110 protein-coding genes, 2 tRNA genes and 2 pseudogenes (2 of these 114 cut by a window edge) are annotated in these 113507 nt (G+C 67.3%); 51 read left to right on the forward strand and 63 right to left on the reverse strand.

The genetic code is table 11. From position 1 onward, the window contains the following. On the forward strand, positions 1-303 hold the 3' portion of the coding sequence (gene nreA / locus J2753_RS01415) for a DNA repair protein NreA (RefSeq protein ID WP_209489730.1). Its footprint begins 957 nt before the window's first position; 303 of the gene's 1260 nt are visible here — the last part of the coding sequence; its start codon lies off the left edge, out of view; the stop codon is at positions 301-303. Here nreA and J2753_RS01420 read toward each other — a convergent pair whose 3' ends face one another. Further along, on the reverse strand, positions 304-588 hold the full coding sequence (locus J2753_RS01420; RefSeq protein ID WP_209489732.1) for a DUF5789 family protein: 285 nt from the start codon (positions 586-588) through the stop codon (positions 304-306). Between the two features lie 118 nt (positions 589-706). On the opposite strand from J2753_RS01420, the gene J2753_RS01425 reads away from it, so the two are divergent. Continuing rightward, positions 707-1870, forward strand: coding sequence for a DUF7139 domain-containing protein (locus J2753_RS01425; RefSeq protein WP_209489734.1), 1164 nt, complete (start codon positions 707-709; stop codon positions 1868-1870). On the opposite strand, the gene J2753_RS01430 is transcribed toward J2753_RS01425, so the two are convergent. The 5 genes from J2753_RS01430 to J2753_RS01450 form a co-directional block, all read right to left on the reverse strand. Next, positions 1871-2341: a Mut7-C RNAse domain-containing protein gene (locus tag J2753_RS01430; protein WP_209490751.1), complete on the reverse strand. Its 471-nt coding sequence runs from the start codon at positions 2339-2341 to the stop codon at positions 1871-1873. It lies immediately after the preceding gene. A 38-nt stretch (positions 2342-2379) separates the two neighbouring features. Continuing rightward, the gene (locus J2753_RS01435) at positions 2380-4200 is read right to left on the reverse strand and encodes a helix-hairpin-helix domain-containing protein (protein ID WP_209489736.1); all 1821 of its coding nucleotides are present in this window, start codon (positions 4198-4200) and stop codon (positions 2380-2382) included. Between the two features lie 30 nt (positions 4201-4230). After that, positions 4231-4671, reverse strand: coding sequence for a DUF5788 family protein (locus J2753_RS01440; protein ID WP_209489738.1), 441 nt, complete (start codon positions 4669-4671; stop codon positions 4231-4233). 464 nt (positions 4672-5135) lie between these two features. Continuing rightward, positions 5136-6713: a carboxypeptidase M32 gene (locus J2753_RS01445; RefSeq protein ID WP_209489740.1), complete on the reverse strand. Its 1578-nt coding sequence runs from the start codon at positions 6711-6713 to the stop codon at positions 5136-5138. Between the two features lie 57 nt (positions 6714-6770). Further along, positions 6771-7484 (reverse strand): DUF1028 domain-containing protein, encoded by a 714-nt coding sequence (locus J2753_RS01450; RefSeq protein ID WP_209489742.1) that lies wholly within the window; start codon positions 7482-7484, stop codon positions 6771-6773. 105 nt (positions 7485-7589) lie between these two features. Here J2753_RS01450 and J2753_RS01455 point away from each other — a divergent pair, with 105 nt between their 5' ends. Together J2753_RS01455 and J2753_RS01460 are read left to right on the forward strand one after the other, a co-directional pair. After that, entirely contained in the window at positions 7590-7946 is a 357-nt protein-coding gene (locus J2753_RS01455) for a cell division protein SepF (RefSeq protein WP_209489745.1), read from the forward strand. Between the two features lie 162 nt (positions 7947-8108). Further along, on the forward strand, positions 8109-9539 hold the full coding sequence (locus tag J2753_RS01460) for a DUF402 domain-containing protein (protein WP_209489747.1): 1431 nt from the start codon (positions 8109-8111) through the stop codon (positions 9537-9539). A gap of 178 nt (positions 9540-9717) precedes the next feature. On the opposite strand, the gene J2753_RS01465 is transcribed toward J2753_RS01460, so the two are convergent. Then, positions 9718-10044, reverse strand: coding sequence for a NifU family protein (locus J2753_RS01465; protein ID WP_209489749.1), 327 nt, complete (start codon positions 10042-10044; stop codon positions 9718-9720). Positions 10045-10117: 73 nt separating this feature from the next. Next, positions 10118-11533: an LVIVD repeat-containing protein gene (locus tag J2753_RS01470; RefSeq protein ID WP_209489750.1), complete on the reverse strand. Its 1416-nt coding sequence runs from the start codon at positions 11531-11533 to the stop codon at positions 10118-10120. 82 nt (positions 11534-11615) lie between these two features. Here J2753_RS01470 and J2753_RS01475 point away from each other — a divergent pair, with 82 nt between their 5' ends. Next, the gene (locus J2753_RS01475; protein ID WP_209489752.1) at positions 11616-12353 is read left to right on the forward strand and encodes an SDR family NAD(P)-dependent oxidoreductase; all 738 of its coding nucleotides are present in this window, start codon (positions 11616-11618) and stop codon (positions 12351-12353) included. Here J2753_RS01475 and J2753_RS01480 read toward each other — a convergent pair. Then, complete coding sequence (locus J2753_RS01480; RefSeq protein ID WP_209489754.1) at positions 12350-12730, reverse strand: DUF5611 family protein; 381 nt, start codon at positions 12728-12730, stop codon at positions 12350-12352. The genes J2753_RS01475 and J2753_RS01480 overlap by 4 nt on opposite strands. 45 nt (positions 12731-12775) lie before the next feature. Further along, entirely contained in the window at positions 12776-14266 is a 1491-nt protein-coding gene (locus tag J2753_RS01485; RefSeq protein WP_209489756.1) for a DUF7093 family protein, read from the reverse strand. 104 nt (positions 14267-14370) lie between these two features. Here J2753_RS01485 and J2753_RS01490 point away from each other — a divergent pair, with 104 nt between their 5' ends. Beyond that, on the forward strand, positions 14371-14667 hold the full coding sequence (locus J2753_RS01490; RefSeq protein ID WP_209489758.1) for a DUF6432 family protein: 297 nt from the start codon (positions 14371-14373) through the stop codon (positions 14665-14667). Between the two features lie 47 nt (positions 14668-14714). After that, on the forward strand, positions 14715-15746 hold the full coding sequence (locus J2753_RS01495) for an aminomethyltransferase family protein (RefSeq protein WP_209489761.1): 1032 nt from the start codon (positions 14715-14717) through the stop codon (positions 15744-15746). Positions 15747-15759: 13 nt separating this feature from the next. Here the strand turns inward: J2753_RS01495 and J2753_RS01500 are convergent, their stop codons facing one another. The 6 genes from J2753_RS01500 to J2753_RS01525 all read right to left on the reverse strand — a co-directional run bounded on the left by J2753_RS01500 (position 15760) and on the right by J2753_RS01525 (position 24090). Next, positions 15760-16848, reverse strand: coding sequence for a geranylgeranyl reductase family protein (locus J2753_RS01500; RefSeq protein ID WP_209489763.1), 1089 nt, complete (start codon positions 16846-16848; stop codon positions 15760-15762). A gap of 164 nt (positions 16849-17012) precedes the next feature. Further along, positions 17013-18008, reverse strand: a complete 996-nt coding sequence (locus J2753_RS01505; protein ID WP_209489765.1) for a WD40/YVTN/BNR-like repeat-containing protein — start codon at positions 18006-18008, stop codon at positions 17013-17015. A gap of 42 nt (positions 18009-18050) precedes the next feature. After that, positions 18051-18518, reverse strand: coding sequence for a hypothetical protein (locus tag J2753_RS01510; RefSeq protein ID WP_209489767.1), 468 nt, complete (start codon positions 18516-18518; stop codon positions 18051-18053). Then, complete coding sequence (gene uvrA, locus J2753_RS01515) at positions 18518-21532, reverse strand: excinuclease ABC subunit UvrA (RefSeq protein ID WP_209489769.1); 3015 nt, start codon at positions 21530-21532, stop codon at positions 18518-18520. Before uvrA ends, J2753_RS01510 begins: the two co-directional genes overlap by 1 nt. Before the next feature lie 96 nt (positions 21533-21628). After that, positions 21629-23494 carry a PINc/VapC family ATPase gene (locus J2753_RS01520; RefSeq protein ID WP_209489771.1) on the reverse strand — a complete coding sequence of 622 codons (1866 nt, stop codon included), beginning with the start codon at positions 23492-23494 and terminating at the stop codon, positions 21629-21631. Positions 23495-23802: 308 nt separating this feature from the next. After that, entirely contained in the window at positions 23803-24090 is a 288-nt protein-coding gene (locus tag J2753_RS01525; protein WP_209489773.1) for a translation initiation factor eIF-1A, read from the reverse strand. A 148-nt stretch (positions 24091-24238) separates the two neighbouring features. Between J2753_RS01525 and J2753_RS01530 the strand changes: the two genes are divergently transcribed. After that, entirely contained in the window at positions 24239-25417 is a 1179-nt protein-coding gene (locus tag J2753_RS01530; protein WP_209489775.1) for an aspartate kinase, read from the forward strand. Between the two features lie 37 nt (positions 25418-25454). On the opposite strand, the gene J2753_RS01535 is transcribed toward J2753_RS01530, so the two are convergent. The 5 genes from J2753_RS01535 to J2753_RS01555 form a co-directional block, all read right to left on the reverse strand. Beyond that, the gene (locus J2753_RS01535; RefSeq protein ID WP_209490752.1) at positions 25455-25862 is read right to left on the reverse strand and encodes an acyl-CoA thioesterase; all 408 of its coding nucleotides are present in this window, start codon (positions 25860-25862) and stop codon (positions 25455-25457) included. Between the two features lie 38 nt (positions 25863-25900). Further along, positions 25901-26896, reverse strand: coding sequence for a ribonucleotide-diphosphate reductase subunit beta (locus J2753_RS01540; protein WP_209489777.1), 996 nt, complete (start codon positions 26894-26896; stop codon positions 25901-25903). Next, complete coding sequence (locus tag J2753_RS01545; protein WP_209489779.1) at positions 26896-29376, reverse strand: ribonucleoside-diphosphate reductase subunit alpha; 2481 nt, start codon at positions 29374-29376, stop codon at positions 26896-26898. The genes J2753_RS01540 and J2753_RS01545 overlap by 1 nt, the downstream gene beginning before the upstream one ends. 251 nt (positions 29377-29627) lie before the next feature. After that, positions 29628-30287 (reverse strand): metallophosphoesterase family protein, encoded by a 660-nt coding sequence (locus J2753_RS01550; RefSeq protein ID WP_209489781.1) that lies wholly within the window; start codon positions 30285-30287, stop codon positions 29628-29630. A gap of 36 nt (positions 30288-30323) precedes the next feature. Further along, positions 30324-30920, reverse strand: coding sequence for an IMP cyclohydrolase (locus J2753_RS01555; RefSeq protein ID WP_209489783.1), 597 nt, complete (start codon positions 30918-30920; stop codon positions 30324-30326). A gap of 127 nt (positions 30921-31047) precedes the next feature. Here J2753_RS01555 and J2753_RS01560 point away from each other — a divergent pair, with 127 nt between their 5' ends. The 3 genes from J2753_RS01560 (at position 31048) to J2753_RS01570 (ending at position 32695) form a co-directional block, all read left to right on the forward strand. Continuing rightward, positions 31048-31602, forward strand: coding sequence for a DoxX family protein (locus J2753_RS01560; RefSeq protein WP_209489785.1), 555 nt, complete (start codon positions 31048-31050; stop codon positions 31600-31602). A 42-nt stretch (positions 31603-31644) separates the two neighbouring features. Then, positions 31645-32535, forward strand: coding sequence for a homing endonuclease associated repeat-containing protein (locus J2753_RS01565; RefSeq protein ID WP_209489787.1), 891 nt, complete (start codon positions 31645-31647; stop codon positions 32533-32535). An 87-nt stretch (positions 32536-32622) separates the two neighbouring features. Continuing rightward, positions 32623-32695: transfer RNA gene (locus J2753_RS01570), tRNA-Gln, on the forward strand. A 33-nt stretch (positions 32696-32728) separates the two neighbouring features. On the opposite strand, the gene J2753_RS01575 is transcribed toward J2753_RS01570, so the two are convergent. The 7 genes and pseudogenes from J2753_RS01575 to J2753_RS01605 form a co-directional block, all read right to left on the reverse strand. Continuing rightward, on the reverse strand, positions 32729-32890 hold the full coding sequence (locus J2753_RS01575; RefSeq protein WP_209489789.1) for a hypothetical protein: 162 nt from the start codon (positions 32888-32890) through the stop codon (positions 32729-32731). A gap of 58 nt (positions 32891-32948) precedes the next feature. Continuing rightward, entirely contained in the window at positions 32949-33452 is a 504-nt protein-coding gene (cgi121, locus tag J2753_RS01580) for a KEOPS complex subunit Cgi121 (protein WP_209489791.1), read from the reverse strand. Next, on the reverse strand, positions 33452-35878 hold the full coding sequence (locus J2753_RS01585; RefSeq protein WP_209489793.1) for an ATP-dependent DNA helicase: 2427 nt from the start codon (positions 35876-35878) through the stop codon (positions 33452-33454). Before J2753_RS01585 ends, cgi121 begins: the two co-directional genes overlap by 1 nt. A 90-nt stretch (positions 35879-35968) precedes the next feature. After that, on the reverse strand, positions 35969-37462 hold the full coding sequence (locus J2753_RS01590) for an amidohydrolase (RefSeq protein ID WP_209489796.1): 1494 nt from the start codon (positions 37460-37462) through the stop codon (positions 35969-35971). 325 nt (positions 37463-37787) lie between these two features. Continuing rightward, positions 37788-38024 (reverse strand): hypothetical protein, encoded by a 237-nt coding sequence (locus tag J2753_RS01595; RefSeq protein WP_209489798.1) that lies wholly within the window; start codon positions 38022-38024, stop codon positions 37788-37790. Positions 38025-38077: 53 nt separating this feature from the next. After that, complete coding sequence (locus J2753_RS01600) at positions 38078-38365, reverse strand: GYD domain-containing protein (RefSeq protein ID WP_209489800.1); 288 nt, start codon at positions 38363-38365, stop codon at positions 38078-38080. A gap of 44 nt (positions 38366-38409) precedes the next feature. After that, positions 38410-39333: pseudogene (locus J2753_RS01605) on the reverse strand (ABC transporter ATP-binding protein); the annotation flags it as partial. 57 nt (positions 39334-39390) lie between these two features. On the opposite strand from J2753_RS01605, the gene J2753_RS01610 reads away from it, so the two are divergent. Further along, positions 39391-39906 carry a hypothetical protein gene (locus tag J2753_RS01610; protein WP_209489804.1) on the forward strand — a complete coding sequence of 172 codons (516 nt, stop codon included), beginning with the start codon at positions 39391-39393 and terminating at the stop codon, positions 39904-39906. Continuing rightward, complete coding sequence (locus J2753_RS01615; RefSeq protein WP_245334408.1) at positions 39903-40967, forward strand: tyrosine-type recombinase/integrase; 1065 nt, start codon at positions 39903-39905, stop codon at positions 40965-40967. Before J2753_RS01610 ends, J2753_RS01615 begins: the two co-directional genes overlap by 4 nt. A 55-nt stretch (positions 40968-41022) precedes the next feature. Here J2753_RS01615 and J2753_RS01620 read toward each other — a convergent pair whose 3' ends face one another. The 3 genes from J2753_RS01620 to J2753_RS01630 all read right to left on the reverse strand — a co-directional run bounded on the left by J2753_RS01620 (position 41023) and on the right by J2753_RS01630 (position 41958). Further along, on the reverse strand, positions 41023-41484 hold the full coding sequence (locus tag J2753_RS01620; protein WP_209489807.1) for a hypothetical protein: 462 nt from the start codon (positions 41482-41484) through the stop codon (positions 41023-41025). Positions 41485-41546: 62 nt separating this feature from the next. Next, complete coding sequence (locus tag J2753_RS01625; protein ID WP_209489809.1) at positions 41547-41807, reverse strand: hypothetical protein; 261 nt, start codon at positions 41805-41807, stop codon at positions 41547-41549. Continuing rightward, positions 41800-41958, reverse strand: a complete 159-nt coding sequence (locus J2753_RS01630; RefSeq protein ID WP_209489811.1) for a hypothetical protein — start codon at positions 41956-41958, stop codon at positions 41800-41802. The genes J2753_RS01625 and J2753_RS01630 overlap by 8 nt, the downstream gene beginning before the upstream one ends. An 893-nt stretch (positions 41959-42851) precedes the next feature. Here J2753_RS01630 and J2753_RS01635 point away from each other — a divergent pair. Together J2753_RS01635 and J2753_RS01640 are read left to right on the forward strand one after the other, a co-directional pair. Next, on the forward strand, positions 42852-43880 hold the full coding sequence (locus J2753_RS01635; protein ID WP_209489813.1) for a hypothetical protein: 1029 nt from the start codon (positions 42852-42854) through the stop codon (positions 43878-43880). Between the two features lie 52 nt (positions 43881-43932). Beyond that, entirely contained in the window at positions 43933-44265 is a 333-nt protein-coding gene (locus J2753_RS01640) for a hypothetical protein (protein WP_209489815.1), read from the forward strand. Between the two features lie 448 nt (positions 44266-44713). On the opposite strand, the gene J2753_RS01645 is transcribed toward J2753_RS01640, so the two are convergent. The 7 genes and pseudogenes from J2753_RS01645 to J2753_RS01675 all read right to left on the reverse strand — a co-directional run. After that, positions 44714-45751, reverse strand: coding sequence for an ABC transporter ATP-binding protein (locus tag J2753_RS01645; RefSeq protein WP_209489817.1), 1038 nt, complete (start codon positions 45749-45751; stop codon positions 44714-44716). 60 nt (positions 45752-45811) lie between these two features. Then, positions 45812-46579, reverse strand: coding sequence for an SAM hydrolase/SAM-dependent halogenase family protein (locus J2753_RS01650; RefSeq protein ID WP_209489819.1), 768 nt, complete (start codon positions 46577-46579; stop codon positions 45812-45814). 31 nt (positions 46580-46610) lie between these two features. Next, positions 46611-47726 (reverse strand): ABC transporter ATP-binding protein, encoded by a 1116-nt coding sequence (locus J2753_RS01655; protein ID WP_209489821.1) that lies wholly within the window; start codon positions 47724-47726, stop codon positions 46611-46613. Next, the gene (locus tag J2753_RS01660) at positions 47727-49532 is read right to left on the reverse strand and encodes an ABC transporter permease (protein WP_209489823.1); all 1806 of its coding nucleotides are present in this window, start codon (positions 49530-49532) and stop codon (positions 47727-47729) included. 1 nt (position 49533) lies between these two features. Then, on the reverse strand, positions 49534-50679 hold the full coding sequence (locus J2753_RS01665; RefSeq protein WP_209489824.1) for a thiamine ABC transporter substrate-binding protein: 1146 nt from the start codon (positions 50677-50679) through the stop codon (positions 49534-49536). 81 nt (positions 50680-50760) lie between these two features. Next, positions 50761-51903: an SPFH domain-containing protein gene (locus J2753_RS01670; protein WP_209489826.1), complete on the reverse strand. Its 1143-nt coding sequence runs from the start codon at positions 51901-51903 to the stop codon at positions 50761-50763. A 289-nt stretch (positions 51904-52192) separates the two neighbouring features. Continuing rightward, positions 52193-52738: pseudogene (locus tag J2753_RS01675) on the reverse strand (NfeD family protein); the annotation flags it as partial. 172 nt (positions 52739-52910) lie between these two features. On the opposite strand from J2753_RS01675, the gene secF reads away from it, so the two are divergent. Genes secF through J2753_RS01695 form a run of 4 tightly spaced genes read left to right on the forward strand, consistent with a single transcriptional unit; the run spans position 52911 to position 56168 of the window. Beyond that, the gene (gene secF / locus J2753_RS01680; protein ID WP_209489828.1) at positions 52911-53789 is read left to right on the forward strand and encodes a protein translocase subunit SecF; all 879 of its coding nucleotides are present in this window, start codon (positions 52911-52913) and stop codon (positions 53787-53789) included. Next, positions 53789-55390, forward strand: coding sequence for a preprotein translocase subunit SecD (locus tag J2753_RS01685; protein WP_209489830.1), 1602 nt, complete (start codon positions 53789-53791; stop codon positions 55388-55390). The genes secF and J2753_RS01685 overlap by 1 nt, the downstream gene beginning before the upstream one ends. A gap of 41 nt (positions 55391-55431) precedes the next feature. Continuing rightward, positions 55432-55722, forward strand: a complete 291-nt coding sequence (locus J2753_RS01690; RefSeq protein WP_209489832.1) for a hypothetical protein — start codon at positions 55432-55434, stop codon at positions 55720-55722. Between the two features lie 44 nt (positions 55723-55766). Next, positions 55767-56168 carry a methylated-DNA--[protein]-cysteine S-methyltransferase gene (locus J2753_RS01695; RefSeq protein ID WP_209489834.1) on the forward strand — a complete coding sequence of 134 codons (402 nt, stop codon included), beginning with the start codon at positions 55767-55769 and terminating at the stop codon, positions 56166-56168. Here the strand turns inward: J2753_RS01695 and rnhB are convergent. The 3 genes from rnhB to J2753_RS01710 form a co-directional block, all read right to left on the reverse strand. Beyond that, a complete protein-coding gene (gene rnhB, locus J2753_RS01700; protein WP_209489837.1) occupies positions 56165-56815 on the reverse strand; it encodes a ribonuclease HII in 651 nt (216 codons plus the stop codon). The two genes, J2753_RS01695 and rnhB, sit on opposite strands and share 4 nt — an antisense overlap. Next, on the reverse strand, positions 56815-58098 hold the full coding sequence (locus J2753_RS01705; protein ID WP_209489838.1) for a tRNA pseudouridine(54/55) synthase Pus10: 1284 nt from the start codon (positions 58096-58098) through the stop codon (positions 56815-56817). The genes rnhB and J2753_RS01705 overlap by 1 nt, the downstream gene beginning before the upstream one ends. Before the next feature lie 88 nt (positions 58099-58186). Next, entirely contained in the window at positions 58187-58495 is a 309-nt protein-coding gene (locus J2753_RS01710; RefSeq protein WP_209489840.1) for a hypothetical protein, read from the reverse strand. A 687-nt stretch (positions 58496-59182) separates the two neighbouring features. On the opposite strand from J2753_RS01710, the gene J2753_RS01715 reads away from it, so the two are divergent. The 4 genes from J2753_RS01715 to J2753_RS01730 all read left to right on the forward strand — a co-directional run bounded on the left by J2753_RS01715 (position 59183) and on the right by J2753_RS01730 (position 64202). Beyond that, positions 59183-60064 (forward strand): transcription initiation factor IIB, encoded by an 882-nt coding sequence (locus J2753_RS01715; protein WP_321168774.1) that lies wholly within the window; start codon positions 59183-59185, stop codon positions 60062-60064. Between the two features lie 114 nt (positions 60065-60178). After that, positions 60179-61372 (forward strand): amidohydrolase, encoded by a 1194-nt coding sequence (locus J2753_RS01720; RefSeq protein WP_209489844.1) that lies wholly within the window; start codon positions 60179-60181, stop codon positions 61370-61372. Between the two features lies 1 nt (position 61373). Then, positions 61374-62654 carry an MFS transporter gene (locus tag J2753_RS01725; protein ID WP_209489846.1) on the forward strand — a complete coding sequence of 427 codons (1281 nt, stop codon included), beginning with the start codon at positions 61374-61376 and terminating at the stop codon, positions 62652-62654. Between the two features lie 105 nt (positions 62655-62759). Next, positions 62760-64202, forward strand: coding sequence for a DHHA1 domain-containing protein (locus J2753_RS01730; protein ID WP_209489849.1), 1443 nt, complete (start codon positions 62760-62762; stop codon positions 64200-64202). Here J2753_RS01730 and J2753_RS01735 read toward each other — a convergent pair. Next, positions 64199-64810, reverse strand: a complete 612-nt coding sequence (locus tag J2753_RS01735) for a HalX domain-containing protein (protein WP_209489852.1) — start codon at positions 64808-64810, stop codon at positions 64199-64201. The genes J2753_RS01730 and J2753_RS01735 overlap by 4 nt on opposite strands. Before the next feature lie 100 nt (positions 64811-64910). Here J2753_RS01735 and J2753_RS01740 point away from each other — a divergent pair, with 100 nt between their 5' ends. Then, entirely contained in the window at positions 64911-65639 is a 729-nt protein-coding gene (locus tag J2753_RS01740) for an RAD55 family ATPase (protein ID WP_209489854.1), read from the forward strand. A gap of 20 nt (positions 65640-65659) precedes the next feature. On the opposite strand, the gene J2753_RS01745 is transcribed toward J2753_RS01740, so the two are convergent. From J2753_RS01745 to J2753_RS01765, 5 genes are all read right to left on the reverse strand, one after another. Then, the gene (locus J2753_RS01745; RefSeq protein ID WP_209489856.1) at positions 65660-66001 is read right to left on the reverse strand and encodes a winged helix-turn-helix domain-containing protein; all 342 of its coding nucleotides are present in this window, start codon (positions 65999-66001) and stop codon (positions 65660-65662) included. Between the two features lie 95 nt (positions 66002-66096). Beyond that, a complete protein-coding gene (gene sufU, locus J2753_RS01750) occupies positions 66097-66516 on the reverse strand; it encodes a Fe-S cluster assembly sulfur transfer protein SufU (protein WP_209489858.1) in 420 nt (139 codons plus the stop codon). A 266-nt stretch (positions 66517-66782) separates the two neighbouring features. Then, positions 66783-68057, reverse strand: coding sequence for an aminotransferase class V-fold PLP-dependent enzyme (locus J2753_RS01755; RefSeq protein WP_209489860.1), 1275 nt, complete (start codon positions 68055-68057; stop codon positions 66783-66785). A 200-nt stretch (positions 68058-68257) separates the two neighbouring features. Continuing rightward, positions 68258-68557 (reverse strand): DUF424 domain-containing protein, encoded by a 300-nt coding sequence (locus J2753_RS01760; protein ID WP_209489862.1) that lies wholly within the window; start codon positions 68555-68557, stop codon positions 68258-68260. After that, a complete protein-coding gene (locus J2753_RS01765; protein WP_209489864.1) occupies positions 68557-69300 on the reverse strand; it encodes a tetratricopeptide repeat protein in 744 nt (247 codons plus the stop codon). The genes J2753_RS01760 and J2753_RS01765 overlap by 1 nt, the downstream gene beginning before the upstream one ends. Before the next feature lie 82 nt (positions 69301-69382). Between J2753_RS01765 and thpR the strand changes: the two genes are divergently transcribed. The 3 genes from thpR to J2753_RS01780 all read left to right on the forward strand — a co-directional run bounded on the left by thpR (position 69383) and on the right by J2753_RS01780 (position 71037). Further along, positions 69383-69970 (forward strand): RNA 2',3'-cyclic phosphodiesterase, encoded by a 588-nt coding sequence (thpR, locus tag J2753_RS01770; protein ID WP_209489866.1) that lies wholly within the window; start codon positions 69383-69385, stop codon positions 69968-69970. Between the two features lie 65 nt (positions 69971-70035). Further along, on the forward strand, positions 70036-70212 hold the full coding sequence (locus J2753_RS01775; RefSeq protein ID WP_209489868.1) for a hypothetical protein: 177 nt from the start codon (positions 70036-70038) through the stop codon (positions 70210-70212). A 75-nt stretch (positions 70213-70287) separates the two neighbouring features. Further along, positions 70288-71037 carry an Imm49 family immunity protein gene (locus tag J2753_RS01780; protein WP_209489869.1) on the forward strand — a complete coding sequence of 250 codons (750 nt, stop codon included), beginning with the start codon at positions 70288-70290 and terminating at the stop codon, positions 71035-71037. Position 71038: 1 nt separating this feature from the next. Here J2753_RS01780 and J2753_RS01785 read toward each other — a convergent pair whose 3' ends face one another. Continuing rightward, positions 71039-71851 carry an NRDE family protein gene (locus J2753_RS01785; RefSeq protein ID WP_209489871.1) on the reverse strand — a complete coding sequence of 271 codons (813 nt, stop codon included), beginning with the start codon at positions 71849-71851 and terminating at the stop codon, positions 71039-71041. Positions 71852-71906: 55 nt separating this feature from the next. On the opposite strand from J2753_RS01785, the gene coaBC reads away from it, so the two are divergent. Next, positions 71907-73067 carry a bifunctional phosphopantothenoylcysteine decarboxylase/phosphopantothenate--cysteine ligase CoaBC gene (gene coaBC, locus J2753_RS01790; protein ID WP_209489873.1) on the forward strand — a complete coding sequence of 387 codons (1161 nt, stop codon included), beginning with the start codon at positions 71907-71909 and terminating at the stop codon, positions 73065-73067. Between the two features lie 71 nt (positions 73068-73138). Here coaBC and mutL read toward each other — a convergent pair whose 3' ends face one another. From mutL to J2753_RS01810, 4 genes are all read right to left on the reverse strand, one after another. Continuing rightward, positions 73139-75439: a DNA mismatch repair endonuclease MutL gene (gene mutL, locus J2753_RS01795; RefSeq protein ID WP_209489875.1), complete on the reverse strand. Its 2301-nt coding sequence runs from the start codon at positions 75437-75439 to the stop codon at positions 73139-73141. 2 nt (positions 75440-75441) lie between these two features. Next, on the reverse strand, positions 75442-75825 hold the full coding sequence (locus J2753_RS01800) for an NUDIX domain-containing protein (protein ID WP_209489877.1): 384 nt from the start codon (positions 75823-75825) through the stop codon (positions 75442-75444). An 85-nt stretch (positions 75826-75910) separates the two neighbouring features. Continuing rightward, positions 75911-78652, reverse strand: coding sequence for a DNA mismatch repair protein MutS (mutS, locus tag J2753_RS01805; protein WP_209489880.1), 2742 nt, complete (start codon positions 78650-78652; stop codon positions 75911-75913). Between the two features lie 94 nt (positions 78653-78746). Further along, positions 78747-79004 (reverse strand): hypothetical protein, encoded by a 258-nt coding sequence (locus tag J2753_RS01810; RefSeq protein ID WP_209489882.1) that lies wholly within the window; start codon positions 79002-79004, stop codon positions 78747-78749. Between the two features lie 119 nt (positions 79005-79123). Here J2753_RS01810 and J2753_RS01815 point away from each other — a divergent pair, with 119 nt between their 5' ends. Further along, a complete protein-coding gene (locus J2753_RS01815) occupies positions 79124-79465 on the forward strand; it encodes a hypothetical protein (protein ID WP_209489884.1) in 342 nt (113 codons plus the stop codon). A 191-nt stretch (positions 79466-79656) separates the two neighbouring features. Here the strand turns inward: J2753_RS01815 and J2753_RS01820 are convergent, their stop codons facing one another. After that, positions 79657-80376, reverse strand: a complete 720-nt coding sequence (locus J2753_RS01820; RefSeq protein ID WP_209489886.1) for a DsbA family oxidoreductase — start codon at positions 80374-80376, stop codon at positions 79657-79659. Positions 80377-80433: 57 nt separating this feature from the next. Then, positions 80434-81780 carry a hypothetical protein gene (locus J2753_RS01825; RefSeq protein ID WP_245334410.1) on the reverse strand — a complete coding sequence of 449 codons (1347 nt, stop codon included), beginning with the start codon at positions 81778-81780 and terminating at the stop codon, positions 80434-80436. On the opposite strand from J2753_RS01825, the gene J2753_RS01830 reads away from it, so the two are divergent. Further along, positions 81761-81943, forward strand: a complete 183-nt coding sequence (locus tag J2753_RS01830) for a hypothetical protein (protein WP_209489888.1) — start codon at positions 81761-81763, stop codon at positions 81941-81943. The genes J2753_RS01825 and J2753_RS01830 overlap by 20 nt on opposite strands. 13 nt (positions 81944-81956) lie before the next feature. Here the strand turns inward: J2753_RS01830 and nikR are convergent, their stop codons facing one another. Then, entirely contained in the window at positions 81957-82439 is a 483-nt protein-coding gene (gene nikR, locus J2753_RS01835) for a nickel-responsive transcriptional regulator NikR (RefSeq protein ID WP_209489890.1), read from the reverse strand. 116 nt (positions 82440-82555) lie between these two features. Between nikR and J2753_RS01840 the strand changes: the two genes are divergently transcribed. After that, on the forward strand, positions 82556-82861 hold the full coding sequence (locus tag J2753_RS01840; RefSeq protein ID WP_209489893.1) for a putative quinol monooxygenase: 306 nt from the start codon (positions 82556-82558) through the stop codon (positions 82859-82861). Positions 82862-82901: 40 nt separating this feature from the next. Here J2753_RS01840 and ppsA read toward each other — a convergent pair whose 3' ends face one another. The 4 genes from ppsA to J2753_RS01860 all read right to left on the reverse strand — a co-directional run bounded on the left by ppsA (position 82902) and on the right by J2753_RS01860 (position 87936). Continuing rightward, positions 82902-85217, reverse strand: coding sequence for a pyruvate, water dikinase (gene ppsA, locus J2753_RS01845; RefSeq protein ID WP_209489895.1), 2316 nt, complete (start codon positions 85215-85217; stop codon positions 82902-82904). 60 nt (positions 85218-85277) lie between these two features. Then, positions 85278-85538 (reverse strand): hypothetical protein, encoded by a 261-nt coding sequence (locus tag J2753_RS01850; RefSeq protein WP_209489897.1) that lies wholly within the window; start codon positions 85536-85538, stop codon positions 85278-85280. 48 nt (positions 85539-85586) lie between these two features. Further along, on the reverse strand, positions 85587-86687 hold the full coding sequence (locus J2753_RS01855) for an aldo/keto reductase (protein ID WP_209489899.1): 1101 nt from the start codon (positions 86685-86687) through the stop codon (positions 85587-85589). A gap of 103 nt (positions 86688-86790) precedes the next feature. Continuing rightward, positions 86791-87936, reverse strand: a complete 1146-nt coding sequence (locus J2753_RS01860; protein ID WP_209489901.1) for a DHH family phosphoesterase — start codon at positions 87934-87936, stop codon at positions 86791-86793. An 84-nt stretch (positions 87937-88020) separates the two neighbouring features. Here J2753_RS01860 and J2753_RS01865 point away from each other — a divergent pair, with 84 nt between their 5' ends. The 3 genes from J2753_RS01865 (at position 88021) to J2753_RS01875 (ending at position 90535) form a co-directional block, all read left to right on the forward strand. Further along, positions 88021-88650: a protein-L-isoaspartate(D-aspartate) O-methyltransferase gene (locus J2753_RS01865; protein WP_209489903.1), complete on the forward strand. Its 630-nt coding sequence runs from the start codon at positions 88021-88023 to the stop codon at positions 88648-88650. Between the two features lie 54 nt (positions 88651-88704). Next, the gene (locus J2753_RS01870) at positions 88705-89631 is read left to right on the forward strand and encodes a methyltransferase domain-containing protein (protein ID WP_209489905.1); all 927 of its coding nucleotides are present in this window, start codon (positions 88705-88707) and stop codon (positions 89629-89631) included. Between the two features lie 88 nt (positions 89632-89719). Beyond that, entirely contained in the window at positions 89720-90535 is an 816-nt protein-coding gene (locus J2753_RS01875) for a protein-L-isoaspartate O-methyltransferase family protein (RefSeq protein WP_209489907.1), read from the forward strand. A gap of 130 nt (positions 90536-90665) precedes the next feature. Here J2753_RS01875 and J2753_RS01880 read toward each other — a convergent pair whose 3' ends face one another. Next, positions 90666-91136 (reverse strand): DUF7382 domain-containing protein, encoded by a 471-nt coding sequence (locus tag J2753_RS01880; protein ID WP_209489909.1) that lies wholly within the window; start codon positions 91134-91136, stop codon positions 90666-90668. 74 nt (positions 91137-91210) lie between these two features. On the opposite strand from J2753_RS01880, the gene J2753_RS01885 reads away from it, so the two are divergent. Beyond that, positions 91211-92347: an ATP-binding protein gene (locus tag J2753_RS01885; RefSeq protein WP_209489911.1), complete on the forward strand. Its 1137-nt coding sequence runs from the start codon at positions 91211-91213 to the stop codon at positions 92345-92347. Further along, a complete protein-coding gene (locus J2753_RS01890; protein WP_209489913.1) occupies positions 92334-92600 on the forward strand; it encodes a hypothetical protein in 267 nt (88 codons plus the stop codon). Before J2753_RS01885 ends, J2753_RS01890 begins: the two co-directional genes overlap by 14 nt. A gap of 7 nt (positions 92601-92607) precedes the next feature. Here the strand turns inward: J2753_RS01890 and folP are convergent, their stop codons facing one another. Beyond that, positions 92608-93822 (reverse strand): dihydropteroate synthase, encoded by a 1215-nt coding sequence (folP, locus tag J2753_RS01895; RefSeq protein WP_209489915.1) that lies wholly within the window; start codon positions 93820-93822, stop codon positions 92608-92610. Between the two features lie 173 nt (positions 93823-93995). On the opposite strand from folP, the gene J2753_RS01900 reads away from it, so the two are divergent. Then, positions 93996-95546 (forward strand): alpha,alpha-trehalose-phosphate synthase (UDP-forming), encoded by a 1551-nt coding sequence (locus tag J2753_RS01900; protein WP_209489917.1) that lies wholly within the window; start codon positions 93996-93998, stop codon positions 95544-95546. Between the two features lie 204 nt (positions 95547-95750). Here the strand turns inward: J2753_RS01900 and J2753_RS01905 are convergent. Then, a tRNA-Asp gene (locus J2753_RS01905) sits at positions 95751-95823 on the reverse strand. A 221-nt stretch (positions 95824-96044) separates the two neighbouring features. On the opposite strand from J2753_RS01905, the gene J2753_RS01910 reads away from it, so the two are divergent. From J2753_RS01910 to J2753_RS01955, 10 genes are all read left to right on the forward strand, one after another. Continuing rightward, positions 96045-96272 carry a DNA-directed RNA polymerase subunit H gene (locus J2753_RS01910; protein WP_209489919.1) on the forward strand — a complete coding sequence of 76 codons (228 nt, stop codon included), beginning with the start codon at positions 96045-96047 and terminating at the stop codon, positions 96270-96272. Beyond that, positions 96272-97840 carry a DNA-directed RNA polymerase subunit B'' gene (locus J2753_RS01915; RefSeq protein WP_209489921.1) on the forward strand — a complete coding sequence of 523 codons (1569 nt, stop codon included), beginning with the start codon at positions 96272-96274 and terminating at the stop codon, positions 97838-97840. The genes J2753_RS01910 and J2753_RS01915 overlap by 1 nt, the downstream gene beginning before the upstream one ends. A 3-nt stretch (positions 97841-97843) precedes the next feature. Beyond that, positions 97844-99676 (forward strand): DNA-directed RNA polymerase subunit B, encoded by a 1833-nt coding sequence (gene rpoB / locus J2753_RS01920; RefSeq protein WP_209489924.1) that lies wholly within the window; start codon positions 97844-97846, stop codon positions 99674-99676. Further along, positions 99677-102604: a DNA-directed RNA polymerase subunit A' gene (locus tag J2753_RS01925; protein WP_209489926.1), complete on the forward strand. Its 2928-nt coding sequence runs from the start codon at positions 99677-99679 to the stop codon at positions 102602-102604. Then, positions 102597-103835, forward strand: coding sequence for a DNA-directed RNA polymerase subunit A'' (gene rpoA2 / locus J2753_RS01930; protein WP_209489928.1), 1239 nt, complete (start codon positions 102597-102599; stop codon positions 103833-103835). Before J2753_RS01925 ends, rpoA2 begins: the two co-directional genes overlap by 8 nt. A gap of 49 nt (positions 103836-103884) precedes the next feature. Then, entirely contained in the window at positions 103885-104307 is a 423-nt protein-coding gene (locus J2753_RS01935; protein WP_209489930.1) for a NusA-like transcription termination signal-binding factor, read from the forward strand. A gap of 57 nt (positions 104308-104364) precedes the next feature. Continuing rightward, a complete protein-coding gene (locus J2753_RS01940) occupies positions 104365-105168 on the forward strand; it encodes a hypothetical protein (RefSeq protein WP_209489932.1) in 804 nt (267 codons plus the stop codon). Between the two features lie 116 nt (positions 105169-105284). Then, positions 105285-105713: a 30S ribosomal protein S12 gene (locus tag J2753_RS01945; protein WP_209489934.1), complete on the forward strand. Its 429-nt coding sequence runs from the start codon at positions 105285-105287 to the stop codon at positions 105711-105713. Continuing rightward, on the forward strand, positions 105710-106351 hold the full coding sequence (locus tag J2753_RS01950; RefSeq protein ID WP_209489935.1) for a 30S ribosomal protein S7: 642 nt from the start codon (positions 105710-105712) through the stop codon (positions 106349-106351). The genes J2753_RS01945 and J2753_RS01950 overlap by 4 nt, the downstream gene beginning before the upstream one ends. A gap of 85 nt (positions 106352-106436) precedes the next feature. Further along, entirely contained in the window at positions 106437-107774 is a 1338-nt protein-coding gene (locus tag J2753_RS01955; protein ID WP_209489937.1) for a PQQ-dependent sugar dehydrogenase, read from the forward strand. Here J2753_RS01955 and J2753_RS01960 read toward each other — a convergent pair. Next, entirely contained in the window at positions 107771-108505 is a 735-nt protein-coding gene (locus tag J2753_RS01960; RefSeq protein WP_209489946.1) for a DUF5781 family protein, read from the reverse strand. The genes J2753_RS01955 and J2753_RS01960 overlap by 4 nt on opposite strands. A gap of 243 nt (positions 108506-108748) precedes the next feature. Between J2753_RS01960 and J2753_RS01965 the strand changes: the two genes are divergently transcribed. From J2753_RS01965 to tuf, 4 genes are all read left to right on the forward strand, one after another. Next, the gene (locus tag J2753_RS01965) at positions 108749-110938 is read left to right on the forward strand and encodes an elongation factor EF-2 (protein WP_209489948.1); all 2190 of its coding nucleotides are present in this window, start codon (positions 108749-108751) and stop codon (positions 110936-110938) included. Between the two features lie 147 nt (positions 110939-111085). After that, positions 111086-111610, forward strand: coding sequence for an amino acid-binding protein (locus J2753_RS01970; protein WP_209489950.1), 525 nt, complete (start codon positions 111086-111088; stop codon positions 111608-111610). Next, positions 111607-112563, forward strand: coding sequence for a homoserine dehydrogenase (locus J2753_RS01975; protein WP_209489952.1), 957 nt, complete (start codon positions 111607-111609; stop codon positions 112561-112563). Before J2753_RS01970 ends, J2753_RS01975 begins: the two co-directional genes overlap by 4 nt. Positions 112564-112689: 126 nt before the next feature. Beyond that, positions 112690-113507, forward strand: partial view of a translation elongation factor EF-1 subunit alpha gene (tuf, locus tag J2753_RS01980; protein ID WP_209489954.1) — the 5' portion only. 448 nt of this gene lie beyond the right edge of the window; the window shows 818 of its 1266 coding nt (coding positions 1-818); its start codon is at positions 112690-112692; its stop codon lies off the right edge, out of view.

Here is a 113507-nt window from a genome sequence, read left to right on the forward strand (position 1 = left end):
GTCGACGAGACCGCCGGCGCGTACTACGCCGCCCGCCTCGGCGTGCTGGAACACCTCTCGGACATCGGCCGGCAGGCGAAGGCACTGGTCCTGCGGCACGTCTCGGACGACTACTGGGGCCCGGTTGGTGTCTGGCAGGTCCGCGAAGCGATCCGCCACGCGTTCGAGGGCGAACACGGCACCGCCGAGAACCTCTCGGCCGCAGTCGGCGAGATCGGCTGTCACCTGCCGGTCGGGCAGGGACGGCTCCGGAGAAAGTCGACGATGGCGGCGGGGATCCAGTCCAGCCTGCTGGAGTTCTAGCTACTCGGTCTGGACCGGGCCGCGGCCGACGACGCCCTCGACGGCGTCGACGAACGTCTGTCGGGAGTCGAAGTACGTCGTGTCGGTCTGTTCCAGCACGTCGCTGAGGGTTTTCGGCCCCCCGGGCGTGCGGATGGTGGCGTCGCCCTCCTTCTCGACGATGCGGCTCCGCTCCTGGGGCCAGGTGAGGCGCGCGGCGACGCGGGCCAGCGGCGCCCCCTCGACGGCGGTTGCCTCGCCGAGTTCGACGGACGGCTCCTCGTCTTCGGTCTCCTCTTCGCTCATAGCGGGCGTATCGCCCGTCCGAACGGTAACGCTTTCGATGCAACCCACTGCGAGACAAGACATAACTCCTACATATGTCTGACGTACGGTTTTGTCCGTGGAGCCAGTTGCACACGATATGACCAGTCTCTCGGAGGTGTACAAGCCCGACGCGGAGTTCCAGACCAGCCTCCGGCGACTGTACGCGGGGCTGGGCCTGTTCGCGCTGGGGGGGCTCCTCGTCATCGTCGCGATCTTCGTCGCCGCGACCGGCGTCGTGGGGCCACAGAGCGTCGCTCGCGAGTGGGCCGGCATCCTCGGCGGCCTCGGTGTTCCGGCCGCCGTGCTCGGCGTCTTCGCCGTCCTGCCCTCCGGAAAACGAACCCGTGTCGCGGCAGTCATCGGCGCCGCGCTCTCACTGCTCGGGGTCGCGCTGTTCGTCCACGCCTACCCCTGCCAGTGGGTCGGATCGAACTGCCTCGGCGACAAGACGCTGCTGACCCTCCCCGTCGCGCTGCTCTACTCGGCGGGCGTGATCACGACGCTCTGGTGTCTGTTCACCGGGATCGTCAACTTCGAGTCCCGGAACAACCCCGGCGGCACCGCCCGCGTCGAGGTGACCACGCAGGGCGAAACGAAGGTGATCGAGGTGCCCACCTCCGAGCTCTCGAAGTTCTCGGGCAGCATGGGCGTGCTCGGCGGCACCCCCGAGGTCGAGGCGCCGGACCGACCGGGTGCTGGCGGCGGCAGTGACGCTGGCGTCGCCAGCGACGGCGGCGCGTCGGCGAGCTCCATCACCGACGTGAACACGGGCGGCGCGTTCGTCGACGAGGACGACATCGCCGACGCCGGCCCGGGTCCGGCCGGCCCCGCCGGTCCGAGTACTGGAAGCGCCACGACCAGTCAGTCGTCAGGCTCCGAGACCACGAGCGACCTCGACTCGGCCGGCTCCAAGCCGCCGCGCCGCGAGAACCGCGACTCGGCGGCCGGCCAGTCCGGAAGCAGCGTCAGTGATCCGGGCACCACCGGCCACGCCGCGGGCGACACCCAGACCGGATCCTCCGGCGAGGTGAAGGGCCTCCGCTCGGGAGGTAACTCCGCCCGCCGCGACGACGACTGGGAGCCGACCGGATCGACCCCGGAGACGGCCGCAAGCGGCCCGGACCGGGATAGCTACTGTGGCTCCTGTACGCATTTCGAGTACGTCCAGACCGAACACGGGATGCAGCCCTACTGTGGCGCCCACGAGGAGCTGATGGACGACATGGACGCCTGCGACGACTACACGCCGCGGAACGAGTAGTCAGAGCGCCGCGAGCGTCTCCCGCACGTCGTCCCAGTGTGACCCTTTCCAGAACCACTGTCCACAGTCCCGACAGCGGTAGGGCTCCGCGTCGTCGGGGACGTGTTCGGGCACGTCGGCGTCGATATCGCCGTCGATGTCGACTTCGGCGCCGTCGCTCAGTTCGCCCAGTTCGACCTCGCCGGCCGAGACAACTTCGCCGTTACAGGCGCTACAGCGCTGGGGCTTGTCGGGTAAGGAGAGGTCGACGCCTGCGGCTCGGAGTTCCCGTAGCTGATCCTCGATATCCCGTTCCGTGAGCAGCAGCGAGTCGTCGGCCTGCTCGGCCAACTGCGCGTCCCGGGTGAGCAGCGTGCGGTCCTCGTTCTCGGTGAGCGCGCGGATGGCGTCGTCGTCCTCGATCCCGCGGTCCAGCGCGTAGGCGGCGTCGTAGCCACACATCCGGAGATACGTCGCCAGCTTTCCGAGCATCACGTCCAGCAGAAAGCGGCGGTCGTCCCTCGCCACTCTCAGTCCTCCAGAAATGCCCGCACACCGTCGAGGTCCCGGGCTGTGAGCACGTCCTCGGTCTCTGCCCAGCCGCGGCGGGCGGTGTGGACGCCGAACCGCATCTCGTCAAGCGCACCGGGTCGATGGGCGTCGGTGCCGATAGCGATGGTGGCGTCGGCCTCGACGGCGACCCGGACCGCCTCAGCGGGCAGGTCGAGTCGGTTCGGGTTCGCGTTGAGTTCGAGCGCAGTGCCGGCGTCGGCGGCGGCCGCGGCGAGTCGCTCGAAGTCCGGCGAGAGCCCCGGCCGCTGATTGATCAGGCGACCAGTCGGGTGGCCGAGGATGTCGGTCTCGGGGTGCTCGATGGCGTCGACTAGCCGTTCGGTGGCTTCCTCGCGGTCCTGTCCCAGCGCGGCGTGGGGGGAGGCGATAACGATATCGAGATCGGCGAGCAGATCGTCGGGCGTCGAGAGCCCGCCGTCGGTCGTGATGTTCGTCTCCACGCCGTGGAGCAGTTCGAGGTCGTGGCCCGCCTCCTCGAGTGTCTCGCGGACCGCCTCGACGGTCTCCATCTGCTCGCGGAGTTCCTCGTTCGAGAGTCCGGTGTTGCCGAACACGCCCGGGCCCTCGCCGTGATCGGTGAGCGCGAGGTAGTCGTAATCGCGCTCGGCGGCGCCCAGCGCCATCTCCTCGATGGTGGTGTCGCCGTCGGACCACTCCGAGTGGGCGTGGAGGTCGCCGCGGATCTCCTCCTCCTCGACCAGGTCCGGGAGGTTCCCCGCCGCCGCGGCCTCGACCTCGCCGTTGTTCTCGCGGAGTTCCGGGGGGATCAGCGGGAGGTCCAGTGCGGCGTACATCCCCTCCTCTGTCTCGCCGGCGATGCGCTCGCCGACTCGTTGGCTTCCGTCGGTCGAATCCGACGACGTTCGGGACCCGTCGGGTCCCTCACCGGGGTCGTCGACGTCCGAGACGTCGAAGCAGCCGTACTCGTTGAGTTTGAGGTCGCGGTCGATAGCGAGGTTGCGCAGGCGGATGTTGTGGTCGGCGCTGCCGGTGAAATACTGGAGCGCCGCGCCGAACTCGTGGGGGTCGACGACCCGGAGGTCGACGCGGACGCCGTCGCCGGTTCGGAGGCTCGCTTTCGTCGGCCCGGCCTCGATGGTGTCCGTGGAGTTCTCCCACTCGAGGAAGGCGTCGACGACGGCCTCGCCGTCGTCGCTGGCTGCGAGCACGTCCACGTCGCCGATGGTCTCCTTCCACCGGCGGTTCGAGCCCGCGAGCGCGGCCTCCTCGACGGCGTCGATGCTCGCGAGGAACGCCTCCGCGGACTCGCCCAGCGGACGGCCCTTCCCGAGCAGGGTGCGCTCGTGGGCCTGCTTGGCGAAGTCGATCCCGTCGAGGATGTTCTGCTCGGTCTTCGCGCCGAACCCCGAGACTTCGCGGATCTCCTCGTTCCGCGCGGCCTCCGCGAGGTCGTCGAGGTCGGTGATACCGAGTTCTTCGTAGAGCGTGCCGACGGTTTTGGGGCCGACGCCCTCGACGCTCGTGAGCGCCGCCATGTCGACGGGGAGCTCCTCGCGGAGCTGTTCAAGCTCCTCGATTTCGCCGGTCTCGACGTACTCGACCAGTTTGGCGGCGATAGCGTCGCCGACGCGGTTGATCTCCGCGACGGCGTCCTCCGGGTCGTCGGGCTTCGTGGCCAACTCCTCGACCGGTTCGGGGTACTCCCGGACGTTCTCGGCGGCGCGACGGTAGGCGCTCGGTTTGTACTCAACGTCCGTGGCCTCCAGTAGGTCGGCCATCTCTTCGAGTAGCGTCGCGAGTTCGTCGTTCGTGGGCATGGGTTGGAAAGTGGTGTCCGGGAGCCGCAGTTAGAGCGAGCCGCGTCGCGCACCGCCCTCGTCCTTGCCGAGTGCCTGTTTGAGGAAGTTCATCCAGCGCTTCTGGTCGACTGCTTCCTTGCGGGCGGCTTCCTGTTCGATGTCGGCGGGTCCGAGCTGTTCCAGCGCGTCGAGCGCGCGGTCGATGCCGATGATGCTGTTGGCGAGTGCGTCGCCCTCCTCGTAGCTGATCTCGCCGTCCTCGATGCGTTCGAGGCGGTCGTTGCGCTCCCGCCGGAGATTCTTCTTGGCCTCGTCGACGCGTTCGCGCTCGCCTGCGGGGACCGTGTCGCGGCGCTTGATCTCGAAGACGAACTGCTGGAGTTCGAGGGTCTCGCCCTGCACCTCGATCTGCTCGGGGATGGTGGCGCCGATGGTGGCGGCCTCGCGACCGACCCGTTCGAGTAGCTGCTTGCGCTCGTACTCCTTCACACAGGGGGTTGGGCGGGGCGACTCTTTGCTTCTTCGCCCATTAGTGGGCTACCGGGTTATTGATGGTCGCGTCGTCAACGACAGCAACCGCAACAGCATCTCGTTCGTTGGCAAATTGTGACCGCCGGGTACCGGGCACAAGGCCCGGCACAGCGCCGATTCCCCACCCCTCCCCCCGCGGGCGCCGACCATGGGCGCCCGCGAGGCGTCCACCGCTCAGCTGCCGGTGGTGGCGCGAAGCGGGCGCGACCTCGTGTCGCGCCTGAGCGCGAGGGGTGAGCGAGGGTTAATCCCGAGCGAACCGGCTGGGGAGGCGTGAGGCCGCGGGGTGGTCAGCGGTGCGGTCGCAAGTAGTCAAGCATCGAGATGCTGTTGCTGTCGCCGTTGGAGCAACCACTCTCAAAGCCACAACACACAACCGAAGCACACCAAAAGAAAACGTTGTAAACTCGAAATCGACCGACTTACAGCCCGTACAGATCCGTGAACTTCTCCTCCACGTAGTCGAGGAAGTAGTCCGCCGTCAGCGGCTCACCCGTCGCCTCCTCGATCAGGTCCTCGGACTTGTACGCCCGCCCGTGGCTGTGGACGTTCTCGTTCATCCACTCGCGCATCGGGTCGAAGTTCCCGTTCCGAATCTTCCCGTCGACGTCCGAGATGTCGTCGCGCATCGCCGCGTCCAGCTGAGCCGCGAGCACGCTCCCGATGGTGTAGCCCTGGAACCCCGCGAAGCGGGAGGACCAGTGGATGTCCTGCAGGCAGCCCTCACCCACGCCGTCGGGCGTGACGCCGAGGTACTCCTCCATCTTCTCGTTCCAGAGTTCCGGGATCTCGTCGACCTCGATCTCGCCGGCGACGAACGCGCTGTCGATCTCACACCGGAGGATGATGTGCAGGTGGTAGGTGAGTTCGTCCGCCTCCACCCGGATGCGGTTGTTGGGGTAGATGCGGTTGACCGCCTCGTAGGCCTCCTGCACCGTCAGGTCGTCGACGTCGCCAGAAGTCTTCGACTTCTGGCTGGCTAACGAATCGCTCCGCGATTCGTGATCCTCGTCGAGGTGCTCCTTGACCTCGGAGAGGAAAAAGTCCCAGAACGGCTTCGTGCGGCCGACGTGGTTCTCCCAGAAGCGGCTCTGGGACTCGTGGACGCCCGAGGAGAGCGATTCGCCCAGCGGCGTGCCGTAGTGTTCCTGGGGCAGGCCGAGCATGTAGCTCGCGTGCCCGTACTCGTGGATCGTCGCCGTCAGCGCGTCCATCGGGTTCTCGGGCTTGTACCGCGTCGTCACGCGGGCGTCGAACTGATTGCCCGAGGTGAAGGGGTGTGCCGAGATGTCGAGTCGGCCGTGGTCGCGGTCGTAGCCGATAGCGTCCAGTGCAGCCTCAGAAAGCGCGCGCTGGTCCTCCTCGGGGTACTCCTGCCCTTCGTAGGGCGAGGCGAGGTCGTCGCCGTGCTCCTTGATTTCCTCGATCAGCGGGACCAGTTCCTCCTTCAGGCGGTCGAAAATCTCCTGCGTGCGCTCCCGGGAGATGTACGGCAGGCCGTCCTCGTACAGCACGTCGTAGGGCGACTGGTCCGGGCTGATGTGGTTCGCGCGCTCGATGGAGAGGTCACGGAGCTTCTCCAGTCGGGGGGCGAACAGTTCGAAGTCGTCCTCGGCTTTGGCCTGCTGCCAGATCTCCTGGTTCTCCGTGGTGGTCTCGGAGAGTTCCTGCACCAGATCGCCGGGCACGTCGGCGGTCCGGTCGTAGTTGCGCCGGATCTCGCGGACGTTGGCCTGCTGGCGCCAGTCGAGGTCGTCGACGACGTCCTCGGTTGCGGTGAGTGCTGCCTCGTACTCGTCGTCGGTCAGCAGGTCGTGGCTGACCGCCGAGAGCGCCGAGAGCTGTTTGGCGCGGGCCGGCGTGGCGCCCTCGGGCATGGTCACCTGCTGGTCCCAGCCGAGCACGCCGCTGGCGTCACCGATGTAGGAGATGCGTCGCGTCTGTTCGATGAGGTCCCGGTACGGCTCCGGGGCGTCCTCTGGAGGTTCTTCGATAGACACACACGGGCATGGCCCGGCGAGCCTATCAATCCCTTGGACCCGGCAGTCTGCGGGTCGCTACTCCTCGTCCTCGTCGGCAGCGAGGTCGTCCTCGTCCATCGCCTGCTCGTAGCGCTCCATCGCCGCCTGGAACCCCTCGTCGGCGAGCTGGTAGGTCTCGCGTAGGTCCTGGATCGGCGTCTCGGTGGCGTCGACGCGCAGGTCGTTGTAGTACGGGTCATCCTCCTCCTCGGTCGAGCGCACCTTCACCGCCGCACTCTGGACGTGGAGCTCTTCACGCTTGTCACCGCCCTCAGCGTAGCCAGCCCCGAGCGCGTCGATGAGGCGCTGGGCGAGGGGGGCGTCGCGGCCCGACTCCGCGTACGTCTCGGCGACGTTCTCGACGACCGACTCGCCGGTGAGGAGGTTCCCCGCGACGGTGTAGTTCTCGCCCTCGGTGTGGCCGTACCAGCCGTGGCACTCCTCGCCCGAGAACGTGAAACCGCCGTCGGCGTCAACCCCGTGGAGTTGGCGCTGCTCGGCGCCCTCGTCGGCGTTCAGCAGGGACTGGAGCGCGTCCTCGACGGCGAGGCCGTCGTCGATGTACGCGATCCCCTTCCGGCCGAGTTCGACGTTCACCAGACTCTGTGTCGCCACAGCGCCGTTCTCGGAGACGAACGGGCAGAGCGTCCCCACGGCTGGCAGGCGAGTGGTGACGGCGACGCCGAACCGGAGTTGGTCGGCGCCCTCGTCGTCCTCGTACGCCTCGCGGACGCAGATGCTGAAGGTCATAGACGTGGGTGGGTCGGGAGGGGCAAAAGTGGTCGTCTCGCGGCAGTCGGCGGGTTTGCAGCCCACGGCGCAAGAACTAATGCCGCAGCCCCGGTTTTCGAGCACATGGGAATCATGAGCAAAATCCTCGGCGGCGGCGGCAACCGCAGCACCGAGGACTACGTCACGCTCGACTTAGAGGAGGACTTCGAGAGTCCGGGCGGCGCCAACAGCATGAGCGTGCAGTTCGCCGAGATCGCCGGCCAGCAGGACGTGATCGCGATCAAGGACGCCGTCTACGACGGCGACCTCGTGATCGCCGACATCACCCGCCACTCGACGACCGACAACGCCAGCGACCGCATCATCGACGAACTCCGGCAGGTCGCCCAGGAGGTCGACGGCGACATCGTCCAGAAGGGCGACGACCAGATCATCATCACCCCCACGGGCGTCGGCATCTCCCGCGAGAAGCTGAACTGAGCGCCGACTCTTCTACGGCCCCGGTCTCCCGACGGATCTCCGAGCACGGTATCAGCGACGGCGTCGGTTTCGCTCTCCACACTGACTGAGCCCAGCTGAGCGCCGCGGCTGAACTCGTACCGAACCGTCACCTACCTGTTCCCCCCGACCGCAGGGACGGACATGACCGAGGATTCGGCCGACGCCGCGAACGTCCGGGTCCGGGGCATCTACGCCACCGCCCTCACCCGGACGCTGCTCGACGCCGGCCACCGTGTGGTACAGGCCTCGCCGCCGATCCAGCGGCGCTTCGACGCCGACCTCCCGGCGGCCGATCACGACGCCGCCATCGAGACCGGGCCGGACCGGCAGGGAATCAACGTCGCCGGCGATCCTGCCGCTGTCACGCGTATCCACGGCCTGCTGGCCGACACCGGGATCGACACGCTCACCTGGGCCGACCCGGCCCCAGTCGGCGCGGTGTTCGACGGCCGCGTGACCGAGACGCTGGGTACCGGCGCCGTCGTCGAACTGGGCGAGACGGAGGGCTATCTCCCGTTCCGGAACGTCGACGGCACCATCGACGAGGGCGACGCAGTCCGGGTGCAGGTCACCGAGGCGGCGGCGCCGTGGGACAGCGACCGACACCTGCTCGACACGGCGTTCCGTGTCGAGGCGGGGCTGGCGACGCTCACCCGGGGCCACGAGGGGATCCGCGTTGCCGGCCGGGACGACGCCGCCGGCCGCGAACTGGCGGGGATCACCGACCTGCTCGGTTCTGACCCGCCGGCGGGCTGGGGGCTGGAGTGGGCCCACGACGCCCGCGACGCCGAGATGGAGACGCTGGGCGACGCGCTGGCGCAGGCCAGCGAACACGCGACCGATCTGGCGGACGCCATCGACGACGCCGGCGAGCCCGAGCCAGTCCGGGAGATTGCCAGCCCGGCCGCCGGCGCGTGGGTCTGGTTCGGCCGCGAGTCGCGATTCGCGCTGGACGAGGCACGCCGGACGGTGACGACGACGATGCCCGGCCACCACCGGACCAAGGCCGGCACCAACGCCGCCAGCGCGGGCGTCGACTTCGCGGAGGCACTCTGTGGTGGCGACATGGGCGAGGAGTTCCCGTTCGCAGTTGTCGCCGACCAGTTCGGCCCGCACGTCGGCGACCGCGTGCGGATCGACCACGGGAAGCCCGCCGGCCGCCGGATCGTCCTCGGGGAAGGCGAGGTGAAAGAGTGCGACGACGACGGCACGCTGGCAGTCGAACGCGAAATCGCCGGCAGCGGAAGCTACGACGCGCTGGGGACCCCCCGGGCGCCGGGCGACACCGCGCTCACGAAGTTCCGCGAGGGGCGCTGGTGGTATCCGACGACCTACCGCGGCGCCGACGGCGAGCACAAGGGGACGTACGTCAACATCTGCACGCCCGTCGAACTGTTCCCCGACGTGGTGCGCTACGTCGACCTCCACGTGGACGTGATCAAGTACCCCGACGGCGAGGTGGAGCGTGTCGACGACGACGAACTCGACGCGGCCGTCGAGGACGGTGACCTCTCGGAGGAACTGGCAGAGAAGGCCCGACAGGTCGCGAGCAGCATCGAACGCGCGCTCTGATCAGGCGCGGCGCGTGAGTCGGCTCATGCTGCCCCCCACCTCGTCGGTACAGGTGCTCGCAAGACGGATCGCCCGGAGGCTCAGCGCGGAGCGATGCTGTCAACGGCGCATAGCCGCCCCTCACAGCGAGTCGGTGAGAAGTCAGCGGGAGGCGTGATAGCCGGGGATAGCCGGCCGTTCAGAAGTGGTTGGGGTGCTCGGTCGCGTGCTGCAGTTCGCCGCCGCGGCCGCCCTCGACGGTCGCGTCGCCCTGCTCGCCGGTCGAGGGGACGATCACGTGGACCTCGTCGACGTCGTCGAACTCCAGGATCAGGTCGCGTTTGATGTTCTGGGCGGTGAGGTCGCTGATCCCACAGCCAGCACAGGAGCCGCCGAGTTCGACGGAGACGGTGCCGGTGTCGGGGTTGGCCTCGCGGACCACGCTGCGGCCCCCGTGCATCTGGATGATGGGCATCTGCCCGACCATCCAGTTCTCGACGCGCTCCTTGAGGCTCTCGTCGCTCATTAGCTCCCTTTGGCGACCCGGACACTGGTAGCTTGCGGTTTCCCTGCAGGCCGACGGCCGTGAAAAAACTCCCTCACGGTCGTTCACACAGCCACGCGAGCGCGCCGACACCGACGCCCGCGAGCGCCGCGAGGGGGCCGAATCCGGGGCCTTCAGCCGCTGTCTCCGTCGGCGTAGGCGTCTCGGCGCTCGTCGGCGAGGGCGTCGCGAGGTCGGGGTCGTTTCCGAACCCCCAGGTCGTCTCCCCGTCGCCGTCCGGGAACACGTACAGCGCGGCGGGCGAGTCGACGGTGGCCCGCGAGGAGGCGACGAACGTCGACCCGGGGACGCCGACCCGCGCGGTCCAGAACTCCGCGTGCGGGCGGTCGGCCCACCAGGTGAGTTCTGTCGGCTCCACGGGGTCCGACACGTCGTGGCGCTTCACCCCGCCGCGGTACCACGAACTGTAGAGGATGCCGTCGCGGAACTCGAAGTTGTGGGCGGTAGTCCACGACCCGTCATGCGTGGCGTCGGGGGTCGGCGGCGGGTCAATGGTGGCGAGCGACTGGGGCTCGGTTGGCGTCGAGATGTCGTAGAGGTCGATACCGCCCGGGCCGCCTTCGGGGAGTTCCTCGGTCGCCCATGCCTCGCTACCGACGGCGAGCAGGTCGCCCGCCTCGTCGACGGCGGCGTAGTGGGCGTTCCCGGGGAGGGCGTCGTAGCTGTCCGCGCCGGACTCGAACTCGTCGGCAACCGTCTCCGCGTCGCGGCCGATGTGGGAGATGACCGCGGGCGCGGCAGTATCGCTCACGTCGAGCAGCCACGTGCCGGCGTCCCAGTGGGCGAGGTAGGCGACGTCGTCCTGCACGTACACGTCGTGGATCACCCGCGGGAACGGGGGTACGTCGGTCCACGCGTCGTCGTACTCGGTTAGCTCCCACTCCCCGATTTTGGTTGGCTCGTCGGCCACGTCGACGATGGCGAGCCGTCGTCGCTCGCCACCGTTGGCGGTGAGGTAGGCGGTGTCGCCGTCAAGGTAGGCGTTGTGGATCGGGTAGTCGGTCTCGTAGAACGCCCGCTGGCGTGGCTTTTCCGGGTTCGAAACGTCGACGACCAGCGCCCCAGCGAGTTCGCTCTGACCGGGGTTGGCGGGACCGACTACCAGCAACGTGTCGCCAGCATGTTTCACGTCATAGATCCCGCCGAGCGGGCCGTTCTCGCGGTCAGCCAAGAGGTCACGGCGCTCGGCGACGACGGTCGGGTCAGAAGGAGAAGAGAGGTCGACGACGGCGTAACCGTCGGTGGCGGCGACGAACGCGGTGGCACCGTCGGGGGTGACGACCGTCTCAGTCGCTCCGTCGACTTCGACGCGGCCGACCGGGCCGTAGGTGTCTTCCCGGGTTCGCGGCGTGCCGTCGCCGGGCGTGCCGACCGGTGTCGGGTGGCCGACGACGGGGCGAGAGAGGAGGGCGCTCCCGGCCAGCAGGGAGAGTGCCTCGCGCCTGCGCATGGTCCGTGAGAGCAGTCGGTGACGGATAAGCGGTCGGATCGGGGGCGAAACGGGCTTGGGTCGGGCGCTCGACCGGCGAGCCATGGAGGACGCAGATCTCGCCGGACGGGTCGCGCTGGTGACCGGGAGCGCCTCGGGGCTGGGCCGGGGGCTGGCGCTCGCGCTGGCCGACGCCGGCGCCGACGTGGCGATCCACTACTACAGCAGCGACGAGGCGGCCGCGGCGACGGCCGCCGACGCCGAAGCGTTCGGTGCGTCGGCGACGACCGTACAGGGCGACGTGACCGACCCCGAGAGCGTCGACGCGATGTTCGAGTCCGTCGAGGCCGATCTGGGGAGCGTCGACGTGCTGGTGAACAACGTCGGCGACTTCGACCCGCGCCACTGGGAGGAGATCGACCTCGACGCCTGGAACCGCGTGCTCTCGACCAACCTCACGGGGACGATGCTCTGTGCGCGGCGCGCGCTGTCGGGGATGCGGGATCAGGAGTGGGGCCGGATCGTCAACGTCGGCTACGCGGGCAGCGAGAAGGCGCTCACGGGGCCGACGAACTTCCCCTATTTCGTCGCGAAGACGGGCGTGCTGATGTTCACGCGGATGCTCGCGGCCGATACGCAACACGACGGGATCACCGTCAACGCGGTGTCGCCGTACGTGATCGAGACCAGCGACGAGTTCCCCGAGGCCGCCCCGCGCGGGCGCTGGGCGACCGTCGAGGACGTGGCGAACGCGGCGCTCTTTTTCTGCCGGTCGGACAGCGACTACGTCTCGGGTGAGAACATCGAAATCGACGGCGGCTACCTGCCCGAGTCGATCTAGTAGTCCGGCGCCTCGTCCTCGACTTCGCGCTTCAGCGACTCGCGGCGGGATTTGGCGTCGCGGCCGGTCGCCTCCAGCAGGAAGTCGTTTTTCGTGTCGACGGCCTCGCCGGCGGCCTCGAGTTCGTCGGGGTCGAGTTCGGTCGGGTCGCGCTCCTCGAACTCCACGCCCAGCCAGTCTTTCTTGCCCGAGTACTCGATTGCGCCCGCGACGATCCGCTCGAACACGGGGTTGTCGGGGTCGCCGACGACGTAGAGGTCGTTCCCTCTGTACTCCTCAGTCCCGGTGATCTCACCGAAGTAGTCCTCGACCGTCGCCTCCATGTCGGGGATCCGCTCCTCGAGTGTCTTCCCCCGTCGCATCTTGTACTCCTTCATGCGAGCCGTTTCGCGAGGGGTCGGTTTACCAGTTGTGGACCGTCGCTACTCGGCCTTCTGCTGCTCGGTGATGTAGCCTTTCCGGCACTCCGGGCAGATGTCGCCGGCGCGCATCGAGGAGTTGCCCACGTCGCGGGTCAGCCCGCACTCGGGACAGAGGTACTCCATGTCCGCGTCGCGGCTCGAGCGCTCCAGATCGACGTTGGCCGTCGGCGTCGCCGAGGCATCGCCGGCTTCGCCGTCCTCGGTCCGATGGCCGTTGGACCGGTCCGGCGTGGACTCAGTGATTTCTGTCTGCATCGGCTCCGGCTCCGATTCCGGCTCCGGTTCAGCGGGCTCCGGTTCAGCGGGCTCCGATTCAGCGGGCTCCGGTTCAGCGGGCTCCGGTTCAGCGGGCTCCGATTCAGCGGGCTCCGGTTCAGCGGGCTCCGGTTCAGCGGGCTCCGATTCGGGTTCCTCGCTCTCCGGACCGCTCGGCGTGAGGCCGCCGCCGAAGTCGACATCGGCTGGCTCGCCGTCCGGCACCGAGGCGTCGTGGCCCTCGTCCTCGCCGGGCGCGTCGGGCCACGGCATGTGGCCCTCGTCGGTCTCCTCGCGCTCGGGCTCGGTCGACTGGTCGGCCGGTTCAGGCTCTGAATTCTCCGTGACCTCAGGCCCGGCGTCCATGATCTCGGCGTCCTCGTCCTCGACGGCGGAGGAGCTCTCGGTGGGCCGCTGGGGTTCGGACGCGGGCTGCTCGGTCGTCTCCGGTTCCGGCTCGGGTTCGGGCGCCGCCGTCGTGCCCTCCGCATCGGCGTCGATGATCTCGGCGTCCTCGCCGTCGGGCGCCGACGGCTCGCTGACGCTCAGGTCTTGGCCGGGGACCTCCTCGGGGCTGGCTTCCTCCTCCCACTGCTTGCGGGCCTCCTCGGCGCGGGGCGCCTCCTCCTCGTCGAGGATGACGCCGTCGTCGCTCTCGGCGTCAGGTGTCTCCTCGTCGTCCTCGTCCGTGCCGCGCTGGCCGGGGTGGACCGGCACGTCCTCTTCCTCCTCGGACTCGTCCTCGGCTGCGTCGGATTCAGGCTCGGACTCGGGGGCCTCGCGCTCGAGCATGTCGTCGTCCTTCTCGGCCTGTTGGATGATGTCGGCGACGCCGCGGTCGATCGGATCCTCAGTCTCTTCCGAGACGGACTCGGCCTGTTCGGGCGTCGACGACGGCGCTGCGGGTTCCGGCTCCGACTCGGCGGACACACCGGCGTCGTCGGTTCCCGTCGAGAGTTCGTCAGTGCTCCAGTCCGTTCCGGCGCTCTCGGCCGTGTCGGTCTCGGTGGGTTCAGCACCCGGGGTCATCGCCCCAGTCGGCTCGGCGCCGGCCGACTCCCGAAGCTGATCGATGGAGGTGATCTCCTTGTTCTCGCTGACGACCTGTTTCTCCCCGCAGCGCTCGCACGTTTTGACCTCCCGGACGGTAACGACGACCTCGTTACCCTCCTCGTTTCGTTCGCGCTCGGTTTCCGGCTCGCCGAAGTCGTGTCCGAGCAGACACCTGAGTCCCATTACCGGAGATAGACGGCCGGAAGGCTAAAAATACCCCGCCACTGCCCGCCGGTCCCGGCCGTGCCCGCCGGTAAGGATATGCCGCTCCCCGCCCGAGGGCCGGTATGGCCGTCAGTCCGGAGCATCGCGACCGCGACGAGGTGGAGTTCGAGGTGCTCGCGGCGCTGGCCGACCGCGCCGACGAGGGGATGAGCGTCCTCGAACTCCGCGCGGCGGTCGACGCCGATATCGATACGCTCGAGCCCGCACTCGCCGATCTGAAGGATGCCGACCTGATCGATGTGGAGCGCGAGGACGAGCGAGTGACAATCTACCCCGCGGCGGGCGTCGTCGCCGACTCAGAGGAGTTCGACGACGAGCCGAGCGTGCTGGAGATCATCCGGAACCGGTTTGGCTTCTGAGTCGGCGAACCGGCGGAGTTTTTCCCCGCGGCGCCGAACCGCAGCCAATGACGCTCGTCGGGGGCAGCCACGACGATCACGGGGCAACGTTCGGCCAGCGCGGCGGGCGCGAAATCGTCGAGGAGTACGGCCGCGCCGACCGGGCGGTCCGGGCGGTCCGCAACGCCGTCGGCGTGATCGAGATGGGCTACGGCGTCGTCGTCGTCACCGGTAGCGACCGCCACGCCGCCGTCGACGCCGCCATCACCAATGACGTGCCCGAGGGCGACGGCGCCGGCTGCTACGCACTGGTGCTCGACGACGAGGGTACCGCCGCGGCGGAGCTGTTCGTCTACGCCGCAGGCGAACGCCTGCTGCTGTTCTCCCCACCGGGCCGGGCGCCCACGGTGATCAACCGACTCGAGACGGGCGAACGCTCGGCGACCGCCCGAGAAGCCACCGAGGGGTTCGGCGTGTTCGGCGTCCACGGGCCGATGGCGACTGAGAAGATCGCTTCTGTCCTCCACAAGGCCGGCGCGCCGACAGGCGCGTACTCGTTCGTCCGCGGGTCGATGGGCGACGCCGGCGTCTCGGTGGTCGCCGGCGACGCGCCGGGCGGCGAGGAGAGCTACGAGGTGATCTGTGCCGCCGAGGACGCCGACGAGGTGTGGATGACGCTGCTCTCCCGCGGGAACGGCGCCGCACCCTTTGGCTACCGGACCTACGAGACGCTCACCCTCGAAGCCGGGACGCCGCTGTTCGACACCGAGATCGACGGCAAGCGACCAGCGACGGTCGGCCTCAGTGGTGCTGCCGGACTTCCGGCGGCCGAGACCGACCAACGGCTCGTTGGGGTCCGAATCGACGCCGAAGAGCCGCCAGCGGGAGGTACGACGGTACTCGACGACGACGGCCCGGTCGGGCGCGTGACGCGAGCGCGCTGGAGCCCCTCGCTCTCGGCCACCATCGGGTTCGCCATCGTCGACGCCGATGCGACGGTCGAGGGAGTTAGAGCTGCTGACGACCGATTCGGTGCCGAAATCGAGTCGCTCCCGTTCGTCGAGGGGAGCGACCAGTCGCGTCGGCTCCCCTCCTACTGACCGATTCTGGGGGCTATGGCAGGTAGCTCCGCAGGTGCTCGCGGGAGAACAGCGTGCTCGGCTGGTCCATGTGAACGCCGATTTCGCCCGATGTCGCCCGCAGACCCAGCCGCTGGATCGGCTCCGGGAGCGAGTACGCCCGGCGTAGCCAGTGGCCGAGTCGGATCTCCGTTCCCAGTTCGTCGCGCCACGCGGCCTCGTAGGCTGACAGCGTCGCCGGGTCGTCGGGATCGATCTCTCGAACCGCGTTATCCGCCGAGCGCATGCCGTAGAGAATGCCACCGCCGGTGAACGGCTTCGTCTGGGCAGCGGCGTCGCCGACGAGGAACACGCGGTGGGAGGCCACCGAGTCCGGCGGGCCGACGGGGATGGCGCCCGAGCAGAACCGGTCGATCTCGGCGCCGTAGGCGTCGACGAGCGCATCGAAGCGGGAGCGGGCGTCCTCGTCCGTGTCCGGGCGGACTGCCAGCCCGTACTCGACGCCGGCCTCGCCGCGCGGGATGCGCCACGCGAAGAAACTCGGAACCGTGAGGTGGACGTCGACGAAGTCACCGTGATCCGGCTCCGGGTCGAACCCCAAGACGCCGTGGAGTTTCTCGTCGGGTTCGGGCAGACCGACGGCTCGTCGGACCCGCGAGACGGGGCCGTCACAGCCGGCGACCATCTTCGCCTCGACGGTGAACGGCTCGCCGTCGTCTGGCGAGACGGTGAGTTCGACGCCGTCGAGGCGCTCGTCGACGCCCGTGACGGTGTGGCCGTCGCGTACCTCGGCGCCGGCGTCCTGGGCCGCCTCGGCTAGCGTGCGGTCGAGTCCCTCGCGGTCGATGACGTTCGAGACCGGTTCGTCCTTGTAGAAGGGGTAGGCACGGCTCTCGGGCCCGCCGACGTGGAAGTCGGCGCCGTACACCTCGTTCTGGAGCAGTTCCTCCCGGGCGCCGTCGGGGGTGTACTCCCAGATGTCCCGCGAGACGTGTCCCGAGCAGGCGAGCGGCGTGCCGATCTCGCCCTGCTCGAAGGCGATCACGTCGTGGCCCGCCTCGGCCGCGCGGCGGGCGACGCGTGCGCCGGCGGGGCCGACGCCGACGACGGCGAAGTCGTACATACCCCCGACTATCCGGGCTCCGGACATATGTCTCGTGGTTGTAGCTGGCAGTCGACGCGCTTCCTGTCGCGGACCGGTACGTCGAGCACCCGCCTGAGCCGGCCCGCGTCGGAGGGTCAGAGCATCGACGGTACTGGTCTCGCTCCCCTACTTGAGTGTCGGGGTCAGTCGACGACCACGAGGCCGCGACAGCACTGGTCGTGGACACGGTCGGGCAGCGTGACGCCGACCCGGTCCCAGGAGTCGCCGCCGTCCCTCGTCCGATAGAGTCCGTGGTTGTTCGCGGCCCAGAACGTCGATTCGCCGGCGCCGCGTTCGAGAACGGCGCGATAAGTGCCCTCGCCAGTCGGAATCCCGCGGTCGTCGAGGCGCTCCCACACGTTCCCCTCGCGTCGGTAGAGGTACGCCTTCCCCCGGCGGTGGGCAGCGTTGGCCCCGGATGCGGCCGTGAGGAGGACTTGGGGACTGTCAGTCGATTCTGGGAGACCGACCGCGACGCTCCAGCAGTAGGTGTGCTCGAGTCCTGCGTCTGGATGCTGCCACGAGTTGCCGCCGTCGGTTGTCTCGGCGTAGCCGTCGCCGGCGGCGACCCACGCGCGATTCTGGGCTTCCGGGTGGGTCGCGATGCTGTGGACGTCCAGTCGAGACCCCGGAACACGGTCCTCCCAGCGCACACCGCCGTCGGAGAGGTGGCCACGAACCTGCGCCCCGGCTTCGACGGCGACGTGGAGTAGATTCGGGTCGTTCGGATCGGGTTCGATCCAACGGACGTGATGGGTGTCAGGTCGCGGCGGGAACGACCACTCACTCGACGAGGGCAGGTCGGTGAGACCGTCCAGTCGCTCGAACGTCCGGCCGCCGTCAGTGCTGCGGTAGACGCGACTGGGTTCGGTGCCGGCATAGACCGTGTTCGGGTCGTTGGGAGCGACCGCGAGCGCGGTGACGGCGTCCTGCTCGATACCGTCGGCGCGGGTCCACGATTTTCCGGCGTCGCTCGAGCGCCGGAGACCGTGCTCGAACGTGCCGACGAGGACGGCGCCGCCGGCGACGGCGACCGATTCGGGTCGGGAGTCGAAGCGGTGGGACCGGAGCGTCGGATCGCCGTCCGCATCGGCCACGACGAACAGCGAGTCCTCGTAGGCAGCGTAGAGCGTGGACATGCCCGCTTGGTGGAGCGCGGGCGTCGAAAAGGTAGCGCCGTGTCAGTTCGGCGTCTCGGTCTCGGTGTCGTCGTCGGTCTCGTTGCCGGCGAGATCCTCGTGGTGGTCCTGGTGGTCGGCCTGGTCGCGGTAGGTCAGCCCGATCAGGTACGCGGCGCCGTCGTAGCGGTAGATCCCGCCGATGTCGCCGTCGCACTGGCGGGTGAACAGGTTCGAGATCTCGCGGCCGGTCGGGATCGAGAGGCCGCGCTGGGCGCGTTCGCCGTCCGTAGCGTCGTTGAGTTCGTCGAGCGGGTTCCGGAGTTCGGGTATCTCCGCGACGGCGTCGGTGGGCAAACTGCAGCGTGTCCCGGACTCGTCGCCGCTGGCCCGGATCACCGTCATGGAGACGGGCGGCTCGGCGAAGGGGTTGAGGCGCGCGCGCTCGGCGGCCGTACAGCCGGCGAGCCCCGTCGCGGTGGCGGTGCCGACGGCGGCGAGCAGTTTCCGACGGGTAGGTGTGTCGGCCATCAGTCGTCGTTGGCTGCGGGCGCTGCCTCCTCACTGGCGGCGTCGCCGTCCTCCTTCGCGGGCTTGCGTCGGTCCGCACGCGGGCCCTCGATATCCACGTCCGGGAGGTAGTCCCGGAGGTACGTCCCGGTGTAGGACTCGTCGACGCGCGCGACCTCCTCGGGTGTCCCGCTGGCGACGACGTGGCCGCCTTCTTCGCCGCCTTCCGGCCCGAGGTCGACGACGTTGTCGGCGTTCTTCACGAGGTCGAGTTCGTGCTCGACGATGACGACGGTGTTCCCGTTGTCGGTGAGGCGCTGGAGCACCTCGATCAGCTTGCGCTCGTCCTCCTTGTGGAGGCCGGTGGTCGGTTCGTCGAGCAGGTAGAGCGTCTCACCCGTCTGTTTCTTGCCGAGCTCCTCGGCCAACTTCACGCGCTGGGCCTCACCGCCCGAGAGCGTCGTGGAGGGCTGACCGAGCTTCATGTAGTCCAGCCCCACGTCCTTCAGCAGTTTGAGCCGGCGGCGAAGCTGGCTGTTGGCCTCGAAGAAGTCGTAGGCCTCCTCGATGTCCATATCGAGCACGTCGGCGATGGTCTTGCCTTTGAACTCCACGTCGAGCGTCTCGTCGTTGTAGCGCGCGCCGCCACACTCCTCGCAGGGGACGTGGACGTCAGAGAGGAAGTTCATCTCGATCTTGACGGTACCCTGCCCGCCACACTCCTCACAGCGGCCGCCCTTGACGTTGAACGAGAAGCGACCCTTGTCGTAGCCGCGCTGTTGGGCGAGTTTGGTCTGGGCGAACGCTTCGCGGATGTGATCGAACACGCCGGTGTACGTCGCCGGGTTCGATCTGGGGGTGCGGCCGATTGGCGACTGGTCGATGAGGCGCACCGTCTCGATATGCTCGGTGCCCTCGATGGCGTCGTGCTCGCCCGGGTCGACGCTCGTGTTGTCGTTCATGTTCCGTGCCAGGCCCTTGTACAGCACGTCGTGCATCAGCGTGGACTTCCCGGAGCCGGAGACACCCGTAATCGCGGTGAACTGGCCGATCGGGAGATCGACGTCGAGGTCCTTGAGGTTGTGCTGGCGGGCGCCGACGACCGTGAGCGCGTGTTCGGAGCTCCGGCGCTCAGCGGGCACGGGCACCTCCTCCCGGCCGGCGAGGTAGTCGCCGGTGACGGACTCCTCGCTGGCGACGATGTCGTCGAACTCTCCCTGCGCGACGATTTCGCCGCCGCGCTTGCCCGGACCGGGCCCCATGTCGATCACGTGGTCCGCGCGGCGCATCGTCTCCTCGTCGTGTTCGACGACGAGCAGCGTGTTGCCGAGGTCTCGGAGGCCTTCCAGCGTGTTCAGTAGGCGGTCGTTGTCGCGCTGGTGGAGGCCGATAGAGGGCTCGTCGAGCACGTAGAGCACGCCGACGAGGCCGGAGCCGACCTGCGTGGCGAGGCGGATCCGCTGGCTCTCGCCGCCCGAGAGCGTCGACGCCTCGCGGTCGAGCGTGATGTAGTCGAGACCGACCTCCTCCATGAAGCCCAGACGGGCGCGGATCTCCTTCAGGATCTCCTCGGCGATCACGAGGTCGCGCTCCGAGAGGTTCCCCTCCATCCCCTCGAAGTGGCGGCGGGCGTCGCCGATGCTGAGTTGGCTGACCGCCGTGATGGAGGTGCCGTCGACGAGCACCGACCGGGAGTGCGGTTTGAGGCGCGTCCCCTCACAGGCCGGGCAGGTGGTGACGGCCATGTACTCCTCGATGTGCTCGCGGGTGGAGTCGCTGTCAGTCTCGACGTGCCGGCGCTCGAGGTTGGGGATGACGCCCTCGAAGCGCTTCTCCTTACGCCGGGTGCCGTTCTTGGTCTGGCGCTGGAACACGACCTGCTCGTCGGTGCCGTAGAGGAACTGCTCCTGCTCGGAACTCGTAAGCGCCGAGAACGGGGTGCTCGGGTCGACGCCGAAGTGCGCGGCGACGCTGTCGATTCGGGTGCGGTAGTACGAGCGGTTGTAGCTCCAGGCCTCGAACACGTCCTTGATCGGCTTCGAGGGGTCGACGACGACGAGGTCCTCGTCGACCTCCTTCGTCTCGCCGATCCCCTCACACTCGGGGCAGGCGCCGTGGGGAGAGTTGAACGAGAACGAACGGGTCTCGATCTCCGAGAAGTCGATGCCGCAGTGGGTGCAGGCCAGTTCCTCCGAGAACTCGACGACGAGGCGGTCGTCCGCCTCACTCTCGGCGTCGGAATCGTCGTCGGCGAGGTCGCCCGTGCTCCGGGAGACGTTCCCGCCGAACGACTCGGGCAGGTCCTCGGGCGGCGACGGGAGGATCACCTTCAGCACGCCGTTGCCCTCCTCCAGTGCGGTCTCGACGGAGTCGGTGATGCGCGAGCGGTCGCTCTCGGTGACTTTCACGCGGTCGACGATGATGTCGATGGTGTGGTCGTAGTTCTCGTCCAGATCGGGGTCGTCGGTGGTGAGGTCGTAGCGCTCGCCGTCGACCTCGACGCGGGCGTACCCCTCGGTGACGAGTTCCTCGAACAGGTCCTCGAAGGCGCCCTTCTGGTCGCGCACGACGGGCGCGGCGATCATCGCGCGGGTGCCCTCGGGCAGTTCGAACAGGCGCTGAACCATCTGTTGGGCGCTCTGGGTCCCGACTTCCCGACCACACTCCGGGCAGTGGGGGGTGCCGACGCGGGCGTACAGCAGGCGGAGGTAGTCGTGGAGTTCGGTGACGGTCCCGACGGTCGACCGGGGGTTGTTCGCGGCGTTCTTCTGGTCGATGGAGATGGCCGGGGAGAGCCCTTCGACGGACTCGACCTGCGGCTTGTCCATCTGGCCCAGGAAGTTCCGGGCGTAGGCAGACAGGCTCTCGATGTATCGGCGCTGGCCCTCAGCGTAGACGGTGTCGAACGCGAGCGAGGACTTCCCCGACCCGGAGAGGCCGGTGACGACGCTGAACGCTTCGCGTGGGATCTCCACGTCGAGGTCCGCGAGGTTGTTCTCCTCGGCGCCGCGGACCTCGATGAACTCCTTGCTCATTCGGTCTATCGTAGCGAGTCGGGAGGGTTGAACCCGTCGGTCGCGCGTGCGCGCCCGAACCACGGAAGAAAGGGGGAACCGAGCAGCCCGCGGCCGTTAGGCCGGAACGACCGTGATCTGCTGCTTGCGGTCGATGGCGTCCTCGAGCTGTTCGGCGATTGCCGAACCCCGAGAGACCTGCACGTCGCCGCCGCGGCCGACGGTGGCGGTGAACAGGTAGTCGCCGTCGGCGCGGACTTCGACGGTGTCGCCGACGTGCTCGTCGAGGCGGAGCACGACGTGGCGGGACGTGATCTCCGGCTGGACGACCTCACCCTGCGGGGAGCCGACGGACGTCTCCTCGTCGCTACTGGTGCTCGGCGAGGGGTTCTCGTCGTGGGTCCGGACGTCGATGTCGATGCCGAGGCGGTCCTCGATCTCGCTGATCCGGCCGCCGCCCTTGCCGATCACGTAGGAGATGTCGTCCTCCTCGACGTAGACCACGGCGCGGTCCTGGCCCTGCAGTTCCACGTCGACGTGCCCGCGGGCGACCGAGTGGATCTCCCGTTCGATCTCCTGTTTGGCGATGCGGCTGACGCCGCTCTCCTCCTCGCCCTCCTCGTCGAGGGGGACGGTGACGACCTGGCGGTTGAACGTGTAGATCTCGTACTTGGGTTTGCCCGTCTCGGTGTCCGAGATGAGGATGACCGGCCGCGCGAGGTCCTCGGCGGTGAGCCCCGCGGGGACCTTCACCTCCGTCTCCACGTCGTAGACCGTGTGGATCTGGCCGGCCTCGATGTAGACGACCGTGTCGACGACCTGCGGGATCATCCCGAGTTCGACCCGGCCGACCAGACGCTGGAGCGCGTCGATGGCGCGGGTGGCGTGGACGACGCCGATCATCCCGACGCCGGCGAGGCGCATGTCCGCGAACGTCTCGAAGTCGCTGGACTTGCGCACCTCGTCGTAGATGGTGTAGTCGGGCCGGACCATCAGCAGCGAGTCGGCGGTGTTCTCCATCGAGCCGCCGAGTTCGGTGTACTGCGTGATCTCGTCGCCGACCTGCAGGTCCCGTGGCTTCTCCATCGTCTTCACCGCGAAGTCGTTGTCGTTGAGGAACTCCGCGACGGCTTGGGCGAACGTTGACTTCCCGGCCCCCGGCGATCCGGAGATGAGGACGCCGCGCTGGCGCTCGGTGAAGCGCTGCTTGAGTTCGTCGGCCATCGCGTAGTCCTCGAGGACGGTCTTGGCGACCGGTCGGACGGCGGTGATCTCGACGGCGTCGGCGAAGGGGGGGCGCGCGACCGCGACCCGGTAGTCGCGGTACTGGACGATGTCCATCCCCTCGTCGCTGAGTTCGATGAACCCGTCCGAGGAGGCGCGAGCGGTCTCGATGACGTCGGCGGCCCACTCCGCCATCTGCTCGTCGGAGGTGGGTTCGTCGGCGATCTGCTCGTAGCGCATCTCGCCGAGGTCGCCGCGCTTGGCTTTGGGTCGGGTGCCCGAGCGGAGGTGGAGGCTCATCGTGTCGTCGGTGAAGAACTCCTCGATAGCGAGCGTGTCCTCCTCGGGTTCGGCGGCTTCGGTGTCGACAACGGGTTCGACGTAGTCGACGTCGATGCCCTTCGCGCGGGCGACTTCGGCCTGCACGCCGTCGCTGGTCAGCAGCGTGGCGGCGTGTTCGGCCGCTATCTCGCGAATCAAGGCGTCGATGTCGCCCTCGGCGGCGCCCTCGACCTCGCCGGTGCTCGGGCGGCTGCCGACGTACTCGACGCTGATCTCGCCGGCGTCGGCGTGATCGGCGAGGCGCTGGAGCTCCTCCAACCCCTCCCAGCCGGGGTCGTAGCCCGCGTTGGCCTGTGCTTCGAGTTCGCCAACGACGGCTTCGGGGACGTAGACGGTGACACCTTCGTAGCGCCCGTCGGCGACGCGCTCGGAGACGCGGCCGTCGACGACGACGCTGGTGTCGGGAACGACGTTCACACGTATGATAGGTGGTGGAGGCTCAAAAGGGTGTATATGCCCCACCTGGCCCGGGCGAATACGACGACCGGACGGCCAACGTCGGCCGTCCGGTGGGGCGTCCCGCACTCGACGTTTCGGTTTCGGGTCTGTCGTGTCGCGTTTTCGGCGATCGGTGCGCCCGTCTACCGCTACGACGGTGGTTCCCGTCGGAACCCCCTCTTCGGGGTTCATGTGTGTGTTAGTTAGTGACAAACAAAAATCTGACGGCCGAACCCGTCGCTACCCGGGTTGCGTTGTCTCGGGCCAAAGACGGCCCTGACGAGAAATCAGTCGATGTGGCCTTCGCGGCGGAGCTGCTCTGCGTCCTGGTCCTCGTAGCGCCACTCGATGTTGCCCTTCTCGTCCTGCCAGTCCCACGGTTCGAGGATGACGACGTCGTCCTCGTTGATCCAGGTGCGGTACTTCATGCGGCCGGGGATGCGGCCGAGTCGCGTCTCGCCGTCTGCACAGCGAACCCGGACGTGGTTCCCGCCCAGATGTTCGGTGACGACGCCGAACACCTGGTCGTCGTCAGGCATCCGAAGGTTCTTTCGTCCTGATGAATCGTCGCTCATAGAGGGAGTACGGCGCACCGACGGATAAGCCGTGGGATCCGTAGTTGACAGACGGTACCACAACCCGCGTTCGGGAGAGACACAGTTAACCCACGGCTTCCATAAGGGGCGGTATGAACGGAACGCAAGCTGCCGGAGGTGTCCGGCGATGCGCGTAGTCGCGAAGTTCGGCGGGACGTCGCTGGGTTCGGGCGACCGGATCGAGCGGGCAGCCAACTCCGTCGCCGACGCCGTCGAGGCGGGCCACGAGATCGCCGTCGTCGCCAGCGCGATGGGCTCACAGACCGACGACCTGCTCGAGGAGATCTCCTTCGACGCCGATCCCGCCGACCGCGCGGAGATCGTCTCGATGGGCGAACGAACCTCGATCCGGATGCTGAAAGCCGCGCTCGCGGCCCGCGGCGTCGACGCCACCTTCGTCGAGCCGGGGGGCGACGACTGGCCGGTCATCACCAACGAACGCGGCGAGATCGACGCCGAGGCGACCCAGCGCCGCGTCGACGCACTCGCCGAGAAACTGGGCGACACCGTCCCCGTCATCACGGGCTTCCTCGCGGAAGGCCCCGAGGGCGACGTGACGACGCTCGGCCGCGGTGGCTCCGATACCACGGCGATGATGCTGGGCAACTACCTCGACGCCGACGAGGTGGTCATCGTCACCGACGTGGAGGGCGTGATGACCGGCGACCCCCGCGTGGTCGAGGGCGCGCGCAACGTCGGCTCCATCACCGTCGACGAACTCCGGAGCCTCTCGTTCCGGGGCGCCGAAGTCGTCGCTCCCTCCGCGCTGGTCTACAAGGACGAGGACCTCGGCGTCCGGGTGGTCCACTACCAGCACGGGGACCTGCTCGCCGGCGGCACCGAGATCGAGGGGAGTTTCGAGCACCTGATCGACATGGAGGAGGCGCCGCTCTCCTGTCTGACCGTCGCGGGCCGAGCGATCCGGAACCGGCCCGGAATCCTCTCTGAGGTGTCCGAGACGCTCGCCGAGGCCGACATCAACGTCGACGCCGTCGCCAGCGGGATGGACTCGCTGACCTACTACGTCGAGAAGGCCGTCGCCGAGGACGCCGAGGCGACGCTGCACGACGCCGTCGTCGCCGACGATTCGCTCTCCTCGGTCACCGTCGAGGACGACATCGCCGTGATCCGAGTCACCGGCGGCGAACTCCCGAACCGTCCGGGCGTGATCCGCTCGCTGGTCGATCCGCTGGCGGAGGCGGGGATCAACATCCACGACCTGATCACCTCCGCGACCTCCGTGGCCATCTTCGTGGCGTGGGCGGACCGCGAGGACACCCTCGACATCGTCCACGAACAGTTCTGAAGCGGCGAAAAAGCCGCTCTCTGCGGATTTTGGCGCGCTACTGCGTCGGCGCCGTCGGCTCCCCGTTGAGCGCGGCGTCCCGCAGTCGGCGTTCCTCGGCCGTCTCGACCGTGAGATCCGGGACCGTCGTGACGTTCTCCTCGTCATCGATGGCGACGAACGTCAGATGCGAGGAGGCCGTCTCGCGTTCGACACCCTCGCTGGGGCGCTCGGCGGTTACGTCCACGCGCACCTGCATGCTCGTCTCGCCCACGTCGTAGACGTAGGCCGTGAGCACCGCGATATCACCCAGATCGATCGGCGCGTGGAAGTCCACGCGCTCGATGCTCGCGGTGACGACCTGTGAGCGGGCGAACCGCCGGGCGGCGACGACGCCGCCGAGGTCCATCCGGTGGAGCACCCAGCCACCGAGCGCGCGCCCGAGGTTGTTGGTCGCGTCGGGCATCACCACCTCGCTGGTCTCGGTGAAGGAGTCGATCAGTCTCACCAGTCCAGCGACCCCCCGGAGCGGTACTCCGTCACCTGCGTCTCGAAGAAGTTCTTCTCGCGGTTGAGGTCGGCCGCCTCCGAGAGCCACGGGAACGGGTTCTCGGTGCCGTACTCCTCCGCCATGTCGAGTTGGGTCAGGCGGCGGTCCGCGACGTACTCGACGTACTCCGAGAACTGTTCGGGCCCCATCCCGAGAATCTCGTCGGGGCAGGCCTCCCGGGCGTAGCGCTGCTCGAGACCCACGGCGTCGAGGATGAGGTTCCGGATCTCCCACTCGAACTCGTCGGTCCAGGCGTCGGTCTCCTGCCGGATGGCGTCGATGAGTTCGATACCGAAGCCCAGATGCAGCGACTCGTCGCGCATGATGTACTCGAACTGCTCGCCGATCCCGGTGAGTTTGTCCTGCCGTTTCAGGCCGAGCATCATCGCGAACCCGGCGTAGAAGAAGATCCCCTCCATGATGACGTAGAACCCCACGAGGTCACGGAGGAACGCGCGCACGTCGTCCTCGTCCTCGATGGTGAACTCGGGGTCGTCGACGACCCGCGTGAGGTCCACGACGAACTCGTCTTTGGCCTCGATGGCGGGGATCCGGTCGTACATCCCGTAGAGATACTCCGGATCGAACCCCAGCGAGTCACAGCAGTAGATGAACGTGTCCGTGTGGACGGCCTCCTCGTAGGCCTGCCGGAGCAGGTACTGGCGGCACTCCGGCGCCGTCACGTGGTCGTACACCGCGAGCACGATGTTGTTCGCGGTGAGGGACTCGGCCGTCGAGAAGAACCCGAGGTTCCACTCGACCAACTGTCGCTCCGCGTCGGTGAGTTCGTCGCCGTTCCACTGGGTGATGTCGTTGCCCATCGGGATCTCCTCGGGCACCCAGTTGTTGTCGACGCCCGCCTCGTAGTACTCGCGGGCCCACTCGTAGTCGAACGGGAGGATCTTGTTCGGGTCGTGCGTGTCGCTGTCGATGAGGTAGTCGATCGGCATTACTGACAGGCCTCGCAGGTCGGATCTTCGACGCTCGGGAGGTCCGAGCCGTCGTCGATATCGCAGGCCTCGCCGCCGTCGGCTCCATCGGACGGCGGCGACGTCCGGCCGCCGTCGGCGGCCGCCTCTCCCTGTTCTTCGTCACCGTCCGCATCACGGCGCTGGGTCCGGCCGTACTCGTCCATGTCCAGCGTCGACTTCTCGAACTGGCTGGCGCCGAGCGTGCGGAGGTAGTAGGTCGTCTTCAGGCCGAGTTCCCACGCGCGCTGGTAAACGTCGTCCAGCAGCGTGCCGTCCGTCGACGGGAAGAACACGTTGTGGCTCTGGGACTGGTCGATCCAGATGGCCCGGCGCGCCGAGAGTTCGAGTTGGTGGCGCGGGTCGATCTCGAAGGCGCCGCGGTGCCGCTCCTGAATCGCCGGCGGGATCTCGTCGATCTCCTGAATCGCGCCGTCGTGGTACTTGATCCGGTCGAGCATCTCGTCGGTCCAGAGGCCGAGATCGTCGAGTTCCGCGACGAGCTGTTCGTTCACGACGGTGAAGTCGCCGCTCATGTTCGACTTCACGTAGAGGTTCGAGTACCGCGGTTCGATGGAGGGGGTGGTGCCCGCGATGGTCGAAATCGTCGCCGTCGGCGCCACTGCCGTCGTGTTGGAGTTGCGCATCCCGTGTTCCGCGACGTGGTCGCGGACGGTGCGCCAGTCGAGGGTTTCCTCGGCGTCGACGTCGACTGGCTCGCCGCGCTCCTCCTCCAGCAGTGAAACGGTGTCCTGCGGCAGCATCCCGCGGTCCCACTTCGACCCCTCGTAGGAGTCGTAGGTGCCGCGCTCTTTCGCGAGTCGCGAGGAGTTGAGGATGGCGTGGTAGGCGACGCGCTCCATCGTCTCGTCGGCGAGGTCGAGCGCCTCCTCGCCGGCCATCGCGACATCGCGCTGGCCGAGCATCTCGTGGAAGCCCATGACGCCGAGGCCGACCGGTCGGTGGCGCGTGTTTGCGCGCTCCGCGCGGTCGGTCGGATAGAAGTTCAGGTCGACGACGTTGTCGAGCATCCGCATCGCCGTCTCGACGGTGTCGGATAGCTGCTCGCGGTCGACGTCGTCGCCGTCGACGTGCTGTGCGAGGTTGACGGAGCCGAGGTTACAGACCGCGGTCTCGTCCTGCGAGGTGTTGAGCGTGATCTCCGTACAGAGGTTCGAACTGTTGATCGTGCCGTAGTGGTCCTGCGGCGAGCGGATGTTACAGGGATCCTTGAAGGTGATCCACGGGTGGCCCGTCTCGAACAGGCGGGTAAGCATCGTGCGCCAGAGCTCCGACGCCTCGACGCGCTCGAACTGCCGGAGGTCGCCGTCATCGGCTGCCTGCTCGTACGCCTCGTACAGTTCCTCGAACTCCTGTCCGGTCGCCTCGTGGAGGCCGGGCGTCTCGTCGGGCGAGAACAGCGTCCACTGCTCGTCGGCCCGGACGCGCTTCATGAACAGGTCCGGCACCCACGCGGCGGTGTTCATGTCGTGGGTGCGCCGGCGCTCGTCGCCGGTGTTGCGCTTCAGGTCGAGAAAGGCCGGGAAGTCCATGTGCCACGCCGCGAGGTAGGCACAGGCGGCGCCGCGGCGCTTGCCCGAGCGGTTGATGGCGCCAGTCACGTCGTCGGAGATGTTGAGGAACGGCACCACGCCCGTCGACTCGACGCCGGTGGACTCGATCAGCGAGCCCTCGGCGCGGACGTTGGTCCAGTCGTTGCCAAGCCCGCCGGACCACTTCGAGAGCTTCGCGTGGGCCTTGTAGGAGTCGAAGATGTCCTCCAGATCGTCCTGTACCGTCGTGAGATAGCAGGAGGAGAGCTGTGGGTGGGTGGTGCCGGCGTGGAACAGCGTCGGCGTGGAGTGAATGAAGCGCAGCGTCGACAGCGCCTCGTAGAACTCGATGGCGCGCGCCTCGCGGTCCGCGGGGTCCTCGGCGAGGGCGACACCCATCGCGACCCGCATCCAGAACGACTGCGGGAGTTCGATGGGTTGGTTGTCCTCGACGGTTCGGAGGAAGTAGCGCTGCACGAGCGTCGAGACGGCCATATAGCCGAACTCGTCGTCGCGCTCGGGGTCGATGGCTTCCGAGAGCGACTCGAGGTCGTAGTCGGCCATGCGCTCGTCGAGCAGGTCGTGCTCGACGCCGGTCTCGATGGACTCCACGAACGACGCGCGGTACGTCTCCTCGGGGAGGGGGCCGTCGGTGCCGGTGACGTTGCGGGCGTGGCGCCAGCGCGCGACACGCGCGGCCGCGTCGTCGTGCGTGGGGTCGCGCTCGGTGCGCGCGGTCAGGACGCCGATCAGTGCCTCGTCCACCTCGTCAGGGTCGGCGCCGTCGTAGCTGTCGCGTTCGGCGGCGCGGATCAGCGCCTCGTGGTCGCTCGCGAGGTCGAAATCCGCGGTCGCGGCCGCGAGTCGGTCCTCGATTCGGTCGGTCGTCGATGGGTTCGCTTGGGTCATGTCCACGGCGGGCCCGCCGGGAGCAACCGCGAGCGTCGCCACTCATGGCGCCGCTATCGGTCGTTTTCGGCTCGCTCCCGCGAGCCGGGCCCTACCGTTTGCTCGGTTTTCGGCGACGGGGTTAAGACTTTCCCAGCGAGGTTGCAGTAGTTCAATCTGAGTTGTTTGACGGCGTCGAGAGCGGCCGACGCGCGGCTCTATCGGGGTCTCGGTGAACGGAGAACGAGCCGGCGGTTCGCGGGGGTTCGGCGCTAGCGGCCCTCTCGGAGCCGTTCCCCGATCCGGCGCGGGAGGTCGGCCTCCTCGACGGCCGCGACGACGGCGTCGACGTCGTAGCTCACGCGATGCTCCTCGACGCTCCGGTCGTCGAGGTCGACCACCGCGTAGGCTGCGTCGGGGTCGCCATCGCGTGGCTGGCCGACGCTCCCGGGGTTCAGGACGATCCCGTCGGAGAACACCGCATGATGTTGGACGTGCGTGTGGCCCAGCACCAGCAGTTCTTCGTCGCCGAGCAGGCCGGGAGCAAAATCCCGCGGGTAGGTGTATCGGTCGGGGTCGTCGGGGTGGCCGTGAACGATCTTCGCCCGGCCGCCGGCGACCGTCCGTTCGGTCGGGAGCGCCCCCAGCCAGCCGATGGCGCCGGAGCCGAGTCGCCGATGGGCGAGGTCGACGCCGACCTTGGCCATTCCGTTGAAACCGGCGGCGTCGCCGCTCGCGACTGCACGGTCGTGGTTGCCCTGGACGGTGGAGATGCCCCGGTCACGGATCGCGTCGACGCAGTCGGCGGGCCAGGGGTTGTAGCCGACCACGTCGCCGGCACAGACGACCGCATCGACCGACGGCATGTCGTCGAACACTGCCAGTAGCGCGGGGAGGTTGGCGTGAACGTCGGAGATGACGCCGAGGCGCACGCCCGTCACATGCGGGGCGAAGGGGAAAAAACGCGGCTACTCGCCGTTGTGGATCGCCGTTTCGACGCCGCCACCGTCGACGGCGACGCCGGCGGCAGAGATCGCGTGCTCGAAGGCGTGGTCGTACAGCTCTCGGGCCGCCGTATCGGCGGTCCCAGCCTCGAGCGCGAACGGCTCGGGGTCGTCCTTCCCGTAGGTCGCCACCAGCGTCGGCTCGTCGACCTCGCGCACCACCAGCGCGTCCTTCCGGACGGTACCGATAAACGCCGTGTCGGCGGCGACGACGGCCGCGATCCGGGGGGTGTCGTAGTCGTCCTTCTCGTAATCAAGCGCAAGCAGCGCCGACGCGAGCGCGTCGCGGGCGGGGTAGCCCATCCCGACTTTCTCGGCGACTGGGTCGACGTGGGAGCCGTTGCCGATCACGGCCACTTGCTCGTCGCCCTCGTCGGCACGCGCGACGCCCCGGACGCAGTTGTAGGAGACGTAGGGGTTGTCAGTCGGTTCGGCGTCGCCGGTGGGAACGACGGTGAGACTGCCGTCGCGCTCGATGACCTTCCGGTTGGGGAACGAACGGGAGGAGACGCGGTAGGCTGCCAGTCCCGGCGCGGCGACGAGGAAGCGGCCGACGTACATACTGGTGCTGGGGCCGAGACCGGCAAGTAGGTAGTGGTTCCCAGCGAGTGAAAACCGGGGCGAAAGTGGTTCCCACTGGTCGGGAACTGTCTCTAGAGTAATAGAGAGGGGGAACAAATGAACAGATATGGCAACACAAGAAGTCCAACTCCGAAGCACAATCGGCGGATTCACCGCGGAGGGGAAACTCCACACGCTGAGCGTCTGGTTCATCCTGGCGCTGCGGCTGATGATGGGACTGGCGTTCCTCCAGAGCGGCGCCGACAAGCTTCTCTCCGGGAGTTTCTCGGCTGCAGGCTACCTGCAGAACGCACCGCCGGCCAACGGCAGCCCAGCCGCCGACCTGTTCGTCGCGATGGGGAACACCCCCTGGTTCGTCGACTTCGTGAACGTCGCCGTGCCCTGGGGAGAGTTCCTCATCGGCCTCGGCCTGATCGTGGGCGGGTTCACGCGTCTCGCGGCGTTCTTCGGGGCGTTCTTGATGCTCCTGTTCTACCTGGGGAACTGGGAGGTCGCCCACGGCTACATCAACGGCGACTTCGCGTACATGCTGACGTTCCTCGCCGTCGCAGCGTTCGGCGCCGGCCGGATTCTGGGCCTCGATCAGTACATCGAGGCCTTCGAGATAAACGGCCAGCCACTGATCGAACGCTACCCCTGGGCGGCGTACCTGCTGGGCTGAGCGGCGCCGCTTTCTTTTAGCGGAGCGCGCGGGAGTGTAAGCATGGCCAGCGAGCAGGCATGCATCGACGCACTCCGCGAAGCCGCGCGAGAGCTCGGGACGTCGCCGTCGAAAGCCGCGTACGAGGATCTCGGCCTGACGCCCGCCTCGGCGACGATCATCCGAACGCTCGGCGGCTGGAACGACGCGAAGGAGGCAGCCGGGCTGTCGACGAACGCCTCGACCGGGAGCCGGGTCGGCCCGCCGCCGGAAAGGATCGACGACGACGTTCGGGACCGCTGGGCGTCGCTTTCAGTCGACCAGCGCTGGCACTACCGGAACCGGGAGTGGAACACCGAGCGGACGCGCCGTCGGCGCAAAGAGCGTCGTGAATGGGTAGCCAAACAGAAATCGGCGAAGAGGTGTGAGCAGTGTGGGGAGTCCGACCCCGACGTGCTCGACTTCCACCACCGCGACTCGGTGGAGAAAACCGAGACGGTCAGTCGGTTGGTCATCGAGGAAGCGTCGGAGGAACGGCTCCGGCAGGAGATCGCGAAATGCGACGTGCTCTGTGCGAACTGCCACCGGAACGAGCACGTCTCCCCGCCGGAACTGGCGGTGACTATCGAACTCCGCGAGGATCCGCCTCGACTTATCGCCGAACGGCCGAACGGCGAGACGTTCGAGGTGACTACACCACGGCGACGCCGCGCGTGGGTGAACAGCTACAAAGAGTCGAGCGGCTGTGAGAGCTGCGGCCACGACAACCCAGTTGCGCTCGATCTGCACCATATCGACGGAGAGTCGAAGGAATTCAGCGTGAGTCGCCTCGTCGCCGAAGGGTACAGTATAGACCGGGTGCTCCGAGAGATACAGCGCTGTCGAGTGCTCTGTGCTAACTGTCACCGAAACCATCACCGAAGCGATGACGCCGTACCGACGGCCGGCGATTGACTCCGAAACACTCATACTTCCGAACGGGCTAGCAATGATTGCGAAGGACGCCACCCGTCGGCGATACGGTGGCAGAAGTGTCAGATAAGTTCCATGGGGTAGCGGCCAATCCTGAAGCCTTCTGGGGGCTTCGACCCAGGTTCGAATCCTGGTGGAACTACTCAACTCCTTTCGAAACTACTCTCGCTAGCAGTCACTCCACCGTTACGAGACTCTTCAGCCGTGACCAGTGGCCCTTCTCACAGCGCCATTCGCCCTCCTGATCGTGGGCCTCGGCCTCGACGAAGTCGATCTGGTCGCCACAGACGGGACATTTCGGGTCGGCAGCCTCGATAATCACGGTTTCTTCGTCCATGTCCGACAGTTCGAACGGGAGCACAAAAGTGGTTGTGGCGGGATCGGTTGAGAGAGCGCTACTTCTCCACGTCCAACAGCGCCACGCGCTCCAGCACCAGATCCACGAGGTCGCCCTCGACGGCCTCGAGTTCGGCGTCGCCGATGTCGAAGAACTCGCGGACGGCTGTCTCGTCGTACTCACCGAGCACTGGCGCCTCGTCGACGTGCTCGCGGAGCGCCTCGACCGCCTCGGCCTCAGCGGCCTCGTCGCCGGCCGGCGAGTCGACTAACAGGACGACGCGGTTCTCGCCCGCAGCAACGCCCATTGCCAGCGCACGGTTGATCTGTCGACGGCCGGCGGCGTAGCAGAGCACCTCGACGGCGCGTTCGCGGGCGACGTTCTCCCCGCGAGCGATGGCGCGGTCGGCACGGGCGAGCGCGCGTTCGAGATGTTCCTCGGAGACCACGTAGTCGGCGTCGAACGCCTGCACGGTCGTCACCGTCTCCTCGGCGACGTCGTTCAGCGTCGCCAGCAGGTCGTCGAGGTCCTCGACCGTCACGTGGCCGGCGAGTAGCCACATCAGAAATCACCCAGCGAGGCCTGCCCACCCGCCTCCTCCCGGCCGGCGCGCTTGGCGTCGCTGTCGGCGACGACCCCCTCCATCGACGGGTCCTCGCGGCCGACGTTCTCCAGTACGGTCTCGGCGGTCTTCTGCCCGCGGAGCGCCCCCAGCACGACCGGTTTGTCGGCCTCGCGGAGATCCGCGCGGGACTCGATCCCGGCCTCGAACAGCCGTCGTGCGCGCTTGCGCCCGACCCCGCGGACGCTCGTGAGGTCCAGTAGCTCCTCCCGGACCCCGTCCTCGACGCGCTTCTTGGCCTCGCGGACCGAGACCACGTTCGGGAGGTCGAGTTCGCCCGCCAGCCGTTCGGCGGCGTTGAGCAGCCATTCGGCGGTGTCGACCTTCCCGCGGATGTCGCCGGGGCCGACCTCGTAGCGCTCGGCGATGCGGTCCTCGTCGACCTCGCTGGCCCAGTCCTCCAGCATCCGGGCGGTCTTGAGCGCGGAGAGCCACTCCTCGAACGCCACGTCGTCGTACTCCAATGGGGTGCGCCCGAGCAGTTCGGTCTCGCGCTCGAACAGCACCTCCTCGTACTCGTCGCGGTCGCCGGACTTCAGGTAGAGTTGGTACATGTCCGGCGTCCGGGAGACGAGGTGGTAGAGCCCCAGCGCGGAGACGTCGTCGGTGCCGTCGGCGTCTGCGTCCGCTTCCTCCGCCTCTGCCGACTGCTCGTCTTTCTCCTCCCCATCCCCATTCTCCAGCGCGCCCTCGTCCAGCAGGTCGTTCGCAGTGGTGAACCCCGCCGACTCGTCGGCATCGGCGTCAGCGTCGCGGTCCAGCCCCCCGCGGGAGCCGTACTGTCGGTCCCGGCCGGTCTCGCCCGCCGCGTCGCGCAGGCCGTCGATGATCTCGGCCGCGCTCATGGGGTCGAGGTAGAGCCGCGAGACGGTGTGCCCGATCTCGGTCGCGGTGATCGTGTCGCCCTCGCGCTCCACGAACTCGTTGGCTTCGAGGTAGTCGAGGACGGTATCGGTCACCGTCTCCAGTTGCGCGTTGCCGGCGCTCTGGACGGCGTAGAGGGTGTTGTCGAGGAACTCAAGCAGGTCCTCGCGGGTGTTGGCGAAGCCCGAGGCGACCGTCGCGAGCAGGTGGGTCCGCAGGGCAGGTTCGGCGGCCAGTTTCGAGCGCACCGGTTCGGGTTCGCCGTTGACGTAGCGCTCGAACAGTTCCTCCTTCGTGTCGTTGTTCGACGCCAGCAGGACCGCCTCGCCGTAGGGGTCCAGCCCCGGACGGCCCGCCCGACCCATCATCTGGTGGACCTCCAGCGTGTCCAGCGGCTTCATGCCGCCAAACTCCGGGTCGTAGCGCCGCCAGTCCCGGACGATCACCCGCCGGGAGGGGGTGTTCACGCCGGCGGCGAGCGTCGGCGTCGCGGCGATGACCTTGATCAGACGGTCGCGGAACGCCCCCTCGACGAGATCCCGGTGCTCGCTGGAGAGGCCGGCGTGGTGGAACGCTGCGCCCTTCGCGACACACTCCGCGAGGTCGTCGCTGGTGGCGGTGTCGGACACATCCCGGATCGCCGTCGCGAGTTCGCGGAGTTCGCCGCGTTCTTCGTCGGTCAGGTGCTCGCTCGTGACGCCGCCGAGTCGGCTGGCGGCGGATTCGGCGTTCCGGCGCGAGTTGACGAAGACGAGGCTAGAGCCGCCTTCGTCCAGCGTGTCGTCGACGAGTGCGGGCGTCTGTTTGCCGCCGCTGTCGACGGAAACCTCGCGCTGGGAGCCGTCGGCGAAGTTGATGGCGTTCCCGAAGTGGACGCCCGTCTTCAGGTCGATGGGGCGCCAGTCCGAATCGACCAGTTCGGCGTCGAGCCAGTCGGCGATTTCCGGCGCGTTGCCGACCGTCGCCGAGAGCGCGACTGTCTGGAGGTCGTGGTTGAGTCGCCGGAGTTTCGCGAGCGTGACTTCGAGCGTGGGCCCGCGGTTCCGGTCGTCGACGAGGTGGACCTCGTCGCTCACGACACAGGAGAGGTCGTCGATCCACGACGCGCCGTTGCGCACCAGCGAGTCGACTTTCTCGCTGGTGGCGACGACGATGTCCCGCGAGCCGAGCCACTCGCCGTCGGACTCGTAGTTCCCCGTCGAGACGCCGACGGTGACGCCATACTCCTCCCAGCGCTCGAACTCGGTCTTCTTCTCGCTGGCGAGAGCTCTAAGCGGGACGATGTAGAGGGCGGTCCCGCCGCGCTCGACGGCCGACAGCATCGCGAGTTCGGCGATCAGCGTCTTCCCGGAGGCGGTGGGGACCGCGGCGACGACGTTCTCGCCGTCGGTCACGCCCGCCTCGACGGCCTCGGCCTGCGGGGGGTAGAGCGCCTCGACCCCCTCGCCTTCGAGGTGCTCCCCGACGCCGGCCGGGAGGCCCGTCAGCTCCGTCGGCTTCATTGGGTGAAGATTGCCCGCTCTCGGGTTTAAGTTGACGGGTCCGGGGGCGACGTCAGGCGTCGACGCAGCGGACGAAAGGTGACCCGCGACTCAGCGGTCGGTCAGTTCGTACGGATCGGCGTCGTCGGGCAGCGGCGAGTCGTACTCGCGGTCCCCCTTCCGCTCCTCGAACTCCGCGGTCGCGTCCGCCAACAGTTCTTCGTCGGAAAGCAGGTCGTAGAGCGACCCGGCGACGACTTTCCCCGCGAAGAGCATCCCCGCGGTGCCGAGGTCCTTCCCGCCGGCGACGGCCTGCCACGAGTGCAGCGGCGTCCCCGCGGGCCAGTTCGCGACTCGGAACCGCCCCAGCGGGACGTTCCACGACACGTCGCCCGAGTCCGTGGAGTAGGAACCAGTCTGGCCCTCGTCGGGGGCGTCGTCAGACTGCGTCTGACTGTCCGCCGAGCTTCGCTCGGCGACATCGACCGGGTCGGTGAACATCGCCGACTCGGCAGCCTCGTCGCGACGTTCGGGTGGGGCGGCCGCGTAGGAGGGATCGTCGAGGGTCGCCTTCAGGTCCGCCGCGAACGCCTCCTGTTCGTCGGTCAGCGGGAACTCCGCAGCGTCCATGTTCGCCCGGATTGAGTCCGCCAGCGCGTGGTTTGGGAGGACGCTGTACATTCCGGTGGTCTGGGTCACGTCCACGTCGGTGCCGGACATCAGCGCCGCCCCCTCGGCGGCGTCGCGCACGCGCTCGGAGACGGCCTCGACCGCGTCGCGGTCGGGCGCGCGGACCATCACCTCCATCGCCGCCTCCTCGGGGACGACGTTGGCGGCCTGCCCGCCCTCGGTGACGACGTAGTGGATCCGGACTGGGTCGGGGACGTGTTCGCGCATGTACTCGAGTCCGGTACCGAGCAGTTGCACGCCGTCGAGCGCCGAGCGGCCGGCTTCCGGCGCCGCCGCAGCGTGGGCGCTCTCACCCGAGAACGCAACGTCGAAGGAGTCCACTGCGAGACAGGAGCCCTTATTGGGGGCGTTGAGCCAGTCGGGGTGCCACGAGACGAGGGCGTCGACAGCGCGGGACTCCGTCCCGTTGGCTCCTGCCTCGTCGGAGGTGGGAACGTCCTCGAACACGCCCTCCTGGATCATGTACACCTTGCCCGCGCCGACTTCCTCGGCGGGCGTGCCGAAGTAGACGACCGATCCCTCCACATCACCGCGCTCGATGGCGCGCTTGACCGCGACGGCGCCCGCGAGGCTGCCGACGCCGAACAGATTGTGGCCACAGCCGTGCCCCGGCGCGCCCTCCTCGACGGGTTCGCGCTCGGCTTTCGCGGCCTGACTCATCCCCGGCAGCGCGTCGAACTCCCCCATGGTTCCGACGACAGGGTCCTCGTCGCCGTAGCGTGCGACGAACGCGGTGTCGATGCCGGCGACGCCGGACTCTACTTCGAACCCTTCCTCGCGGAGCGCCTCCTGTAGCAGCGCCGCGGAGTCGTGTTCCTGTAGCGCGACCTCCGGGTCCTCCCAGATCTGCGTCGAGAGGTCGGTGAACCAGTCGCGGTCGGCCTCGATGTCATCGAACAGCGCCTGTTTGGTCACGGCCGACCCGTGTTACCGCGTGGCGAAAAGCGTTCCTGCGGGGGCAAATCTATAAGGCGGCGACGGTCAGCCGCCGACGGAAAATCTGCAAGGCGGCGACGGTCAGCCGCCAACGGAAAATCTGCAAGGCGGCGACGGTCAGCCGCCAACGGAAAATCTGGAAGGCGGCGACGGTCAGCCGCCGACGGAAAATCTGGAAGGCGGCGACGGTCAGCCGCCGACTGGAAAATCTGGAAGGCGGCGATGGTCAGCCGCCGACTGGAAAATCTACGAGGCGGCGACGGTCAGCCGCCGACTGGAAACCTCACGAGAGCTAGAAACTGCGCTACTCGTCGCTGAGTTCGATCCGGATATACTCGTCGTCGTCGACCTCGACGACCTGCTCGGGTTTGATCGCCAGCGCGTCCGTCTCCGGGGCGGCGGCGGCCTCCATGCGGGACTCGACGCCGGTTTTCGGCTCGAGGCGTGCCTCACCGTCCTCGATGCCGGCGATCCGGCCGAGTCGTTCGCCGCGCGCGTCGACGACGGGCATGTTCTCGTGGTCCTGGCTGAAGTGGCGCATACACCGTTCGGTCGGCCGCCTGCCACAAAAGAGTACTCGCCGGGGGCGGGCGGTTAGACGTCCTGCACCAGTTCGCCGAGTTCGTCGACAGGGATGATCTCCATCGTCTGCGTGTCGAGGCCGTAGCGCTCGATAGAGACCGACGTCTGGAACGCGGCGTCGCGACCCTCGGCCTCGAACACCACGAGGTAGTCGTGCTTGCCGAGGATCGCGTAGGCGTCGAGCAGTTCGCCGCCCAGCGCCTCGATATCGCCGGTCAGATCGCCCCAGACGGTCGCGAGGTCCTGTACGTTCTGGACGGTCTCGTCGGTCACGTCCACGAGCGCCATGTAGGTGCCCATGCCATGCGCTTTCGTGGCAAACTACCGAAAGCGTTCCGGCCGGCTCACTGCGCTTCGAGGCTGCGTTGGACGAACTCGTCGGGGAGCGCGTCCATCTCGCCGACCTGCACGCGCCAGAGGTTGGCGTAGAGGCCGTCACCGTCGATCAACTGCTCGTGGTCACCGCGCTCGACGATTTCGCCGTCGTCCATCACGAGGATCTGGTCGGCGTCGCGGACCGTCGACAGCCGGTGGGCGATGGCGAACACGGTTCGGTCCTCGGTCAGCGCGTCGAGGCTGTTCTGGATCACCGCCTCCGTCTCGTTGTCGACGTGGCTCGTGGCCTCGTCGAGCACCAGTACGTCCGGATCCCGGAGAATCGTCCGGGCGAGCGCGATACGCTGGCGCTGGCCGCCCGAGAGTTTGACGCCGCGCTCGCCCACCATCGTGTCGTAGCCGTCCTCCAGATCGGCGACGAACTCGTGGGCGCCGGCGGTCTCGGCGGCGTCGTGCATCGCCGCCTCGTCGTAGTCGGGGACGCCGTAGGCGATGTTCTCGGCGACGGTGCCGTAGAACAGGTACGGCTCCTGACTCACGTAGCCGACGTGCTCCCGGAGGCTCCGCAGGTCCACGTCCGCGATATCGTGGCCGTCGAGCCTGATCGTCCCCGAGTCCGGGTCGTAGAAGCGCAGCAGGAGTTTCATCGTCGTCGATTTTCCGGCGCCGGTGGGACCGACGAGGCCGACGTAGTCGCCGGGATTGGCCTCGAAGTCGATGCCCTTCAGCACCGTCTCCTCGGCCTCCCCTTCCTCGTCGCGGTAGGCAAAGTGCACGTCGTCGAACTCGACGTGGCCCTCCACCCCGTCGAGTTCGGTGTCACCGGATTTCTTGCTCACGCGAGTCTCACCGTCCAGCAGGCCGACGATGCGCTCGCCGGCGGCCTCGGCGTACTGGTAGCCGTTGATGATCTGGCCCATCTGGCGCATCGGTCACTGAATGATATACAAATGCTAACATTGAAGGCCCATGCCTGAGTAGTAAGAAGCATGGGAGATGATCCGTGGAAGCAAGTCAACGTCAGGGTGCGAGAGTCGACCAAGGAACGGTGGGAGGAATACGCCCAGACGGAGTACGGCGGTATGTCCGACTTAGTGCGAACGGCTGTCCGTCGTGAGATTGCCGGCGATCACGACAGGGAGAATACTGGCACGACTACCGATCCGGGGATGGTGACGGAAGTGGCGGAATCTATCGACGGTCTCGAAAACACCGTCAGGGAGATGGACCGACGGCTTGAGGCCATTCGGGAGAGCGTACAAAGTGAAGAGAAGTACTCCTTCAAGGCGGCAATTCGGGAGAGTTTGAACAAGCGCCCGAAGGATGCCAACGTCGAAGAAACCCCACAGTATGGCCTTACAGCCAGTGAGATTGCGGCCCGACTTGATGCGAACGAAACCGACGTACGGGAGGCACTTTTGGAGCTGGAGAACTCTGGTGAAGTCCGGTCCCTCGGTGGTGGGCCGGACAATGCAAACTACTACTTCCAACGGAGGGGTGAATGATGCGCCCCAAGATTCGAGGCGAGCACTGGGCCGTTATCTGCGTGGATGGACTGCCGTCACAGACGCTGCACGAATTCCGGAGCGAGATTCGGAATAAGGCGAACCAGAAAGATCGAGTCGGTGAGCGGACTGCCGACACGTACGAGCGTAACGTTCGCAGATTCATCGAGTACTTAGCCGACTATCGGAATAAGGAGCCACTGGATGCAGATACGTCCGACCTGCGGCAGTTTCTCCGACGGTGCCGACGGGATGGAGACAAGGACAACACTATCAAGACACGTCGTACCTCCGTCTCTCGATTCTACGGCGAACTCCCGATCATGGCGGAAGACGGAATTCTGCCTATCAACGTCGACGACTGCCCCGAGAATCCCGAGGAAGGCTATGATGCGACATGGGCTGTTGGGGAGACTGAGCAGGAAGCGCAGTCGGGTGAGGAGGTGCAACACCTCCCACCGGAAGACGTGAAGAAGCTCTGGGAGAATGTCCCTGCTCCGAGGGTGCGAAACCGACTGATTATCAAGCTTGCCTATCAGACGGGAATGCGCGCGACTGAGCTATGCCACATTCGCCACGAGAGGGACATAGACAGAGGCAAGCGAGAGATTACGGTCCCTGCCGTAACGTCAAAGTCGGACTCCCGCAAGGTAGCGTATAAAGACACGCTCGACCCACTCTTACGGCGATGGATCGACGGCGGCTTGCGGGATGCTGTCCCATACGCTGGCCAGAGCGAGTATCTATTCCCGACGAAACAGAGTGAGCGTATCTCCCGTGAGACGCTTCGGACTGTGGTCCGACAAGCGGCAGACTCGGCGGGCTTGAACCACACAGTCTATACCGACAAATCGGGCAACGTTCGGACGAAAGTATCGACGCACACCCTACGCCACTCAATGGCCGTCAACTCTCTCAAGGCGGGCGTCATGAACGTGAGGGAGTTGCAGGAATTCCTCGGACATTCAGACTTGGAGACGACTGAGAAATACCTAAAGATCGCCTCGGACGATGCGACAGACGCTTATCGCCGGAACGGTGGACCGCCGGAGGACGGGTAGTCGTCGACGCCGACCGCCGTACGGCGCGGTAACACTAATGCGAGGTTCCGAGAGTCTATTGCGTTCTTCCTTCAACGTGGCAGCCAGCATCAACTCCGATTACGTCTGAACACTCATCAACGGTAGTTCCATTCGAAGTCAGTTCGAGACCTATCTTCCCATTGGCATGCTGTGGGCTGGAACTGATATCGATATCTGCCTCTACGTAGGTTGCATCTCCGGGAATGGAGATACGTTCATCTGATGTCCCTGACTGTGAATCGGATTCCTCACCTGCTGCGCCCTCCCATCCATACTCAACAAGCCACCGTACATCGCTATTGTCGCACTTCGCAACGAGGGTGATATCTGGGTCATCACCGCCAATCCCAGACTCCTCCTCCTCGGAAGTGTCATCTGGCTCACCTCCGTTTCCACTTCCTTCAGAACCATCACCAGCACAACCAGACAATGCAAAGACAGAAGACGCAGATAGTACGGCCAAAACCTCTCTCCGACCAATCCTATCAGGATTCATGATAGCCTTCTAACCCTCTTGATATTTAACCATTGATGTGTAGAATGGATTGAGTAAATCAGTCACAGTCTTGGATCACGCTCACGATCACCTCGGAGCCATTCTCGCACAGCTTGCTCCAACTCGTCCCCAGATAGTTCCTCAGCGTCAGATCCGCTCTCCTCAGGACGACGGTCGCGCAACTCGTCACGTTTCTCCTCAGCCGACGTGAGTTCCTCCAGTGCTTCTCGAACAGTCGACTTGACCCGTTCGTCGTCGAACTCCTCCAACGTCTTAGCATCGGCCTCAGACAGCTCTACGGAAAGCTCGTAAACTTCACTCATCGGTGGCCTCCTCAAGATATCGTTCAGATAATCGACGGACAACGGCGCCTCGTGGCACATGTCGCTCCTTCCCGTACATCATATCGGCAGCCTCTGCCAATGTCGAAAGCTCTTCCTCAGTAACTCGAATAATCGTCTTGTTCTCAGTCATATTTATATACAAATGTTCAGAGTACACTTGCGAAACTCGCAAAAGGTGGGAAGATAAGCCCACCCACACAACCCTAAGGTAGTTGACTTGTGTCAGAAATCCGCTCAGGAACCTGACACATATTACTATACACACTCTAGACTTATAAATCTTTTGGTTATGATATCAGGAATCATATGCTTGACGAGATATGGGTCACTCATCAGAGTCGCTCAGGCACGATTATTTGCCGATATCTGGCGCTGTGTTATATAAAAAAGAAGTCTACCATGGCTTATCTAAACAAATGAAATACCGAAAGATTTATATATCTAGAGTGCGTACATGTTTGTACGAAGACTAATCTAAGAGACGGTTTACTCTCGACACTAATCTCTAGCGGGTATTTAAAGGATGGGAGAAAGCCGAAGGGCGAACCTTCGGAGGAAGGAACCTGTTGACGCAGGTTCTTCGTATTCAATGTACGCACTATAGACTTAAAAAGCTTTCGGTGCGTCAGGTTCGCTTTTCTCGGGGATTGCTTCGTGGATGGAAATTGACAAAATCTAATCTAATCCAATCTGACGACATTCGAGAGCGTATCGAACAAGAAGCGGAACCGCACAAGGACAAGGAGATTCTTGAACATCTGTTCAATGAATGCGACTTGCGACAAGTGACTGTCGCGGAAATTCTCGGAGTCTCGGACGTAGCGGTCTGGAACGCACAGAAGCGTCACGGTATCTCGACTGGCAAGACTGGGCGCCCATCGAACCAAGAGAAGCGAGCGACGGAAGCCGTCTCAGACGATAGTCAGTCGTCCCTTGGAGGGTGGTCAGAGTGACGGTCACAGTATCAGGGACCATCGTCTGGGCGATTCTCTGGCTCGGCGCAGTCATCGCAGTGGTGGCACTATGAGCGTTGGCGAGACCGCGAAGTATGCTGGGGCTCGAAGTAAGACGTACCAGATTCCGGAGACCGGCGAGGGGCTCAACTCATCGATCACTCAATTACCCAAGGCTAACTCCACACGCCTTGATGAATTCGAGACATGGCTCGATGAAAGACGAGAGAAGGCCCACCCATACCCCTTACAACACACGTGGTCTCATCGCTCTGCCCGCAAGCGGTTCGCTCGGGCGAAAGACGTAGACCGGTACTTCTGGGGAGCTGGCAAGGAATTCACGACAGTCCTGCTTACTCGTACTGCCGACGAGAGCCCTGCCGGGCTGCTGGAGCAATCGGAGTCACTCCACCCACGAGCGTACAAGGCGAAGCGCCGAAGATTGCTCAAGAGCCTCTCCGACGACTATGCAGGAGTCTCGTGCATGGCGCCGAAGTATGACCTACCCATGCCTAACTCCACAGTCCTGAGCCACGTCCACGAAGCCTACTGGATCGAGGGCCACCACTCTGCCGAAGCGTTTGAGCCCTTGATCGAGAAGCATGACGAGAAGGTTCCCGGAGCGACAGGCGGGCATATCTCTGTCGAGCACCATTCACCCGAGACCTACCCATGCCTAACTCCACAGAGCGAGGCTGACGAAATCCGTGGATCGACCACAGCACTTGCCTACGAATTGGCCGAGAATCTTCCACTGATGAACGTAGCGACAGACGCCGCTGACTTGCACGACATGCGAGCCCTCGAATGGTGCGCGACGCTCTCGGCAGGCAGTGACGGCGACCATTCCACCAGAGGAGTACGTCGATGGCTGCCGTTCGGTGAATTCGGGGAGTACGCTGATACTGTGAAGGAGGGACTGTGGTTCAAGGCGAAGCGCGACTATCGGAGGACCATGCGAGACGACGACCTTAATCACCCATGGCTTACTCCACAGCCAGTAGACGAATCAGAGTCTACCTCTCACTCAATCTCTCAACGGGCAGAGAGCGCCTTTATCGAGGCCGTCGCACAATTCGCCTCGAAATCGGACGTATGATCGAGCAGCATGGGCAGTCTCAGCATTCACAGTATATCGGAGAAACGAATTAATGAACCCGCCAGAAATCGAACTAACACGACCTGAAACACACAGTAGAATCGTCAATATCGTAACAGCCTCGCTCGAAAGTGAGGAGATAGACTACGAGACCGAACACTGGTTAGACGACGAGAGCAGAGTCGACATCTTCTACGACGGCATAGTCGTCGAAGTCAAATCATCGACGGGCGTCATCGACGACGCCAAACTACGACGCTACGAGGCTCACGAGGATGTCCGAGAAGTAGTGCTCTGTATGCCCGAACCCCATGCTGAGAGAGTCGAGACAGGGGATAGACGGGTTCTCACAGTACCACGTGACAAATTTACAGTCTTGTTCTGATTATGTCCACTCCGACAATCTGTAGTAAGCATCCGCCCGACTCGTCCCCAATCACCGGCACCTACTTTCCCGACGAAGGGGTAATGATGGTTGACAAGCGGAGTCTTCGGGGCGGAGGAGCAGTCACGCATAGGCACCAATACGAGCGACACTCTCCCGACCCTGACACGAAGACAGTCCCGTTTCTCGTAACCGGAAAGTGTCTGTTCTTCGACGAGAGCCTCGACGTGAGACGAGACTCGGTAGGGAAACCCGAAGGTCTAACCTCGGGTGACGGAACACTTGACGACTTACACGAGATTGTTGAAGTCTGCCGGGAGATAGGAATTCCCGACTCTTACGAAGTACGAGGGAACGTGCCTCCGAGTATTGATGGGATAAATCTGACAGAATTGTATTGGGCTTGGTCGAATGTCGTTTAGGAGATATTCCCCAGTTGAGCAGCTATCTAGCAATATGCTATAATCCTCGGCCCGAACTGGCGCATCGGATAGACGAACCGTCGCGAGTAGTTCAGGAACAGCACGAGTGTCCCGGCGGTCAGCGTCTCCCCCCCGGCGGCGAAAAACGGGTGGGGTGGCGAGCCAGTCACCACCCACCAGCCGCCGACGAAGAACACCGAGACGTAGGCGGCGGCCGTCGTCGCCTGCAGGCTGGGGAAGAACTTGATCCGGGTGGTAATCGCGTCCCACTGGGAGTCGAGGTACGCCTGCGAGGAGTCCCGCACGCGCTCGGTTTCGAACGGCTCGGTGGTGAAGGACTTGAGCGTCTCGATACCGCCGATGTTGTTCTCGAGGCGGCTGTTGAGCTTCCCGACCGCGCTCCGGACCTCCTGATACTTCGGGTGGATGGTCTCGACGAACCAGTAGCTCAGATAGCCGAGCACCGGGATAGCGGCGACGGGGATCAGCGCCAGCCGCCAGTTGATCCAGAGCATCACGGCACCCATCCCGCCGACGCGGACGAGGATGGTGATGAGGCTGTTGAGGTTGTTCGTCAGGAACCCCTCCAACTGGTTCACGTCGTTGTTCAGGATGCTCATCACCTCGCCCGTCTGGCGGTTGTCGAAGAACTCCACGCCCTGTCGCTGGAGCGCGTCGTAGGTGTCCACACGCACTGAATGCTGGAAGTGTTGGGAGAAGCTGTTCCAGAGGTAGTTGTTCACCCAGCTAAAGATTGAACTCAGCGCGTACGCGCTGGCGACGATACCGCCGGCGAACAGGAGCTGTTGGCCCTGCCCCGTGGGGATCCATGCCTCGGGAACCGCCGGAATCGCGAACGGCGACGAGCCCATTATCAGCGCGTCGATAGCGAGCGCGAGCATCAGCGAGGGCACCAGCGCCATCAGCATCTGGACGACGGCGGCGAGGCCGCCGCCGACGAACGTCGGCAGGCGCTCGCGGCCGTACTCGCCAAAGAGGCGGAGGATGGCGTTGCCCTCCTCGGCCCGTAGCTCCGCGAACTCGTCATCGTCGTCGACTGACACGGACGACACGTCAGTTCGCGCGGGTGAAAACTGTCGGGTGCCGGAGAGCCGCGTGGGGTTCTACCAGGTGAGCGAGACGCTGTCGCCGACCGAGAGGTCGAACGCCTCGTCGCCGCGGCCCTGATTCACCGCGAACTCGACGTTCCCGTGGCTGCCAACGGTGACGAGGCGCTCGCCCGAGTCCATCTGGGCGTAGGCGTCCCGGACTGGCGCGGACTCGCCGTTGACCGTCACCCGCTGGCGGTCGTCGAGCACGTGACCCGGAATGTTGGTGATGGTGTTGCCGAAGTCGTCGACGACGAGCACCTCGCCGGTCGCACTGTCCTCGTCGAACACGGGGTCGGGGAACTGCAGGTCGACCCACTCGTCAGTCGCGCTGATCCCCGAGGCATCGGCGACGGCGTCGGCCTCGTGGACCCGCGCGGCGGCGGGCGCGAACACGTCCCGGCCGTGGAACGTGTTGCTCGCCGTCGTGTCGTCGTCGTAGGCGATGTCGTACACCTGAATCTCGGTCTCCCCGTCGGCCCGTTCCTTGAGTCGGCGGGCCGCAGGGAGCGCGACGCCGTTGTCCGGCGCGACGATGCGGTGGCCGGCGACTTCGACGACGATAGCTGCGCGGTCAGTGCCGACGCCCGGGTCGACGACGACAAGGTGGGTGGCGGCCGGGAACTCCGGCAGCACCTCGCGCAGCCAGAATGCGGCGGCGCGCACGTCCTGCCGGGGGAAGTCGTGGGCGATATCGACCAGCCGGGCGTCTGTCTGCCGGAGGATGACGCCCTTCATCGCGGCTGGATACGGGGTTCCGAAGTCGGAAGCGAGTGTGATCATGGGTTGGTGAGTGTGGTCTGGATCTGTCTGGTCAAAGGAGCGTTGCCTCAGTCGGGTCGAAGCCGACAGTGATGGCGTCCTCTGCGGGCGGTTCGGGGAGCCGCAACACGATCTCCCGACCCGCCCACTCGCCGTAGAGTCGGGTCGTGCCGCCGAGATACTCGTCGGCGCCGAGCGCCACCGGGAAGCGGTTCTGGCTGGCGGCCGGGTCGAGGTTCGTCGGGCGCACGCAGAACGTCACGTGGTCGCCGACGGCGTGGGCTTCGTCCACGTGGGAGTCGTCGGCGTCGGTGTCGGCGGCGGCGCCGTGGCCGGCGTGGCCACCGTGGTCCTCCGCAGCGACGTGGAACCGGTGGCCCTCGGGCGCTTTCTCGTCGACTTCGATAGCCAGTTCGCCGTTCTCGTTCGCCGCGACGACGCCCGAGAAGACGTTGTTCTCGCCGACGAACGAGGCGACGAACTCGGTTGCGGGCTGTTCGTACACCTCGACGGGCGTGCCGACCTGCTCGACGCCGCCGTCGTTCATCACCGCGAGTCGGTCCGAGACGGCCAGCGCCTCCTCCTGATCGTGGGTAACGTACACCGTCGTGACGCCGAGTTCGCGCTGGATACGCTTGATCTCGCGTCGTAGCTGTTCGCGCAGGCGGGCGTCGAGGGCGCTCATCGGCTCGTCGAGCAGCAGCACGTCCGGGGCAGGCGCGAGCGCGCGGGCCAGCGCGACACGCTGCTGCTGGCCGCCCGAGAGTTCGTCCGGTTCGCGGTCGCCCATCCCCGGCAGGTCCACGAGTTCGAGCAGTTCCTCGACGCGTTCGTCGGCGGTAAGCCCGCGGGGCGGGTCGGTAAAGCGCAGGCCGTAGCGGATGTTCTCCGTGACGGTCATGTGCGGGAACAGCGCGTAGCTCTGGAACACGACGCCGACGTTGCGGTCCTCGACGGGCACGTCGCTCACGTCCTCGCCGTCGAAGCGAACGGTCCCGTCAGTGGGCGAAGAGAGCCCAGCAATCGTCCGCAGCGTCGTCGTCTTCCCACAGCCGGAGGGGCCGACGAGCGTGAAGAACTCCCCGTCCTCGACGGTCAGCGAGACCTCCTCCAGCGCGACGGCGTCGTCGAACGCCTTGTGGATCGACTCGAGGTCGATGTCCACCATCTACATCCCCCTCCCGTCGCCGAGGCGGTCGATAACGACGAAACTCGCGGCCGTGACGGCGAGGAGGACACAGCCCATCGCCGTCGCGGGCCCGAGTCGTCGGCCGAGGAAGCGTTCGATGGCGACCGGCATGGTGTACGCGGAACTCCCGCTGGCCAAAATCACCGTCGAATCGAACTCCCCGATGCTGATGGCGAACGCGAACGCGGCGCCGGCGACGACGCCGGCAAAGACCTGCGGCAGTTCGATGTCCAGCAGCACCCGGAACCGGGAGGCGCCGAGGGTGCGGGCGGACTCGACGACCGAGCGGTCGATTGTCGCCAACAGCGGCGCGACGTTGCGCGTGACGAACGGGTAGGCCCCCACGGCGTGGGCGGCGACGACGGCGACGGCACCGGTGACGGTGATCCGGTAGCCGAGCAGTTCGGTGCCGAAGACGAGTCCCTGCAGCAGGCCGAGGCCGACGACGACGCCCGAGACGGCGAAGGGCGCCATCGAGAGCGTGTCGACCAGTTTGCTCCCCGGGACGTCCCGAGTGGAGACGATAGCGAGCAGCACCCCCATCGGCACCGCGATGGCGAGGCTGGCGACGCCGTAGAGCAGGGAGTTCTGGACCGCCGTCAGCGGTTTGATCTGGAACTCCGCCGCCTCGGCCTGTCGGGTGACGAGGAAGCGGTAGTAGTCCAGTGTGAGGCCATTCGGGCCGGTAATGCTCTCAAGAATCATGCTCGCCATCGGCGTCACGAACACGACCAGTACGACGACGACGTAGCCCCAGACCGCCAGTCGGTCGAGGTTCAGCGCGCCGAACAGCCGCTTTCGGGGCGCGGGCCGAGAGGCGCTCTCGGCGCGCTGGCGCGCCTCGTACCGGAGATACGCGTAGGTCAACAGCAGCGAGAACAGCATCTCCAGGGTCGCCAGCGACGACGCCGTCGCGTAGTCGAGTTGGTTCACGCGGTGGTACACCCAGACCTCGACGGTCGCCAGCGAGAGGCCCCCGAGCGCCAGTACGATGGCGAAGGACATGAACGAGAAGATGAACGTCAGCAGCGCGCCGGTGAGGATGGCGGGGAGCAACTGGGGGAGCACCACGTCGACGAACGCGCGTCGCGGCGAGGCGCCGAGGCTGCGGGCCGTCTCGGCGGTGCTGGCGTCGACGCCCTCCCACGCCGTCGCGGTGACCCGGGCCACCAGCGGCGCGTCGTAGAACGCGTGGGCGAGGACGATGATCGGCAGCGTGTACAGCAGTTCGATGCGCGGAAGCCCCAGCGCCAGCAGCACGTCGTTGACGACGCCGTTCCGGCCGAACGTGGCGATGAAGCCGATAGCGACCATGATCGACGGCATCACGAACGGCACCGCCGTCAGCGAACGGATGGTTTTGCGCCCGGGGAACTCGAAGCGCGCGAGCACGTACGCACCCGGCAGGCCGAGCGCGACGCTCGCGAGCGTCGAGAGGAACGCCTGATACGCGGTGAAGCCGAACAGCCCCAGTCGGTAGTCCGGGAACGGGTAGTTCAGCGCGATGGCGGCGTCGACAAAGGGTACCGAGAGCCGGAACGTGTGTGGCTCGATTGCGGTCCACAGGATCGACGGGTCCTCGAACGCCTGCGCGACGACGCCGAAGAAGAAGGGATCCGTGAGCACTTCTGCCAACGGCTCGGCGGTGAGGCCACTGTCGCGCCAGACTGCCTCCGACAGCACCCGCCCGACTGGGTAGTAGAACAGCACCGTCAGCAGCAGGACGGTGCCGACGGCGGCCAGCGGGAGGGCGACCGACTCGAAGCGCTCGCGGGTGGCAGTCACGCTACTGGGAGGCGACCTGTCGGGACCACTCGTCGAGCCACGTGTCGACGTTGCCCGAGAGTCGGTCGTAGTCGAACGACACTACCGTCTCGGGTTCGGGCGTCAGGTCGTCGAACTTCTGGGGCAGGTCGGCGTTGTCGACGGCCGGCAGCGCGACGTTGCGCTGGGCGATCTCGGCCTGAATCTCGGGGCGGAGCATGAACGAGATGAACGACTCGGCCAGTTCCGGCTTGTCGGTCCCGCTGAAGCGGGCCATCGCTTCGAGGTAGGCGTACCCCTCGCCGTTGAGGAAGCCGATCTGGTGTTCGGCCATGTCGGCGCCCGACTGGTCGGCGAACACCTGATCGGTTGAGTACGAAACCACCGCCGGCGCCTCGCCCTCGCTGTAGGCGCCGTAGGCAGCGCCCCAGCCTTCGAGGATGCGCGCGCCGTTGTCGAGCAGACGTTGCCAGTAGTCGAGGTAGCCGTCCTCGCCGTACTCGTTGATGGTCCAGAAGAGGAACTCCAGGCCCGTCTCGCTGTTCTGGGGGTTCGGAATCAGCAGCGCGTCGCTGTAGTCGTCGCTGACGAGGTCCTCGAACGACTGGGGGGCGCCGACGCCGCGCTCGTCGAGCATGTTCTGGTTGTACACGAGGCTGATGTAGGACGCCCCCATCGGGAGCGCACGCCCCTGCGGGTCGAACTGGTAGTCCTCGATGAGGTGGTCGGCGTTGGCGATGTTGTCCGTGTTGACGGCGTCGAACAGCGACTCCCCGCTCTGGAGGTTGTCGTCGGCCCGGACCATGTTCTCGGGGGTGAGCCCGGCGAACAGGTCTGTGTCGACGGTGACGCCCTGATTCCGGCGCTGGAGGAAGTAGTCGATGCCGCCCTCGGGCGCGAACCACTCCAGGTTCGCGTCGTGCTCGCTCTCGAACTGCTCTTTGACCCACGCGCCGGGGCTGGTGCTCGGGGCGTCGATGAACGAGGCGTACGTCCCGACCCGCAGCGTCGGCGTCCCCTCGGTCGTTCCGGTGGTGGTGCCGGTCTGTGTGTCGGTGCTGCCGTCGGTGGCTGTCTGCGTGTCAGTCCCGGTCGGTTCGGCCGAACAGCCAGCTAGCAGTGCGGCGGCGCCGACGCCAGCGCTTCGAAGATACGTGCGGCGTTTCATGGTCACCGGTTACTATCGGCTCGTTATATAACCAGCGAAAATTATGGAGGCTTGCCGGATTCGTGTGGGTGATGCCGAGCGTTAGCTCGACTCCTCGGTCTCGGTTTCGGCGTCGACGAACTCCGACTCGTCGGCGTCCGAGACCACGTCCTCGGCCGCTTGGATGTCTGGCTCGGTGTCGCCGGACATGATCTTCTCGGCCTCCTCTTCCATCGCCTCGGTGTCGAGTTCCGCGGCCTCGTCGATCTGGCCGAGGATGTTCTCGATGTCGTCGAGACCCAGCATCTCCCGGGTCTCCTCGTCGAAGTCGAGCGAGCCGAGACTCTCCTTGGTCTTGGTGTCGCTGCCGGTGAGGTGCTGGCCGTAGCGACCCACCAGCGAGGTGAGCTCCTGGGGCAGGATGAACGTCGAGGACTCACCTTGACCGATATTCTCCAGTGTCTCCATCCCCTTGTCGATGATGGCGCGCTCGCCCATCGACTCGGCGGATTTGGCCCGCAGGACGGTGGAGATAGCGTCACCCTGCGCTTCGAGGATCTGGGACTGCTTCTCCCCCTGTGCGCGGATGATGTTGGACTGCTTCTCCCCCTCGGCCTCCTCGACGGCGGAGCGTCGCTCCCCCTGCGCCTCCAGAATCATGGCGCGGCGGCGGCGCTCGGCGGAGGTCTGCTGCTCCATCGCCTGCTGGACGTCCTTCGAGGGGTTGACCTCGCGGACCTCGACGGATTCGACGCGGATCCCCCACTCGTCAGTGGGTTCGTCCAGTTCCTTGCGGATCCGGGCGTTGATCTCCTGTCGCTTGTTCAGCGTGTCGTCGAGTTCCATGTCGCCCAGCACCGCACGGAGGGTGGTCTGAGCGAGGTTTGAGACGGCGGTCTTGTAGTCGTCGACCTCGAGATACGCCTTCCGGGCGTCCATCACCTTGATGTACACCACCGCGTCGGCGGTGACCGGGGAGTTGTCACGGGTGATCGCCTCCTGTCGCGGGACATCTAACGTCTGCGTTCGCATGTCGAACGCGTGCGTCTGGGAGACAAAGGGTGGGATGAAGTTGATACCCGGTTCGAGGAGTTTCCGGTACTCCCCGAACACGGTGAGGGCTTTCTTCTCCGTGGCGTCGACGATCTCCACGGCCTGCCAGACCGCGGCGATGACGACGAACAGGAACAGCAAGCCGACGACGCCGCCGATGGCGCTGCCGACCTGCAACGGTGCGAGTACCATAGCCTGGATTTGGGCTGTTGGTGGCTTAATAGTTTCCCGGAATACTGACTGTGCGTTCAGTCAGAAGATCCGCCGCCGATGCCGTCGGGACCTACTCTGACTCGGTCTCAGTCTCCGTCTCGCGCTCCGCCTCCTCGCGGGCGGTCCAGCCCGATCCCGAGCTATCGTCGTCGGTGTCGGCGTCGTCGGGGATGGTTTCGCCGTCGTCGCCCTCGGTGGTCGCGTCGTCAGCGTCCGCTGCCGCGGCGTCTTCGGATTCCGCGTCGGACGCCACATTCGCGGGGCGCTCCTCTTCGGCTTCCTTCCGAGCGTTCTCGGCGCGTGCGCGTTCGATCTGCCGGTCGAGGCTCCCCTCGACGGCGCCCAGCGACTCGACGGTGACGACGTTGCCGCCGCCGGGGTCGATCACCAGCACCTCCTCGCCCTCGGGGATCTCGCCCTCGATGGTGCGCGCGGAGTAGTAGGGGCTGAAGCCGCCGTTCTCGATCTTCACCTCGCCCTCCTGCGGCGTGACGCGGGAGGTGACGCGGGCGGTCTGACCTTTCAGGTCCGAAGAGTCGCTGGTCTGGGCCTGTCCCTTCCCGCCGTAGATGTCCAGTTCGCGGTAGCCGTACAGCGTGACGACGCCGATCAGGAGCACCAAGCCGGCGAGCACGAACGGCGTCGCCGCCGCCCCGAGCAGCAGGCCGACCAGCCCCGCCCCGAGCAGCGACACCCCGACGACGACGAAGTGCGCGCCGGGCGCCAGCGCCTCCGCGATGGAGAGCGCGATACCGGCGGCGACCAACAGCAGCGGCAGCGTCTGGGGGCCGAGAAGCCCGGACTGAAGCAGCATCAGTCTGGTCATGGACCCCGCCACGTATCAACGTTGGCTCCCGAGCGGGAGGTTCCGACGCGCCGGGGCGCAGGCGGCGACGGCGCCGCGTCGGGGAACGGTAAGAGAAGGCTTATTCGGCATGCGGCTGGAAATCGACGGTATGAATCAGTTCGTCCGGGAGGTGAGGTGAGTGCCCGCTGCCGACCTCCCCTTCGGGCTCCCGGAGGTGGACTACTCCGAGTACTCGAACCGACAGCTCATCGCGGTGCCGCTCGTGGTGCTGCTGGTGGCCCTCCTGATCATCAGCGGTGTCTGGCTGACGACCGGCGCGCCGGTGAATCTGGGTGTCGAGTTCACCGGTGGGACCGAGATGCGCGTCGCCGTCAGCGGCGATAACGCCCAGCAGCAGATCCAACAGGCGTTCGATCCGGCGCCGTCGGCCATTCAGCCCGTCGCCGGGGAGGAGACCTACATCCTGACGTTCGGCGAGGGGGTGGATAGCGGGGCGCTCGAAACCCAGGCGGAGGACGCCGGGTTCACCGTCCGGTCCATCGACGCCACGTCCGCCAGCTTCGGCGCGGAGGCACAGATCCAGGCGCTCGGCGGCGTCGTCGTCGCTTTCGTCGGGATGAGCGTGCTCGTGTTCGCGATGTTCCGGACGTTCGTCCCGAGCATCGCCGTCGTGCTCTCGGCGTTCTCCGACATCGTCGTGCCGGTGGCGCTGATGAACGTCCTCGGGATCAAACTCACGCTCGGCTCGGTCGCCGCGCTGCTGATGATTATCGGGTACTCCGTCGACTCGGACATCCTGCTCAACAACCACGTGCTCCGGCGACAGGGTGGCTTCTACGAGTCGGCCTACCGCGCGATGGAGACCGGGATCACGATGACGCTGACCTCCATCGCCGCGATGGTCGTGATGACCGTCGTCGCGACGGCGTTCGGGATCGGCCTGCTCTCCTCTATCGGGCTGATCCTCGTCTTCGGCCTCACGACTGACCTGCTGAACACCTACATGCTCAACATGTCGCTGCTTCGCTGGTGGAAGTTCGAGGGGGTGAACCGCTGATGGCCGACGAAGAGAGCACCTGGGACCGGATCAAGGCCAACTGGCGGGTCGTGCTGCTGGTCGTGATCCTGCTCGCCAGCACGTTCGCGCTGTTCTCCCCGACGCCCGCATCCGGGGGCAGCGCGGCCTCGACGGCGGGGAACAACACGACGGCCGACTCGGGGCTGACGAACATCGAGTACGGCCTCGAACTCTCCGGCGGCACGCGGATCCAGGCGCCGCTCGTCGGCGTCCACGCGAGCGGGGTGGAGATACCGAACGACACGTCGACCTCGGCAGTCAGATCGACCGTCGCGGCCAACATCGAGAACGCCACGGCCTCGGACGTGCGGGTTCGGTACGCCGGCGAGTACGGGGACACCATCCAGCAGACGACAATCGTTGAGGTGACCGCGGGCAACGTCACCGCCGCCGAACTCGACGCTGCACTCTCCGAGGCGGGCTATCCGGCTGACGGCGCCGTGGACCGCGTCTCGGACGTGACCCAGCGGACCGCTGTGTCGATCCTGCGCCAGAAGGTCAACCAGGCGGGGCTCTCCGGCGGGAGCGTCCGGACTGTCGGCGGTGACGTGGTCGTCGTCGAGGTGCCCAACGCGAACCAGAGCGAGGTCCGGGACCTCGTCGAGTCCCGCGGGCAGGTGCTGATCCAGGCGTACCACCAGAACGAGAACGGCACGTACGTCCGGACCACCGTGATGGACTCCGACGACCTGCGGCAGGTCGGGAACGCCCAGCAGACCCAGGGCGGTCAGGGCGCCGAAGTCGGCGTCGTCGTCGCCGAGGACAGCGCTCAGGAGGTCCAGCAGCGTTTCGTCGACACCGGCCTCGCCCAACAGGGGGGGACTGAGTGTCGCTACCGGGAGACGCCCAACCAGACCGAGCCGTGTATCCTGCTCGTGCAGGACGGCGAGGTGCTGAACTCCTTCGGCGTGCGGGAGACGCTCGCCCAGCCGATGCGTGACGGGACGTGGGCCGACGACCCGCGGTTCAGCCTGACGACCGGGAACCTCTCGACGGCCCAGGAGGTCGCGATCAACCTCCGTGCCGGCGCGCTGCCGGCCGAACTCGACCTGACCTCGAACTCGATGCTGTACATCGACCCCTCGCAGTCCGAGCGGTTCAAGACCGACTCGCTGCTCGCGGGGGTCGCCGCGGTGCTGGCGGTCAGCGGCGTCGTGTTCGCCCGCTACCGCCGCATCGAGGTCGCCGGACCGATGATCGTCACCGCGCTCTCGGAGGTCGTGATCCTGATGGGCGCCGCCGCCGCCATCGGCTACCCGGTGGATCTCTCGGTGATCGCCGGCTTCATCGCCGCCATCGGGACCGGGGTGGACGACCTGATCATCATCGCCGACGAGGTGATGAGCCAGGGCGAGGTGAGCAGCCAGCGGGTGTTCCAGAGCCGCTTCCGCAAGGCGTTCTGGGTGATCGGCGCGGCAGCCGCCACCACGATTCTGGCGCTGTCGCCGCTGGCGGTGCTCTCGCTCGGCCAACTCCGCGGGTTCGCCATCTTCACCATCCTCGGCGTGCTCGTCGGGGTGCTGATCACGCGACCCGCGTACGGCGACATCCTGCGCGCGCTGCTGACCGGCGAGCACTGACCGGCAGAACACTTTTTTCGCCGCCTGCCGAAGCGTTTCCTATGCCCTCCCCCATCGACGGCAACGGCGCGGACGCCGACTCCGATGCGGACGCCGCCCTCGACCCGGAGACGGAAGCCGCGGTCCGACGGATCATCAACGAGGAGCGAAACTCCCCGCTGTCGGCCGTCATGCAGGTGCTCGGCGGCGCGCTGTTCGCGCTGCTGGTCGTCCCAGTGTTGCTGGGACTGTTGGTGATCATCGGCATCCCCGTCGTCGGCGTCGCCGCCATCGCACTCCTCGGGCTACTGGCGGCGATCGCCTACGGCTGGGCGCTCCCGCCGTTCCGCTGAGTCTGGCGCGAGCCTTTTCTCCCTCGCCGCGCTCTCTCCGACAGATGCGAGTCGACATCCGCGGCGACAGCTACGACCTCGACGCCGGCCTCGTCGCCGAGGACGAGACGGAGATCCGCCGCCAGATCGACGAGTACGCGGCCGGCGACCGCGAGGCGTTCGACCTGACCGTCGACTACCCCGAGCGCCATCTCGGCGACGTGATGCGCGCGATGAGCGAGATCCCCTACGGCGAAACGCGAACGTACGGCGACCTCGCACAGGACCTCGATTCCGGCGCCGTCGCCGTGGGACAGGCCTGCGGGTCGAACCCCCTTCCGATCATCGTTCCCTGCCACCGGGTGGTGGGGAGCGACGGCTACGGCGGCTTCTCGGCGGCTGGTGGCGTCGACGCCAAGCGACGGCTGCTGGCGTTCGAGCGCGGCGAAGGGCTGGATCGGTTCTAGAAGTCGCACAGGCCGGACTGCTCGGCGGCCGCGAGCACGTCCTCGCAGGTCGACCACGTCGTCCGCGCGCAGGCGGGAAGCTCACCACTCTCCTCGACGTAGCCCGCCAGAAACGCACGCGTCGTCGGGTCCGCGGGGTAGCCGCTGCCGACCGCCTGGTCGTACTCGGCGTCGATTTCGGCCATCAGCCGATCGCGCTCGACCTTGGCGACGACGCTGGCCGCCGAGACGACCGCGTAGGTCTCGTCGGCGCCGTGTTCGGCGGTCACGTCGACGGTCGTTCCTGCCTCCGCGACCGCATCCCGGAGCCGTCGGCCGAACCGTTCCTCGTCGGTATCTGCGGCGTCGGCGACCACGTCGTCGGTGGGTTCGGCGACTGCGGCGACGGCCTCAGCCTGTGCTGTGACGCCGAGGCTGTTCATGTCGGTTTCTGGGGCGTCGATGCGCGCCGGCTGAATCGCGGCCGTTGTGACCCTGATCTCGGGATGCTCGCGCAGTTTTTCGGCCAGTTCCTCGCGGCGCGCGGACGAGAGCTTCTTCGAGTCAGCGAGGCCGGCGGGGAGGTCTCCGGGGGCCGCCCGGACCGCCCCGGCGACCATCGGCCCCAGAACCGGACCCTTTCCCGCTTCGTCGGCGCCGACGAGCATCAGTCCCGGAAGAACTCCTCGTTCTCGAACGGCTCCTCTTCGCCGTCGACGCGGAGCACGTCCAGCGCGGTCACCTCGGCACCGACGCCGAGCAGGCCCGCCAGCGAGGGTGTCGTCCGCCCCTCGTCGCTCGAAATCAGCTCCTTGATGTAGAGGCCGCCGGCGCCGTGGACCTCGACGGTCGCGGTACGGGAATCGTGGAGTTCACCCTCGATGTCGTACACCTCGCGGGTCCGGACCTTGCTCGCGCGCCGGTGGTCGACGCGGTTCGGCGTCTCCTGTTCGACGGTAGCGCCGTCGAGTTCCGCGAGGGCCTCGGCGAACGACTCGGCGTCGACGTCGTCGTCGAAGGTGACCTGCGCGCTGTAGCGCTTCGAGGCGTCGTGGCGCTTTACGCGCTCGACCATCCCGTGTTCTGCGAGGCGCAGGCTCTCGACCTCGACTTTGCCTTCGGCGAAGGCGTTGATGTCCGCCTCAAGCCGGTCGGTGTCGACATCCCGGCGCCGGGGTTCGGCGACCTCGATCACGAACGGCCGACCCGTGCCGAGCATCCGGGCGTCGACGTCCTCGCGGCCGGCGCCGTGGAACGTCTCGCCGACGCCGTCCATCACGTCCTCGACGACCGGCGCGGTCAACTGCTCGACGCTCTCGGGGTAGCGAAAGCCGGTGCCGTCACACTCCTCGCAGGGCTCCCGTCCCTGCATCCCGCTGCCGTCGCAGGCCGAGCAGGGCCACTTCGTCTGGGGGATGTCCCGCTCCAGTTTGCGGTAGCGGCCGTAGACGAACGCGGAGTTGACCCCCGCGGTCACGTCGTCCGCGGCGAGGTCAAGCAGGAACTGCACGTCCGGGCGCTCGAAGTCCACCTCGGTGCCGGTGATCTGGCCGACGCGTTTGCCGACCTCGCGGTTGAACTCGCTTTTGAACGCCTCGCCGGTGTCGGCGTCGAGGCCGGCGTCCTCGCGGAGCATGCGCTCGTTCTCTTCGATCAGCGCGGGCGCTCGCGTGCCGACTTGGTACGTCTCGTACTCCACACCCTCGACGGCCTCGGCCGCGCGCTCGGCCCAGACCTCGAACTCGCCGCAGTAGCCCTCACAGACCCAGCAGTCCGCGGGATCGACGTACTCCGGCGGTTCGTCGGCCTCCAGGCCGAGGACGGTCCGCAGCGATTGCCCCCGTTCGCGGTTGGTGAGGCCGAAGCTCCGGTCGGCGAAAACCCGGCCCAGACAGGCGTCACAGACCCCGCCGACCGCGTCGACGGCGCGGGCGTCCTCCAGTACGCTCATGGACGGAGTGGGGGCCGGAACGGGTAACTACCTTGCCCTTCCACGACGCCGAGAGTGCAGAAAACGGGGAACGGCCGGAGCCGACGCGTCAGGGGGGACCGGTCCGTAACTCGACTTCGACCTCGCTGACGCCGAAGCGCTCCTCCAGCCGAGCGGCCACGTCGGCCGCGTCGTCGACCGAGAGCGACGCCGAGACGGTGACCGTCAGGTCGTTCAGCCCCGGCCGGATGCCCTGGAGGTCGACATCGTCGACGCCGTCGACGCCGTCGGCGCCGCCGAGTTTGTCGCGCACGCCGGTTTCGAGGTCGCCGGCGGCGTTGCGCGGGACGCTAACTGTACAGGTCACGCCGACGGGTTGGCGGCGAACCGCCGACCCGTCGGAGCTTTTGGTTGACATCGCACGCTCCCACCACGAGTCGAACGTGCTGGGGGACCAGCTCCCGTGGGAGTTGGCCCGCGGCGTGAACAGAGACGGCTCAGGAAAGTGCAGGTTCGCACCGACCGGGCCGCCGTGAACGGGTTCACGCTGCGAGCCGATCGGACCGAACCTGCGGGCGTACAATGCTAATCCCGAGGTAGCCAGATCGGACCGCTCCGATCATTCCGGACTCGCCGCTAGTACAGCAGGCGAGGCCGGGTGTGGCTGTCGGGAAGCGCATCGTTCGACCTGTCGATTACTGTGAACCCCCACTACTTAGTTCTGTTCCGAGCATGTGTCGGAATAGCACGGGGGAGAGGGGCCGGCCGGCGTTGAACGTGAACGAGGCTTCACCCGGCGTTATCACTGGGTAGAGCCCGGGGAAATGATTATGGAAGTGGGTCGTGAATTCGCCGGTGTAATGCCGGAATGCAAACTCACTCTCTCGGACGGAACTAGTGGGGCCGTCCGACACTGGGACGGAGGTCTCGATGGTCCAGATGGACCAACCGTCGACACAGTCGACGACACAACGCATCACGCGACGATCTTCGACCCAGGAAAGTGACCCAGCCCAAATCGCGAGCAGACGGCCGCCAGGAGCACCGCCAGCGAACGGACGACCAGTTCGACGACGACGAAGGCGAGACCCTCGACGCAGAGGGTATCGACGAGGCGGACCTCGTTCGCACCGATAAGGGCGAACTGGTCCACGAGGAGACGGGGATCATCGTCGAGGAGGAGACCATCGACCGCGGCCCCGAGTGGCGCGCGTTCGATCACTCCGAGCGCCAGAGCAAGTCCCGCGTCGGGTCGCCGGTGACGCAGGCCCGCCACGACAAGGGGCTCACGACCGACATCGACTGGCGGGACACCGACGCCGCCGGGCGACAGCTCTCAGCGGAGAAACGCTCCCGGATGCGGCGCCTGCGCACGTGGCAGGAGCGCATCCGGACCCAGGCGTCCGGCGAGCGGAACCTCCAGCAGGCCCTCACCGAGATCGACCGGATGGCCAGCGCGACGGGCGTGCCGAAGTCGGTCCGCGAGGTCGCCTGTGTGATCTACCGGCAGGCGCTCGACCGTGACCTGATCCGAGGGCGCGCGATCGAGGAGATGGCTACCGCCGCCCTGATGGCCGCCTGCCGGCAGGAGGCGATCCCGCGCAGCCTCGACGACCTGACGAAGGTCGCCCGCGTCGAGCGCCGCGAGATCGGCCGGTCGTACCGCTACATCAGCGAGGAGCTGTCGCTCTCGCTCAAGCCGGTCGACCCGGGGCAGTATATCCCGCGGTTCGCGAGCGAACTCGACCTCGAAAACGAGACCCAGCAGAAAGCCAGCGAGATCGTCGAGGAGACGACCGAACTCGGCCTCCACGCCGGCAAATCGCCGACCGGCTTCGCTGCCGCCGCGGTGTATCTGGCGTCGCTGGTCTGCTCGGACCGGCGCACCCAGCGCGACATCGCCGACATCGCCGACGTGACGGTCGTCACGATCCGCAACCGCTACAAGGAGCAGATGGACGCGCTGGACTTGGACGTCTCGTTCTGAGAGCGCGTCGCGGTCCGCCTCCTTCGGTTTTTCACACCAGAGAGCCCGTCGTCCGGCGATCATCCAGTCTGCTTCGAACCGAAATCATTTGTCCCCCCGCGGCGACTCGCCAGTATGCGAGTCATCCGGAACGGGATCGTCCACACCCAGACCCGACGCGGAACCATCGAGGGCGACGTGCTGATCGAGGACGGGAAGATCGCCGATGTCGGCGACGCCGTCGACGCACCGAGCGATGTCGAGGAGATCGACGTCGACGGCGCCCACGTCACCCCGGGCCTCGTCGACGCCCACTCCCACGCCGGGATGGCCGAGTGGGCCGAACCCGAGGACGCCGACTTCAACGAGGGCACGTCCGCGACGACGCCCCACGTGAACGCACTCGACGGCTTCCACCCGCGCGACGAGGAGCTCAAACACGCCTTCCAGAACGGCGTCACCAGCGTCTCCAGCCGCATGGGCTCCGGAAACGTCATCGGCGGCATCATCGTCTCGATGAAGACCTACGGCGATCAGGCCGACGAGATGCTCATCACGGAAGACGGGATGAAGGCCGCGATGGGCGAGAACCCCAAGCGCTTCCACGGCGAGCGTGAGGGCCGCCAGCCCTCCACCCGACCGGGCGTCGCCGCCACCCTGCGTGAGCAGTTCATGGAGGCCCAGGACTACCTCGACCGGAAGGAAGACGCCGAGGCAGACGACGAGAGCTTCGAGCGAGACCTCGGGATGGAGAACCTCTCCCGGGTTCTCACGGGCGACCTCCCGCTCCGCGTTCACGCCCACCGCGCCGACGACATCCGGACGGTGTTCCGCATCGCCGACGAGTTCGGTATCGACGACCTCTCCATCGAACACGCCACCGAGGGCCACGTGATGGCCGACGAGTTCGTAAAGCGGGACGTGCCCGCCGTCGTCGGCCCCTCCTTCTCCTCGGCGAGCAAGTACGAACTCCGGAACATCACCTTCGAGACGCCGGGAATCCTCCACGATTCCGGCGTCAAGGTCGCGATTCAGACCGACGCGCCGATCCTGCCCCAGCAGCACCTCGACGTCTGTGTGGGCCTCGCGGTCCGCGAGGGGTTCCCGAAGGAGGCCGCGCTCGACGCCGTGACCACCAACGCCGCCGAGATCCTCGGGATCAAGGACCGCGTCGGGACGCTCGAACCCGGCACCGACGCCGACGTGGCGGTCTGGAACGGCGAGTTCTGGCGCGTCGACTCCCGGACTCAGCACGTGTTCGTCGACGGCGAGCACGTGTTCGACCGCGCGGCGGACTCGGTCGACCCCCGCGAGGAGTACGCCTGGTAAGGTGCGACTCCCAACGCTCTCCACGCCGGCCATCGACGACGAGGACCCCAGCGTCCCGGTCGTCGTCGGCGCCGTGATCACAGGGGTGTTCTTCGGCGGCGTCGGTGGCGGCGTCGCCTTCCCGACGCTCCCGACGCTGGGGACAGTGTTGGGTATCTCCTCCTTTGTCGTCGGGATGATCCTCTCGGTCAACCGCTTTACGCGCCTGCTGATGGCGACGCCGGCGGGGCAGGTGCTCGACAGCATCGGCACCCGGCGGCCGATGCTCGTCGGCTTAGTCGTGCAAGGGCTGGTGCCCTTCGGCTACGTGCTGGCGCTCGATCCCGGTCCGATTCCCCTCTCCAGCGCCGCGGTTTTCTTCCTCGCCCGCGCCTGCTGGGGGGTCGGCTCGGCGTTCGTCTTCGTCGGCGCGTTCACCACCGTCACCCACGTCACGACCGCGGAGAATCGCGGGAAGTGGGTGGGATACATGCGCGGCGGGCAGAGCCTCGGCTTCCCGATGGGGCTGATCCTCGGGGGGATCCTGACGGACCTGTACGGCTACAGCGAGGCGTTCGCGGCGGCCGGCACCGCCGGCCTGTTCGCGGCCGTCGTCGCGTTCGTCGTCCTCCCGAACGTGCAGGGGAGCACGACAACGACCACGCGCCTCCGGGACCTCCCGGCGGTCATCAGCGCCGACGCGCGCGTGCTCGGCATCGGCGCCACCAACATGTCCGTTCGCTTCCTCTACGCCGGCATCCTGCTCTCGACGGTCGTGCTGTACACCAACGAGTACGACATCTCGCTGGGGTCGCTGGCCGGCACTGGCGTGAGTGGCATCGTGATGGCCATCTCCGTGCTCGCGATGTCGGTGACGACGCTGTTCGTCGGCCGCCTCTCGGACAGCCTCTCCTCGCGGACCTACACCGTGATCCCCGCGTTGACCCTGCTCGCGGCCGGGTTCGCGCTGCTCGTGATCTCCCCGACGGTGCCGGGCATCGTCATCGGCGTCGCCATGATCGGCATGGGCGTCGGCGGCACCGGGCCGCCGCTGCTGGCGTATCTGGGCGACATCGCGCCCGGCGAGGACGTCGGCAAGCTTGGCGGCGTCTACAACGTGTTCGGTGATCTCGGGTCCACTATCGGCCCGCTGATCGCGCTGCCGCTGGCGTCGACGATGGGCGTCGGAACGGAGTACCTGGTCTGTGCCGGCCTCGCCGTGGTGACGGCGCTGATCGTGCTCGCGACGCTCGACGGCGACCCGGAACCGCTCCGCTCGCCGGAAATCGTCGCCGACGACTGACAGCGTCGCGTTTCCCTCCGCTTCCCGCGTCTCACGGCTCGCGAGTCGTTCCTCCCCACTCCCATCCCGAGACGTTAAACACCGAGGCGCGCCCACTCACAAGCGATGAGCGATCCCGTCCCCGCGATGGCCGACCGCGCGGCCGACTGCGCTGCGTGCCTGCTCGAGGCCGACTCGGTCGTGTTGGCCTCCCACATCGACGCCGACGGCCTCACCAGCGGCGCCATCGCCGCCACCGCGCTCCGGCGGGCGGGGATCCCCTTCGAGACAACTTTCGAGAAGCAGTTGGACGCCGACGCCATCGACCGCATCGCCGCCACCGACCACGACGTGGCGCTCTTTACGGACTTCGGCAGCGGCCAACTGGACGATATCGTCCCCCACGAACAGGCGGGCGCGTTCACGCCCGTGATCGCCGACCACCACCAGCCAGCCACCGCTGAGGAAGGTGAGGAGGCCCCCGAGACGGACCGCCACCTGAACCCCCTGCTGTTCGACATCGACGGCGCCTCTGAGCTCTCCGGTGCGGGCGCGACGTACGTGCTCGCTCGCGCGATGGAGACCGACGACGTCGACAACCGCGATCTGGCCGCGCTGGCGGTCGTCGGCGCCGTCGGCGACATGCAGGACACCGACGGCGGCCTCATCGGCGCCAACGAGAGCCTCGTCGCCGAGGGCGTCGAGGCCGGCGCCATCGAGGAGGTGACCGACATCTCGCTGTACGGTCGGCAAACGCGGCCGCTCCCGAAACTGCTTGAGTACGCCAGCGAACTCCGGATCCCGGGTATCTCGGGCGACGAGCAGGGGTCAGTTCGCTTTCTCTCGGGGCTGGACGTCGACCTGAAAGTCGACGGCGACTGGCGCCGCTGGGTGGATCTCTCCTTCGAGGAGCGCCAGACCGTCGCCAGCGCGCTGATGCGCCACGCCATCTCCCGGGGTGTGCCGCCAGAACGCGTCAACGGCGTCACGACGACGACGTACACGCTTGCCGACGAGGAGGTCGGCACCGAACTCCGGGATGTCAGTGAGTTCTCGACGGTGCTGAACGCCACCGCACGCTACGAGCGGGCGGACGTGGGGCTGGCGGTCTGTCTGGGCTACCGCGACGATGCGCTGGACGAAGCCCGCCGCCTCCTTCGGACCCACCGTCGGAACCTCTCTGAGGGGCTGGAGTGGATCAAGAACGAGGGCGTCGAACAGGCGGACCACCTCCAGTGGTTCGACGCCGGCACACGGATCCGTGAGACCATCGTCGGCATCATCGCCGGGATGGCCCTCGGCGCGGACGGGGTTCGCCGGGATCAGCCGATCATCGCCTTCGCCGAGGAGAACGCCGAGGAACTGAAAGTCTCCGCGCGGGGCAGCGGCTTCCTCGTTCGGGACGGACTGGACCTCTCAGTCGTGATGTCAGAAGCGTCGGCGGCCGTCGACGGCGGCGGCGGGGGCCACGACGTGGCTGCGGGCGCGACCATCCCGCGCAAGCGCCGGGACGAGTTCGTCGAACACGCAGACCGGATCATCGGGGACCAGCTTGCGGACGAGGATTAGGTGCCGATATCCTGGAACAGCCGGCGGTAGTCGTCGGTGTCGAAGCGCTCCGTGAGTCGGTCGAGTTCGTGATCCAGCTGATCCAGCTGGTCGACCAGCTGTCGGTACTCCTCACTGCTGGCGAGGCTCTCGCGGGGTTTCTCGGTCTCGAGGGTCGCCCGCTTGGAGGCGAGCGCTGCCGTCCGCTGGAGGCGGTCGTCGTACTGGTTCCGGCTCTGGAGGGTCTCGACGGCGTCGAGCAGTTCCGCCCTCGAGAGCGGTTTGAGGACGTAGAGGTCGAACCCCATCTCGACGATGTCGAAATCCGGCTCGACGGCCGTCACCATCCCCACGCGCACGTCGAGTTCGCGGTCGCGGATCTCCGCGAGCACCTCCTCGCCGTGGCCGTCCGGGAGACGGCGGTCCAGCAGCGCGATGTCGTAGCCACCCTCGAGGGTCTCGGAGGCCTCGGCGGTGGTCGTGGCCACGTCGGCCTCGTACCCCTCAGCCTCGACCGTGCTCCGGTAGAGATCCGCCACGTTCGGTTCGTCCTCGACGATCAGGACCCGCGCTGCCGGCCCGTCGGCTGCCCGGTCCCCACCCCGCGACTCGGTGTCCGCATCGCTCATTGCCCCAGATCTTCGTCCGGCGTCAGTTAACTCTACCGTCGGGCGTCGTTCCCCGACCCGGTGGGCTTAATTCCCCTGGCGACGCTATCTCACCGTATTCATGGTCGACGTCACTGAAACGGGGATCGACGGCCTCGACGTCATTCTCAACGGCGGGATCGTCGAGAACGCGACGGTGCTGGTCAGCGGCAACCCAGGCACCGGCAAGAGCATCTTCGGCATCCAGTATCTGTATGCGGGCGTCGAGGACCACGACGAGAAGGGTATCTACATCTCCTTCGAGGAGAACGCCGAGGACATCCGGCAGGCCGCGGAGTCGGTCGGTTTCGAGGACTGGGGTGAGATGGTCGAGAACGGCGACATCAAGGTGTACGACAAGTCGACGATGCTCCGCGAGGAGGACTTCAACACCGCCATCGACCGCCTGCTGCAGGATTTCGCCGGCACCACCTACGACCGACTGGTGCTCGACTCGCTGACGATGTTCAGCCTCTTTTTCGACGACGAGAAGGAGAACCGCACCTACCTGCTGAAGTTCTCGGATATCCTCAAGAAAAACGGGCTCACTTCCTTGCTGATCAACGAACAGGGCGCCGTCTTCCCCGAGACCGAGATCGGATTGGAGAACTTCCTCACCGACGGCAACATCTACTTCATCCAGACGCCGACCGACAACGGCGTGAACCGCTACGTCTGGGTCGCGAAGATGCGCAAGCAGGACATCAACACCGACATCTTCCCGATGGAGATCGGCCAGGGCGGGATCACCGTCTACGACCGTGCCGGCGGCTTCTCGATGATGGGTAGCGAGGACCAGCCCGGCTTCTAAAGCGGTTCTCCCGCCGACCGTCAGCCCCGACTCTCGGACATCCGGCGCCAGACCTCGTCGAGTTTGTTCGTCACGTCCGAGCGCGTTTCGAGTTCGATGTTCAGTTCCTCCCGGAAGTCGATCGTGATCTGATCGATGGAGCGACGGTACACTTTGATCCGCCGGTGCTCCTCCGAGAGCGGCCGGTCGTGGAGTTCGAGCAGGTTCACCTCCGTGAGCTCGTTGATCCGGCGGTAGCAGGTGGCGATGGGCACGTCCAGCTCCTCGGAAAGTTCCTGGGCGGACTTTGGCTCGCTCGCCGCGTCGAGAATCTCCGGGTTGTACTTGTTCCCAAGTACCTCGATGATCTCGTCCGAGGCCATTCGTTATCGAAAATGAGACCCCTCCGCAAAAACGTACCGCCATCGCCGATGGATCCCGGTTCCGAGGGCTCCCGACTCTCAGCACCGATAACCAACTACTCCTCGGTGATCGTCCGGTCCTTCTCGTCGAGTTCGCCGCGGTAGAGCTTCGAGCCGTCCTGTGCGACCTGGCGGGCCAGCACGGCACACTTGATCCGCATCGGCGAGATGTCGACGCCGAGCATGTCGACGATATCGTCGGTGTCCATCGCCTGGAGTTCGTCGATGCTCTTGCCCGGGAGCGTCTCGGTCAGCAGCGACGCCGCCGCCTGCGAGATGGCACAGCCGTCGCCGGAGAACGCGACCTGTTCGATCGTCTCGTCGTCGTCGGCCAGCTTCACGTCGACCTGGATGGTGTCCCCACACGAGGGGTTCTCCCCAACGTGGGAGAAGTCGGGGTCCTGCATCTCCCCGTAGTTTCGCGGGTTCTTGTAGTGGTCGAGGATCTGCTGGCGGTACATGTCCGAGCCACTCATGTCCCGAAACAGGCGGTTTCGGCGGAAAAGGGTTCCGGGCTTAGGAGTTGATGGGCTATCGGGCGACGAACAGTGCGGTCGAGCGGGAAACCACGGTTCGCCTGCGAACAGAACCGCGGAGTGAGCATGACTACTTGTGGCCGCACAGCACCGCGGCCACAGCCTCCCCAGCCGACTCGTTCGTCCTTCTAGTCGCTCGCTCCTCCCTCGCGCTCGGGGCGTGCACGGCGGCACGCCCGCTTCGCGCTACCGCAACCACAGATCCGCTACGCGAACAGCTGTCGGGCCGTATCCACGGCGTCGATCAGTTCGTCGATCTCCTCGCGGGTGTTGTAGAGGTAGAACGACGCGCGCGTCGACGCCGGCACGCCGAGCACGTCGTGCAGCGGCTGGGTACAGTGGTCGCCCGCACGGACGGCGACGCCGTGGTCGTCGAGGATCGAGGAGAGGTCGTGGGCGTGGACTCCTTCGAGGTTGAACCCGACAAGCCCGCCGCGCTCCTCGTGCGGGCCGTAGATCTCGATGTCGTCGAACTCCGAGAGCCGGTCGTAGGCGTAGCGCGCGAGTTCGGACTCGTGGCGCTCGATAGCCTCCATCCCCACGTCTTCGAGGTAGTCGATAGCGGCAGTCAGCCCGACGGCCTCGGCGATGGGCGGCGTGCCGGCCTCGAACTTCCAGGGCAGATCCTCCCACGTCGTCCCCTCGAACTCGACGCGGCGGATCATCGCGCCGCCGACGAGGAAGGGGGGTAGCTCCTCCAGCAGGTGCTGCTTGCCGTAGAGCACGCCGATTCCGGTTGGCCCGAGCATCTTGTGGCCCGAGAAGGCGTAGAAGTCGGCGTCGATCTCGGCCACATCGACGGGGCGGGTCGGCACGGCCTGCGCGCCGTCGATGAACGAGAGCGCGCCGTGCTCGTGGGCGATGTCCGTGATTTCCGAGACAGGGTTGATCGTCCCGAGCGTGTTCGAGACGTGGACCGCGCTGACCATCGCGGTGTCGTCGTCGACTTTCGAGCGGAGGTCGTCCATGTCGAGGCGGCCGTCCTCGTCGATCTCGACGTAGCGGATCTCCGCGCCCTGTTTCTCACAGAGCTGTTGCCACGTGACCAGCGAGGCGTGGTGCTCCATCTGCGTGGTGACGACGTTCTCGCCCGGCTCGAGCTCCGTGAGCCCCCACGTGTAGGCGACGAGGTTGAACGCCTCGGTAGTGTTCTTGGTGAAGACGACCTCCTCGCGCCCGTCGGCGCCGACGAACTCAGCGGCCCGGTCGTGGGCCTCCTCGTAGGCAATCGACGCTTCCTGACTCAGGCTGTGGATGCCGCGGTGGACGTTGGAGTTGTACTCGTAGTAGTAGTCGGTCATCGCCTCGACGACCTGCCGCGGCGTGTGGCTGGTCGCGGCGTTGTCGAGGTAGTACAGCGGCTGATCGTCGGTCTCGTCGGGGCCGGGGACGGTCACGTCGCCGCCGATCTTCCGCTCGAGGATCGGGAAATCCTCGCGGATGGCCTCGACATCGAGGCCGCTGGCGTCGGATGTAGGCATTGTCGGATGCTGGGGCTGGAGAACCAACACCCCTTCGGTAGTGAGATGCGAAAACGCGACCGAAGGGGGCGGCAAACCATCTCAGACGGCGAACGGGGAACGACGCGGGACCGAAGGTCCCGCTCGCAGCCGGCGGCGGTTGCCGCCGGCGACGAAGTGACCCGTGAGCCGCGGGAGCAGAAAACGAACGAAGCGTGCGCCTAGAGCTGCAACAACTGCGCGTGCCGGGTCTCCCCGACCTCGAGTACCGTCGCCTCGTCGATGAAGCCGGCCTCGACGGCGACGCCGACGGACTCCTCGCCCACGAGGTTCGCTATGGACGCGCGCTGCAGGCCCGCGATGACGGCGTCGGCGTCGGCCTCGACGGCGTCCTCGCCGCCGTAGAACGACTCCGAGACCGTCAGCGAGATGTCGCCGCTCTCGAAGGTTCGGCCCAGCAGGTCGGGGTCGCAGACCGACACCAGCAGGCCGCGTTCGGTCTCTCGTTCGCGGAGCAGCATCAGTACTCGTCGACCATCTGCTGCTCTGCCTCCTCGCGCATCTCCTCGGCCCGCTGGCGCGCTTCCTCGGCCTCCTCCTCGCGCCCGACCTCCTCGAGCGCGCGGACCTTCTCCTCCAACACTTCGGCGTTGCTCATGCCGAGTCGCTGGGCGTTCTCGAAGCAGTCCACGGCGTTCTCGGCGAGGCCGCGTTCGAGCATGAAGAACCCACGGTTGTACCAGGCCTGCGCGAAGCGCGGGTCGATCTCGACGGCGTTCTCGGCGTGGCGCAGCGCCTCCTCGCTCTGGCCGAACTCCCAGAGGGCGTACGCGAGGTTCGTCTCGGCGGTGGCGGCGTGCTCGGACTCGTCGTCGATATCGATGGCCTCCTTGTACGCGCCGATGGCGGCGTCGTACTCCTCGAGTTCGGCGTGGGAGGCGCCCTTGTTGACCCAGGCCTCCTGCTCCTTGGTCGGGTCGTCGGCGAACTGGGCGGCGCGCTCGAACGTCTCGGTCGCCTCCTCGAAGCGGTTGATCTGCGTGTAGGAGACGCCGACGTCGATGAGTTGGTCGGTGTCGATCTCGTCTTTCGCGATGTTGCGCTCGTCGAGCAGGTCCGACAGTACCCGCGTGTCCACGGGGTCGACCTTCGCCGGATCGACTTTCAGCTCCGGGGGGTCGAGGTCGAACTCCTCGAACTCGTCGGGGAGCCCCTGTCCCTCCGAGAACTGGTGGTCGCGGTCCTCACGGGGGTTATCGCTCATTACCCGAGGTTCGTCGTCGGCGGGGGTAAGGGTTACGCGTCCGGCCCAAACGTTTAGCCGGCACGGGCGCCTGTCACCGCCTATGCGCCTGTTCTTCGCCATCGACCTCCCCGAAGAACTCCAGGAACCGTTCGCCGTCCTGCAGGACGACCTCGCCGGCGCCGAGGGGCTCAGCTTCACCGACCCCGAGCAGGCCCACCTCACGATGAAGTTCCTCGGCGAGGTCCCGACCGAAGAGGAGACCGACGACGCCAACGGCGACGAACCGACCGTCTCGGACGCGAAAGTCGCCGGCGCTGTCGCCGCCGAGGCCACGGATCTCGGCCCCTTCGAGATGGAGGTCGGCGGCCTCGGCGCGTTCCCCTCCGAGGAGTACATCTCGGTGGTCTGGGCCGGCGTGCGCGACGGCGCCGCCGACCTCCACGAACTCGCGGCCGCGCTCGAAACCGCGACCACCGAGCGCGGCTTCAGCCCCGCCGACAACGACTTCACCCCCCACGTTACGGTCGCGCGGATGAACGACGCCCGCGGGAAGGACCTCGTGCAGGACCGCATCCGGAACGAGGACCCGACCATCGGCCGCTTCACCGCCGAGGAACTCCGCCTGACGCGGTCGGTTCTCGGCGAGGAGGGCGCAGAACACGAGACAATCGCCCGGTTCCCGCTCTGAACCGGGTATGGAGATTCTGACCCGACGCACGCAACAGCGATCTCCACTGACAGCGAAGGTGAGGTATGGAACTCAGCCAGATTCAGCAGTACGCGGGCGGGCGAGCGGCCGACACCGACCTCACGACCGACGCGCTCCGGACACGCTACGCGGCACTCCGGGCACGGGCGGCCGACAGCGAGGAGGCTGCCGCCGAAACGCGTCCCGTTTCCGGCCGGCGAACAGGAGCTTCGCTCCTGTAAACGTCGCTGGCGCAGCCCTGCGACGGTGACCTCCCTTTTCGGTACGGTTTTCGGCGCGCCAGCCCGAGTCGGGCTATGATCGAGGTTTCGCTCACGCCCGAGGCCCAATCCATCGCCAGACGGCGCTACGAGGCAGCGAAGCAACGCCGTGAGCGAGACGCGACGACGCCCGACGAGTACGCCCGCCGCGCGCAGGCCTGCGTCGGCGCCGGAACGTTCGCGCTCCTGTTCGACGGGTTCGACGCCGCTCACGAGGCGTTCGGGGACGCCGCCGATGACTATCTCGAGAGCGTCGAGGCCCGCATCGCCGACCCCGCGGGCACGGACTACGCCGCGCTCCCCCTGCACGCGTGGCGCGGCGCGTACGCGGCCCTGCTCGCCGGCGACCACGGCCGGACGCACGCGCTGGCCGACGCTGTCGCGATGGCCGAACAGGAGCCCGAGCCCGGTATCGAACTGGACGACCACCCCTACTTCTACGCGAAGGCAATCGCCGCCGCCGCGGCGCGCGATGACGTGGACGCCGAGGAAGCGCTCGACAACACCGAACCGACCAACGAGTGGGCGCACGCGACGACGACGGCGATCCGCGGCATCGTCGAACCCGACCGGGGAGCCTTTGAGTCGGCGCTGGACGAACTGCTCGAAGCCGCCCACGAGCGCGCCGACGCCGGCAGCGAGATGGACGTGCGGGCGATGGTGTTCGCCCCCGAGCCGACGGCGATGACGCTGATGGCGTGGGAGCGCAAGATGGGCTACGACCCCGACAGCCCGCTGGTCCCCTCCTCGTTCCTCTGGGAGACGCTACCGAAACTGCAGGATTGACTCAGTTCTCCAGCGATTCCGCGGCGTCGACAACTTCGAACGCCGTCTCGCAGGGCGGCCCATCCGCGAACTCCATCCGGACAGCGCCGTCACCGGAAGCGGGCCCCGCTTCCGGCTGGCGAACAGGAGCTTCGCTCCTGTAAACGTCGACGCCGAGCGAGAGCAGCGTCGCCGAGACGGTGCCGTAGCCGTTGTCGTGGACACAGACGCCGTACTCGTGGTTCCCGAGCACTCTCCCTGCGCGGTCGAGCCAGCCGTCGCTCTCCTCATCGGGATAGGGGAGTAGCTCCGTCCGGACCGCGGCGGCGTCCGCGGCCTGTTCCTGCCCGCGCTCGGCGTTCTCGACGGGAATCGCCGGCGCGTCGCTGGCGCCGACGTTGACGACGACGTGGACCCCCGGCTCCAGTTCCCGAATCAGCAAGCGACCATCCCACTCCAGCAGGAACGCCGAGTCGGCGTCGGCGAGCACGAGGTTGAACCCCGCGTACTCGTGGTCCTCGCTAGCCTCTTGGACCATCGACGCCGCCGCTGCCGCGGAGGGCTCCCGGAGCGCGTCGCGCACGAGCAGGCCACGCGAACGCTCGCCCGCGAGGTCCGCGTCGGTCCAGCGGTTGGTCACGCCGACGAACAGGCCCGAGTCGTTGTAGCCGAGCCACGTGCCGCCGGCCTCGGCGTCCCGCGGTGCGATTACGGCCGGCTCGGTTTCCAGCTGCTGGGGCGGCTCTGAGGCCCGGTCGCGCTGCTCGTCACGGTTCGCGGCCACGGCGACGGGCGCGTCGTCGAACACCTGCCAGGCGAGCGTCAGCGTACACACGGACGCGGATAGGCGCGGGCGGTGTTTAAGCCCCCGGCGTCCCACCGGCCGGTAGATGCTCGAAGGCGTCAACGTCGCGCTCGGGGTCACCGGCAGCATCGCCGCGGTGAAAGTCGTGGAACTGGCCCACGAACTCCGCCGGCAGGGTGCCGCGGTCCGCGGCGTGCTGACCGAGAGCGCACAGGGGATCGTCCACCCGTGGGCCGTCGAGTTCGCCACCGGCCACGATCCGGTCACGGAGATCACCGGCAGCGTCGAACACGTCGACCTCTGCGGGCGCGAGGGCTGGGCGGACGTGCTCCTGATCGCCCCCTGCACGGCCAACACGGTCGGCAAGATCGCCGGCGCTATCGACGACTCGCCGGTGACGACGACGGCGACGACCGCCATTGGCGCCGACGTGCCCGTCGTGATCGCGCCCGCGATGCACGAACCGATGTACGACCATCCGGGCGTGCTGGGCGCCATCGAGACGGTCGAGTCGTGGGGCGTCGACTTCGTCGACCCGCGGATCGAGGAGGGGAAAGCCAAGATCGCCACCGAGGAGGCCATCGTCACCGAAGTCGCTCGCGCCACCACCCCCGACTCGCTCGCCGGCGAGCACGTCGTCGTCACCTCGGGCGCGACCAGCGAGCCGGTCGATCCGATCCGAACCATCACCAACCGCGCGTCGGGGAAGACTGGCCGCGCGGTCGCCAAAGCGTGCTACGTCCGCGGCGCCGCGGTCACGCTGGTCCACGACGGCGACGACGTGCCCTACGCCGACGTGCGGCAGGTCGAGCGCGCCGGAGAGATGCGCGATGCGGTGCTCGACGCCCTCGCGAGCGCGGACGCACTGATCTCCGCCGCAGCCATCTCGGACTTCACCGTCGACGCCGCCTCGGAGAAGATCAAGTCCGGCGAAAAGCGCACGCTGACCCTGAAGCCAGCGCCGAAGCTCATCGACGCCGCGCGCGACGCCTATCCGGACCTCCCCATCGTCGGCTTCAAAGCCGAGACGGACGGCGACGACGCCGCACTCGTCCCCGAAGCCCGGCGGATTCTGAAGCGCGCCGATCTCTCCTTCGTCGTCGCCAACGACGCGAGCGTGATGGGCGCCGACGAAACCCGGGCGCTGCTCGTCAGGCGCAACGACTACACGGAGTTCGGCGGGAGCAAGGCGGAGTTGGGTGCGCGCGTGGCCGAGGAGTTGGCGACAGAGTTGGATAACGAATAGCGATCAGCGCCGGCGTCCGCCGTGGCCGACGCCGGCTCAGTCCGTGCCGGCGGCATCCGAGCCGGCGGGGGTTATTGCCGGCGTCCGCCATGCCCCGGATAGTCGCGCTCGAACCGATCCCCGATCTCCTCGCCGGAAATTTCGACGATCACGGGGCGGCCGTGCGGGCAGGCGTAGGGGTTCTCACAGCCGTCCAGCGCCGACAGCAGGTCGCTCACCGACCCCTCGGTCAGCGACGTGTTGCCCGTCACCGACGGGTAGCACGCCAGATCCGCCAGCAGGTCGTCGACGGCGTCCTCGACGGGCGCGCCGCCGTCCTCCTCGGTGACGAACGCCGAGAGCACGTCGCGCAGGAGTTCGGGATCGAGCGTCGCATCGAACACCGCCGGCACCGCCGTCACGGAGACAGTTCGATCTCCCTCGCGCTCCGCATCGAACCCGATCTCCCCGAGTGCGTCGGCGTGCCGTTCGAACAGTTCGGCCTCGCGCGCGGTGAGTTCGAGGCGGACTGGCTCCGCGAGGCTCTGGCTCGCCATCCCGTCGGCGAACTGCCGCCGCAGGCGCTCGTAGTTCACGCGCTCGTCGGCAGCATGCTGGTCGATCAGTACGAGGCCGCCGTCGGTCTCGGCGACGACGTAGGTGTCCTGTAGCTGTCCGAGCACCCGGAGCGTCGGCAGCGAGTCGAACGCCCCGCCGGCCTCCGCGGTGCCGCCGCCGAGGGACCGCTGGGTCGCCGTGGAGAACGACTGCTCGTGGTCAGGCGACGGGTCAGTTGGTTCGGTCGACTCCGGAGAACAGTCTCCGGAGGCCGAACGCGACGTTGGTTCAGGCGTCGAGGGAGCGTCGCTGGAGGTGGCTGGGCCCTCCGAACCGAAGTCCGATCCGTCAGCGCCTCCCGTTCGACTCGAACCCGAACCCCCTGCGGTCGACGTCCCGGATCCCCCGGAGAGGTCGACCGACCAGTCGTCAGCGTCGTCGGTCGGTTCTGTGGGCGTATCCCCGGTCGTGGACCCGCCGGCCGTCGGCCCGTCGCTCTCGTCGCTCCAGTCGTCCAGATCCGTCTCCGAAGCGCCGTCGCCGCCGCTGTCGCGGACACCGCCGGATGGCTCGTCAGTCGACGACGAGCCACCGATCCCGGACCGCTTCTCGGAGTCCGTGCTGCGCGTGGTGCGTCGCTCTGCCACGCCGCTGGCCTCCTCGTGGCGCGTGTCGGCGCCGCCGACCACCTCATCGTCGTCACCGCCGGGCTGGATCGGCGTCTCGCCAGCCTGCGAGCGCCCGCGTGGGGCCGAGGTGCGGATCAGCCCCTCCGCGAGCAGCGCCTCCTTCACCGCCTCGGAGACGGCCTCCTTCACGCCCGATTCGTCGTCGAAGCGGACCTCCAGCTTTCGCGGGTGGACGTTCACGTCGACGGTCGCCGGATCGAGTTCGACGAACAGCACCGCGAAGGGGTAGCGATCCGGCGCCAACTGCCCGCCGTAGGCGTCGAGCACCGCCTCCCGGAGCGTCGACGCGGTAACGTAGCGGTCGTTGACGAACGTCGAGAGGTACTCCCGGCCCGCGCGGGTGGTCTCGGGGTGCGAGACGAGTCCTCTGACGGATCGAATCGGGGTCTCTGCACTCACATCGTCGGCGGACCACTCCACGTCGACCATCGACTCCGCCACCTCGCGGCCGTACACCGAGAGCACCGTCGAGCGGAGGTTCCCGGTGCCGCCGGACTGCGTCCGGCTGCTAGGGGGACTCCGTCCCCCGTTGCCGTCGGTGGCGAACACCTCGCGGCCGTCGTGCTCCAGCGAGACGGCGACCCCGGGGTTGGCCAACGCGTACTGCGTGACGACGGTGTTGACGTGGTCGAACTCCGTCGCGTCGGTCTTGAGGAACTTCCGCCGGGCCGGGACGTTGTAGAACAGATCGTCGACTTCGACGACGGTGCCCGCGGGACAGCCAGCGGGCGAGGAGTCGCCGATGTCGCCCCCTTCGACGGTGAGTTCGTGGCCCATCTCGCCGTCGCGGGGTTTCGAGCGCATGGTCAGCCGCGAAACGGCGCCGACCGCCGCCAGCGCCTCGCCGCGGAAGCCGAGCGTGCCGACGCCCGCTTCGAGATCCGCGATGTCGCCGATCTTGGAGGTGTGGTGGTCCCGAACCGCCAGATCGAGTTCTTCCGCGGACATCCCGACGCCGTCGTCGCGCACGCGGATGCCGTCCTTTCCGCCGCGCTCGACGGCGACGCTGACGCGGGAGGCGTCGGCGTCGATGCTGTTTTCGACCAGCTCCTTCACCACCGAGGCGGGGCGCTCGACGACCTCGCCGGCGGCGATGCGCTGGACCGTTGCGTCGTCCAGTGCAGTGATGCTCGGCTCCTCGCTCATCGTCAGAGTAGCCCCGCCCGCTTGATCGCGCGCTTCTGCGTGCTGTTCAGGTCCCGCTCGACGGCCGCCTCGGGGGCGACCCAGACCGCCCGGACGTGGTCGCCGGCCAGGGTCGCCTGTTCGGTCGGGCTGTGAGTGCGATAGATCGAGGCGAACGCCCCCTGATCGCCCACCTCCCAGGCGGTGTTGAGCACCGGCCCGGCCACGTCGGTGTCGAGCCCGGTGGTCTCCCGAATCGCCCGCTTCAGCCCCGCAACGGGCTCCTCGCCCACTCGGAGCTGTCCGCCGGGGAGCTCCCAGACGCCGTCGTCGTTCTCGAGCAGCAGCAGGCGGTCGTTCGGCCCGAGCAGCACCGCCTTCTGGGTGACGGCGAACTGCTGGCTCACGTCCGACCCCCCGCGTCGGCTCGCTGTGCGTGCATGCGCTGACTCACACACCGCGTGCCAAAGAACGATGCGCTCGGCCGGCCGCTCAGTCCTCCAGCCGGGACTGCCACTCCTCGACGCGCTGCATCAGTTCGATGGGCGACATCTCGGCGACGCTGGTCTCGTCGAGTTCGTCGAGGACCGCCTCGGTCTCGGGGTCGATGTCGGGCGTCTCGTCGGCGTGGCCGCCGTCGCCGTCGGCGACAGCCGTCGCGCCCGTCTGTGGGCCAGCGCCGCCGCCGGAGTCGCCCGACTGCCCCGTCCCGCCGCCCTCGAAGCGTCCCGAACTCAGGTCGAAAACGGCCTGCTTCGTCTCGTCGCCTGCGCCGCCACCCGAGCCGCGAGCCTCGATTGCTTTGTCCTCGCGCAGGCGGTCGAGCACGTCGCCCGCGCGGTCGACCACGGGGCCGGGCACGCCCGCGAGATCCGCGACGTGGATCCCGTAGGAGCGGTCGGTCGGGCCGTCGCGGACGGTCCGGAGGAACGTCACGTCGTCGTCGCCGCCCGGTTCGCCGTCGACGGCGACGTGGACGTTCGCGACGCCCTCGAGGTGGTCCGCGAGCGTCGTGAGTTCGTGGTAGTGGGTCGCGAAGAGCGTCTTGGCTCGAACCTCGTTATGGAGGTACTCCGTGGCCGCCCACGCGATACTGATGCCGTCGTAGGTCGCCGTCCCGCGGCCCACCTCGTCCAAAATGACGAGCGAGTCCTCCGTCGCCGAGTGGAGGATGTTGCTCAGCTCCTGCATCTCGACCATGAACGTCGAGCGTCCCTGTGCGAGTTCGTCCAGCGCGCCGACGCGGGTGTAGATGCCGTCGACGAGGCCGACCTCGGCGGCTCTGGCGGGGACGAAGCTCCCGGCCTGCGCGAGTAGCGTGATCAGCGCAGCCTGCCGCATGTACGTCGACTTCCCGCTCATGTTCGGGCCCGTGACGATCAGGAAGCGCCGGTCGCGGTCGAGATGGAGGTCGTTCGGGACGAACTCGGTGGTGGTCTCGACGACGGGGTGCCGGCCTGCTTCGACGTGGAGCGCGTCGCCGTCGGTGAGTTCCGGCCGGGTCCAGTCGTTGCGCGCAGCGTGGTCCGCCAGCGAGGCCAGCGCGTCGACCTCCGCGATGGCGCGGCCGGCGTCCTGCAGGAGTTCGGCGTGCGTGGCCACGCGCTCGCGGAGGTCCTCGAACAGTTCGTACTCCAGTTCGCCGCGGGCCTCCTCGACGCGCATGATCTCGCGTTCCTTCTCCTCGAGTTCCTCGGTAACGAACCGTTTGGAGTTCTTGAGCGTCTTCACCTCGCGGTAGTGTTCGGGCACCTGATCGGCGACGCTCCTGCCGACCTGAATGTAGTAGCCGTCGGTCTTGTTCCGGTCGACGGTAACGTGTGAGAGCCCGTACTCCCGTTTCTCGCGGTCGGCGAGCGTGTCGAGGAACCGCTCCAGTTCCTCGTGGCGCTCGATGAGTTCGTCCAGTTCGGGGTCGTAGCCCTCCCGGAAGATGCCGCCCTGCGTGACGGTCTTGGGCGGGTCGTCCCGGAGCGCCTCGTCCAGTTCCGCGCGCAGGCTGGCGGCGGCTTCTCGGTCCGGCTTTTCGAGAACCTCAGGAAGCGGCGAGTTCGAAAGCGGCGTGCCGTCGATGGCGTCGCCGAGCGCCGGCAGCACGCCGAGCGTGTGCTTCACCGAGAGCAGGTCGCCGGCGTCGGCGGATCCGGAGGCCGCACGGGAGGCGAGCCGTTCGAGGTCGTAGGCGTCGTCGAGACAGTCCCGAATGGCCTCACGGGCGAGCGCCGCGCTCGCGAGTGCTTCCACGGCGTCGTGGCGGCGCGCGAGCAGGTCGCGGTCCCGGCGGGGCCGGGTGAGCCACTCCCGGAGCAGCCGTCGGCCGGGCGAGGAGACGGTGGCGTCGACGGTGTCGAACAGCGAGCCGTCGCTGCCGCCCTGCATCGTTTCGACCAGTTCGAGGTTCCGCTGGGTCGTGGCGTCCAGATCGAGGTGGTCGTCCGGCTGATAACGCTGGAGCCGGGTCATCGCCGCCGAGACGCCGAGGCCGGTCTCCTCGACGTACGCGAGGACGGCGCCGGCGGCCTGTACGGCGGGCGAGTCGTCATCGAGCCCGATGCTTTCGAGGGTGGATTCGCCGAACCGCTCGCGGACGCGGTGGCGCGCGCGGCCCGGCCCGAACTCGTCGCTCGGCCGGAGCGTGTGGGTGGCGTCGAGGCGTTCGCGCAGCAGCGAGAGCAGCGCGTCGTCGTTCCGGACGCCGGGCCCGGGGAGGAGTTCGGTCGGGGCGAAGCGGTAGAGTTCGGCGCTCGCGGCGTCGGCGTCGTCGACGGCCGTCACGAAGAAGCGGCCGGTGGTGATGTCCGCGAACGCGAGGCCGTACACGCCGGGTTTTCCTTCATTCGACGCGGCTCCTCCTGCCGCGTCGCCTTCGACGACGGCGGCGAGATACTGCGCGTCGTCGTCGGTGGTCTCGACGAGCGTGCCGGGCGAGGCGAGTCGGGTGATTTCGCGGTACTTCGAGCCGTCGTCGGCGTCGAACTGGTCGGCGACGGCCACGCGGTAGCCGCGCTCGACCAGCGCGGTGAGGTAGGGGGTGAGCTCCGAGAGCGGGACGCCCGCCATCGGGTAGGAGGAGCCGTGGGAGGACTTCTGGGAGACCGTCAGATCGAGTTCGTCGGCGACGACTTCCGCGTCGTCGGCGAACAGTTCGTAGAAGTCGCCACACTGCATCATCAGCAGATCCGCGTCGGTCTCGGCCTTCAGAGAGAGGAACTCCTCCACGATTCCCTGCGACATGGGACTCCCTCGGCGGGTCGGCGGCTAAAGCCCTGCGGGTCCCGGGCGTGACGAGCACCGGAAAAATAGCGTTCTAGCCGAATTCGTCTCTCACCTACTGTTCTCGGAGATAGGCGAGGAGCATCTCCGATATCTCGGGGGGGAATTCGGGGCCGTACTGCATTCGTCCTCCCTCACGTTCCCACACCCACCATCGGTGCGTTCCACGATCCATCTCCATCAGCGCCTTGTAGTAGACTTTCTCCCCGCCATCGTCCTGCACGACGCCGACGTGACGGCTGACGCCGGATGGTAGGTTAACCCAGTCCGGCTCATCGGTTCGGAATTCCCACTCGGCCAGATCGGTTGTCATCTCTATCCGAGTAGTTGGATACAACACGTATAACTGTACCGGAAGGATTCCACTTGATTAGTGGAAATTAGAGTTATTTACCACAAATCACTTCAGAGAGGAGCACAGAGAGAACTGTAATGGCAGAGTACGAGGTCATCGATCGGGAAGTCGTCGATCAGTGGGGCGAGGAAGAGGGTCGTGCAGAAGTGCAAGCAGTACATGAGACGAGCTCCGATAGCTACGAGGTCCGTATGTGTTACTACCAAGACAACGGCCGGTTCGGCCAGTCGGCACCAACGATCAAGCCGGACGTGGGGACGGCACAACAGGCCGCCGACGCGATCGCTGAGATGGCGGAGAAAGCTCGCCAAGCGCGCCGGCAAGCACGACTCGCCGACATCGAAGAATTAGTCGACGACGTGGGATACGAGCGGGCGAAAGAGCTTCTCGCCGACGAAGCAAGCGGGGAAGGCAAGTAACAGCGAATGCTGTCGTTGGCTGTTCAGCCATTCGGATAAACCGTCGTGGGTGAACGGCCACGTCTGGCCGGCCACGACGATGCGCGCATCGTCGCGTGTCGTCCCGGAAGGCCCCTACCCCGCCCGGGGCGACATCGCGACAGCGGGTCGAACGGAGTCTAACTATAAGTGCTTCGTGGGAAGCGGACCGATCAGCCCTCGATCAGCCGCTCGAGCTGCTCCGGCGGGACGGCGCCGCGGGCGGCGTGCCCGTCGGCGGCGAACGTCGGCACGCCAGTCACGCCGCGGTCGCGGGCCTCCTCGAACTGCGCCTCGAGGCGGTCGGCCCACTCCTCGTCGGTCGCGGCCTCGCGGATCTCCTCGGCATCGAGGCCGACATCCTCGGCCACGTCACCAGAACGCGAAGCGTTCTGGTTGCCTGCCGAATCGCCAAGCGATTCGGCAACGTCGGCGATGACGTCGACGTCGCCGATGTCGCGGTAGTCGTCCCAGTAGGCCTCGAACAGCGCGTCGTCGAACGCGGTGAACTGTTCGGGATGCTCCTCGCGGACGTAGAACGCCGCCTGCTGGGCCGCCCAGGAGTCGGTGTCGGGCACCTCGTCGATGTCGGCAGAGACGCCGTACTGCTCGCTGAGGCGCTCGACGTTCTCGCGGACGCGGTCGAAGTACTCCTCGTCTTTCCCGTTGTCGACCTCCTCCTGGATCTCGCGGTTCTCGTCGCGGCGGTAGCCACGCAGGTCGAACGGGTGCCACTCGACGTCGAGCGGGTCGTCGCGGCCCTCGCGGTACTGCGCCAGCGAGGCACGGCCGAGTCGACAGAACGGACAGACGTAGTCGCTGAACACGACGACCTCGTCGGTCGCGGCGTCGGACGCGTCGTCGGTCTCGACGACGCCGTCGGAGTCGGACATATACAGCATTCGAAGCGATGCGAGCGGAAAAGCTCCGGGGTAGTGGCGTCCGAGGCGCTAGCGCCCGAGGCCGAGTTCGTCGGCGTGACGGCCCAACAGGCCCGCAAAGGCGAAGTTCTTCGGCTCGACGTGGTAGCGCACCCGGACCACCGGCACGTCCACGTCGACGACCCGCGAGAGGTCGTGGGGCGTGCCCGCGAGCACGAGGTCCGGGTCGGCGTTCTCGATGGTCGCCTCTAGATCCGCGACCTGCTGGTCGCTGTAACCCATCGCCGGCAGCACGCGGTCGAGGTGGGGGTAGGCGTCGAGCGTGTCGGCGACGCTCCCCACCGCGTGCGGTTCGGGGTTGACTCGCTCCGCGGCGCCGTACTTCTCCGCGGCGACGGTGCCCGCGCCGGTGCTCGCGTCGCCGTGGGTGACCGTCGGCCCGTCCTCGACGACTAGCACCTCCGCGCCCTCGACGGCATCCGGGTCCTCGACGCTCACCACCGAGTCGGAGTGCAGGATTTCGGCGTCGGGGTTGACCTGCTGGACGTTCTCGACGACCCAGTCGATATCCGCCTGCTCGGCGCTGTTCTCCTTGTTCAGGAGCGCGTAGTCGGCCATCCGGAGGTTCGCCTCGCCGGGGTGGTAGCTCGTCTCGTCACCCGGCCGGAGCGGGTCACAGAGCACGATATGGAGATCCGGGTCGACGAACGGGAGTTCGTTGTTGCCGCCGTCCCAGAGCAGCACGTCGGCCTCGGCAGCGGCCTGCTCGATCACCTCCCCGTAGTCGACGCCGGCGTAGACGACGTGATCGCGCTCGATCTGCTGTTCGTACTCCTCGCGTTCCTCGATGGTGACGCCCGCCTCGTCCAGATCCGCCATCGTCTCGAAGCGCCGGACGCGTCCCTCGACCAGGTCGCCGTACGGCATCGGCTCGCGGACGATGACCGGCTCGACGCCCCGGGACTGGAGTTCGTCGGCCAGCGCCCGGGTGACTTGGGACTTCCCACAGCCGGTCCGGACGGCGTCGACGGCGATGACGGGTACCGAGGCGTCGAGCATCGCCGTCTCGGGCCCGCGGATCTCGAAGTCCGCGCCGGCGGCGAGCGCCCGGGAGCCGGCGTGCATCACGTTCTCGTGGCTGACATCGGAGTAGGAGAAGACGACGGTGTCGACGCTCTTCTCGTGGATCAGGTCCTCCAGTTCGGGCTCGGGGTAGATCGGGATCCCCTCGGGGTAGCTCTCACCCGCGAGTTCGGGCGGGTAGCGGTCGTGGCCGCCCGCCTGCGTCTCGCCGAGGTTCTGGCCCGGCGCCGCGGTGAACGCGACGACGCGGGCGTCCTCACGCCCCCGGTAGGCGGTGTTGAAGTCGTGGAAGTCCCGGCCGGTCGCGCCCATGATGAGCACGCGTTCGGTCATTCACTCGTCGTTGGCCCGCGAGGCCGAAAAGCGTACTCGCCGCGCCGAAGCGCAGGACGTGCCCGAAATCAAGCGGGCGCGGGCGCTCGACGAGCGCGCGAGCGGCGACTGGCGCGCCGCGGACTCGAAACTGGTCGAGGTCGTTGACGACGGCTGGCTCTGAGCGGGCCGGCCGCTCAGTGGTCGTGGCCGGCGCCGTCGTCGGTCTCTTCAGCCTCGCCGCCGGTGAGCGGCCCGAGCCCCGACGCGGGGTCGAAGCCGTCGACGGGCGTGACGGAGTAGTCGACAGTGAGCGTATCGCGGGTGGCCCGGATCTTGCCGACGAACGCCGACACGTCCTCGAGGGTTCCTTCCAGCACGAATAGCTCCATGCAGTGGTGCTCGCCGACGTGGGAGTGGAAGTTCGAGGCGACGAGCCCCTCGTGTTCGTGGCGCAACTGCATCATGCGCTCCTCGACGGTCGTGGTCTCGTACTCGAACAGCACGGTGACCACAGCCATCAGGTCGCGGTCTTCCAGCCGGCGGTCCTCGAACTCCCCGAGCAGGTTCCGGGCGGCCTCGCGAACGACCTCGCTCCGGCCCGTGTAGCCGTGTTCCTCGGAGAAGCTGTCGATGCGTTCGAGCAGTTCCTCGGGCATCGAGACGCTGACGACGGTCATGTAGCAACATAGAGGCTGCGAGTTAATAATCCTTAGCAACTCCCGGATGGCCAGCCTGACGCGGGGCGCGCATTTCCGCCCAAGGCGTATTTCGGCTCCGGGACAACCATGGCCTGATGATCGTCGTCCACGCAACCTTCCCGATCGACCCCGAACAGCGTGAGGAAGCACTCGAGCGCGCGAGCGACCTCGTCGACGCCACCCAGCAGGAGGCTGGCGTAATCGACTACGAGGCCAACACGGACGTACAGGACCCCAACGTCCTGCGCTTTACCGAGGTGTACGAGGACGAGGACGCCTTCGCCGCCCACAGCGAGAGCGAGCACTTCGAGGCGTTCGAGGCAGAACTGCCCGACCTGCTGGCTGGCGAGCCAGAAGTCGTGCGCTTCGACGTGAGCGACCGAACCGAACTCGAAATCTGAGTCGGTCAGCGGACTGTTTTTCGAAAAGGGTGCCGCGGCGTTAGCGGACCGAGTCGAGGATCAACTGCTGTTCCACGCGCTTGACCTCGTGTTGAACGTCGCGGACGGCGTCGATGTTCGCCGAGATGCTGGAAATCCCCTCCTCGACGAGGAAGTCGACCATCTCCGGCTTGGAGCCGGCCTGCCCACAGATCGACGTGTCGACGTCGTGTTCGCGGCAGGTCTCGATGGTCTCCGTGATCAGTTCGAGCACCGCCGGGTGGAGTTCGTCGAACCGGTCGGCGACGTGCTCGTTGTTGCGGTCGACCGCCAGCGTGTACTGGGTCAGGTCGTTGGTGCCGAAGGAGGCGAAGTCGATGCCCTGCTCGGCCATCTCCTCGACCATCAGCGCGCTGGCGGGTGTCTCGATCATGACGCCCCAGTTGCGCTTCTCCGTGTCGATGCCGGCCTCCTGCATCAGGTTCTTGGCCTGAATCACGTCCTCGGCGTCGTTGACGAGCGGCAGCATGAGCTCGACGTTGTCGTAGCCCATGTCGTACAGCTTCCGGAACGCCGCGAGTTCGTGCTGGAACACCTCGGGCTTGTTCAGACTCCGGCGGATGCCCCGCCAGCCGAGCATCGGGTTGTGTTCGGTCGGTTCGTCCTCGCCGCCCTTCATCGAGCGGAACTCGTCGGTCGGGGCGTCGAGCGTGCGGACGCGCACGGGCCGGGGGTAGAACTCCTCGGCGACGCCCTGAATCCCGTCGACCAACTGGTCCTGATACGCCTCGGCGCCCTCGTCCTCGATGTAGCGCTCGGGGGTCTTGCCCAGGGTCAGCACCATGTGCTCCATCCGGAGCAGCCCCACGCCGTCGGCGCCGGTCGCGGCCGCGCGCTCGGCGGCCTCGGGGATGGAGACGTTGACCTTCACCTCGGTCGCGGTCATGGGTTTGACCGGCGTCTTGGGCCGAACCTCCTCGACTGGCTCGTGTTCGGGCTCGGACGGCTCGGTGCGGCCCTCGATGACGGTGCCGCGGTCGCCGTCGATGGTGACGGCCTGGCCGTCGACGAGCTCTCGGGAGCCGCTGCCCGTGCCGACGACCGCCGGCACGCCGAGTTCGCGGGAGACAATCGCCGCGTGGCTGGTCATCCCGCCCTCGTCGGTGACGATGCCCGCCGCGCGCTTCATCGCGGGCACCATGTCCGGCATCGTCATCTCGGTGACGAGCACGTCACCGTCGTCGACTTTGTCGAGCTGATCGAGCTCCGTGACGACGCGGACCTCGCCGGAGACGACCCCGGGCGAGGCGCCGAGGCCGCGGATCAGCACCTCGCCGGACTCCTCGCCCTCGGTCTCGCGTTCCTCCGCGAGTTCGGCGTCGTCACCGTCGTCGATAGTGGTAATCGGTCGGGACTGGAGCATGTACACCTCGCCACTCCCCGGCTGCGCCGCGTCGCTAGAGGCGTCGTCCGACGCCTCCGTGTCGACGATGGCCCACTCCACGTCCTGGGGCGTGTCGTAGTGGTCCTCCACGAGTTCGCCGAGTTCGACCAGTTCCTCGATCTCGTCGTCCGAGAGCACCCGCGTGTTCCGGCGGTCGGGGTCGACCGGCTCCTCGACGGTCTCGCCGGTCTCGGGGTCCTTGATCATCTTGACCTTCTTGTCGGCGACCGTCACCTCCTCGACGGCGTCGGTCGTGCGGTCGTAGACGTAGTTGTCCGGGGAGACAGTCCCCGAGACGACCGCCTCGCCCAGCCCCCACGCGGCCTCGATGATGAGTCGCGGCTCACCCGTCGAGGGGTGGGACGTGAACATCACGCCGGACTTGTCGGCATCGACCATCTCCTGGACGACGACAGCGATGTCGACGATGTCGTGCGGGAAGTCCTTGCGCTCGCGGTAGTAGATGGCGCGCTGGGAGAACAGCGACGCCCAGCACTCCTTGACGCGCTCAAGGAGTTTCTCGCCCTGTACGTTGAGGAACGTCTCCTGCTGCCCCGCGAACGATGCGTCCGGCAGATCCTCCGCGGTCGCCGACGACCGCACGGCGACGAACGTGTCCTCGCCCAACTCCTCGTAGGCCGCGAGGATCTCCTCCCGTACCTCCTCGGGGAACGGTGTCTCGAGGATGAGTTCGTGTGCCCGCTCCGAGGCCCCCTTGAGCGCGGCGGAGTCCTCGGGGTCCACGTCCATCGCCCCGAACAGTTCCTCGTCGATGCCCGCCTCCTCGATGAACGCCCGATACGTCCCCGCCGTGACCACGAATCCCGGCGGTACCGGAAGCCCGGCCCCGGTGAGTTCACCGAGGGATGCCCCCTTTCCGCCGACCGTCTCCAGGTCCGCGGCGCGAACGTCGTCGAGCCAGAGTACTCCCATCGAGTGAAGATGCCGGTGAAGCTCTAAAGAAGGTTCCGGACCCTTAGAGGATTCGGGTAGCTACTCGGAGTCTTCGAGCTCGGAGGGATGGGGCGGGAACTTCTCGGGCCGGTCGTCCTCCATCGGCTCCTCGGGTTCGACATCGGGGATGATGCTGTCGTCGATATCGTCGATGACCTGCTCCATCAGGGTCAACCCCGCCGCCTTCGTCGGCGCGTCGCCGACGGCGCCGCGCTCGGAGTCGACGACGGTCCACCAGCCACCCTCGTTCTCGATCAGTTGGATCTCCCGGTTCGACTCCTCGGCGTCGGCGTCAGTCATGCCATCGCATAACGAACACGCGGGGAAAAGCCGTTCGGGTGGGGCACGTCACTCGAACACCGCGTCGAACGCCGACGCGCCGAGCGGGTCGAACGTCCCGGCCGCCAGATCCTCCCGGACGTGGCTGGGGCGACCCATCCCCACCAGCGCCGTCACCACCGCGGGCGCCGAGCGCGCGAAGTTGATCGCTCGCTGGGCGGGGCTGTCACCAGCCAACTCCGCCGCGATCTCCTCGGGGATCCCCCCGACCAGATCGCCACCCATCAGCGCCGAACTCGCGGCTACCGAGAGCCCCTCGCGGTGGGCGAACTCCAGCGCGCTCACGGCCTCGCCGCTCTCGGGATCCGCGTGGTGGGCTGCCGTGAACGCGTCGGCCATGTGGACGTTGAACGGCAGTTGGAGCGCCTCGAGGCCGTGCTCATCGGGATCCCCCCCGGCTGCCTTCCCCGCAGACTCTGCACACGCAAGCACCCGCGAAAGCGAGAGATGCTGGTCGTGGTCTTCGGGCACGCGGAACGCCTCCCACGACGCCACGCCGTAGCGGCCGATCCGGCCGGCGTCGATCTGTCCCTCCAGATACTCGAACGCGTCCCGGAGTTGGTCGTACACGTCCTCCCGGGAGCGGGCCTCCAACTGTGTCTCGGGGTTGTGGACGTAGTAGCAGTCGACCGAATCGACCCCCAGCGCGTCGAGCGAGCGGTCGAGCATCGCGTCCAGAAAGTCGGGCGTCATCGCGTGGCTGCCGCGCGCGAGATCCGCCGGGTCGACGAGGCCCGTCTCGATGAACTGCTCGCGGACGTACGCCGACGGGTCAGGCGGGCGCTCGCCGTCGAACGGGACGAAACCGCCCTTGGTGGCCAGCGCAACCGCTTCCCGGTCCACCGCCGCGGCCGCGAGCGCGTCGCCGACGACGCGTTCGGCGCGGCCACAGCGGTAGTCGGGTGCCGTGTCCAGGACGTTGCAGCCGTTCTCCAGCGCGGTCACGAGGGCATCGTGGTGACGCTCGTCGACGGCTACGGTGGGTGCGCCCCGGTAGCTTCCGGCGCCGATGGAGGAGACAACGCCCGGGCCGAACCGCCGGAAGTAGGTGCGGCCATAGCGGTCGCCGAAACGGTCACGGTAGCGCCACGTCGCGTCGTGGGTCGCCATTGGTCGGGAGAAGCGGCCGGGTCCGGATATGGCTGCCGTTCCGACGCTCGGGCGGGCGTCGATACCGGGATGTCGTCGCCCGCTCCGCCGCCCGGGTCGCCGGCTACACGTCGCCTTCGAGGCTGTCGAATATCGACTCGATCAGCGCCTCACGGGAGGGCTCCTCGTCGGCCGGGAGTTGGCCGCCGCCCATGCGGGCGTGGCCGCCGGCGCCGGCGTCGGGCACGCCCTCGACGGCGTTCTCGAGCGCGCGGCCCATGTGGACCCGGTCGTCCCGGGAGCGCCCGGAGAGGTGGACCGTGCCCTCGCGCTCGCCGACGACGACGACGGCGGTGATCCCCTCCAGCGTGATGAGTTCGTCCGCGGCCTGCGGGATGGCGTCGGCGTTCGAGAGCGTCCCCACGTCGCTGACCGCAAAGGAGCCCTCGACCTGCCGGCCGGCGATGGCGCGGGCCTTCACGTCCAGTGTCTCGCCGCTGACCTGCGGGTTCGCGATGCGGTCGAGCGAGTCCTCGTCGACGCCGGGCGCGAGCGACGCCGCCGCCGAGAAGTCGGCCGACGAGGCGCCACTGGTGAGGTGTCGGGTGTCCGCGAGGATCCCGTAGAGCAGCCCCGTACACTCCCGGGAGGGGAGGGTGAATCGGGCGTTGACCTCGCTCTCGTGGACGTCCGGCGGGACGGGCTTGCCGCCAACGTCCGAGAAGTACTCCGCGACGATGCTGGCCGACGCGCCGTAGTCGGTCCGCACGTCGGTGAACTCCTCGCCGGTCCCCTCGCCGGGGTGATGGTCGACGACGGCGAACGGGAGTACCCCATCGGCGCCCTCGAAGCCGCGGGGTTGGTTGTGGTCGACGAGGACGACCGACTCGGCCGCCAACTCCGAGACGTGGTCGATCCCCTGGATGTCGAGGTCGAGGACGTTCCTGAACGCGCGGTTCTCCTGATGGCGGATCTGGCCCGTGAACTGCAGCGTCGCCTCGCAGCCGACCTGTTCGGCGAGGTGGCCGACGCCGACGGCGGCGGCCATCGCGTCCGGGTCCGGGTCCGGGTGCATCAGCACCGCGACATGGTCGCGGTCCTCCAACGCCTGCTTGAACCGGACGCCGACCGGGCGGCGGTAGCGCAGCAGCGCCAGCGCGCCGACGATGGTGATGATGACCAGCGCCCCGGCCGCAACGACGAGTTCGGGGTTCTCGCGGGCGAACCGCTCGGCACGCGCGAACGCATCCGCGTAGCCGGCGGTCTGCATACCTGTCCCTGTCCGCCCCCCGCGGGAAGTAGTTTCGGCACGGCCGCCGAACCGCCTTTGTCAGTGCCCGCCGGACACGCCACCATGGAGTACGAACAGCGCCGCGAGCGGCTGGTCGAACGGCTCAGGGACCGCGGGGCCATCGAGCGCGAGTCCACCGCGGAAGCGATCCGGGCCGTCCCCCGCCACGAGTTCGTGCCCGAAGGCCGGCGCGACGATGCTTACGCGGATCGCCCGCTCCCCATCGGCGAGGGCCAGACCGTCTCGGCACCGCACATGGTGGCCGTGATGGTCGAGCGCCTCGATCTCGAAGCCGGCGAGGAGGTGCTCGAGATCGGCACTGGCTGTGGCTACCACGCCGCCGTCACCGCCGAGGTGGTGGGCGACGGGAACGTCTACTCCGTCGAGTACGTCCCCGAATTGGCCGAGCAGGCCCGCGAAACCCTGGATCGACTGGGATACGACATCGGCGTCCGGACCGGCGACGGCCACGAGGGCTGGGCCGAGCACGCGCCCTACGATGCCGCCTACCTCACCTGCGCGGCCGAGGAAATCCCCGATCCGATCATCGAGCAGACCCGGGAGGGCGGCCGGATCCTCGCACCGGTCGGGAACGTGATGCAGGAACTGGTCCTGCTCACGGTGCAAGAGAGCGGCGGGACCGACCGCGAGACGTTCGCCGGCGTGCGGTTCGTGCCGATGCAGGGCGGGTAGCGTGGCTGCCGCGGACCCCAACGGCTTTGCCGGGATGCACCTACGGGACGAGTGATGCCGACGGCTGGAGACATCGACCTCGACACCCCAACACTCGCGCTGCTGTGGGCGGCCCGCGAGACCGGACTGCTGGCAGCGCTGCTCCGCGGCGAGGGTGGCACGAGCGAGGCCGCCGACGCCGCGGATGTCACCGAGCGCGCGGCCACCGTCATCGCCAACGCGCTGGTCCAGACGGGCTTCCTGCGGCGCGTCGGCGACGCCGTCGAGCCGACGAACCGCGCGCTGGGACTGCTGGCCACCCGCGACCTCCGCTCTATCGGCCGGATCCCGGCGGAACTGGACCGCTTCGGCGCCGTCGCGGAGCTCCCGCGGACGATAGAGAGCGGGGTCGCGCCAATCGGTCCGGACGAGCGTATCCGGCACCGACTCGGCGCCGTCGAGGCGCTGGACGACCGGGTCGTCGAGGCCACCGTCGACGCCGCGCTGGCAGCCAACCCCGACGCGGAGCGCGTGCTGGTGGTCGCCGACGGCCCCGGGCCGCACGCCCGGGAGTTAGCCGACCGGGGGCCGGACGTGACGTTGCTCGACGGGCCCGCCGAGGCCGAAGCGGTTGCGCCGCTGGTCGACCGGACGCCAGTAACCCTTCGGAGCGACAGTCTCGCCGACGTGTCGGCGACGTTCGACCTCGTGATCGCTGTCGACAGCGCGTGGCGCCAGTCGGTCGACGAGAACCGGTTCACGGTGGCCGCGGCCGCCAGCGCTGTCGCGCCGGGTGGCACCGTGGTGCTGGTCGAACCGCTCCAGGATCGCTCGAGCGCCACCGCCGAAGTGGCTGCGACGGCGCTCGCGACCGGGACTGGGCGGCCGTACACTGAGGCGGAGGTGGCCGGCTGGTTCGGTGACGCCGGCCTCGTCGAGGTCGAGACGAGCGACGTGCCGGACACGCCGTACCAGGCCGTCGCCGGACGCCGAGAGACGTAGCTGGGGCCGTGGCCGGGACCGTCGCCGGGGCAGGCCGGGCGCAGTACTCACCGCTGAGTTCAAATAGCCGTATCTCCGACCCGGAGGTATGGATCCCGCGGTGCTCCGGGACGACATGGTCGACGGGCTGGAACACAGCTTCGGCCGGCCGCTACCGGAAGGCGTCGGTGCGGCGATGCGCACGGTCCCCCGTCGCGAGTTCGTCGAGGACGCCCCCTACGACAACCGACCGTCGACGAGCGACGGCACCGTCGCGCTCGCGCCCGGCACGGTCGCCCGGCTGCTGACCGCGCTCGACGCCCGGGGCGGCGACGACGTGCTCGTCGTCGGCGTCGGCGTCGGCTACACCGCCGCCGTGCTCGCGGAGATGGTCGGCGGCCGGCGCGTCCACGCCCTCGACATCTCCCGGACGCAGGTGTATCGCGCTCGCTCGAACCTCGAGGCCGCCGGCTACGGCGAGGTACTGGTCAACTGCCGCGAGGGCTCGGACGGCCTCCCCGAGTACGCGCCCTACGACCGGATTCTGGTCGAGGCCGCCGTCGTTGAACCGCCGCACGCGCTGCTCGAACAGTTGGCCGACGGCGGACGGCTCGTGTTCCCGAAGGGCAACACCGATCAGACGCTCGTCGCCGTCACCCCGGACGACGATGCGCCCGACGGCTACCGGCGCGTCGACGAACGCGGGCCGGTCCAGTTCGCGCCGCTGCTGGTCGACGGCGAACAGCCCGGCGTCACCCGGAACCGCACCCGGAGAGAGGACCGCGAACACGCCGAGCGCGGTGCGGGTCCCGGCTGGGAGCACGAGTGGCTCGACTGGGACGAACGGCTCTCCGGTCGGGACCGCCGCTCCGCCGGAGATAGCTCCGGTGCCCCCGACTGGGGCGACTACGGCGACCGGCGGTAGGGCGACGCCCGGACGACGCGCCGGGGCGAGACACCCGCCAGTGCCGGCCCGACGAGCAGGTAGCGCGGGAGCGCCCCCTCGTCAGGCCCCGACGAAGTCGACCAATCCGGCCCGCGAATTCTCGACCGGCTCACTCCCGAACCACCAGCACGTGGCTGTTCTCCCGGCGGTCGACGAACTGCTCCCCGGCCGGCGGCTTCACGTCGAGCGTGAGCGTTCCCTGCTCCTGATTCGCGGCGAGTTGTGGGTCCACGGAGACAGTCGCGTTGCCGTCCGGACCGGTCGTCGCGGTGGCGACACCGTCGACGCTGGCCGTGCCGCCGTCGACGACGACCGTCGCGCCCGAGACGGGGTCGCCCTCGGCGTCGACGACCTGCAGCGTGAGGTTCTGCGGGCCCGTCTCGACTACTTCGGGCGACGGCCGGACATCGAGTTCAGAGGCCGCGAGGCCGCCAACGCCGTTGACGAGGTTCAGCATCACGCTCAGACAGGCGGCGCCGACGACCAGCGAGACGACCAGACGGACCGGCAGCCCCTCGATGGCTCGCTCGTCCTCGCGGAGGTCGGCGACCGTACGTCGAAGTCGGCTCAGATCGAGCATGGGTCCGCTGGCCCCGTCTTCCTACTTGAAGCGCCGGGCGAGTGTTCAAGGGGGATAGCGCGACCAGACACCCCATGCACGTCATCGGTCGCGAAAGGAGAGACGAAGGGGAGGAAGAAGCGCCGCCGACCGGCCGCCTCGGCCGGTATCTCGCCCGGGACGGGAGCGTCGGCGCCCCTGTCGGCGTCGATCTCAACCGACCGCACGCCGGTCTCGTTGTCGGCAAACGCGGGGCGGGGAAGTCACATACCCTCGGCGTGCTCGCTGAAGCGGCCGCCCGGGCACGCGGCGTCGCTCCCGTGGTCGTCGATCCGATGGGTGCGTTTTCGGGGCTCGCGGCGGCGTCGGATGCTGACGCGGCAGCCATCCCGGCGCAGGTCGTCGACGATCCCACCATCCGGGCCGACGCGGTTCCCGCCGCGAAGTGGCCGGAGTTGGTCGGTTTCGATCCCGCGAGCGGTCCGGGTGCGCTGATCTGGGAGGCCGCGACGGCGGCATCGACGCTGACGGGGATGCTCGGTGAGTTGGAGGATGGCGATGCAGACGCCGACGCGACGCCGGCCCACCAGCGCGCCGCACGGAACCACCTCGGCAGAGCGTGCGAGTGGGGCGTCTTCGACCCGGACGGTCTCACCACTCCCGATCTGTTCGGCCCTGAAGTAACCCTGCTCTCGCTCGCCGGGGTCGACGACGCGCCGACGAGCGCCGTTGTCGGGGGCGTCGCGCGACTGCTGTACGACGCTCGCGTCGGCGACGATCCACCGCCGCGGTTGCCGTGGCTGTTCGTTGACGAGGCCCATATCGCGGTGGACGGTGTGGCTGGTACTGCACTGCGGACGCTCTTGACTCGGGGACGCGCGCCGGGAGTGTCGCTGCTGCTCGCGACTCAGCGTCCGTCGGCGCTCCCAGCAGTGGCGGCCTCGCAGGCAGATCTGCTTGTCGCGCACCGACTCACCAGCGAGGCCGATATCGAGGCGCTCGCGGCCGCGAGTCCGACGTATCTCTCCGGGGCGCTCCAGGACCGGCTCCCGTCCGGCCGTGGCGAGGCGCTGCTCGTCGACGACGCGACGGAGTCGACGCATACCGTCCGAATTCGAGAACGACAGACCCCCCACGGCGGCCACACGCCGCGTGCAAGCGAGCAAGGGAGCGGGCCGGAAGGGAAAACGACAGGTACGAGCGGCCGAACGTTGGGGTGTGAGTCGACCTGACGAACGGGACGGGCGAGCGTGGGACGACGGCACGCCGACGGTCCGCGAGCGGGTCTCACTGGCCGTCCGACAGCGCCCGGTCCGCGGGGTCGGGATACTGCTCCTGTTCCTGCTCGCGCTGGCGTTTTTCGTCGCCACCGTCATCGAGTTCCGGATCCTCGACTGGCTGGTGATCCTCGGTGCCGGCGCGCTGCTGCTGGTGGTTATACTCGGCGGAATCAGCGTCGCGACCCTGTTGATGCGCCGCGATTAGGGTCCGATTAGGCGAGTCGCTCTCGCGCGAGCGTCCGGCGAATCTGCCCGGCGAGCGCTTCGAGACCGTCGTGGTCCGCGATTTCGGGAAGCGCATCCTCGAACGCCGCCGCAGTGCCGGCGACGAAGGTCCCCTCGCTGGCCGGGCTATCGCCGCGCCCGCCTTCGACTTTCTCCGGGACCGGACGCTCCTCACCGCCTGCAGCGACGAGGACGCCGTGGTCCGCGCCCAGATCCGTGAGGCGTTCGCGGGTCGCCTCGTCGAGGCCACTAGTGTGGAACGACAGGGTCGTCGCCTCGCCGGGTGCGACGCCGTTGTGGCCACGGAGGCCGACGTTTCGCTCGGCCTCCCGCGGGACGACGCCCGGGAGTTCATCGACTTCAGCATCGGCGTCCTCGTCGGATCCGGGCTCACCGTCGCCGAGGAAGTCGGCGACAGCGGCCACGTCAGCGGTCTCGGGCACGTCGTGGGTGCGGATGATGTCGGCGCCGCGCTCGACCTCCATCGTCGCCGCCGCGAGGCTGACGGCCAGTTGGTCCTCGGTCTCGGGGCGGTCGGCGATGACGCCGAGGAAGTCCTCGCGATTGGTTGCGGTCAGCATCGGCCGGCCGAACGCGCGGAACTCCCGGAGCCGGCGGAACATCTCCCAGTTGTCCGCGTGGGTCTTCTCGTCGTACCAGCCGCCGAAGGCGGGATCGATGATCGTCTTCTCGGTGAAGCCGCCGCGTTCGAGTGCGGCGAAGCAGTCGTCGATGGACTTCAGGTGGCCGGGCGACTGGATGTCAGGCGGCGAGGCCATCTTCACGACGGCAGCGTCGTGGGCGGCACAGACCTCCGGCATCCCCGGGTCCGCGAAGCCACAGACGTCGTTCACCATGTCGAATCCGCCCTCGAGCGCGGCGTCGGCGACTTCGGCGTAGCGCGTCTCGATGGACCAGACCGCGTCGCAGTCGGCCGCGTCAACGACCTCCAGCGCGCGTTCGAGGCGTTCGAGTTCGGTGTCGACGGCCTGCCACGGATTCTTCGGGTTGGAGGACTGGAGCCCCACGTCGATGATGTCGGCGCCGTTGTCGGCCATCTGTTCGGCGTGCTCGACGGCGCCCTCGACGTCGCCCCACGTGCTGGGGTCGTAGTTCGACTCGACGCTCATGTTCAGGACGCCCATGATCCGGGGCGGGTGGCCGTCCCCGACGGGGAGGCCGGCGATGTCGACCGGGTTCATGGTTCACCGTCCGCCGGCGCGGGGTAAAGTGTGCTGAAACCGGCGTTGGTCCGCCGGGGAAGTGTGCTGAAACCGGCGTTGGTCCGCCGGGGAAGTGTGCTGAAACCGGCGTTGGTCCGCCGGGGAATGCCGGTCCCGATGGGTTCAACAGGACCGGGCGACCACACCCGGCCGTGACTGACGACGCCCTCGCCGACCGGTCGCTCGTGGTGGTCTCGAACCGCGAGCCGTACGTCCACGACTACGTGGACGGCGAGCCAACCGTCGAGCGCCCCACCGGTGGCCTCGTGAGCGCGCTGGACGGCGTCGTCGCCGAGACGGGCGGCACGTGGGTCGCGTGGGGCAGCGGCGACGCCGACTTCGACCCACAAGTGGCGCCCGATGGACGGGTCGAGATGCCACCCGAACCCGTCGAGGCCGACGAAGAGGGGGAAGACGACGACCGCCCAGGCTACACGCTCTCCCGCCTCGACCTCCCGCGGCGACTGGTCGAGAACTACTACTACGGCTACAGCAATCAGGTGCTCTGGCCGATCTGCCACCTCGAAGCCGACCCCGTGACCGTCGATCCGGCGTTCGCCGACGCCTACCGCGAGGCCAACCGCCGGTTCGCCGAGCGCGCCGTCGAGGCGGACCCGGACGTCGTCTGGTTTCAGGACTACCACCTCGCGCTGGCGCCGCAGTACGTCCGGGAGGCCCGGCCGGACGCGCGGCTGGTGCAGTTCTGGCACGTCCCGTGGCCAACGGCTGAGTTCTTCGAGATCTGCCCGCAGGCGACCGAACTCCTCCGGGGGCTGCTGGGCAACGACGCGGTCGGCTTCCACCTCGAGCGCTACGCCGCGAACTTCCGGGACTGCGTCGCGCGGTTCGTCCCCGAGGCGACGGTGACCGACGCGGGCGCGATCCGCTACGACGGCCGGACGGTCGAGACGCACGCCTCCCCCATCGGCGTCGATGGCGACCGCGTAGCTCGGAACGCCGCGAGCGACGCCGCCGAGCACTACTGGGAGCGCGTCGTCGCGCGCTACGACCTGCGCGAGGAGCGCTCGGTCGTGCTGGGCGTGGACCGCCTCGACTACACGAAAGGGATCGTCGAGCGACTCGACGCGCTCTCGCACCTGCTGGAGACCAACCCCGAGCTGGCGGGCGAGTTTACCTACGTCCAGAAGGGGACCCGGACCCGCGAGCGCATTCCGGCCTACCGGCGCTACTACGACGAGGTGCGCGCCCGGATCGCCGACCTCGACCGCGCCTACGGCACCGAGGATTGGACCCCCGCCATCTACATCGAGGAGGACATCGACGACCGCGAACTGGCGGGACTCTACCGCCATGCCGATGTTGCGGTAGTTAGCTCCCGACGCGACGGGATGAACCTCGTCGCGAAGGAGTTCGCGGCGGCGCAGGGTCGCCCGGCGCCGACCGCCGGCCTCGCGCCGGAGGCCAACGGGGCACCTGCCCGCGACAGGGTGCCGGGTGCGCTCGTGCTCAGCCGCTTCGTCGGCGCCGCCGAGTCGCTCTGTCCGGCGGCGCTCTCGGTGAACCCCTACGACGTGGGAGGGTTCGCGTCGATGATCCGCGAGGCGCTGGAGATGGACGCGAACGAGCGCCGCGAGCGCGCGTCGGCGATGCGGGCGTCAGTGGAAGCGACGGACATCGACGCGTGGCTGGCGGCACAGAAACGGGTGCTAGCGGGCGGGGAGCGAGTCGTCGCCGACGACTGAGACGGCTTGGCGGGGGCTGGTCGATTAGTGGGTTTGGAGGGGGGTGACTCGTCGATTAGCGGTCCGAAGAAACGCCCGGAGCGGGATTTGAACCGCGAGAAATCGCGATGCTCGTCCTCTGGGTTCAAACCCTCGTGACCGTTTCGCTGGACTCGGGTTCGCTCGAAGCAAGCTTCTCGCTCACCAGTTGAGTCCAGTAGAAAACGCCCGGAGCGGGATTTGAACCCGCGTCACAACCGTGACAGGGTTGTATGATGGGCCACTACACCATCCGGGCACGCTTTCACGCTGCTGCCTTGCTGCACTCAATCGTATTGCCGTCGTGTAAATAAGGCTTGTTATCCATCGTCGCCGTGGGAGGCGAACCCGTGCCGAATCAGCGCCGTCGCGTGCGTCAACCGCTCGCGCACGCGCAACCTACATTAGCAAGCGTTATATGCCGCCGGATAAAATACGGCCGTAGTATCTCGTGACCGATTCTCTGAACGCCCAACACCTATGGTAGACGTAAGCCACCACGAACTGGTTCCGGAGCACACGCTCCTCGACGCGCCCGAGGTCGAGGAGGTGCTGGAGGAGTACCAAGTGAAAAAGACGAACCTACCCAAGATCAAGCGCAGGGACCCCGCCCTGCCCAAGGAGGCAGAGCCCGGCGACGTCGTCCGCATCGAACGCGACTCGCGCACCACAGACACAGCCGTCGTCTACAGGCTGGTGGTCGAATAATGGACCGAGAAAGTCGACGTGCGGTCTCCCGGGAGTACTTCTCCCAGGAACGACTGGCGGAGCACCACTTCCGATCGTTCAACAACTTCCTCAACCGCGGGATGCAGGACGTGGTCGACGAGAAGGAGACGATCGGCACCGACATCGGCGACAAGGAAGGACAGGAGCCCGTCTGGGTCGAACTCGGCAACGTCCGCATCCTGACGCCCCGCGTCCGCGAGGCCGACGGCTCCGAGGAACTGCTCTACCCGCAGGAGGCCCGCCTGCGCAACATCACCTACGCCGCCCCCGTGTTCATGGAGATGTCCATCGTCCGCGGCGGCGAGGAGGAGCCCGAGGAGGTCGTCGACCAGACCGAGACCAAGGTCGGCCGCATGCCGATCATGGTCGGCTCGAACAAGTGTAACATCGACGGCTTCTCTGACGAGGAGCTGGTCGACATCGGCGAGGACCCGGTCGACCCCGGTGGCTACTTCATCGTCAACGGCTCCGAGCGCGTGCTGATGACCAGCGAGGACCTGGCGCCGAACAAGATCCTCGCGGAGCACGACACGAAGTACGGCGACGACATCCAGGTCGCCAAGACGTTCTCCCAGCGCCGTGGCTACCGCGCGCTCGTCCTCTGTGAGCGCAACCGCGAGGGGATCCTGGAGGTCAGCTTCCCCTCCGTCTCCGGCTCCGTGCCGTTCGTGACGCTGGTCCGTGCGCTCGGGCTGGAGTCCGACGAGGAGATCGTCCACCGCGTCTCGGAGGACCCCGAGATCGTGAAGTTCATGCTGGAGAACTTAGAGGAGGCCGACGTGCAGACCGAGGAGGAGGCAATCGAGACCCTCGGGAAGCGCGTCGCCTCCGGCCAGGGGAAGAACTACCAGCTCAAGCGGGCGAACTACGTCATCGACCGCTACCTGCTGCCCCACCTCCACGAGGAGGGTGTCGAGGACGAGGACGTGCGCATCAACAAGGCGTACTACCTCTGCCGGATGGCCGAGGCGTGCTTCGAACTCGCCCTCGGTCGGCGCGACTCCGACGACAAGGACCACTACTCCAACAAGCGCCTCAAGGTCAGCGGCGACCTGATGAAGGACCTGTTCCGGACCGCGCTGAATAAACTCTCCCGGGACGTGAAGTACCAGCTCGAACGCGCCAACATGCGGAACCGTGATCTGAGCGTCAACACGGTGGTTCGCTCGGACGTGCTGACCGAGCGCCTCGAGCACCCCATCGCGACGGGGAACTGGGTCGGCGGCCGCTCTGGGGTCTCCCAACTGGTCGACCGAACCGACTACATGGGCGTTCTCTCCCACCTGCGACGGCTGCGCTCGCCGCTCAGCCGGTCCCAGCCCCACTTCGACGCGCGTGACCTGCACGCGACCCAGTGGGGTCGTATCTGTCCCTCCGAGACGCCGGAGGGCCCCAACTGCGGTCTAGTGAAGAACTTCGCTCAGGCGATGGAGCTCTCCCAGCACGTCGACGACGAGCGCGAACTCAAGCGCGAACTCGACGACATGGGCGTCGAAGGCATCCCGGGAATCGAGGGCGTCGAACGAGCAACCCCTGCGGACGACTAGAGCATGGCAGAATCACAGCAACGACCTGCGAAGGTCTACGTCAACGGCAGCCTCGTCGGGACCCATCCGGACCCCCACGAGCTGGCAGCACAGATCCGAGACTCTCGCCGGAGCGGCGAGGTCAGCGAGATGGTCAACGTCGCGGTCAAGGAGCGCACCCGCGAGGTCATCGTCAACGCCGACGCCGGCCGGGCACGCCGCCCGCTGATCGTCGTCGACGACGGCGATCCGCGCCTGACCGACGAGCACATCGAGGCCGTCGAGGCGGACGAACTCGAGTTCGACGACCTCGTCGACCGTGGGATCGTCGAGTTCATCGACGCCGAGGAGGAGGAAGACATCCTCGTCGCCGTCGACGAAGGCGACCTCACCGAGGACCACACGCACCTCGAGATCGACCCGCAACTCATCTTCGGCATCGGTGCCGGGATGATCCCCTACCCCGAGCACAACGCGTCGCCGCGTATTACGATGGGCGCAGGGATGATGAAGCAGTCACTCGGGCTGCCGTCCGCGAACTACCGGATTCGGCCCGACACCCGACAGCACCTCCTGCACTACCCGCAGCTGTCGATGGTGAAAACCCAGACCACCGAACAGATCGGCTTCGACGAGCGCCCCGCGGCCCAGAACTTCACGGTCGCGGTCATGTCCTACGAGGGGTTCAACATCGAGGACGCGCTGGTCATGAACCAGGGGTCGGTCGAGCGAGGGCTCGCCCGCTCGCACTTCTTCCGCACCTACGAGGGTGAGGAGCGACGCTACCCCGGCGGCCAGGAGGACCGCTTCGAGACGCCCTCGCAGGACGTGCGCGGCGCACGCGGCGAGGACGCCTACACCCACCTCGACGAGGACGGCCTCGTCAACCCCGAGACGAAAGTCGACGAGAACTCGGTGCTGCTCGGCAAGACGTCGCCGCCCCGCTTCCTCGAGGAGCAGGAGGACCTCGGCGGCCTCTCGCCCCAGAAGCGCCGCGAAACCTCGGTCACGATGCGATCCGGCGAGGACGGCATCGTCGACACGGTCACGCTGATGGAGGGCGAGGACGGCTCGAAGCTCTCGAAAGTCTCCGTCCGGGACGAGCGGATCCCCGAACTCGGGGACAAGTTCGCGTCCCGACACGGCCAGAAGGGCGTCGTGGGCCACCTCGCACCGCAGGAGGACATGCCGTTCACCGAGGAAGGCCTGATCCCCGACCTCGTGATGAACCCCCACGCGCTCCCCTCGCGGATGACCGTGGGCCACGTGCTGGAGATGCTCGGCGGCAAGGTCGGCTCCCTCGAGGGCCGGCGCGTCGACGGCACCGCGTTCCAGGGCGAGGGCGAGGACGAACTCCGCGACAGTCTGGAGGAGCACGGCTTCAAGTCCTCCGGCAAGGAGGTCATGTACTCCGGGGTTACCGGCGAGAAGATCGACGCCGAGATATTCGTCGGGACGATCTTCTACCACAAACTGTACCACATGGTGAGCAACAAGCTGCACGCCCGCTCGCGCGGGCCGGTGCAGGTGCTCACCCGCCAGCCCACCGAGGGGCGCGCCCGCGAGGGTGGTCTCCGTGTGGGCGAGATGGAGCGTGAGGTGCTCATCGGGCACGGCGCCGCGATGGCACTGAAGGAGCGACTGCTCGACTCCTCGGACCGCGAAACGGTGTACATCTCGGAGGACACCGGGATGGTCGCCGTCGAGGACGTGGAGCAGCGCCGGGTGTACGACCCCATCACGAAAGACGAGGACAACATCCACGAGCTGGAGGTCAGCTACGCGTTCAAGCTCCTGCTCGACGAGATGAAGGCGCTCGGCATTCGACCCAAGCTGGAACTGGAGGACGCAGTATAAATGTCAATCTCAGGCTCACCCAAGGAGATCGGCGAGATCAGCTTCGGCCTGATGGACCCGGAGACGTACCGGGACATGAGCGCCACGAAGGTGATCACCGCCGACACGTACGACGACGACGGCTACCCCATCGACATGGGGCTCATGGACCCCCGACTGGGGGTTATCGACCCCGGGCTGGAGTGCCGGACCTGCGGCCAGCACTCCGGGTCGTGTAACGGCCACTTCGGGCACATCGAACTCGCGGCGCCGGTGATCCACGTCGGCTTCGCGAAGCTGATCCGTCGCCTGCTGCGTGGCACCTGTCGTGACTGCGGGCGCCTCTCGCTCACCGAGGACGAGCAGGAGGAGTTCGCCCAGCGACTGGAGCGCGCCGAGGAGCTCGGCGACGACCCCGACGACGTGCTCAAGGCGGCCATCCGGCAGGCACGCAAGGCCTCTCGCTGTCCGTTCTGTGGCGAGACCCAGTACGACATCAAACACGAGAAGCCGACCACCTACTACGAGGTCCAGGACGTGCTCGCCGGCGAGTACTCCGACATCATCGCGGAAGCGATGCAGCCCGACGAGGAGGAAGACGACGCCGGCATGTCGCCGACGGATATCGCCGACGGGACGGGCATCGCGCTCGACCGGGTCAACGACATCCTCAGCGGCGAGTTCCGCCCGCGTGAGGAGGACCGCAAGGCCCTCGAGAAGGCGCTGGACATCGACCTCACCGAGGAGGACGAGAACAAGCTGATGCCCAGTGACATCCGGGACTGGTTCGAGGACATCCCGGATCAGGACCTCGCGAACATCGGCGTCAACCCCGAGACCTCCCGGCCCGAGTGGATGATCATGACGGTGCTGCCGGTGCCGCCGGTCACCACCCGTCCCTCGATCACGCTGGACAACGGCCAGCGCTCCGAGGACGACCTGACCCACAAGCTGGTCGACATCATCCGCATCAATCAGCGGTTCATGGAGAACCGCGAGGCGGGGGCGCCCCAGCTGATCATCGAGGACCTCTGGGAGCTGCTCCAGTACCACGTGACGACGTTCGTGGACAACGAGATCTCCGGGACGCCGCCGGCCCGACACCGGTCGGGCCGACCGCTCAAGACCCTCTCCCAGCGACTCAAAGGGAAGGAGGGGCGGTTCCGTGGCTCGCTTTCGGGTAAGCGTGTGAACTTCTCTGCGCGTACCGTCATCTCGCCGGACCCGACCCTCTCGCTGAACGAGGTCGGCGTCCCCGAGCGCGTGGCGCGGGAGATGACCCAGACGATGAACGTCTCCGAGCGCAACCTCGAGGAGGCCCGAACGTACGTCCGGAACGGCCCCGAGGGCCACCCGGGCGCCAACTACGTCAAGCGCCCCGACGGGCGCCGCCTGAAGGTCACCGAGAAGAACTGTGAGGAGCTCGCGGAGAAGGTCCAGCCCGACTGGGAGGTCTCCCGCCACCTCACGGACGGCGACATCATCGTGTTCAACCGACAGCCGTCGCTGCACCGGATGTCGATCATGGCCCACGAGGTGGTCGTGATGCCGTACAAGACGTTCCGGCTGAACACGACGGTCTGTACGCCGTACAACGCCGACTTCGACGGCGACGAGATGAACATGCACGCGCTCCAGAACGAGGAGGCGCGTGCGGAGGCCCGCGTGCTGATGCGGGTCCAAGAGCAGATGCTCAGCCCGCGCTTCGGTGAGAACATCATCGGCGCGATCCAGGACCACATCAGTGGGACCTACCTGCTGACCCGGAACAACCCTACGTTCACCGAGAACCAGGCGCTGGACCTGCTGCGTGCGACCAGCGTCGACGAGCTGCCCGAGCCCGACGGTGAGGAGAACGACAAGCCTGTCTGGGAGGGCCGCACGGTGTTCTCGGAGCTGTTGCCCGACGACCTCGACCTCGAGTTCCGCTCCGAGGCTGACGACATGGTTGTCATCGAGGAGGGACAGCTCAAACAGGGGACCATCGACGAGGGCGCCATCGGCGCGTTCGGCGGCGACATCGTCGACACCATCACCAAGGACTACTCGAAGACGCGCGCCCGCGTGTTCGTCAACGAGGTGGCGACGCTGGCGATGCGCTCGATCATGCACTTCGGCTTCTCGATCGGGATCGACGACGAGTCCATCCCGCAGGAGGCCGGCGAGCAGGTCGACGAGGCCATCGACGACGCCCACGAGCGCATCGACGAGCTGATCGAGACCTACCGGGCGGGCGAGCTCAACTCGATCCCGGGCCGAACGGTCGACGAGACGCTCGAACTCAAGATCATGCAGACGCTGGGCAAGGCGCGTGACTCCGCCGGGGAGATCGCCGACGACTACTTCGCCGACGACAACCCCGCAGTCGTGATGGCCCGGTCCGGCGCGCGTGGGTCGATGCTGAACCTGACCCAGATGGCCGGCTCCGTCGGCCAGCAGACCGTCAGTGGCGAGCGCATCAACCGTGGCTACGAGGGCCGGACCCTCAGCCACTACAAGCGCGGTGACCTCTCGGCTGGCCCCCACGGGTTCGTCGAGAACTCCTACCGCTCCGGCCTCACCCCGCGGGAGTTCTTCTTCCACGCGATGGGTGGCCGGGAGGGGCTGGTCGACACGGCAGTCCGGACGTCGAAGTCCGGCTATCTCCAGCGCCGCCTGATCAACGCGCTCTCGGAACTGGAGGCGCAGTACGACGGCACCGTCCGGGACACCTCCGGCACCGTCGTGCAGTTCGAGTTCGGCGAGGACGGTACCTCGCCGGTCAAAGTCTCCTCCGACGAGGACGACCCCGTCAACGTGGAGGCGATCACCCAGCGCGTGCTGGACGCCGAGTTCAGCAGCGACGAGCAGAAGGCCCGCTTCCTCGGCGAGGAGGAAGTCGAGACCAACATCTCGGAGTACGCTGGCCCAGGCCTGAACAAGGCCGGCCAGGGGGTGAGCGATGACTGACGCCGAGGCGCTCCCCGAGAGCTTCGAGCATATCGACGAGGACACCGAAACGCTCGTCGAGGGGACCGAACTCCCCCGACGCCTGAAGGACCGCGTCTACGGCGCCATCGAGGAGAACGAGGGCGCGACGCGCGAGGAGATCGAGGAGATCGTCAAGGCGGTCGTCACCCGCTACGACGACACGCGGGTCGACGCGCTCGACCCCGTCGGGACGGTGTCGGCCCAGTCGATCGGTGAGCCGGGGACGCAGCTAACCATGAACACGTTCCACTTCGCGGGCGTCGCGGAGATCGACGTGACACAGGGGCTGCCCCGACTGATCGAACTCGTCGACGCCCGGAAGACGCCGGACACGCCGACGATGACGGTTCACCTCGAGGAGGAGTACGCGACCGACCGCGAGAAGGCACGCGAAGTCGTCTGGCAGATCGAGGCGACCAAAGTGCTCGCGCTCGGGAACGTCTCAACCAACGTCGCGGACATGCAGGTCACCATCGACCTGAACGAGGAAACCCTCGAGAAGCGCTGGCCCACCTACGACGACGTGGGCGAGATCGCCGAGGAGCTCCGCGAGACCATCGAGAGCGAACTCAAGGTCGCGACCAAGCGCAAGGGGACCGTGCTCGCCTTTGGCCCCGAGCAGCCCAGCTACCGGGAGCTGCTCCAGCTCGTCGAGGAGCTCCGCGAGGTCGTCTTCAAGGGGATCGAGGAGGTCTCCCGCGTCGTGATCCGGAAGGAGGAACTGGAGGACCGCGACGAGGAGGAGTTCGTCCTCTACACCGAGGGGTCGGCCTTCGGCGACGTGCTCGAGATCGAGGGTGTCGACATCACCCGCTCGACGTGTAACAACATCCACGAGATCAACGAGGAACTCGGGATCGAGGCCGCCCGTGAGACGATCATCAACGAGACCCACGAGACGCTGGCCGAACAGGGGCTCGACGACGTGAACGTCCGGCACCTGATGCTGGTGGCGGACATCATGACCAACCGCGGCACCATCGAGTCGATCGGTCGCCACGGGATCTCGGGGTCGAAAGACTCCGTGCTCGCGCGGGCGGCGTTCGAGGTGACGGTGAACCACCTGCTCGACGCCGCCATCCACGGCGAGGTCGACGACCTCGACGGCGTGATCGAGAACGTGATCGTCGGGAAGCCGGTGGCCATCGGGACCGGCGACGTCGACCTCCGGATGGGGTCGACCTCGGCGGCCACGTCCAGCGACGACTGATGGGACGGTCCCGTCAGCGAACTGAATCACCAGCCAGCGGGCGGCAGCGATGACGCTCACCCTGTCGGACGAGGCGCGCCGCTACATCGCCGCCTTCGCCGACGCGACCGGCGTCACGCCGGTCGACTGCCTGGTCGAGGACGACCGCGCGGTGTTCGTCGTCCCGGCCGGCGAGATGGGTGCGGCCATCGGCCCCGGCGGCCAGACCGTCGAGGAGGTCGAGGAACAGTTGGACACGCGCGTCGATCTCGTGGAGGACGCCGACGACCCCGCCGCGTTCGTCGCGAACTGCCTCGCGCCCGCGGCCGTGCGCAACGTCACCCTCTCGACGCAGGGTGGCAGCACCGTCGCGTACGTCGAGGTGGCCCAGGCCGACCGCGGCGTCGCCATCGGCGCCGGCGGCGAGTCGATAGAGACCGCCCGACGGCTGGCGGATCGCCATTTCGACATCGACGACGTGCAGTTGGCCTGAGGGAAGCGTGGGCGCTCGCCCACGAAGCATTTATCCAGACAGTTCGATACGTGAGCCGTGTCCCTCCAGAATCTCTCCCGTCGCCGCCTGTTGGTCGGGGGCGTCGCCGCGGTCACCGGAACCGCCGGCTGCTCGGGGTCGGCGAGAACTGAGGCCGACGGAACGACTGAGCCGTCACCGGAATCGGTCGACTCTCCCTCGCCGACGGGGACGCCGGCGGCACGGCTCGCCGAACTCACCGTCGCGGAGTTCATTCTCTACCCGCTGTCGGGGACGCATCCACACGTCCACCGGAAGGCCGGACGCCAGTACGTCGTCGTCCGGCTCTCGACTGAGTTGGATCGGGGGGCGGCTACGGAGGCAGTGGCGCTCGAGCTCGACGGCGAGGCCGTGGGACTGGCGTCGCGCCAGCCCGTCCCGTGGCGGAAAGACACCGTCGACGTGGCGTTCGCGGTGGCGAAAGACCGGACTGTCGGGAGCGGGGAGCTACAGTCGCGCGGCTCGACGCTTCGAACGCTCTCCGCCGAAACGATCAGCCGGCTGAACGAGCCACCCGAGTTCGACGTCGGGGAGCCGTCGGTCAGCCCCGCCGAGATCGGGGCAGTGGAAACGGAGCAAGCGACGGTGTCGTTCACAGTGGCGAACCGCGGCGATGGCGCGGGAACGTTCGGCGCGAGCCTCTCGGAGAACTACGTCTCCGGGTCGAAGCTGGTGACTGCGAGCCTCCAACCGGGAGAGGAACGGGAACTCACTCCGTCGATCCGAATACGCGGGGAGGGAGACGTGGCTCACGTCAGACTGGACTGGGGCGTCGACCAGTGGGTGACGGAGATTCCCGTCGCCGGCACCGAAACAGCGTAACGGGCTGTTCGGCGAAACGCGCTCAGATCCGACTAGCGCATCCTCTAAACAGTTCTCGGCTCGTTTCGCCCCGTCGAAAGGGGATGCTTAAGTGGTTCCGTCGAAAACCGTTGGGTATGGCGAACGGCAAATACGCCGCGCGCAAACTCAAGAAGGACCGCCAGAAGCGGCGGTGGTCCGACTCGGAGTACGCGCGCCGAGAACGCGGACTCAAGGAGAAATCCGACCCGCTCGAGGGTGCGCCCCAGGGTCGAGGCATCGTGCTGGAGAAGGTCGGCATCGAGGCGAAGCAGCCGAACTCGGCCATCCGAAAGTGTGTCCGGGTCCAGCTCATCAAAAACGGGAAGCAGGTCACCGCGTTCTGTCCCGGTGACGGCGCCATCTCGTTCATCGACGAGCACGACGAGGTCACCATCGCCGGGATCGGTGGCTCGAAGGGTCGTGCGATGGGTGACATCTCGGGTGTCAACTACAAGGTCGAGAAGGTCAACGGCGTCTCGATGATCGAACTGGTTCGCGGTAACGCGGAGAAGCCCGTCCGATGAGCGAGGACGAAGCCCCCGAGGCCGACGCCGAGACCGAGGAAGTCGAGGCCGAAGCCGAGGAGACGACCGAGGAAACGTCGACCGGCGCCGACCTGTTCGGCGTCTGGGACGTCTCCGGGATCGAGTACAGCGACCCCTCGACCCAGCGCTACCTCACCGTGACGGCCGTCGCCCACACGATGGGTCGTCACGCGAGCAAGCAGTTCGAGAAGTCCGAGATCAGCGTGGTCGAGCGCATGATCAACCGTCTGATGCAGACGGAGGACAACACGGGCGACAAGCAGAAGGCGACCAACATCGTGCGCGAGGCGTTCGAAATCATCCACGAGCAGACCGAGGAGAACCCCGCGCAGGTGCTCGTGACCGCCGTCGAGAACGCGGCGCCGCGTGAGGAGACCGTCCGCCTGAAGTACGGCGGGATCTCGGTCCCGAAGGCCGTCGACGTGGCGCCCCAGCGCCGTGTCGACCAGGGACTGAAGTTCATCGCCACGGGCACGCTCAACGCGTCCCGCGGCTCGACGACCTCGGCCGCCGGGGCGCTGGCCCAGCAGCTGATGGGCGCCGCCGACTACGACGTCAGCGCGTACCCGATCTCCCAGAAGGAAGAGACCGAGCGCGTCGCGGCCGCGGCCCGCTAAGCCGTTCTCTCTCTTTCGTTTTCACGCCGGCCAGCGCCGGCCACGCCGACAGAAGGACTTTACTTCGGGCTCCCGATGATCGAACGTGGACCCCGATTCGCTCTCCCGTCGCACGATACTCGCCCTCTCCACGGTCGGTCTCGCCGGCTGTAGTACCGGCGTCCCCAGCGACACCGAACCCAACCCATCGCCGGGTGGAACCGCCGGCCTCGACCACGACGAGACCGCGTGGGACGGCTACGACCCGGACTGGTCGGCGCCGACCGACGCCGCCGAGCCGGAACTCGAGATTGAGGTATTGGCCGAGAACCTCGAGATCCCGTGGGACCTCTCCTTTGCCCCCAACGGCGACCTATACCTGACCGAGCGCCCCGGACAGGTGCTCCGCTACGCCGACGGCGAAGTCACCCCGCTGTTCGAGCCAGCCGGCGCCATCGACGGCGGGTCGGTGCCACCCGGTAGCGACGAGAAAAGCTGGTTCGTCGACGGCGGCGAGGGTGGGACGATGGGCGTCGAAGTCCATCCGAACTACCCCGAGGTGTCGCGCGTCTTCGTCTGCTACACCGCCAACGACACCGAGGAGCCAGTCGTCCGGCTGGCGGCGTTCGACCCCGAGAGCGACGACCCCGGCGAGCCAGTCGACGTGCTGCTCGAAGCGCCGGCGAAGGCCGACACCAACGCGTTCATCCACAACGGCGGCCGGATCCGGTTCGGCCCGGCGAACTACCTCTGGATGACGATGGGCGACGCCGGCAACGGCGAGTTCGCCGCCGATCCGGAGTCCCTCGCTGGGAAGACGCTCCGCGTCACTCCCTCGGGTGACCCTGCGCCGGGGAACAGCGAGAAGGGCGACCCGCGGGTGTTCTCCATCGGCCACCGGAACCCACAGGGGCTGAGTTGGCTGCCCGACGCCACCCCCGTGGTCAACGAACACGGGCCCGGCCCGGACGAGGTCAACGCGCTCGCGGCGGGCACGGAGTACGGCTGGCCCGACGCCCGTCAGCCCGACGAGTACGCGGGGACTGACTACCGGCGCCCCATTGCGAGTTCGAAAGTCGAGAGCACCGTCTGGGCGCCCTCCGGGTCGTCGTTCTACCGCGGCGAGGCGGCGCCAACGCTCCAAAATCGGCTACTCGTCGGCTGTCTCGCCGAGCAGCGCCTGAAGTCGTTCACGCTGACGCCGTCGGGCGAGGAGCCGCCCGCGCTGGGCGAGACGGGCCAGCGCCACAGCGCCGACTGGCTCGACGACACCTACACGGTGACGAGCCACGACCTGCTGGTCGACGAACTCGGGCGGATCCGGCACGTCGAACCGGGACCGGACGGCGCGCTGTACGCCATCACGTCGAACCGCGACGGCCGGGCGAACGCCCCGTTCCCGCTGGAGCGCGACGACGTGCTGGTCCGGATCGCCGAAGCCTAGTCGCCGACGTACTCCCGGGTCAGGTCGACCAGCGCCTTGCGGTACTCGCTTTCTGTTGGATCATCCGCCAACGACCGGAACGCGTCGGCGAACCGGTCGAGACGGATCTCGGGCGCGTCGTCCGCGGCCGCGTGGGCGAGGTCGTAGATGCGGTGGTCCTCGTCGACGAGGTCGTGGCGCTCCACCAGCGCGAGGGCGAACGCCGCGTTGACTGCCGTGATTTCGGGGTCGGCGCCGGGGGTCGCTAGCTGCCAGCCAGTCGGGACCGCTGGCGGCCGGTCGGCGACGGCGTCGGCGAGTCGGGACTCGAGGAAGGTGACGAGCTTTCCGCCCGGCGCAACCGAGAGGGTGATGTCGTCGGCGTAAATGTCCTTCATGTGGTTGGCCATCTGGTGGACGTGGGCCAGCTTCCGGCGTTCGACGCTCTTGCCCGCCAGCGCGAGGAAGATGGCCTCCCGAGTCGACTGGTGGTGGGAGGGGTGCTCCTGTTCGTAGCGGGCCATGTGGGAGAGTTCGTGGAGCGCCAGCTCGCGGGCCATCGCGCTGGTGGCTGCCTGCCGGGAGATGTTGAGTACGTGCCGGTCGTCGTAGTGCCCCGCCCACGTGCGCTCGTCCGGGTCCTCGCGGAGCCGAACGTGGACTGGGAGGTCGACCCGGCTCTCGGTCTCTAGCAGATCTGCTGCGCCGAGAAACGGGTCCGCGGGACCGTTCTCGGGAAGTCGAATATCCATGTGTTAATGTACCACGGGGGAGAGGGGGAAGACCGTTTCGGGAGTAGAAGGCGGCGACGGCCAGCCGCCGATGGCTGAGTAGAAGGCGGCGACTGCCAGCCGCCGACAAGCAGTGGCCGAGCAGGAGCGACGGTTCGCGCCAACGAATTCGCCCGCAGCCGGGGCCATAGCCGGGTGTGCCACCGGCACACGCCTCTTGGCGAAACACTACCCTTTTGACCCCGCCACGGGTACCCAACGCCAATGGGCCGACGTAAGAAAATTGTCCAAGAGTGTGAGCGGCTGATGGACACTCCGGAGAACATCCGGAACATCGCCATCGCCGCCCACGTCGACCACGGGAAGACGACCCTCTCCGACAACCTCCTCGCAGGCGCGGGGATGATCTCCGAGGGGACCGCCGGCGAGCAGCTGGCAATGGACACGAAGGAGGACGAACAGGAACGTGGGATCACCATCGACGCGGCGAACGTCTCGATGACCCACGAGTACGAGGAGACCAACCACCTCATCAACCTGATCGACACCCCGGGCCACGTCGACTTCGGTGGCGACGTGACCCGAGCGATGCGTGCCGTCGACGGCGCGCTCGTGGTCGTCGACGCCGTCGAAGGGGCGATGCCCCAGACCGAGACGGTGCTCCGACAGGCGCTGCGTGAGGGTGTGAAGCCGACGCTGTTCATCAACAAGGTCGACCGCCTCATCTCCGAACTGCAGGAAGGCGAGGAGGAGATGCAGGAGCGACTGCTCGGCGTCATCGCCGACGTCAACGAGCTCATCCGCGGGATGATCGAGGAGATGGACGACATCAACGACGACTGGACGGTCTCCGTCGAGGACGGGACTGTCGGGTTCGGCTCGGCGCTCTACAAGTGGGGCGTCTCGATGCCGTCGATGCAGCGCACCGGCATGTCCTTCGCGGACATCATCGAACTGGAGCAGAACGACAAGCGCGACGAACTCCACGAGCGCACGCCGCTCTCGGACGTCGTGCTCGACATGGTCTGTAAGCACTTCCCGAACCCCGTCGACGCCCAGCCCCACCGTGTCCCGCGCATCTGGCGTGGCGACGCCGAGTCGGAGCTGGCAGAGGACATGCGGCTGGTCAACGAGGACGGCGACGTCGTCTTCATGGTGACCGACATCTCGATGGACCCCCACGCCGGGGAGATCGCCACGGGGCGTGTGTTCTCCGGCACCCTCGAGAAGGGCCAGGACCTGTTTGTCTCCGGGACGGCCGGGAAAAACCGGATCCAGTCCGTCGGGCTGTTCATGGGGAGTGAGCGGGAGGAAGTGGAGCGCGTCCCCGCGGGGAACATCGCCTCGGTCACGGGGCTGCGCGACGCCATCGCCGGCTCGACGGTCTCCTCCGAGGAGATGACGCCGTTCGAGTCGATCGAGCACATCTCGGAGCCGGTGATCACGAAGTCCGTCGAGGCCCAGTCCATGGACGACCTGCCGAAGCTGATCGAGACGCTCCAGCAGGTCGCCAAGGAGGACCCGACGATCCAGATCGAGATCAACGAGGACACCGGGGAGCACCTCATCTCCGGGCAGGGTGAGCTTCACCTCGAAGTGATCACCCAGCGTATCGAGAAAGAGCAGGGCATCCCGGTCAACACCGGTGAGCCGATCGTGGTCTACCGCGAGCAGCCCCAGGAGGAGTCCCGAGAGGTCGAGGGTGTCTCGCCGAACCGCCACAACAAGTTCTACATCTCCATCCACCCGATGGCCCAGGACATCGTCGACGCGATCCAGCGCGGCGAAGTCTCCATGGACATGCCCGAACTGGAGCGCCGTGAGGCGCTGCAGGACGCCGGCATGGAGAAGGACACGTCCCAGAACGTGGAGCACATCCACGGGACGAACATCCTGATCGACGACACGAAGGGTATCCAGCACCTCAACGAGACGATGGAGCTGGTGATCGAGGGGCTCTCGGAGGCGCTCGACGACGGCCCGCTGGCGGCCGAGCCCGTGCAGGGGACGCTGCTCCGACTGCACGACGCCCGACTCCACGAGGACACGATCCACCGTGGTCCGGCACAGGTGATCCCCGCAGTCCGTGAGGCCGTTCACCACGCCCTCATCGACGGCGAGATCCGCCTGCTGGAGCCGATCCAGAACGTCCGTATCGACGTACCCAGCGAGCACATGGGTGCCGCCTCCGGCGAGATCCAGGGTCGCCGTGGCCGCGTCGACGACATGTACCAGGAGGGTGGCCTCATGGTCGTCGAGGGCATCGCGCCCGTCGGCGAGATGATCGGCTTCTCCAGCGACATCCGGAGCGCGACCGAGGGTCGTGCCTCCTGGAACACCGAGAACGCCGGCTTCCGCGTCATGGCGGACAACCTCCAGCGCGAGAAGATCATGGAGATCCGCGAGCGCAAGGGGATGAAGCTCGAGCTGTCCGAAGCGATCGAGTACATCTAAGCGCGACCGACGCGCTCGCCGTCTGCGGTTTTCTCTCCGTTTTTCGCTCGTGAGTCCCTGACACACTCCGGGAAGGCTTATACCGACTCCGGCGCTCCGTTCGAGCGTGCAACGCGTGTATCCGACCGTCGGGAAGAGGGATCGACCATGAGCCGGCCCGATGGTGTCACGACACACACGCTGCGACTCGAACTCGTCGACGAACCGGGCGAACTCGCGGCCGCCCTCGACCCTATCGCCGAGAACGGGGGGAACCTCCTCTCGGTGTTCCACGAGCGGGGAAGCCGCACACCTGGCGGCCGTATTCCCGTCGAAGTCGCGGTCGACTGTCCTGCTGGGAAGTTCGAGGACGTGGTCGACGGCCTCCGCGAGCAGGGCGTCACCGTCGTCGCCGCCGACGAGGAGTACTACGGCGAGGCGTTCCGGGTGCTCCTGACCGGGCACCTCGTCGACACCGACCTCTCGGGGACGCTCCGCGAGATCGAGAACGAGTCGACCGTCTCCGTCGAGGAGCTATCGCTGACCGCGCCCGACGGCGTCGAGGCGATCTCCTCGGCGTATCTCCGTCTGGGCGCGCGCTCGGGCGAGCGGGGAGCCGCGCTGGATCGCGTCCGCGAGATCGCCGAGCGAAAGGACCTCATCGTCGTCGAACCCCTGGAGGTGGGCGAATGAGACTCGCCGTGATGGGCGTCGGCGCGGTCGGCCGCGCGGTCGCGGAGTTGGCCGGGCAGTACGGCCACGACGTGATCGGTCTCGCGGACTCCACCGGCGCTGCGATGGGCGACCCGCTGGATATCGAGGAGGCCCTCGCCCGGAAGCAGGAGACGGGTGTCGTTGGAGAGCGCCCCCACGAGGAGCTACTGGCCGCCGACTACGACGTGCTGGTCGAGGCGACGCCGACGACGCTCGGCGACGCCGAACCCGGCTTCTCGAACGCCGCCGCGGCGCTTTCCCGGGACCGCCACGTCGTACTGGCGAACAAGGGACCGGTCGCCGAGCGCTATGCCGACCTCCGGGCGGCCGTCGAAGAGAGCGCCGGCGAACTCCGGTTCGAGGCGACCGTCGGCGGCGCCATCCCCGCAGTCCGGACCGTCGAGGATCTCGGCCCGGAACGGGTCGACCGCGTCCGCGGCGTGCTCAACGGCACCGCGAACTTCGTGCTCACGCGGATGGCCGCCGAAGGCCTGGGGTACGACCACGTACTCGCGGAGGCCCAGGAGTTAGGCGTCGCGGAGGCCGACCCCTCCTTCGACGTCGACGGCACCGACGCGGCGCTGAAGGGCGTCATCGTCGCGAACGTGCTCCGGGAGGCCCGCGGCGAGGAGGCCCTGTCGCTTGCCGACGCCGACGTGACGGGGATCGATGAGCTCCCCACGAGCGCGCTCTCGCTCGCGGGCGAGGACGGGCGGACGGTCAGACTGATCGTCGACGCGTCGGCGTCGGGGGTCAGAGTCGGCCCGCGCCTGGTGCCCGAGAACGGCACGCTGGCGGTGACCGGCACCCAGAACATCGTCCAGATCGAGACCGGGCACGCCGGTCGGCTGAACCTCTCGGGGCGGGGCGCCGGCGGCGCCGAGACGGCGTCGGCGGTGCTCGCCGACGTGGGGCGGCTCCCCCCTCGCTGAGCCCAGAACCACGGTACAGTAGCACAAACCGCCGTACGCGGCCGGATTCCGGGGGCACGTATCGAAATGGTTTTACGGCGTTCTGCCGAAGGTTTCCCCACAGCGCCTTTAGCGCGTGAATCCACTATGAGCGACATACCGCACCAGAACTTGGCCATTATCGGCCACGTTGACCACGGGAAGAGTACGCTCGTGGGCCGACTCCTCTACGAGACAGGGAGCGTCCCCGAGCACGTTATCGAGCAGCACCGCGAGGAGGCCGAGGAGAAGGGCAAGGGCGGCTTCGAGTTCGCCTACGTCATGGACAACCTCGCCGAGGAGCGAGAGCGTGGTGTCACCATCGACATCGCCCACCAGGAGTTCGACACCGACGAATACAACTTCACCATCGTCGACTGTCCGGGCCACCGTGACTTCGTGAAGAACATGATCACGGGCGCCTCGCAGGCAGACAACGCGGTGCTCGTCGTCGCGGCAGACGACGGCGTCGCGCCCCAGACCCGAGAGCACGTGTTCCTGGCCCGCACGCTGGGTATCAACGAGCTCGTCATCGGCATCAACAAGATGGACCTCGTCGACTACAGCGAGGACTCCTACAAGGAGGTCGTCGAGGAGGTCACGAACCTGCTCAACCAGGTTCAGTTCGCCACCGACGACACGACGTTCATCCCCATCTCGGCGTTCGAGGGCGACAACATCGCCGAGGAGTCCGAGCAGACTTCCTGGTTCGATGGCCCGACGCTGCTGGAGGCTCTCAACAACCTGCCGGAGCCGGAGCCGCCGACGGACGCGCCGCTGCGTCTGCCGATTCAGGACGTCTACACCATCTCCGGTATCGGTACCGTCCCCGTCGGACGTATCGAGACGGGTACCCTCAACACGGGCGACAACGTCTCCTTCCAGCCGTCCGACGTGGGCGGCGAAGTGAAGACGATCGAGATGCA

Origin of the sequence: Halolamina salifodinae, assembly GCF_017874235.1 — an archaeon.
GTDB classification, from domain to species: domain Archaea; phylum Halobacteriota; class Halobacteria; order Halobacteriales; family Haloferacaceae; genus Halolamina; species Halolamina salifodinae.

Coding starts and splice junctions, on each gene's coding strand:
- J2753_RS01460 (WP_209489747.1), top strand. CDS start 8,109: ATGACCGAGGATTCGGCCGACGCCGCGAACGTCCGGGTCCGGGGCATC.
- J2753_RS01815 (WP_209489884.1), top strand. CDS start 79,124: ATGGCAGAGTACGAGGTCATCGATCGGGAAGTCGTCGATCAGTGGGGC.
- J2753_RS01760 (WP_209489862.1), bottom strand. CDS start 68,557: ATGCTGCTCCGCGAACGAGAGACCGAACGCGGCCTGCTGGTGTCGGTC.
- J2753_RS01870 (WP_209489905.1), top strand. CDS start 88,705: ATGCCGACGGCTGGAGACATCGACCTCGACACCCCAACACTCGCGCTG.
- rnhB (WP_209489837.1), bottom strand. CDS start 56,815: ATGCTCGTCGGCGCCGACGAAGCGGGAAAGGGTCCGGTTCTGGGGCCG.
- J2753_RS01850 (WP_209489897.1), bottom strand. CDS start 85,538: ATGACTGACGCCGACGCCGAGGAGTCGAACCGGGAGATCCAACTGATC.
- rpoB (WP_209489924.1), top strand. CDS start 97,844: ATGGCAGAATCACAGCAACGACCTGCGAAGGTCTACGTCAACGGCAGC.
- J2753_RS01655 (WP_209489821.1), bottom strand. CDS start 47,726: ATGGTGGACATCGACCTCGAGTCGATCCACAAGGCGTTCGACGACGCC.
- J2753_RS01690 (WP_209489832.1), top strand. CDS start 55,432: ATGCCCTCCCCCATCGACGGCAACGGCGCGGACGCCGACTCCGATGCG.
- J2753_RS01630 (WP_209489811.1), bottom strand. CDS start 41,958: ATGACTGAGAACAAGACGATTATTCGAGTTACTGAGGAAGAGCTTTCG.
- J2753_RS01485 (WP_209489756.1), bottom strand. CDS start 14,266: ATGGGACTCAGGTGTCTGCTCGGACACGACTTCGGCGAGCCGGAAACC.
- J2753_RS01545 (WP_209489779.1), bottom strand. CDS start 29,376: ATGACCCAAGCGAACCCATCGACGACCGACCGAATCGAGGACCGACTC.
- J2753_RS01670 (WP_209489826.1), bottom strand. CDS start 51,903: ATGGTACTCGCACCGTTGCAGGTCGGCAGCGCCATCGGCGGCGTCGTC.
- J2753_RS01430 (WP_209490751.1), bottom strand. CDS start 2,341: ATGCTCGGAAAGCTGGCGACGTATCTCCGGATGTGTGGCTACGACGCC.
- J2753_RS01705 (WP_209489838.1), bottom strand. CDS start 58,098: ATGAGCGTACTGGAGGACGCCCGCGCCGTCGACGCGGTCGGCGGGGTC.
- J2753_RS01840 (WP_209489893.1), top strand. CDS start 82,556: ATGATCGTCGTCCACGCAACCTTCCCGATCGACCCCGAACAGCGTGAG.
- J2753_RS01665 (WP_209489824.1), bottom strand. CDS start 50,679: ATGAAACGCCGCACGTATCTTCGAAGCGCTGGCGTCGGCGCCGCCGCA.
- J2753_RS01945 (WP_209489934.1), top strand. CDS start 105,285: ATGGCGAACGGCAAATACGCCGCGCGCAAACTCAAGAAGGACCGCCAG.
- J2753_RS01825 (WP_245334410.1), bottom strand. CDS start 81,780: ATGACCGAACGCGTGCTCATCATGGGCGCGACCGGCCGGGACTTCCAC.
- coaBC (WP_209489873.1), top strand. CDS start 71,907: ATGCTCGAAGGCGTCAACGTCGCGCTCGGGGTCACCGGCAGCATCGCC.
- J2753_RS01555 (WP_209489783.1), bottom strand. CDS start 30,920: ATGTACGTCGGCCGCTTCCTCGTCGCCGCGCCGGGACTGGCAGCCTAC.
- rpoA2 (WP_209489928.1), top strand. CDS start 102,597: ATGACTGACGCCGAGGCGCTCCCCGAGAGCTTCGAGCATATCGACGAG.
- J2753_RS01960 (WP_209489946.1), bottom strand. CDS start 108,505: ATGGATATTCGACTTCCCGAGAACGGTCCCGCGGACCCGTTTCTCGGC.
- cgi121 (WP_209489791.1), bottom strand. CDS start 33,452: ATGTGGCTACTCGCCGGCCACGTGACGGTCGAGGACCTCGACGACCTG.
- J2753_RS01425 (WP_209489734.1), top strand. CDS start 707: ATGACCAGTCTCTCGGAGGTGTACAAGCCCGACGCGGAGTTCCAGACC.
- J2753_RS01620 (WP_209489807.1), bottom strand. CDS start 41,484: ATGAATCCTGATAGGATTGGTCGGAGAGAGGTTTTGGCCGTACTATCT.
- J2753_RS01975 (WP_209489952.1), top strand. CDS start 111,607: ATGAGACTCGCCGTGATGGGCGTCGGCGCGGTCGGCCGCGCGGTCGCG.
- J2753_RS01885 (WP_209489911.1), top strand. CDS start 91,211: ATGCACGTCATCGGTCGCGAAAGGAGAGACGAAGGGGAGGAAGAAGCG.
- J2753_RS01720 (WP_209489844.1), top strand. CDS start 60,179: ATGCGAGTCATCCGGAACGGGATCGTCCACACCCAGACCCGACGCGGA.
- J2753_RS01610 (WP_209489804.1), top strand. CDS start 39,391: ATGGGAGATGATCCGTGGAAGCAAGTCAACGTCAGGGTGCGAGAGTCG.
- J2753_RS01740 (WP_209489854.1), top strand. CDS start 64,911: ATGGTCGACGTCACTGAAACGGGGATCGACGGCCTCGACGTCATTCTC.
- J2753_RS01435 (WP_209489736.1), bottom strand. CDS start 4,200: ATGCCCACGAACGACGAACTCGCGACGCTACTCGAAGAGATGGCCGAC.
- nikR (WP_209489890.1), bottom strand. CDS start 82,439: ATGACCGTCGTCAGCGTCTCGATGCCCGAGGAACTGCTCGAACGCATC.
- J2753_RS01755 (WP_209489860.1), bottom strand. CDS start 68,057: ATGCCTACATCCGACGCCAGCGGCCTCGATGTCGAGGCCATCCGCGAG.
- J2753_RS01540 (WP_209489777.1), bottom strand. CDS start 26,896: ATGCCGATCGACTACCTCATCGACAGCGACACGCACGACCCGAACAAG.
- J2753_RS01865 (WP_209489903.1), top strand. CDS start 88,021: ATGGAGTACGAACAGCGCCGCGAGCGGCTGGTCGAACGGCTCAGGGAC.
- J2753_RS01830 (WP_209489888.1), top strand. CDS start 81,761: ATGAGCACGCGTTCGGTCATTCACTCGTCGTTGGCCCGCGAGGCCGAA.
- J2753_RS01565 (WP_209489787.1), top strand. CDS start 31,645: ATGGCCAGCGAGCAGGCATGCATCGACGCACTCCGCGAAGCCGCGCGA.
- J2753_RS01420 (WP_209489732.1), bottom strand. CDS start 588: ATGAGCGAAGAGGAGACCGAAGACGAGGAGCCGTCCGTCGAACTCGGC.
- J2753_RS01735 (WP_209489852.1), bottom strand. CDS start 64,810: ATGAGCGATGCGGACACCGAGTCGCGGGGTGGGGACCGGGCAGCCGAC.
- J2753_RS01640 (WP_209489815.1), top strand. CDS start 43,933: ATGAACCCGCCAGAAATCGAACTAACACGACCTGAAACACACAGTAGA.
- J2753_RS01475 (WP_209489752.1), top strand. CDS start 11,616: ATGGAGGACGCAGATCTCGCCGGACGGGTCGCGCTGGTGACCGGGAGC.
- mutS (WP_209489880.1), bottom strand. CDS start 78,652: ATGTCGCAGGGAATCGTGGAGGAGTTCCTCTCTCTGAAGGCCGAGACC.
- thpR (WP_209489866.1), top strand. CDS start 69,383: ATGCGCCTGTTCTTCGCCATCGACCTCCCCGAAGAACTCCAGGAACCG.
- J2753_RS01615 (WP_245334408.1), top strand. CDS start 39,903: ATGATGCGCCCCAAGATTCGAGGCGAGCACTGGGCCGTTATCTGCGTG.
- sufU (WP_209489858.1), bottom strand. CDS start 66,516: ATGAGTGGCTCGGACATGTACCGCCAGCAGATCCTCGACCACTACAAG.
- J2753_RS01950 (WP_209489935.1), top strand. CDS start 105,710: ATGAGCGAGGACGAAGCCCCCGAGGCCGACGCCGAGACCGAGGAAGTC.
- J2753_RS01780 (WP_209489869.1), top strand. CDS start 70,288: ATGATCGAGGTTTCGCTCACGCCCGAGGCCCAATCCATCGCCAGACGG.
- J2753_RS01965 (WP_209489948.1), top strand. CDS start 108,749: ATGGGCCGACGTAAGAAAATTGTCCAAGAGTGTGAGCGGCTGATGGAC.
- J2753_RS01625 (WP_209489809.1), bottom strand. CDS start 41,807: ATGAGTGAAGTTTACGAGCTTTCCGTAGAGCTGTCTGAGGCCGATGCT.
- J2753_RS01470 (WP_209489750.1), bottom strand. CDS start 11,533: ATGCGCAGGCGCGAGGCACTCTCCCTGCTGGCCGGGAGCGCCCTCCTC.
- J2753_RS01925 (WP_209489926.1), top strand. CDS start 99,677: ATGTCAATCTCAGGCTCACCCAAGGAGATCGGCGAGATCAGCTTCGGC.
- J2753_RS01585 (WP_209489793.1), bottom strand. CDS start 35,878: ATGAAGCCGACGGAGCTGACGGGCCTCCCGGCCGGCGTCGGGGAGCAC.
- J2753_RS01730 (WP_209489849.1), top strand. CDS start 62,760: ATGAGCGATCCCGTCCCCGCGATGGCCGACCGCGCGGCCGACTGCGCT.
- J2753_RS01490 (WP_209489758.1), top strand. CDS start 14,371: ATGGCCGTCAGTCCGGAGCATCGCGACCGCGACGAGGTGGAGTTCGAG.
- J2753_RS01875 (WP_209489907.1), top strand. CDS start 89,720: ATGGATCCCGCGGTGCTCCGGGACGACATGGTCGACGGGCTGGAACAC.
- J2753_RS01860 (WP_209489901.1), bottom strand. CDS start 87,936: ATGCAGACCGCCGGCTACGCGGATGCGTTCGCGCGTGCCGAGCGGTTC.
- J2753_RS01575 (WP_209489789.1), bottom strand. CDS start 32,890: ATGGACGAAGAAACCGTGATTATCGAGGCTGCCGACCCGAAATGTCCC.
- J2753_RS01450 (WP_209489742.1), bottom strand. CDS start 7,484: ATGACCTTCAGCATCTGCGTCCGCGAGGCGTACGAGGACGACGAGGGC.
- J2753_RS01635 (WP_209489813.1), top strand. CDS start 42,852: ATGAGCGTTGGCGAGACCGCGAAGTATGCTGGGGCTCGAAGTAAGACG.
- J2753_RS01820 (WP_209489886.1), bottom strand. CDS start 80,376: ATGTCCGACTCCGACGGCGTCGTCGAGACCGACGACGCGTCCGACGCC.
- J2753_RS01650 (WP_209489819.1), bottom strand. CDS start 46,579: ATGATCACACTCGCTTCCGACTTCGGAACCCCGTATCCAGCCGCGATG.
- J2753_RS01775 (WP_209489868.1), top strand. CDS start 70,036: ATGGAACTCAGCCAGATTCAGCAGTACGCGGGCGGGCGAGCGGCCGAC.
- J2753_RS01505 (WP_209489765.1), bottom strand. CDS start 18,008: ATGTCCACGCTCTACGCTGCCTACGAGGACTCGCTGTTCGTCGTGGCC.
- J2753_RS01745 (WP_209489856.1), bottom strand. CDS start 66,001: ATGGCCTCGGACGAGATCATCGAGGTACTTGGGAACAAGTACAACCCG.
- J2753_RS01530 (WP_209489775.1), top strand. CDS start 24,239: ATGCGCGTAGTCGCGAAGTTCGGCGGGACGTCGCTGGGTTCGGGCGAC.
- J2753_RS01935 (WP_209489930.1), top strand. CDS start 103,885: ATGACGCTCACCCTGTCGGACGAGGCGCGCCGCTACATCGCCGCCTTC.
- J2753_RS01880 (WP_209489909.1), bottom strand. CDS start 91,136: ATGCTCGATCTGAGCCGACTTCGACGTACGGTCGCCGACCTCCGCGAG.
- J2753_RS01600 (WP_209489800.1), bottom strand. CDS start 38,365: ATGGGCACCTACATGGCGCTCGTGGACGTGACCGACGAGACCGTCCAG.
- J2753_RS01495 (WP_209489761.1), top strand. CDS start 14,715: ATGACGCTCGTCGGGGGCAGCCACGACGATCACGGGGCAACGTTCGGC.
- J2753_RS01480 (WP_209489754.1), bottom strand. CDS start 12,730: ATGAAGGAGTACAAGATGCGACGGGGGAAGACACTCGAGGAGCGGATC.
- J2753_RS01525 (WP_209489773.1), bottom strand. CDS start 24,090: ATGAGCGACGATTCATCAGGACGAAAGAACCTTCGGATGCCTGACGAC.
- J2753_RS01455 (WP_209489745.1), top strand. CDS start 7,590: ATGGGAATCATGAGCAAAATCCTCGGCGGCGGCGGCAACCGCAGCACC.
- J2753_RS01810 (WP_209489882.1), bottom strand. CDS start 79,004: ATGACAACCGATCTGGCCGAGTGGGAATTCCGAACCGATGAGCCGGAC.
- J2753_RS01695 (WP_209489834.1), top strand. CDS start 55,767: ATGCGAGTCGACATCCGCGGCGACAGCTACGACCTCGACGCCGGCCTC.
- J2753_RS01855 (WP_209489899.1), bottom strand. CDS start 86,687: ATGGCGACCCACGACGCGACGTGGCGCTACCGTGACCGTTTCGGCGAC.
- J2753_RS01510 (WP_209489767.1), bottom strand. CDS start 18,518: ATGGCCGACACACCTACCCGTCGGAAACTGCTCGCCGCCGTCGGCACC.
- ppsA (WP_209489895.1), bottom strand. CDS start 85,217: ATGGGAGTACTCTGGCTCGACGACGTTCGCGCCGCGGACCTGGAGACG.
- J2753_RS01765 (WP_209489864.1), bottom strand. CDS start 69,300: ATGAGCGATAACCCCCGTGAGGACCGCGACCACCAGTTCTCGGAGGGA.
- J2753_RS01915 (WP_209489921.1), top strand. CDS start 96,272: ATGGACCGAGAAAGTCGACGTGCGGTCTCCCGGGAGTACTTCTCCCAG.
- J2753_RS01910 (WP_209489919.1), top strand. CDS start 96,045: ATGGTAGACGTAAGCCACCACGAACTGGTTCCGGAGCACACGCTCCTC.
- J2753_RS01595 (WP_209489798.1), bottom strand. CDS start 38,024: ATGCGCCACTTCAGCCAGGACCACGAGAACATGCCCGTCGTCGACGCG.
- J2753_RS01560 (WP_209489785.1), top strand. CDS start 31,048: ATGGCAACACAAGAAGTCCAACTCCGAAGCACAATCGGCGGATTCACC.
- uvrA (WP_209489769.1), bottom strand. CDS start 21,532: ATGAGCAAGGAGTTCATCGAGGTCCGCGGCGCCGAGGAGAACAACCTC.
- J2753_RS01710 (WP_209489840.1), bottom strand. CDS start 58,495: ATGTCAACCAAAAGCTCCGACGGGTCGGCGGTTCGCCGCCAACCCGTC.
- mutL (WP_209489875.1), bottom strand. CDS start 75,439: ATGAGCGAGGAGCCGAGCATCACTGCACTGGACGACGCAACGGTCCAG.
- J2753_RS01685 (WP_209489830.1), top strand. CDS start 53,789: ATGGCCGACGAAGAGAGCACCTGGGACCGGATCAAGGCCAACTGGCGG.
- folP (WP_209489915.1), bottom strand. CDS start 93,822: ATGAACCCGGTCGACATCGCCGGCCTCCCCGTCGGGGACGGCCACCCG.
- J2753_RS01465 (WP_209489749.1), bottom strand. CDS start 10,044: ATGAGCGACGAGAGCCTCAAGGAGCGCGTCGAGAACTGGATGGTCGGG.
- J2753_RS01500 (WP_209489763.1), bottom strand. CDS start 16,848: ATGTACGACTTCGCCGTCGTCGGCGTCGGCCCCGCCGGCGCACGCGTC.
- J2753_RS01535 (WP_209490752.1), bottom strand. CDS start 25,862: ATGCCCGACGCGACCAACAACCTCGGGCGCGCGCTCGGTGGCTGGGTG.
- J2753_RS01970 (WP_209489950.1), top strand. CDS start 111,086: ATGAGCCGGCCCGATGGTGTCACGACACACACGCTGCGACTCGAACTC.